The organism is Providencia sp. PROV032 (assembly GCF_028484875.1).
Lineage (GTDB): Bacteria > Pseudomonadota > Gammaproteobacteria > Enterobacterales > Enterobacteriaceae > Providencia > Providencia rettgeri_E.
Window position 1 is genome coordinate 115,344 of the sequence record NZ_JAMPSX010000004.1, and the last position, 115,343, is coordinate 230,686.

The window sequence follows — 115,343 nt, forward strand, 5'->3', positions numbered from 1 at the left end:
CTATATTATGAATATAAATAAAATTTTAAAATTATTTTTTTTTAATACTGTTATCTATTTTTTAGGTATTACAACAGCATATTCATTTACATGCATGGATAAACGTAATGTTTTAAGTTATAAAAATTCACCTGCCACAGCGAATGTGTATGTTGATCTGCAACCTAGACTCGAAGCGGGTCAAAACTTAGTTGTTGACCTTTCTCAATCGATTACGTGTTGGAACGATAACCCAAACTATAGGCGTGACATGGTGAGCGTAATGCAAGGTTCAGCATACGGGAATGTTCTCGCTAATTTTAGGGGGACTTTGAATTACTATGGTCTATCCTATCCATTTCCATTAAATTCAGCGACGCATTCTGTTGCATTCAGGCAACCAGCAGTTTGGAATGCTAAGCTCTATTTATCACCATTAAATTCAGCCGAAGGTATCGTTCTTAGTCAAGGCACGCATTTTGCGACTTTAGTTATGTACCAAGTTGGGTCTGATATTTCTGGTGGGGGGAATATACAAACTGCGACATTTATATGGAAACTTTATGCGAATAACACCGTGGTTGTTCCTGTCGGTGGATGTGATGTATCTTCGCGTAATCTTAATGTCTATTTGCCAGATTACCCAGGTTCATCAAATATACCGTTATCGGTTTATTGTGGTAAAAATCAAAATGTTTCTTTCTATCTCTCAGGTTCGACTACGTCAAGTAGTTCAATATTTGCTAATACCTATTCAGGTTCAAATGCTGCGAGGGGATTAGGTGTTCAGATTACCCGTTATGGAACAGCACTTTCGGCAAATCAGCGAGTTCGAATGGGGCAAGTTGGACCATCACCTGTTTCTCTTAATTTACAAGCAAAGTATGAAAGAACAACAGGACAAGTCACTGCAGGGCCTGTACAGTCAGTCGTTGGTGTTTCATTTGTTTATGACTAGCAATGCCATTTAAATTACCAAGAAAGTATTATTTATATCGATTTGCAATACTTTCTTGGGTAATTTTATATACGATCTATATACGATCGCTTAACCTTTTCATCAATATCAATTCTATTTTATCGTTAAAAATAACTTCATTGCTATATCCATATTTCTTGGTCCATATTTCTTGATTAAAACTTTTACTGATAATCCCTTTCCTCTCTACGCTTTTGTTAATAACGATACATTTTTGCTAGCGCAATACGATCAGGATAGTTAATCTGTACCACAATGACTTCTAAACTGTGGGTAAAAATAGCCTTTTTATCTTAACTAACAGTTCAAATTTATCTATTTGTATTAATTAAAAAAGGGTAAACCATGGCAAATTCAGTGGTACGTGTTGCAATCGTTGGGGCAGGTGGACGTATGGGACGCCAGCTAATTCAAGCCGCGCAACAACAGGATGGAATTCAATTAGGTGCTGCGATTGAGCGTGAAGGCTCATCGCTTATCGGGACAGATGCAGGTGAACTCGCTGGTATCGGTAAGTTAGGTATTTCCATTGTTGATTCGCTAAATCAGGTTGTTAATGATTTTGATGTTGTCATTGATTTCACTCGCCCAGAAGGGACTTTACACTACCTTGCATTTTGTAAAGCAAACCAAAAAGCGATGGTAATTGGAACGACAGGGTTTGATGAGCAAGGTAAGCAAGCTATTGCCGAAGCGGCAAAATCTATTCCTATTGTCTTTGCGGCAAATTTCAGTGTTGGTGTCAATGTGGTGCTGAAATTACTGGAAAAAGCAGCAAAAGTGATGGGGAATTACACTGATATTGAAATTGTTGAGGCTCATCACCGCCATAAAGTGGACGCACCATCAGGTACGGCCCTAGCTATGGGGGAGTCTATTGCTAGCGCTCTGGGGAAAGATTTAAAAGAGTGTGCGGTATATACCCGTGAAGGTTACACCGGGGAGAGAGAACCTGGAACCATTGGTTTTGCAACTATTCGTGCTGGGGATATTGTCGGTGAACATACCGCAATGTTTGCAGATATTGGAGAGCGAGTAGAAATCACCCATAAAGCCTCTAGCCGTATGACCTTTGCAAATGGCGCTATAAAGGCATCTGGTTGGGTTTGCGCTAGAAATAGTGGGTTATATGATATGAAAGATGTGCTTGGGTTGGATGATTTGTAGTTTTTTGTTTTTTTGTTTTATCTTTTAAATCATTTAGTTGTATTTTATATTTATTGTTATGATATCGGTTTGAACTATTTTCATTCAAATCGATATTAATTCATGTTTTAATGGTTTTTACCTTCAGTTTTGCTCGTTAATTATCCTTTCCTCCTTCTTTTAGCTAGGTTATTATCAATAAACTAGTTATCTTGCTTTGCAACCGTTTACTTATTCATTTTTACTATGGTTTATACTGCTCATCCAGTTAAAAGCGAGGTAGTTAAGTAAAAAAGTAAGATAAAAGTGAAAAAAATGCATTTTTTTCTAGACAAGACTCCATCTCATCATTAGAATGCGCGCAATTTGCCAAAAATTTGCTTAAAAACTCATTTTGGCATTGATTTAGATCGTGAAATCTGAATTAATATGCAAAAAACGTGATTTATTATTCTCCGGAGGATGTTTTGATTAAGTCAGCTATATTGGTTCTGGAAGACGGAACCCAATTCCACGGGCGTGCTATCGGTGCAGAAGGCGCTGCAGTTGGAGAAGTCGTTTTCAACACGTCGATGACCGGATATCAAGAAATAATTACAGACCCTTCCTATTCCCGCCAAATTGTTACTCTCACTTATCCCCATATTGGTAATGTCGGCACTAATGCTGATGACGAAGAATCCCCAAATGTTCATGCACAAGGCTTAATCATTCGTGACTTACCATTGATTTACAGTAACTTCCGCGGGCAAGAAGGATTATCCGAATATCTAAAACACCATAACGTCGTGGCGATTGCGGATATCGATACACGTAAATTAACACGTTTACTGAGAGAAAAAGGCGCTCAAAACGGTTGTATCATTGCGGGTGATAACCCTGATGCTGCACTCGCATTGGAAAAAGCGCGTAGTTTTTCAGGTTTGAATGGGTTGGACTTGGCAAAAGAAGTCTGCACTAAAGAGATTTATAATTGGTCCCAAGGTTCATGGACGCTGGAAAATGGCCAGCAGGGCGCGAAAACTGCCGAAGAACTCCCTTTACATGTTGTTGCTTATGACTTCGGTGCGAAGCGTAATATCTTACGTATGTTAGTTGACCGCGGTTGCCGTTTAACGGTGGTGCCAGCAACTACCCCAGCAGAAACCGTATTGGCGATGAACCCCGATGGTATTTTCTTATCGAATGGCCCTGGTGACCCAGCGCCTTGTGATTATGCAATCAAGGCAATTGAAACATTCTTAACCACAGAAATCCCAGTATTCGGGATTTGTTTAGGCCACCAATTACTTGCTCTGGCTAGCGGTGCCAATACCATGAAAATGAAGTTTGGCCATCATGGCGCTAACCATCCAGTTAAAGATTTAGACAAAGATGTGGTGATGATCACGGCGCAAAACCATGGTTTTGCGGTTGATGAATCGACACTTCCCGACACCCTGCGCGTGACGCATAAGTCACTCTTTGATGGAACATTGCAAGGTATTCACCGTACGGATAAACCCGCATTTAGTTTTCAAGGCCACCCAGAAGCAAGCTCAGGGCCACATGATGCGGCAAATTTATTCGACCATTTCATTGAATTAATTAATGAATACCGTCAAAACACCCCTCGTCAAAACGCACAATAATCGGGAGCAAGAAAAATGGCAAAACGTACTGATATAAAAAGCATTCTGATTTTAGGTGCCGGCCCGATTGTGATTGGTCAAGCATGTGAATTTGACTACTCAGGTGCTCAAGCGTGTAAAGCACTGCGTGAAGAAGGTTACCGCGTAATCTTAGTTAACTCGAACCCCGCGACCATTATGACTGACCCAGAAATGGCGGATGCAACTTACATCGAGCCGATTCACTGGGAAGTTGTGCGTAAAATTATTGAAAAAGAGCGCCCAGATGCAGTGCTACCGACCATGGGGGGCCAAACAGCATTAAACTGTGCGCTTGAATTAGAACGTAAAGGTGTTTTAGCTGAGTTTGGCGTGACCATGATTGGGGCGACTGCTGATGCAATCGATAAAGCAGAAGATCGCCAACGTTTTGATAAAGCAATGAAAAAAATCGGCTTGGGCACTGCACGCTCAGGTATCGCACATAATATGGAAGAAGCATTTGCTGTTGCCGATGCGGTAGGTTTTCCCTGTATTATTCGCCCATCATTTACGATGGGAGGTACGGGTGGCGGTATTGCCTATAACCGTGAAGAGTTTGAAGAAATCTGTACTCGCGGTTTAGATTTATCTCCCACTAATGAATTATTGATTGATGAGTCGCTGATTGGTTGGAAAGAATACGAAATGGAAGTTGTCCGCGATAAAAAAGACAACTGTATTATCGTTTGTTCCATTGAAAACTTCGATGCCATGGGGATCCATACGGGTGACTCTATCACCGTCGCGCCAGCTCAAACATTGACCGATAAAGAATACCAAATCATGCGTGATGCATCGATGGCCGTATTACGTGAAATCGGCGTTGAAACAGGTGGCTCTAACGTTCAATTCGCGGTAAACCCTAAAGATGGGCGCTTAATTGTTATTGAAATGAACCCGCGAGTTTCACGTTCATCGGCATTAGCATCGAAAGCCACGGGTTTCCCAATTGCTAAAATTGCAGCGAAACTGGCTGTTGGTTATACCCTTGATGAGCTGATGAATGACATCACTGGTGGCCGTACCCCTGCCTCATTCGAACCTTCCATTGACTACGTTGTGACAAAAATTCCGCGCTTTAACTTTGAAAAATTTGCGGGCACGAATGACCGACTCACAACGCAAATGAAATCGGTTGGCGAAGTGATGGCGATTGGCCGCACATTTCAAGAATCGATGCAAAAAGCATTACGCGGTTTAGAAGTTGGCGCGACAGGGTTCGACCCGAAAGTGGCTCAAGAGGATCCTGAAGCACTAACTCGTATTCGTCGTGAATTAAAAGACGCAGGCGCAGAGCGAATTTGGTTTATTGCAGATGCTTTCCGTGCAGGCTTATCTGTCGACGGTGTTTTCAATCTGACCAATATTGACCGCTGGTTCTTAGTGCAGATTGAGGAGCTAGTCCGCTTAGAAGAAAAAGTGGCTGAGCTCGGTATTAATGGGCTGACAAAAGATTTCCTACGTACTTTAAAACGTAAAGGTTTTGCCGACGCGCGTTTAGCAACTTTAGTCGGTGTTTCTGACGCTGAATTACGTAAACTACGCCAAGGTTATGGTCTGCACCCTGTCTATAAACGTGTTGATACCTGCGCGGCCGAGTTTGCTACTGACACCGCTTATATGTATTCCACATATGAAGAAGAGTGTGAATCAAACCCAAGTAATGCCAAACCAAAAGTGATGGTGTTAGGTGGTGGGCCAAACCGAATCGGGCAAGGGATTGAATTCGACTATTGCTGCGTGCACGCATCTTTAGCGTTACGTGAAGATGGCTATGAAACCATTATGGTGAACTGTAATCCAGAAACCGTTTCAACGGACTACGATACTTCAGACCGCCTCTATTTCGAACCTGTCACCCTTGAAGATGTGTTGGAAATTGTGCGTATCGAGCAGCCAAAAGGTGTGATTGTGCAATATGGTGGCCAAACACCATTAAAATTAGCGAGAGCATTGGAAGCCGCAGGGGTTCCAATCATTGGAACGAGCCCAGATGCCATCGACCGTGCAGAAGATCGTGAACGTTTCCAGCAAGCCGTCAACCGTTTGAACTTGAAACAGCCACAGAATGCAACCGTGACGGCGATTGAGCAAGCCGTTGAAAAAGCAGCTATTATTGGCTATCCACTGGTGGTTCGCCCATCTTATGTACTAGGTGGCCGAGCAATGGAAATTGTATATGACGAAATCGATTTACGTCGCTATTTCCAAACTGCGGTAAGTGTCTCTAACGATGCGCCAGTGCTCCTTGACCGCTTTTTAGACGATGCCATTGAAGTTGACGTAGATGCGATTTGTGACGGTGAGATGGTGCTGATTGGTGGTATCATGGAGCACATTGAGCAAGCTGGCGTACACTCCGGTGACTCCGCATGTTCACTCCCTGCTTATACGCTTAGCCAAGAAATTCAAGATGTAATGCGTGAACAAGTTCGTAACCTTGCCTTCGAGTTACGTGTACGTGGTTTAATGAACGTGCAGTTTGCCGTTAAAAATAATGAAGTTTATTTAATTGAAGTCAATCCACGTGCCGCAAGGACAGTGCCTTTCGTGTCTAAAGCAACCGGTGTGCCATTAGCGAAAGTTGCCGCGCGCGTGATGGTGGGGCAAACCTTGACACAGCAAGGGGTGACGGAAGAAGTTATTCCACCATACTACTCGGTGAAAGAGGTGGTATTGCCATTCAATAAATTCCCTGGCGTTGACCCAATTCTTGGGCCTGAAATGCGTTCAACAGGCGAAGTCATGGGTGTCGGCCGGACATTTGCAGAAGCATTCGCTAAAGCGATGTTAGGTAGCAGCTCGACCATGAAAAAGTCTGGTCGCGCGCTGTTGTCTGTTCGTGAAGGTGATAAAACAAAAGTTGTCGATTTAGCCGCTAAGCTGTTAAAACATGGCTTTGAGCTAGATGCCACTCACGGCACTGCGATTGTTCTAGGAGAGGCTGGTATTAATCCGCGCCTAGTCAATAAGGTTCATGAAGGTCGTCCACACATTCAAGATAGAATTAAGAATGGTGAATATGATTACATTGTGAATACCACCGCAGGGCGTCAAGCCATTGAAGACTCAAAATTAATTCGTCGCAGTGCATTGCGTTATAAAGTCCATTATGACACGACGTTGAATGGCGGGTTTGCCACTACGATGTCGCTTAGTGCAGACCCAACCGATACGGTAATCTCTGTACAAGAAATGCATGCATTGATTAAATAATTATTTAATAAGTAGCTATATAAGCCTCAGTATTCAATCTACTGGGGCTTTTTTATTGCTCTTCTATAAAGCCATCTCCTGAAGAGAGGGAAATTGTCTGCTGATATAATAGATAAGATGGAATTTTAATAAAAAGTGCAAAGTGGTGATTGACTCTCACGTAACGTGAGGCACTAACCTTAGTCGCAATTACAGGAGGAACATATGCTATTTCAAGTTGGTGAGATCGCGGAAAAAACAGGATTAACCATCCGTACACTTCATCATTATGAAGAAATTGGCTTATTGGTACCAACTGCAAGAACCGATGCAGGTTATCGGCTTTACAACATGCAATGCATAGAGCGTTTAACGCAAATTCAATTGTTACGGCAAGTTGGAGTCAAACTGAAAAACATCGGTGAATTACTGGATGGCCAGAGTGGAGATATGACGAGTTTGCTGCAAGAGCGAATTGCACTATTAACGGAACAAATGGAGCAAATGGCGACATTACGTAATCGATTAGAGCAATTACACAGGCAAATGCAAACGGGGAATACTTTAACTCAGGCTGATTGGTTTTCTGTATTGGAGATGATGTCGATGTTTGATAAATATTTTACCCCTCAAGAATTGGAACAATTGCCATTATATACGGCGCATACGCTGAAAAACCAAGAGTGGCAACAGCGAGTAGCAACGGTAAGCAAGCTGATGGAACAAGGTGCAACACCTCAATCTACAGAGGTGCAACAAATTGCACATGAATGGATGACAGCGTTAGAAAGAGATACCGGAGGAAACCCTGATTTCTTTGCACGACTGAATCAAATTCATTTATCGGATAACACGTTAGCTTATTCATCAGGCATTTCTGTCGCAATGATCCAATTTGTTGCAGAGGGTTTTAGTGAATACCAATTATCACTGTTTAAACCCCATTTAACCGCGGAGCAATTTGCTTTTGTTCAGCAACATTATTTTGCTTCAGGGCAGGTGTGGCCTGAGTTAATTGCGGGTTTATATAATGCATTAAAAGCCCAAAAATCCCCAGATTCACCTGAAGTACAACAATTAGCACAAACATGGTTAACGATGTTCAACCAGTTTACGGGGGGAGATCCTGAGCTACAAGAGAGAATTCGGGCTATTTATCGTGAAGATCCCAATATTTCTCAAGGGACATGGATGACTGCAGAAATTGGTCAGTACTTATTTTCTGCTATTAGCAGTTTGATGACGGAATAAACCAAATGGCCGCTAACTCGCGGCCATTACTCGGTTATATTATGATTTTCCTTTGCTACTCGAGAGTGCTTTGCGGTGTTTCCAGTACATTACAATTGAGCCGATTAGGCCACTAACCAGTAAGATAACTGGAATAATCATTAGTGCACTAATCACAATTTGCTCGTGTTCTTTCACAAAAGGAATTTGGTTTAGGGCATACCCTAAGGTGACGATCAAACCAACCCATAACAAACCACTTAACCAGTTAAAAAACTGGAAACGGCGGTGACTTAATTCAGATAACCCAGCAAGCAAAGGTAATATTGTTCTGACAAATGCAAGAAAGCGCCCTATAAGTAGCGCGTATAAACCTTGCTTATTAAACATATTGTTTGCTTTGGTGTGATATTCCTCAGGGATTTGCGCTAACCAGCGCTTCACAACCTGAGTTTCACTTAACCATCGGCCTTGTAGAAAACCTATCCAACACCCTAAGCTTGCAGCGACTGTGAGTAACAATATAGTCGGAATAAAGTGTAAGACCCCTTTAGCAATCAATGCACCTGAAAGGATCAGCAAGGTATCACCAGGTAGGAAAGCAGCGGGTAAAACGCCATTTTCTAAGACAATGACAACAAAAAGTACGGTATAAATAACCCAAAGCACTTCAGGGTTGGAGAGTTTAAGGAAATCGTGGTTCCAAAGTGCAAGTACGATTTCGCGTAGGACTTCCATAATTATTCCTGTATTTGCGTAAAAGCGAATTTCTTATTGCCTATATTACAGGAAAAAAAGAGCCCAAGTTTGATTTGTTTGAAGAATTAATCATTTAGTAGGGTAATTGCAGGAAGCATTTAACATTGCTCCTGCAATTAATAGACTGATTTTTAATTTAAATTCGCTCGAAAGCTAATTGTAAGTCATGGATTAAATCATCAGTGTGCTCTAAACCAATATGCACGCGGAAGAAGGTTCCTTCTTTTGGTGAAAAATCATACTGCCGCATATTGAGTAAATCTTCTTTTTGGTATCCCAAAATCAGCGACTCAAAACCACCCCATGAATACCCCATTTTAAAGTGATTAAAATTATCAAGAAAAGCGGTAAATTGCTCAGTGGTTAAGCGTGATTTTAGTTGGAAAGAGAACAGCCCATTAGAACCTGTAAAATCACGGATAAAGAATTCATGACCTGGAGAATTCTCAAGTGCAGGGTGAAATACTTGTTCAACTTCAGGGCGTTGTTGCAGCCAATTAGCAACTTGTAAACTATTAATTTGATGCTGTTTTAGTCGAGTTGCTAATGTGTGGAGCCCTCGATTAGCCATATAAACGGTATCTGGATCCGCGGTTTGGCCTAAGAGGTATGAATTTTCACGTAATGTTTCAATACAGCGTTGGTTTGCCACCGCAAGGCCAAGCATACCGTCGGAGTGGCCATTGATATATTTAGTTGCTGATTGGATCGACACATCCACATCAAATAATAATGGTTTAAGTAAGACGCCAGCTGCCCAAGTGTTATCAATCATAATCACAATTTCAGGGGATTTGGCGCGTATAGCTTTCACTATTGCTGGTAAATCATGAACTTCCATGGTGATAGAGCCGGGGGACTCTAAAAATACAATCCGCGTATTGGGCTGAATTAAATCAGCAATATCCGTTCCGATGAGTGGATCAAAATACGTGGTTTTGACATTTAGCTTAGTAAGGATGTTGTCGCAAAAATTTTGCGTTGGATCATAAGCTGATCCAGTCACCAGGATATGTTCGCCAGCAGAAATAAACGACAAAATGGTATTGGTAATTGCGGCAGCACCTGATGGGTAAAGGACGCATCCAGCACCTGCTTCTAATTCTGTCATCGCTTCTTGAAAAGCGAAATGTGTTTGTGTACCGCGACGCCCATAAAATAGTACGTTATTTGCACGATGGCGAGTTGCATGACGTTTTTCTTCAAGGGTATCAAAAATAATAGAAGAGGCTCGCTGAATAACAGGGTTTACCCCTTTTTGTGTGTATTTGGGGTTCCGCCCAATATGGACTAATTGTGTTTCAGGTTTTATGTCTGCCATGATTTTTCCCTACACAGAATATGAACTGGTTAAACTTAGAGGTAATTTATACTAAGACGTTAAATGATCCTGATAGAAATGTAACTTGAGTATTCTTCAACTTTCAAACTGTAGGTAAATTTTATTTGTAATATTGGGAATGAATATTTAATTGAACCGTGAATTATTAAGGAAAATAACCGCATAGTAGAGAAGGTCATGTTTGTCTAAACGCAAAAAAACATAAAAAAATCGCGAATACTAATGATAATTACTATCAATTCGCGCTGTGTTTGATATCATCAGCACCGTCTTTTTGAAAAGAGACGGACAGCGCGAGTCAAATTTCGCTTTTAAAGGTTAGTCGATGAATGGCACAATCATCGATATGAATTTTTTTATACAACACTAAAAAGAGAGTAAAGGCCAACTGATGCGTAAACTAACAGCTTCTATTCTATTGGCGTTCGGCTTAATGGGTACGGCAGTCGCTGAAACCACACCTGCAACAACACCAGCTGCGTCTCAAGATACACCATCAACACAACCGGCAGTAAATTCAGCTGCACCAACAACTACGACACCAAGTGCTGAAGTTTCATCAGTACCCGCGGAACCTGTACAAGGCGAAGCCGTGAACACAACTGTTGTTAATGAAAACATTGAAATTGCAACAGAAGCACCAACGGGCGGTTTTGACCAAGATTTATCTGTTTGGGGAATGTACCAAGGTGCAGATAATATTGTTAAAACAGTCATGATAGGGCTTGTTATTGCTTCTGTTATTACTTGGGCAATATTTTTCTCAAAAGGTTTGGAAATTTTAGTTGCTCGCCGTCGCTTAAAAGTAGAAGCGAAAGCGATTTCTGAGGCGAAGTCACTAGATGAAGCTGTCAGTATCGCAGAAGGTTTCAAAACAAATAGCATTACGCGTATGTTATTAAACGAAGCCGTTACTGAGCGAGCGTTATCAGCAAATAGCGCTGATTTATCAGGCACAAAAGAGCGCACATCATTCCGCCTAGAAAGGGCAGTCGCTGCGATTAGTCGTTATATGGGCCGTGGTAATGGCTATTTGGCGACTATTGGTGCAATTTCTCCATTCGTCGGTTTATTTGGAACGGTCTGGGGGATCATGAACAGCTTTATCGGGATTGCTCACTCGCAAACGACTAACCTTGCGGTTGTTGCGCCGGGTATTGCAGAAGCGTTATTAGCGACAGCAATCGGTCTTATTGCCGCTATCCCTGCGGTTGTGATTTATAATATTTTTGCTCGCATGATCAACAACTATCGTGGTCAAGTAGGGGATGTCGCTGCTCAGTCTGCGTTGTTGCTGGGGCGTGATCTTGATCTGGCAAATAGCAAAGCAAGGTAATTATTATGGCAATGCGTTTAGGTGACGAACAAGACGATAGCGGTGAAATGCATGAAATTAACGTAACACCTTTTATTGATGTTATGTTGGTTTTATTGATTATCTTTATGGTTGCAGCACCATTGGCAACAGTTGATATTAAAGTCGACTTACCCGCCTCGACAGCGAAGCCGCAGCCACGTCCAGAAAAACCTGTGTTTTTAACGGTAAAATCGGACAGCCAGCTTTTTATCGGTGACCAAGCTGTGACAAAAGAACAGCTTGCTTCCACTCTTGACCAAGCAACAAGTTCTAATAAGGAAACGACAATCTTTTTCCAAGCGGATAAGAGTGTTGACTATGAAACGATGATGGATGTAATGAATGCATTGCGTCAATCAGGGTACTTGAAGATTGGTTTAGTGGGAATGGAAGCAACATCCTCAAAATAAGCTGATTAAGTTCTATAAACGCGTTTTATCATTAAGGGTAAAACGCGTTTTTTATTATCTAACAGTCCCTCAAGTTAAGTTCGTCGCTTTTTACACTCTCTTCGACATTATTTTTAGATAGCTTATCGGGTTTATTTAACTAATTAAATTTCATTTAAAGAATTTTATTCTTATTTGACGCTTTTTATTTGTAGTTTGATAGTGTGAATTGGCTATTGTATTCATTTTTTCACACTATTTCGGATGTTTTTATTTGTATTTCTTCTAAATAATGATGAATTATATTAATTTTTATAATCAATAATTCTATATTTTTCATTTTTTATCGTAGTTGCTTCTATGTAACATGACCTTTTTATTTATCTATATATTAGTTATATTAATTCATCACATTGGTTTTTTTGTTCTAAAATACGAGTTAAATAGCATATAAATTCTAATGATTTTATCAATTACGATGTAATGCGATGGGATACTTAATGAAAAATAAACCATGTTTATAATAAGGACTTATGTAAAACATCATTTTTAATCTATTTGGTATAATACCTTATTAATTTAGTGGTTATTTTATATGGGAACATTAGTCAAAAAGTGATTGTTTATCATATATCTGGATTTTTTTACGTAGGGTTTATAGATGAATAAAACATGACTACGTAAATACTATTAATGATTATAATTAAATAATATGTAAGTTTTATTAATGCTCAATATTTTTATTATTTCAGGAAATATATTTTAGGAATTACTTAGTATATTTAATTAATGTTAAATTTATTTTCAAAAATTGAAATAAATTACTTTGTAGAAAGAGTGTGAATAGTTTGTAATATCTTAATGATAGGTTAAATATTTTGCTATCTTTTCCAAGGTTTTTCATTATCCAATTGATTTTATTGGTTTTTATTGTTTTTTCTGTCTCGGGATACGAAAATAAAAAAACACTTGCGCAACAAAAGTGTTGCGCTATAATGCAATCAATAACATTTAGAAACACTTTTAAATACTTTATTATACTGAGTTATCTATTTTTATAATTTACTTAGCTAGGGAATCAATAAGGCCAATGCTAATTTGGGAATAATACAAAGTTAGCGGATATTTAGGTCTTTACATTAAAAATAGATATAATTACTTAACAGGTAACTTAGTGAATGTATTTATACTGTGAGATAAGTGTTATTACTGGAGTCAAATGGGCTGACTACAGACTACGCATAGCAAGCGTCGCCGTAATACGGCAATTTCATATTATACTCTTCTATAGATAAAATAAGACTACACTTCCAGCGCTATCATTGAGATAGCGCTTTTTTTTATTGCTATCTATCTCTTTAAATCTGGTTGTGTTCAAGATCAATCTGCCTCTTGTTTTATGATGAAATAACTTCACGAAAAAAATTATCGGAGTATGATGTTGCCACTTCGCTGTGGGGATCGATATAAATACTTATAACGATAATTATACAACGGCGAGTTTCTCTGCCAAGGTCTGGCGTGAATGAATTGGAAGTAACAATGACTTGGTCTGATTTTAAATCTCGCTATCTCATCGGTTTTTGGAAACCATTACCTGCAGTTATTGCCGCAGGTATCTTATCAACCTATTACTTTGGCTTGACTGGCACGTTTTGGGCAGTTACGGGTGAGTTTACGCGTTGGGGCGGGCACATCATGCAATTATTTGGCGCTGAACCAGAGACATGGGGCTATTTTAAAGTTATTGGTTTCGAAGGTACACCACTGGATCGTATTGATGGTGTGATGATTATTGGCATGTTTGCCGGTTGTTTTGCCGCGGCATTATGGGCCAATAATATTAAATTACGAATGCCTCAGCATAGGATCAGAATTTTTCAAGCTATTTTGGGCGGTATTATCGCTGGATTTGGTGCTCGTTTAGCAATGGGGTGTAATTTAGCCGCATTCTTTACTGGGATCCCTCAATTCTCATTACACGCATGGTATTTTGCTGTTGCTACTGCGGCAGGGTCATATTTTGGTGCGAAATTCACACTAATGCCAATGTTTCGCATCCCCGTAAAATTGAAAAAAGTTAGCACTGCATCACCATTAACCCAAAATCATGATGCGGCAAAAAGGCGCTTTAAACTGGGAATGGTGATTTTCACATTAGCGCTGGCTTGGGGCTTTTATACTTTATTAGATTCCCCTGTGATGGGCTTCGCCATTTTATGTGGTATCGGCTTCGGGCTATTAATTGAAAGAGCACAAATTTGTTTTACCTCTGCATTTCGTGACTTGTGGATCACCGGACGCACACATATGGCGAAAGCGATTATTATTGGTATGGCAGTCAGTGCGATTGGTATTTTCAGTTATGTCCAGCTAGGTGCAACACCAAAAATTTTATGGGCTGGGCCGAATGCGGTCATTGGTGGGTTACTATTTGGCTTCGGTATTGTGCTCGCGGGCGGTTGTGAAACAGGCTGGATGTACCGTGCGGTAGAGGGCCAAGTCCATTATTGGTGGGTCGGTTTTGGTAATATTATTGGCGCTACGGTGCTAGCTTATTACTGGGATGATTTAGGCCCTTGGCTAGCGACTGATTTCGACAAAGTTAATCTACTTGAAACCTTTGGGCCAGAGGGTGGATTACTGGTCACTTATGGATTATTAGCGGTGGCATTCGTGTTGATGTTGGTTTGGGAAAAACATTTCTTCCGTAAACGTACTCAAAAAACATCTAATGTATCCGTGGAGGTAGCATGAGTAAGAAAGACATTATCCCTGTCTTTATAGCCCCTTTTAGGGGCTTTTTTTTCAATGACTTATAATTCGAACCATTTAAAAACAATAAGTTATAAATTATTAAATGGTCATAAAAGTTCATGAAAGACTTTAGGGGTGGACGGAATGTGGACGGTCATCCACCTCAAGACAATTAAATTTTTATGTCATTTAACGGGTTGAGTTTTATTGCTAACTCTAAGTAATCTGGCGCTAAGTGAGCATATACCATTGTCTGATTAATGCTTGCATGACCAAGAATCTCTTTAAGAGCAACAATATTCCCACCGTTCATAACAAAGTGACTAGCAAACGTATGCCGCAAAACGTGAGTAGCTTGACCCCTTGGGAGTTCAGGGAACAAATTTCGTAATGCAAGCCTGAAAGTTTCGTAATTTATGTCAAATAGCGGACCTGAATCTTTTGTCTTAATTTGTTCAGACAGTTCGTCAGATATCGGGATAATCCGCTTCTTGCCATTTTTTGTTTTCAAAAATGTTACTCTTCCATTCTGAACTTGTTCACTATGTAATGCAGCACCTTCACCCCATCTTGCTCCGGTACTTAAACAAAGGAGAGAGAAAAGTTTGTAATCACCAGTGAACTCATTTAGCAAAGAAATAATTTGTTCCTCACTAAGAAAAATAATTTCAGGAGTTTCCTCTTTTAACGGAGGTAATCCATTAAGTGGGTTTTTATAATCAAGTAATTCTAGGGTTTCAAGCGCAGAAAACATGCCTGATAAACGATACATATCCCGATTTATTGTTGTCGCTTTGATACCACTCATCAGTCTATTTCCCCTGTGTTCAAGTAGGGTTTGTTTGCCTAGTTGATTCAGCGTGGGGTTTCCCAATAGCTTGATTGTTTTGCGCAACTGCATTCTTTCAATTTCGCCATTCTCTAGTGTTTGACCGTGGTATAACCACCATTTATCTAGAATAGCGTCTAGTTTCAATCGTCCTGATAGTGTTGTGTTTTCAGCATAATCTTGGGCGTTGACTATTGCGTATCTTTCAAAAGTTAATGCCTCAGATTTGCGAGCAAAAATCCTTCTTAATCTAGCCCCTTTACTTCCGTTAGGGCGAATGTCCACTTCGTATCGACCATCATTGAGCTTCTTAATTGCCATAAGTAAGCCCTCCGATGTAGCTGACTGACTGTGACCAGCAGTAATCAGAATATAGATATAGAACGTCTAACCAGTTTTCTTTTCTGAGAGGCGTAAGGCTTCTTTCTCTTGCCCATTGTGTGCGAGAGCCGGTGCAATTTGACCAACTTCAGGGGCTGTCTTACCTGTCATTAGCCAAAGGCTATACTTTTCAAATCTGGGATGTTCAGTCATTTTCAGTAAATTCAATCCACTAGGTTCGTATACTCCGGTTTCATATTTACCAAGAGTGCTTATAGATAAATCAATCATTTCACATAATTGAGTTTGACTAAGTCCTTCGGCGATTCGAATCGCTTTAACTTTTTCGCTCAATTTCATTTGACACCTTCCTATATAGGATGTAGATTTATCCGAAACATTCCTATTTAGGATGGTTTCGGGCGTAAAAGAAACCACTTAAAACCAGACATAAACGGTTTTGAACGGTTTGATCTAGTGAGGGTAGCAAATGAATAAAGAGCAAATCAATGTGAAATATCCGGTTAGCGCGGTACCGCTTGCAAGATTTGCGGAGCTAGTCGGTAAAACTAAAGGTGCTGTTGAGTCGATGGTTAAAAGTGGAAAATTGCCAGTAATCGAATTTAGAGATCCGACAAAGCCACAAAGTAGAGCAGGGGAAATTTGGATAAGTATCAGTGCATTTAATAATGGAATGGACTTGGCTTATTCAAGTAAATCACCAGAACAGCGTGATGCATGGCTTTTATGGTTGGGTTTGTAATATGGAAGTCATACAGGTTTCGACGCATAGCTTTAAGTATCGTAACTTTCAAATAGTTATGTTGCCGGCGAAGGCGCTGAATCCAGTAACCCGCTTTCATGTTCAACGTGATGATAATTCTTTCGGGTTATTTGATTCGATGTCTCAAGCAACTAATTATATCGACAGCCTTTACGGGGTTTGATCATGGGCAGCGCAGCAATGAAAGAAAAACATAATCAAGGCGAAAAAGTAGATACAGCCAAAATTATTAGCTTTCAATCAAGCCTGTCTAGTGGTCATGGTAAAAAAAGAAAATCGTATGATAGATATTTCAATGATGGGGGGACGATAGAAGAACGCACCGCGGCACTAAATAGAGCTGCGGAAATGAAAACAGAATTATTGAAGTGTCGTAAAGAAGAGCCAAATAATCAGCAGCTATCAGGTTTCATTGATTATTTAAGAGAACAAGACGAAAGAATATTAAATATGATTTTTCATCTTGCGAAATTAAGTGAAAAAAGAGAAATGAAATTTGATGATTTAAATGTTGATGAACAAAAGCAGCTTATTACCGCACTTAATCAAATAAAGGCATTAAATGCATTAATTCCGAATCAAATAGCAATGCCAATCTAATTTAATTAACCAATAAAAATAATGACATTAATTTGTCAGGACTTTTTACAACCTGAATATAGGTAATGAATATGAATAAATTCCCTGATCCAGTGTTTACCCCAGTAGCAGAAAGCATCAAAGCTAACCGAGAAGATGAGCGAAAAACGCTTTTTGACGGCTTTGCAGCTAGCCAGCGTTCTTTAGCTTACAAAGTTCTAAAGGGGAAAATGACCCATGTGGAAATTTTTCACTTACTGATGGGCGAGGCTGACCATTTAGAAAATAAAGCGGCGGAGCTGAATCATGTCTAAAGAGATTGACCGCGCAAGTGAGCACGAAATGTTGATGCGAGAGCAGCAAATTAAAGCAGTTACAAACCGTGTTGTTAGTGCTTCTGCTTTTGAGTGTGAAGATTGCGATAAACCAATTCCAGAACAGCGCCGCATAGCTTCAATGGGTTGTACTCGTTGCGTTGATTGCCAAGCGATTTTTGAGCTTAAAAGCAAACATTATCGGAGTGTGTGAAATGGTTAATGTCCATCAGGTTAAATGTCTACAAGGGACTTTTCGGGCTATTTTAGCTAGAGGGTCGGGCGATGATATTAGGTTCAATGACAGAGATTTTAAAGTTGGGGACTCTGTAATTTTAACAGAAGTTAGAGAGCGCAAGCTTTCATATCGATCCGTCGTGACTAACTCATACTATGATGAATGTGAAAGAACTGGTTATGAAATGGAATGTGTAATTCTGCATATAACCAAGCGTAATGATCTTATTGATAAATATAAATGTTCACCTGATGTTGTGCCTGATGTTGTAAGCATTTTCTTTCGTGTTTTGAATGCGGAGGGAAATTATGGCAAATAAAACTATTCTAAAATGGGCTGGTTCTAAAGTTGGAATAATGGAGCAGCTACGCCCGCATTTGCCTAAAACTAAACGCCTAGTTGAGCCATTCGCCGGCTCTTGTGCTGTAATGATGAATACTGACTATGAGCAGTATTTAATTGCTGATGTTAATCAGGATTTAATTAATTTATATCTGATTGCTCAATCTTTGCCTTTAGATTTTATTGCGAATGCTGAATATTACTTTCAGACATTTAACCAAAAACACAGCTATTACAATATAAGAGATAAATTTAATACAACTAAAAAATATATGACACCACAGGGAGTGGCTGTCAATTTTTTATATTTAAATCGCCATTGCTATAACGGGCTTTGTCGGTATAGCGAAAAAACGGGTTTCAATGTTCCATTTGGCAATTATAAAAATCCGTACTTTCCTAAGAAAGAAATTATTTCTTTTGCTAATAAAGCTCAAGAATCAGAAATTATCTGTTTGGAATGGCAAGATACATTATCGCTCGTTGATTTTGGGGATGGTGTTTATTGCGATCCGCCGTACAAAGGCGATGGCTTCACTCGTTATCATGCTGCGGGTTTTTCTGATGCAGACCAAGAAGCATTAGCAGTTGCATTAAAAGATATTAATGACAGTCAGGGTAACCCAGTAACAGTTTCTAATTCTCTTGCAGCAAAAGAGCTGTATCTTGATCTTGGCTTTACTGTCCATGAAATAGAAGCGCCGCGCAAAATTGCAGCGAACGGGAGTCGTAAATCGGCAACTGAAATTATCGCAGTTTTGGCAGGGGTGAAGTAATGATACTTGACCCTAAAGACGGCGTGTATATCAGCGGAACACGCTTTGCAATTCAGCGTCATGTCGATGATTCTAAAAATGTTCAGTGGCGCTTACTGCAAATAAATAATAAAACTCGTTGTTATGAGTTAGTTTGTTGTAGCTCTGATCCGTGGTTTATTGCGATTGAGCTGACCTCGTATCACGTCATGAGAGTGAAGGGAAAAGGCATCAAGACTCTGGATATTTATCGCCAGACTGTTGATGTCATTTCTCGTCGTTGCGAAACTGCCATTAATTTATTAAGACCAGAAACATTGGGCGGGGCGCTTAATGTCTAAGGTATTGGATTTCACGCAACAGGGATTAACTTATTCCGCTGATATGGATTTTCCGTATTCGTGGAATAAGCCCAAAGAAAATAATTATTACAAAGCTGATATAGATGCTTTGGGAAAATCTCTATCGCATGAACAATTAATTCATGCGCAAGCGATTTTAGGTGAAGTAGAAACTTTACCGCGCATCTTGCGTTACCGTATTCAAAAGCACTATGAGAACCTTATTAAAGAGTCAGGGCAATATAAAGCGTATGAGTATTTGCGTTCTGACTTTTACAAAAAAATCTACCCTCGCATTACAGCTGTTAATTCACGCTATGAGTTAGATACAAAAGCGCTATTGACGCTATCCACTCGTTTTACACCTGAAATTAGCCAGTTTAACCGACTGTTTGATCTGTATGACAAGCCAATTAAAAAACTGGCAGAACATATTTCCAGTGGTTTTTTTAGTCTCTATGAAATCTATTGCGATAAGTTGACTGAGGAAAATGACGGTGATCGTGAGGTTATCTATGAAGATGCATCACAAACGCTGATTTATGGGCGCTTAGCTGAGCTTTCCAATGGTTTACATGTTAGTCCGCTTCACTATCAAAGCTATTTGAAAGTTTTGAAAAATCGGAAAAAACGTAAAGGTAATCAGAACCTAACAACTCGACAAGTCATTGCTGCGGTATCTCGTTTGGTAAGCGCGGATTATTGGCATAGAAAGTTAAAGGCACACCGCACGCAATGGATTGAAGCGATCATGATTGCGAATATGGACGTGTGTGTAAATCGCCAACCTTACGCAAGTAAACAAGCTATTCGGGAGGTGCAAGCTCAACGTTTATCTAATATGCAATATCTGCAAGGTATGGATATTCAAGACGTTGAAACGGGCGAGCGGTTTGATCTGTTTGAGAAAGTCATGGCGAGTATTTCTAACCCTGAAATACGTCGCATGGAATTAATGGCTCAGATGGCTGGTATTGAACGTGTAGCGAAAGAACGTGGCGATATCGGCATGTTTATTACATTAACTTGCCCGTCCAAATACCATCCGACAAAGCAGCGCAAAGAAAAAAACAAGGAAACCGGCAAAGATGATTTTTACGCTGTGCTTAATCATAAGTGGAAAGATGAGGCGTTTACGCCAAAAGATGGGCAGCGCTATTTAGTTAAAATTTGGTCGCGTATTCGCTCGGCTTTCAATGATAAAAATATCAATATTTACGGTGTCCGTGTTGTCGAGCCACATCATGACGGCACGCCACATTGGCACATGTTGCTATTTGTTGATAAAGCAAAACGCGCAGAAGCGATTGATATTATGCGTAAGCGGGCTTTGAAAGAAGATGGAAACGAAGCCGGCGCACAGAAATTCCGTTTCGAGTGCAAGCATATGAACCGTGGTGGTGCCGTCGGGTATATCGCTAAGTATATTGCTAAAAATATCGATGGCTACGCCCTAGACGGTGAGATTGACCATGAAACCGGCAAAGACTTAAAAAGCATGGCAGCGGCGGTAACCGCGTGGGCTTCAACGTGGCGTATCCCTCAATTCAAATTCTACAAACTCCCATCAAAAGGGGCATATCGCGAGTGTCGTCGATTGCGCGGCGTTTCCATTGCTGACAGCCTTGGTGATATCGCGGAGCGTGTTCGCGCGGCGGCTGATGAAGGTGACTTTTTTGAGTATGTCATGTCACAAGGTGGTCCGTGCATTCCACGTAAATTAGAAACCATTCGCGTAGCTCGTGAGACTAATGACGTGAACGCCTACGGGGAAGAGGTTCAGAAAGTAGTTGGTATCTACAACCAATTAAAATCCGGTGCGCCAGTCATTAAAACGCGCGAAAGAAAGTATCAAATCGTCAAGAAAAGCGCCGTTGACCTTGACCTTAATCTTTTAAAGAGCGACAGCGGAGCGACTTGGAGTCCTGTCAATAACTGTAGATCACGGATCACATCCAATTTATCAGATGTGCAATTTTACGAGCCTGAGCACGGCTCAGGTGAAGTATGCAACATAAAGGAATACGGTTTCGCGTTTATAGAAACAGACTCTAATAACGCCGCAGGCAGCGAAATATCACAGGGTAATCAGCAAAGACAGATATCAAAAATTGAATTAAGCGAGAGTGATAAAGAAATTCAGTCGGAAATAGTTACTTTTGCCAATGAGGTTGGCATTGATTTCGATATTCCACACGTTGAAACCATGTTTACGAAAGGCATGGGGGTCAGTGACGGTAACTATTATCTGAAATTAGACGGGGAACGGCTGAGGTTAGAGCTGACAGAGGATGGAAAAGAGCAAAGAAAACAAGAAATAGCAGCACAAAATGAGGCTAGAAGTCGGAAGTATAAACAACGGTGCGCTGATGTGTTGGCGCGGATTATGAGATTTTAATATTCATTTTTTGGAGTGATATTTGTGTGTAATTTTAAATTACACACTTATTTAAAAATACGTGATATTTATCTTGTTATAGGCTAGTAATTATTAATGTGATTTGAATTATATCATTATCCTATTGATTTATATCCATATTTAAATAAATATTTTTGTGTAAAATTTCGTCTAATGTATATGAAAAGTGTGTAACTTGATGCTATAATGTGTGCATTACTTATGAGGTGTTGAGAATGGATGATTACGGATTAGTATATATGCTAGTAAAAGTGGAGTTCGGTAGAATTCCAGACAGTGTTTTCTTAGAGAAGATAGGCCACTTTGCCCATAATTTAAGGAAAGACTATATTACTGCACCAATGATGCATATAAAGGCCTTTAAAATGAATATGAATGTTATTAATAATGGGCAACCAGAAGTAACTCATTTTGAAGTCCCTATGGTTACGTTACTGTCACCAAACAAAGATTATGGTGTGCGTGTGGCTCCTGATTTTTTCGTAGTGCACACGAGGAAATATCAGAATTATTCTGATATAAGCGAACGTGTCAAAAAAATATTATATTCCCTAATTGAGCAGTTTGATATTTCATTTTATTCATTTCTGGGAATGAGATACGTTAATAAAATAAAATATGACAATGAATATGAGTTTTCTAAAGAGATTACTCGTTCTGAATTTTTACAACCGAGAGTATGTGATTGGCCTAGAGCTGGCAGTAATATGTTATCTAATTATTTAGATATGAGTACAGGGGTTGCTGTGACTTTAAATACAGGAATAGTCATTGATAGTGATATTCTACCACCCGAATTAATGGAGGTAGCTTCTGATATCATAACTCAACCTAAGGTACTTCAAGGGCCTGTTGCTCACATTGATATTGATGTTAATCTTTCATCTGGAGAAGGTGAATCAAAAGAAATAAATGTTGATGAAATAATTAATAATATGAGTATATTGAGGAATACGGCTAATCGAGCATATAAAAATATAACTAAAAATGAAAATTAATGTTGTAAATTATTCTATATTTTGGAGGGCACATGACAAGTAATACAAACGATTTTGTTTATGTAAAAAGAAATAGAACCTCTCTGAATATTGAGACTAATAGCTCACGTAGAGGGTGGAATTTTATAATCGCTCCTGCGGCTCAAAGTAATTTTGTAGGGATAAGCCTGTTAGCTTTGATTCTTAGTGGGTTAATGGCGTTTACATCGCTATCTAATATACATTCATCTAGGGTAGAACCTAATACATTTTACAGTGACAAAAATTTAGTAGATAAAACTGTAACAACAGAAAGCTGGGTAAAAGAAATTTCATCGCTATCAGACTCTCCAGCAGAAAAGAGCGAAGAGTTGCGCCAACTGTTTGGTTTTAAAACAGCCCAATGGGCCGTTATACTAAATGTTGGTAGGAAAACGTTGTACAATTGGAGTAATAATCCTGAGGGTAAAATTAAATCAGAAGCAGAGGATAGACTTAATATTTTAGCTGAGTTCTCAAAAGAGTTTCGTTCAGAGCATAGTCGATATTTTTCAAAGTTATTATTTGGTCGATTTTCGAATAAAAGCTTACGTGAAACATTTACAGCTAAAAATTTAGATTTAAATTCTATGTTAAAGGCTTATGATGAAGTTTACGGAGAATTAGATGGTTTTGCAGTTAGAGCAGACTTGTTTAGTTAAGGAATAGTAGTAATGAGTGATATTGATGATGTTGGTATTGATCGTGATAGTTTAGTAAGCTCAGGATGGAAAAGAGGAACGTTTGTTGAACTAAAGAAATTTACCAACATCATTGATGAGTTGCCTCTGAAACTAAAACTGTTTTGCGAGGGAAATGAAACAGTATATTTAATTCCAGTATTATATGACTGTGCATTGATTGAGCCATCTTTGGAAAAAGAGCCTTGGGTGCAGATTATATTGGGTATACCTTGCGAAGCCGATAATAATTTTAAACATGCTAAAAACCCTAGAAAAATTCATTTACCTATCCAAGTTGATGGTCATGAATCCTATATAGAAATCACAGCATTGAGTTTTTTTCAGGTTTGTAGAAAAAAACTATTACAAGAATCAACCCCGTCACCAAATATAACGTGGCAAGGCAATGCTAAAAATATACTTCTTGATTGGATAGCAGAGCGTTATCGTAGAGCGACATTTCCAGATTCTTTTGGGCATAGGATAGATAAAAAATGTCAAAGAGCATTGGATTCCACGTGGAAAGATGAAAATTTTAGTAAATTTTGTTCTGGAGTTTATATTAATCTACATACGGACGATGAATTACCAGAAGAACAAGTATATACAACTGACATATTGATTGCTGTGCCAGAAGCAGTCAGTTTAAGACAAATTCGTAATGATAGAATATCAGATAAGATGATAGAAAAACTGAAAAACGCAATTTTGTTAGCAAAAGGTATCCAAGTTAATTCTATAGATTTAATATCAGAAGATCAGTTTACTAAGAAAATTGAACGTAAATTTAAGCGGTTTTCTCTCGAATATTTTAGTTATAGCTCCAAACATGACTCAGAGGATGAGCCTTCACCTTTACCATCAGAATTTATTGGGAGTAAAAGCTTAAAAATTTCAGTTTTTTAAGTCTTTATTATATGACGGAAATATCAGCACTAGTTTATAGCGTCAATGTAGGTTATCCATCATTATAGTATTCAATTTACTTAAACATTCATGAATTAAACATATTAGCCGTCGTCATGACGGTTTTTTTATTTTCTAAAATTACCTCATAATTTCGCATTTTTCCGCCCAAATTCGCAAGATCAAAAAAGGATCGTTACCCGTGTGAAGCACCACCACTGGCGCTGTTCAGGAGATCTCTTGCAGGTGCATGAAAACCGACCTATTTAGTGGGCAGGCGTGGCGGGGCTACGATTGCGCGGCGAGGTGTTTATTGTTAAATATCCGTCCGCAAAATCTCCGAGCCGTCACAGCGTTAAAATCAAATTTCTATAACTAGATAGCAATTAATTTTGCACGCTTTGTGGTAGCGTATAGTGCGTTTAAATCGCTATTTGATGGGGGGAATTTATTGCGGATTCGTCTTGGTGAGTTAGGTTTGGTATAATACAGTGGGGTCCTATTATTATTTAGGGCATCGAGATCACCTACCTACGGGCAAAAAAATACCGCCTCAGTGGGCGGTATCATTGAATTTACGCGTGATATTATTCGTCTTCTAAGTCCAGAGAATACTTTTCAAACTTTATAATTTCCCCACCAAACCAATCATTCAATTGCATCATCTTACTTTGTAACGGCATCAACTCATTGCGCACAAATACTTTTGCCGCTTTCTCAACATCACCAAAGCCGCCCACATTTTCAGGAATGATCCCCATGATTTGTGGTGGCACGCGGTGTGCCGCTAACATATCGTCACGACTTACATTTTTAATATTAAGGAATTCATCTTTTGCAGCAGCTTCGGAAAGCGGAATAGTTTGGATGCCGTCTTTCTTTCCCCCTGGTGCGTACAAAAATAAATTGCGAAAGTTCCCTGGTCCTTTACTGCTTTTGAGTGCTTCACGAATTTTATCAACATCATCGGTTTTTTGTGCTGCATCACTGATATACAGAATATAACCGGCATGCGAACCATTGAGATAATATTTACGGCGAAATAGCGTTGCCGATTCATTGAGCAGTACGGACGGGATTGCCGCGAGATATTCAGGCAAGCCGTATAACTCTTGGTTAATATCCGGCTCAATCAAGTGAAACACTTTACCCGTTTGAAATTCATACGGTTTAATATCGTAGCCATATTGCACAAACCAGTAAGTTTCTAGATCAACACCGCGGCGGGTAAACTTAGCCGGCGAATGTTTAAAATTCAGTGATTGTCCTAACCGGTTATTTCGTTCTTCAAGATACCCATTACCAAACAGTAAAAAATCTAATGCCCAGCTATCAAACGTCTGACGACTTAAATATTTATTGGGTATAAATGTGCTGGTGAGAATATTACGTTTTACATAAATTGCGCTGCTATGGTGTGGGGCTGCACGGAACGTGCGAGCAAGGCCGTTAAAACTAATTGGCGGCTCATAGTAATTATCAATTTGCACACATTCCAAATAATCAAAAATTTCACGCTTATCAAGCACAGGGATTGGGTCACCGAAAGTGAATGCTTCCATTGATGCGCTGTCGGTTTTTTGTGCCAGTATTTGTGATTGGCGTTTTTTATTTTTACGGCTCATTAAAAGACCTCGACGATATTATGTTGATTGTGATTTTCACCGGTGATCGGTTCGTTATAAAGGGCGTGCATGGTTGCCCACGCTAAGTCAGCATGGCTGGCCTCTTCGCTGCGGTCTGCTTCATATGTTGGGCGGTTGCCGCTGGCAGTGGTCGCACGGCGAATGGCCATAAAAGATTGGGTGATATCATTGCTTCCCGCGTCATATTCAAGGCGGTCATGGCTAATCACGTCATAGGCCTTAAGGACTAGGGCATTTTTTAATGCAGGGTTATAGACAAATTCTTTTGCAGCAGGGAAGAATTCCCGCACGTTTTGTAGGACTCCGTGACCAATACCCGTAGAGTCAATCCCGATGTATTGCACGTTGTAACGCTCGGTGAGTTCTTTTATCGCGTCCGATTGTGCGCGAAAATCCATACCACGCCATTGATGGTGTTCAAGGATGCGAAACTTACCGCCTTTATGTAACGGTGGCGCAATCACCACACAGCCGGCACTATCGCCATTTTGAGTGCCTTTCGCGGGGTCATAACCAATCCAAACGGGATGGAAAGCATAGGGGCGTATCATTAACGGTTGAACGTCGTCCCATATTTCCCAACTGTCTACCATGCATTTTTGCATTAACTGCAAGTTGAATATGGACGCGATATCATCGACAAACTCACACATCAGCAAGTTTTCAAATTCATCAGGGCTATATTCTAAATAGAGCTGGTCAATATCAAATAAATTACAGCCGCCCCGCATGGCATCTTCAATGGTGACAATTTGCCGCCACTGACCATCACCGCACATCATGCCATTCACTAACGCTTGGTGGCTGATATCCACCTCAACGTGATCCCCTTTGCGGCGACCACGATTAAATAATTTGCCTGACCAGAACGGATACGCGCTGTGGGTCAGTGCCGATGGGGTCGAAAAGTAGGTTTGACGCCATTTTTTGTGCATAGCCATACCGGAGGCGACTTTGCGTAATTCTTGGAATTTGGGTATCCAGAAATACTCATCAAGATACAAATTACCGTGGTAACTCTGCGCGGTACGGGCATTGGTACCAAGAAAATACATTGTCGCCCCATTAGGTAAAACTATTGGATCACCTTTTAAGTCAACATCCACTTCTCGCGCCATATCAATGATGTAGCCTTTGAATACGTGTGCCTGCGCTTTACTGGCCGATAAAAAAATCTGGTTTCGACCGGTAATGAGCGCATCCATAAAAGCTTCACGAGCGAAAAAGTAAGTCGCCCCGATTTGGCGTGATTTTAAAATGTTACGAATACGGTGCTTATGGCCGGCACCATACCAAACCTTTTGGTACGCAAACATATTTTCACGAAAGATTTCTTCCAGCTTTTCAATCTGCTCTTCGCTAAATAAATTCTTCTCAGGGGCGCGGCGTTCACCTTTATTGCGATTGGCCAGTTTCGGGTTCAAATCAACCTCATTGCCACCGTTTTGATACTTGTGAATTTTGGCGTGTCGTTCGACCTGCCGGTAAAGCAAGTCAATTTCTTTAAAGTCTTTACCCTCTTTATTTTCTTTGCTAATTAGCGTACAAAGTCGCATTTCCAGCGTCATTTCCACGCGCTCAACGGGGGTAATCTCATCCCATTTGTCGCGCCGTTTCCAGCTGTGGATAGTGGCAGCTTTTTCTTTGAGGATTTCAGCAATACGCGCAATTCGGTACCCGTTAAAATACAGGTGCATCGCGCGTTTTCTTGGGTCAAAATCGTGTAATGTTTTCATGTCGCCAGATTACTGGCTCACACGCCCAATCGCCCCGAGCTGCCGTTGTGCCATTTCCCACACAATGGCAAAGCATTGTTTCTTAGCCCCCATCCCTGAAAACATAGGCTCATTATTTTTTTATTTACGCATGAAATTTATCTACGTATGAAATTTAATTGCCGGAGCCTGAGCAATGACAAAAAAATCTAAACCTGTGCGCCTTTGTGTTGAGGGAGCCACAACCGATGGACGTAAAGTGCAGCGCCAATGGCTCACTGATATTGCCAAAAATTACGACCCATCCGTTTATGGTGCTCGGATCAACATGGAGCATCTAAATTATGAATGGATGCCGCGCTTTGGAGATGTGGAGTCTGTTTACACAGAAGAAATCAGTGAAGGTGCTCTGAAAGGTAAGCTTGCTCTATACGGGATTTTATCACCAACAGATTCATTAATTGAGATGAATCGTAAGCGTCAAAAGGTTTATACCTCCGTTGAAATTAACCCTAATTTTTCCGATATGAATTCAGCCTATTTGGTGGGCTTAGCTGTCACGGATAACCCTGCCAGCCTTGGCACGAGCATGTTGGAATTTAGCGCGGGTGCAGATAAAACCGCGACTTTCTCAGAACGCAAGCAAGATAAAGATAACGTCTTTACGGCGGCGGAAGAAACGGTGATTGAATTTACCGAAGAAGAAAACAAACCAGAAAAACCCAGCTTGAAAGATCGCATCATGGCGAAATTCAGTCGCGAACGTCAGCGCAATGATGTTGAACTCAATGACATTCACCAAGCGGTAGAGCTTTGCGCGGAAGAGCAAACTGAAACTGCACAAAAGCTGACTCAGCTTGAAACACAAGTTAAAGCGCTATCGGGTATCAAGCAAGAAAATGAAGCCCTGCGCAGCGAGTTGGACCAACTCAAAAAAGATTTAAGCCAACAAGATAATCAGCAACACCGCCCCACATCTTTTGGTGGAAATACAACCAACACCGAAAACCTGACTGATTGCTAAACGGGAATAATAATGAGAAAAGAAACAAAAGTTAAATTTAACGGTTACATGACCCGCCTTGGTGAGATTTACGGTGTTCAGCCACACGAATTCACAGATTCAAAAGTGGAAATTGAGCCTTCGGCAGCCCAAAAACTGGAAAGCAAAATTCAGTTAAGCGCCGTCTTTCTGACCAAAATTAATATTGTGCCTGTCAAAGACCAAGTGGGCGAAAAAATCGGTCTCGGCATTGGCTCAACGGTTGCCGGCACGACGGACACCACCAAACAAGACCGCGAACCGACTGACCCAACTCAATTAGCCAAACAAGGTTATCACTGCCGTCAAACAAACTTCGATACCGCTATTCGTTATGAAAAACTGGATATGTGGGCAATGTTTGAAGATTTCCAGCGCCGTATCCGCGATGCCATTATTCAGCGTCAAGCCCTTGACCGTATCATGATTGGCTTTAACGGGACACTTCGTGCTGCAACCTCAAACCGCGAAGTCAATAAACTCCTGCAAGACGTGAATGTCGGTTGGTTACATAAAATTCGCCTTGAAGCCCCTGAACATGTTTTAGGTTCTTCAACGGATAAAGACACCAACAAAATCACCCCTGAGCCAATCAAAGTAGGTAAAGGTGAAGATTATGAAAACCTTGATGCACTGGTTATGCAAGCCGTTGACCACGCGATTTCAGAAGTGTACGCCGACGATACCGATTTAGTCGTTATCTGTGGCCGCTCACTTTTAGCCGATAAATATTTCCCAATCGTCAATCGTGATCAAGCCAATACCGAGGCGTTAGCTGCGGATGTGATTATCAGCCAAAAACGCCTCGGTGGATTGCCGGCGGTACGTGTTCCTTATTTCCCGAAAAATGGAATGCTTATCACACGATTAGATAATTTATCTATCTACTGGCAAATCGAATCACGCCGCCGTCAAGTGGTGGACAATGCCAAACGTGACCGTATCGAAAACTACGAATCAGTGAATGAAGATTACATTGTTGAAGATTACGACTGTGTGGCGTTGATTGAAAACATTGAGCTGACGTCTGGAAAACCGGCGGAGCCTACTGAGCCGGACGAAGTAAAAGACGCGCCAACCGGAGAATAAGCTGTGAATCCGTGGGAACGAAAACGCATGCAGGTTGAAGCCAAGAACGTCAGCGCCTATGGCGTTCTTGCTGACCCCTCGGCAGCAACACAAGTCAAATTGATGTTACGCCAACATATGCGGGATTTAGGTAAAACTCAATCATTTGAACGCAAAGCCGCGTACAAACGTAAAGCCTTACCGCTATACGAAACGTGGATCACGGAAACATTAAAAGGCAATTCAGGCGTTCAAGATGATGTGCTGATGTATCTCATGTTGTGGAGTTTTGACGCGGGTTTGTACGCACAAGGGCTTGATATTGCGGAGTATGCATTAAAACACAAGCTCGCCATGCCGTCAGGCCAATCCCGCACAACCGGTTGTGCTATTGCCGAAGAAATGGGAGATAGAGCCAAAGAAGCCTATACCGCAAAAAATCCCATTCCATTGGATATCTTGCAGCGCACCATGGCATTAATTGAGCATGAAGATATGCCCGATAAAGTCCGCGCCGAGCTACATAAATGGCTCGGTTACAGCTTGCGCGATAATGATTTTCCGCAACCGGCTTTATGTGAATTAATGCGTGCCCTTGAGCTCAATGAGCGCAGTGGAGTTAAGCAGGATATTAAGAATATTGAAAAGTTTTTGTCAGCAAAAAACAGGGCTGATGAATAAAGAACGTGCCAACGCGCAAGGCGGCGCGAGATAAGAAATTTATTTTTCGAACTCTCGCCCACCGCCTACCTATTTTTAAGGTGACCTTATGGATTTTGTTTCACCCGAACCCGCTAACGAAAAAGACGAAACTATCACCAGTGGTGATTTTTGGCCTGCGATTAATACCCATGCATTTCGGGAATCAATGCGAGTTGACGGTACGGTCACCCAAAGTCGATTAATTGAAGCCTTAAAAAACGCCATCATCGAAACCAACCGTGAATTATCCCGCTTTCAACAGCAAGAAATCCACTTGGGCTATACAACGTTAGGCGCAGTTCCGGCCAGCAAAATTACGCATGGGGAGATTGACGTATCGGAATTAGTGATCCTTTATCGCCGTGCCGTATTCAGCGCGGCAAAAGCAAACTTAATCGAACGTTACCGCGATATTGATACAACCCCAAACGGCAGCAAAAAAGCCGATGCCTTAGAGACGAATATTGATGATTTACAGCGTGATGCTATCTGGGCAATTCAGCGCATCAAGGGCACGACACACAATATTGTTGAGTTGATATGAAAACCAGAACGATAAAAGGTGACACCGTAGACGGGATATGTTGGCGATTTTACGGCAGAACGACAGGCATGACCGAAGCTGTTTTGTTAGCGAATCCCAATCTTGCCGAACAAGGCGCGGTGCTACCTGCGGGGCTATTGATTGAGTTACCTGAAATTACCGAAGAGCCGGTACAGCCACTTATACAGCTATGGGATTGATACATGTTTGATAAAGATCCGAACAGTTTCGGTATCGCACAGTGGTTATTAATGCTCTTCATTTCAATGTGGGGAGGTGTTGTGAGATACATCATTGACGTTAAAACGAATAATGCCCCGTGGAGCTGGTTTGCGGCTTTTATGCAAATGGTCGTTTCCGGCTTTGTCGGGTTGTTAGGCGGATTGCTCTGTATTGAGGGCAATCAGAGCATTTATATCACCCTATTCACCACCGGTGTATTTGGTGCGATGGGAAGTATCGGACTTTCCTATTTATGGTCACGCTTTACTGGAGGAAAACATGTCTAACGTACCACGCGGCATACGCAACAATAATCCGGGCAATATTCGCCTTGGCGATAAATGGCAAGGGCTGCATCAAGAGCAAACAGATAAATCATTTTGCCGTTTTATTGCCCCAAAATGGGGATATCGTGCGCTATTCATTATCATGCGTACCTATGAGAAAAAGCACCGCTTATGCTCAGTTAGAGAAATCATCAATCGTTACGCACCGCCAGTGGAAAATAACACTGAGGGATATATTCAACGAGTGGCTAAAGAGTTGAATGTAAGCCCTGATGATTGCGTTTCAGTTATGCAGCCTGATGTTTTATTCTCCTTGGCTGATGCGATTACCCGCGTCGAAAACGCAGGCCAACAGCCTTGGGGCATCAAAGAAATGCAAGAGGCATACTCGTTGATATGAAAAAATGGGTAATCACTTTCGCATTATTCCTTGTCGCCGGTGTCATATTCGCCAGCTGGCAAGGTCTCAAAAAAATAGACCGGCTCAATGAACGAGTCGGCATTCTCACGGCAGAAAACCAACAACTTTCGTTAGACGTTGATAAAAAAACCGCGCTGATTTCTGACCAATCATTAAGTTTTCACCGTGCAAATCAAATCGCGGGTGATGCCTATCGTCGCGGTATTATTCAACGCGCCGCCGCCGAGGAAAGAAAAATTGAATATAAAACCATTCTTAAAAACGAGCCAACGTGTGATTTACCTGTGCCTAAGTATCTTGCTGATCGGGTGCTCGACAACGCCTACCGTATCCGTGCAAACGCAATGCGTTCCCATTCCGAAAACACTCACCCAGCAAGTACCACCGCCTCTACCGGACGGGTTCTAACTTATTGCGATTTGGCTTTGATGGTTGACCCTTTACTTGCAGCCTTAGAAACTGCCAATATTCAACTGAGTGCGATTGAGTTATTTGATGAGGAACGGAACCGTGAAAAAGCTCACTAACTTACGGGAATATTTAGATAGCAAAATTCCATTTCTCAAAGATAACCCCGAAAATTTATACTTGTTTGTTGAAAACGGGCGGATTATTTCCACGTTAGAAGAAACGCCCAGTTTTGAATATGAATACACCGCTAATATTATTATTGAGCGCTATAGTGGTGACCAAAATGTCTTAATTGCAGTAGTCAATGATTGGCTAAGAAAAAATCAATCCGATATTTCAGCGAACCCCGCAAAGCGGCAACAAGATTTTAGATTTGAGGCGGTGATTTTAGATAACAAAACCGCCCACATCAGTATTGATTTAAATCTCACCGAGCGTGTATTAGCGATTGATAACGACGGCAAATATGTGATTGAGGCTACCCCTGAGCCGGCCAACCCGTTTAATGAATGGCCAACGACACGATGAATGATGATACTTTGCGTCAACTTGACAGTGAATTAACGCATTTATTACATCGCATGTCGCAAGGCCAGCGCCGGCAGCTCGCTAAAGAAATCACTCGCGATTTACGCCGTTCTCAAATTAAGCGCATTTCACAACAAAAAAATCCGGATGGCAGCCCATATACCAAACGCAAAGCGAATTTCATCACGGTACAACGTGAAATCCAATTTATGTGGCATGGCCAAAAACGTACCTTACGGAACTGGCGAGGTAATAGCAAAACAATCACTGGCCAAGATGCGAATAAAAAAGCGCAGCGCTCATTTCGTAAGTCAGATATTCAGCGCTATATCAGTATCAAGAAAGATAAAATCAGTACAGAGCGCAAAACCAAGCAAACCCGCATGTTTAAAAAACTGGCCACCGCCCGTTTTTTACGCGCCTATAATAGCGATAAAGAAGCTGTCATTTATTTTTTACCTTCCGCAGCAAATATTGCCGGTGTACACCAGTTTGGTTTAACAGAGCGTATTGGCAATACAAAAATCACCTACCCCTCTCGCCAGTTATTAGGGCTCACACCGCAAGAAATCAGGCATATTGAAAGTCAGATTATTGATTTCCTCTCACGATAATGTGTATCACCGACTGCACAAAAGGCAGTAGCTGCAATCAATACACTATCAATGGCACGCTTAAGAAAATCATTTTTTTGAGGTTGCCATGCGCAAATACATTCCGCTAATTCCTACTCTATTTATCATTATTTACTCACTGGTTATCTTTTTTGATACGGGCGTAGGTAACTATATTTCTGTGGTGATCATCAATACGTACATTTCACTTCACGGCTTTAAATTATTTTTTACTCTCACGCCTTTTTTATCCAATAAAGATTATGAATATACCTTTGAGGGCTTCGAAAAGCTTCTCATACCGCTTGATGAATGGATTTATCGAACGGTGATTTTATTGACAGCGATCGGCGTGATTATCCTATTCATAACAAGTCAGTGGGTTGTCGTGCCACTCTTTGTATTTTGGTGTTTTTGGCAAGGGTTGGCTCGCGGTGTGCTTTTGTCGGCAGTCAAGGCAGCGAGTAAATAAACTATGTCTGCCGAGATTCGTCGCCTAATCAAAAACCTGATCCGCACTGGCACTGTGACTAATGTTGATGCACAAAAAGGGTGTCGTGTTAAAACTGGTGAGCTAGAAACCGACTGGCTAAATTGGATCACCTTACGAGCTGGTAGCACTCGCACGATGAATGCACCTAGCGTGGGTGAGCAAGTTCTTATCCTTGCTTTAGGCGGCGAACTTACCACGGCATTTGTGCTAACCGGTATCTTTTCCAATGAACATGCCGAGCCGACCAGTTCACTCACAGCAGACCACCGAACCTATTCAGACGGGGCAATTATTGAATATGAACCCGCCACTGGTGCATTAATCGCAACAGGGATTAAAACGGCCACAATTGACGCCAGCGAACAAATTAATGCCACAACAAATGTGGTTATCGTCAATGCAAGTAAACAAATTAATCTCACCACACCAACGGTAGTTTGTTCGGAAAATCTGACTTGCGCCACGCTCAATGTGACTGAGGGCGGTGAAATGACGGGTAATTTTACACACACCGGCGGCGCGATTAAATCCAATGGTATTACGTTGCATGATCATACTCATGGCGGTGTACGTAGCGGCGGAGAATCCACAGGAAAACCCCAATGAGATATTGCGGTATGAGTCGAGAAAATGGAAAGTGCCTTTCCGATATTGAGCATATACGCCAATCCGTGCGCGATATCTTGATCACGCCTATTGGCTCACGCATCGCACGGCGAAATTATGGTTCGCTATTATCAGAACTTATCGACCAGCCACAAAATCCCGCGCTGAAATTGCAGTTAATGTCAGCGTGCTACACCGCATTGTTGAAATGGGAGCCCCGCATTTTATTAACTCGCATTAGCCTAAATAGCACCGAGGCTGCGCAGATGATTGTGGATATTGAAGCCACAAACCAAGACACCAATCAGTCACTTAATTTTTCGGTCAATGTGAGGTAACGATGGCAGCCAGTATTGATTTAAGTTTATTACCCGCACCGGATGTGGTTGAAACGTTAGATTATGAGGTGCTCTTTGCCGAGCGTAAAGCCGCACTAATTGGTGCGATGCCAGCAGAACAACGGGAAGCCATCGCCCGTACATTGGAATTAGAATCTGAGCCGCTCACTAAATTATTACAAGAAAATTGCTACCGTGAATTAATTTTACGTCAGCGCGTCAATGAAGCGGCTCGCGCAAGCATGGTGGCCTTTGCCACTGGTGCCGACCTTGACCAACTCGCGGCCAACAACAACGTGAAACGCTTGATACTTTCGGAGGGTGATGAAAGCGCCATCCCACCGATTGCACCGGTGTATGAGTCAGATTCCAATTTACGCATGCGTATACCGGCCGCTTTCGAAGCGTTAAGCGTAGCTGGCCCGATTGGCAGTTATGAATATCATGCTCGTAGCGCTGATGGTCGGGTTTCTGACGCTTCTGTGATTAGCCCATTACCAGCTCACGTCACGGTTACGGTTTTATCCCGCGAGGGGAACGGCAGCGCACCGGCTGATTTAATTGAGAAAGTCGATATTGCGTTAAACGATGAGGATGTTAGGCCGGTTGCAGATCGCGTGACCGTGCAATCAGCAACTATCGTTAACTATGAAATCAACGCGGTGATTTACTGTTATCCCTCACCTGAATACGAACCGATTATGGCGGCGGCAGAAGAACAAGTGAAACGCTATGCGACACAACAGCACCGGCTAGGCCGTGACATTGTCCTTAGTGCCATTTATGCCGCTTTGCATGTTCAAGGCGTACAACGCGTGGAACTGAAAAAGCCGGTTGCAGATATCAAATTGGATAAAACACAGGCTAGCTTCTGCACACAAATTAATGTGGCATTAGGGGGCTCAGATGAATAATCGTTTATTACCTGTCGGCTCATCACCGTTAGAGCTTGCGGCGGCTGAATCGCTGGCACAGATTGAGCGCGTGCCTATTCCGATTCGCATTCTATGGAACCCTGATAAATGCCCCGTGCATTTACTGCCGTATCTGGCGTGGGCGTTCAGCGTTGACCGGTGGGATAAAAACTGGACAGAAAAAGCCAAGCGTGATGCGGTTAAGGCTGCGATGTTTATTCATAAACACAAGGGCACCATTGGTGCATTGCGCCGTGTGGTTGAGCCGTTGGGTTATTTAATCCGTGTGATTGAGTGGTGGAAAACCAACGAAACCGCCGGTACGTTTCGCCTTGATATTGGGGTACTGGAAACCGGTATTACTGAGGAAATGTATCAAGAGTTAGAAGCCTTGATTTTTGATGCCAAGCCGGCGAGCCGTCATTTAGTCGGGCTCACTATTCAGCTAGAAACCCGCGGTGAATTTTATTGCGCGGCATCCAGTTACACCGGTGACTCGTTGACTGTTTATGCGTATACACCGCCTTTAATTTCTGTTTCTGGCCTTGATGTTCAAGGTGCGGCTATTCACTTAATTGATGAAATGAGGATTAATCCACAATGAAATACTTTGCCTTACTCACAAAATTAGGTGAGAACTTATTAGCCCAAGCGACAGCGCTAGGCACAAAACTTGAATTAACACACATGGCGGTGGGCGATGGTGGCGGGAGTTTGCCAACGCCAGATACCAATCAAACTAAGCTGATCAAAGAACAGCGCCGAGCCGCCATTAATACGCTGTTTATTGATGAACAAAATAAAAATCAAATCATTGCAGAGCAAATTATCCCTGAAAAAGACGGCGGTTGGTGGATACGCGAGATTGGATTATTTGATAAAGCCGGTAATTTAATTGCGGTAGCAAACTGCCCCGAGACGTATAAACCTCAATTAGAGGAAGGTTCAGGTCGTACGCAATCTATCCGAATGGTATTAATTGTCAGTCACACTGAATCGGTCACATTAAAAATTGACCCGTCAGTTGTACTGGCAACTCGCGAGTATGTGAATACTGAAATCACAGTGCTGGACAAAAAAATTGATGCACTATCAGCGCAAACCAAACTGGATTTAAATAAAAAATTCGATAAAGCGAATATTTCAGGCCAGAAAGGCAACGATAACGATAAAGTGCCTAGTCTGCATTTGTTCACTACTGAAATTGGTAAACTTGCCGTAATTGGGTACAGCTATTCAAAAATTGAATCAGACGGCAGATATCAACCTAAAGGAAATTATGCCCCTGCGGGCGACTATGCAACCAACGCAGCGCTTAAAGAGGGTTTAGATGGGAAATTTGATAAAATTGGTGGGGAGATAGAAGGCCCACTTAAAATTAAAAACGCGAGGGTCACCGTTGGTGGAGTTAATGATTTCGCAGGAATCGCGTTAACTAGATCTGACGAAAGTTATCTTCTGTTGGAGTCAAGGCCCTCTGGGAACAATGCACTTCTTGGTATTATTGACAGATCTGCGTCAGGTAGTAATAAAGCTGTAGTCAATATTCCAAACAGATCTGGAACTGTAGTATTAGAGGGGGATTTTGGCTTAGGGGCAGCGAATGACCAACGTCATGGGGCAAGCGGAGAAAGTAGGTTTATTGCTTACTCAGATGATGTTGCTGCAAGGGCAGATGGCTACCCTCGATTAGGTACAGGAGTGCAAATTGCGTACCGAAAAGATCGTCGCGGTGTGATCTACATAGATACATCAGGAAATGTCACTAGTCGCTTTAGTTTGTTGGCGGGCGCTGATAACACAACACCATTTAATACACACTACACAACAAAAAACACCAAAAAAGATAGAAACGGTAATTTAAGAGATATCAGTTCTTCTGACATGTTAAGTGATTACCCTGTGGGTTCACCAATACCTTGGCCACTACCTGCTGCGCCAACTGGCTTTTTAGTTTGTAATGGGCAAGCGTTCAATAAAACAACCTACCCATTGTTAGCCTCGGCATATCCCTCTGGTTCATTGCCAGACTTGCGCGCTGAATTTATTCGCGGACTCGATTACGGCCGTGGTGTTGATGCAAATCGTACAGTTCTATCAACTCAAGGTGATGCGATTAGAAATATTACAGGTGAAGCTGGTCACTCATCAAACCAAGGTTTCTTAACTAATGATGCGAGCATTAACGGGGTATTTACAAAGGGAGCAGGTGGAAAAGGTGGCTTACGAGGGGATGGAGGAGGATATTATAATCTCAAATTTGATGCATCTCTTGAAGTACCAACGGCAAATGAAAACCGTCCCCGCAACATCGCATTTTTATATATCGTGAGAGCAGCATAATGAAAAATTATAATTTAGATATTGAACAAGCCGAAATTGGCGAAAATGGCTTAGCAACAAAAGCGGGTTGGATTAAAGTCTATATTGCAGACCCACAAACGCGCGAATATTTAAACGCAAGCATGGAGAATATTTATTTTGATGTGAGTGTATCCGCTGGTGCTTATATTGATGCACCAGAATTACCCACAAAAGCAGGTCTCGCGGTGGTGCGTAGTAAAGATGGCTCCAAATGGGAAATTGTCACCGATAACAGAGGGAAAACGGCTTACAGCACAGAAACCCGCCAACCGATTGAAATTGATTTTATTGGCGATTTGCCCGATACGCTAACTCTCTTAGAGCCGAAAACAGAATTTGATAAGTGGAACGGCAAAAAATGGGTAACAGATACCGAGGCACAAAAAGCGTCATTAGTTGCACAAGCCGAGCAGGAAAAGGCGCAGCGATTAGAGGAAGCGAATACCACTATCACATATTTACAAGATGCCATTGAAGTCGGTCTTGATGATGACGATTACCAAGCAAAATTAACAGCGTGGAAAACATACCGTGTCTTGTTAAACCGTGTTGATACTTCACTCGCACCAAATATTGATTGGCCTGAGAAACCTGAATAACATTAATCTATTCTGAGCCCCAGCCAATGGGGCTTTGTTTCATCCCTCACACAATCCCCATTTCGTGCATTTGCGTTAACCCGAACCCAAAATTGAGCTATTGCAAAATAGAGGACGCTAGTAATGGCTCAAGATTATCACCACGGCGTGCGAGTGATTGAACTCAACGAAGGCACGCGACCTATTCGCACCATCAACACCGCCATTGTCGGAATGGTGTGTACTGCCGATGATGCAGACGCAAAAGCCTTTCCACTCAATACCCCCGTTTTAATCACTGACGTTAAAAATGCAGCTGGTAAAGCCGGTGAGACTGGTACGCTTGCACGCTCACTGGATGCTATCGGTAACCAATCAAAACCGGTTACCGTGGTTGTACGTGTTGAACAAGGCGAAAGCGAAGCAGAAACCACATCCAATATTATTGGTGGCACCACGCCCGATGGCCGCAAAACTGGCTTACAAGCATTAACCGTGGCGCAAGGCCGTTTAGGCGTTAAGCCTCGCATTCTAGCCGTACCGGCTCATGATACACAGGCGGTTTCATCAACGCTCGCCGGTATCGCGCAAAAAATGCGAGCCATGGCTTATATTAGCGCCTATGGCAGTAAAACTATTTCAGATGCCATTGATTACCGTAAAAACTTTAATCAACGTGAATTAATGTTGATTTGGCCTGAATTCCAAAGTTGGGATACCGTCGCGAATGCAGAGAGTAATATCTACGCCACCGCGTGTGCCTTGGGCTTACGTGCCAAAATTGATAATGAAATTGGCTGGCATAAAACCTTGTCTAACGTTGGCGTTAATGGTGTAACGGGCATTTCTGCCGATGTGTCATGGGATTTACAAGACCCTGCCACCGATGCCGGCTTACTTAACGAAAACGATATCACCACGCTAATTCGCAATAACGGCTTCAAGTTTTGGGGCTCCCGTACTTGCTCTGATGATCCGTTGTTTGCCTTTGAGTCCTACACCCGCACCGCGCAGGTGTTATCCGACACCATCGCTGAGGGGTTGGACTGGTCAATTGACGGTACGCTTAACCCTTCACTGGCTCGTGACATTATCGAAAGTATCAATGCAAAACTGCGCAGCATGACAACGCAAGGCTATTTGTTAGGCGGTGAATGTTGGTTCGATCCAGACGTTAACACCAAAGAAGAGCTGAAAAGCGGCAAGTTATACATTGATTATGACTATACAGCCGTACCCCCACTGGAAAACTTACTGTTACGTCAGCGTATTACCGACCGCTATTTATTGGATTTTGGCTCAAAAATTAAGGGGTAATCATGGCCTTACCACGCAAACTTAAAGATTTAAATTTATTCAATGAGGGTGAAAGCTATATGGGGCGTATTGAAGAAATCACGCTACCGAAAATCACCCGTAAATTTGAAACCTATCGCGGCGGCGGCATGAATGGCGGCGTCAAAATTGATATGGGCTTAGAAGATGATGCTCTCTCAGCCGAATTAACCTTCGGGGGCTTAGAAGCCCAGCTTTATAAGCAATGGGGTATCACTCAAATTGATGGTGTGATGTTGCGCCTCAATTGCGCTTATCAACGCCAAGATACCAAAGAATACACCGCCGTTGAGGTCGTGTTACGTGGTCGATTCAGTGAAATTGACTCTGGTAATGGCAAGGCCGGTGAAAACACCCAAGTCAAAGCGCCTTTTAATGCCACGTATTACAAACTGATTTGGGATGGTGAAACGCTCATTGAGATTGATTTACTTAATATGATTGAAAAAGTTGATGGTGTTGATCGTTTAGAAGAACAACGCGCCGCATTAGGTTTATAGGAAAAGTAAATGACTGAACCAGTAGAAAAAAATCAAATCACCGTCACGCTAGATGAATCCATCACGCGTGGAACAACCACAGTGACAGAGATTGTGGTACGTAAACCCAATTCTGGCGCATTGCGTGGTGTTCGCTTAGCGGCGCTGATGGAAATGGATGTAGATTCCGCCATGTTGGTATTACCCCGCGTCACCGCACCAGCATTGACGAAACCTGAATTAATCATGATGAACCCAGCGGATATGCTGAATTTAACCAAAGAGCTTGTGCTTTTTTTGTTACCGAAGTCGGTGACTATGGATTTCCAGAACGATTAACCGTGAATGATTTAGTGGCAGATATTGCCACTATTTTTCACTGGTCACCGGCTGTCACCGATGAATTTTCCCTAACCGAATTATTAGAATGGCGTTATCACGCCCTTAAACGTAGCGGTGTAGAAGATGAGTAAAGATTTACGTTTACAGGTGATTTTAAGCGCCGTCGATAAATTTACGAAACCGTTTAAGAGCGCCCAAGCGTCAAATAAAAAATTGGCGGAAACCCTCCGCCAATCTAAACAACAACTCAAAGAGCTCAACAACCAAGCCAAGCAAATTGACGGGTTTAAGAAAACCAAGCAATCCCTTGATAGTGCCAGTCAAGCGTATCAACAGGCTACCGCCAAAGTTAGCCGGCTCGCACGTGAATTATCCACCGTTCAAAATCCCACGAGGGCCCAATCACGGGAGCTTGACCGCGCAAAAGCGGCGGCCGCAAAACTCAAAGCTGAAACCGGTACACTGAGTGCCTCACTGCAGCGCCAACGGGAAGCGTTAAAAAGTAGTGGGATTTCAACGCGCCAATTGAGCCAAGCGCAAGTCAGATTAAATAGCGATATTGCCAGCACAAGCCGGCGATTACAGCAACAAGAGCAGCAACTAAAGCGGGTAGCCAACCAAGAAAAGCGAATGTCTGCGGCAAAAAATAGCTATCAAAATGCCATGGGCGTGCGTAATAAAATGGCCGGTAGCGGCGCGGGTATGGCTATGTCTGGAGTTGGTGTTCTATATGGCGCCAAGCGAACCCTTTCGGCTGGTTTTGACTTTGAAAAAGGGATGTCCGGTGTACAAGCGTTGACCAGGCTTGATGATAAATCACCAGAACTAAAAGCGTTAAAGGAACAGGCAAGGAAGCTAGGGGCAACTACCAGTTTCACAGCAAATGATGTTGCCGGTGGTATGGGGTTCCTTGCAATGGCTGGGTATGACCCTGACAAAATTCAAAAAGCGATCCCATCAATGCTAGATTTAGCAAAGGCAGCAGGCATGGATGATTCGCTAGCAGAAGTTGCCGATATCGCATCGAATATTCAAAGTGCTTATAAAATCCCTGCTGATGAAATGAAACGAGTCGCTGATGTCCTTACCTTTGGTTTCACAACATCAAATACGGATTTACGCATGCTAGGGGAGACCATGAAGTATCTTGGTCCCAACGCGCAAGCGGCAGGGCAAGATTTTGAATCCATGGTCGCGACCGTAGGCTTATTAGGCAACGTGGGCATACAAGCGTCAACAGCTGGAACGGCGCTACGAATGTCATTAATGAGATTAGCAAGGCAGCCGAAAGCAGCCAGAGAGGCATTGGAGGAACTTGGTGTATCAATCTCTGATAGCTCGGGCAGAATGAAGGCTATGCCTATCATGCTCTCAGAATTACAAGCCGCATTTAAGAAAAAAGGCATCAGCGGTATTGGTAACGTAAAAAAAATGGCTTATGTAGGAGATATTTTTGGTTTAGAAGCTTCGGCAGCTATGCTTGAGTTGCTGGATAAACAAAGTGAAATAGACCCTGAAAAGCGGATTGACGCTTACATTTCCCAATTAAAAAACCAAAAAGATACCGCAAGCCAAGTTGCCAACACAAAAGCTAATAATTTAGATGGCGATCTTAAAAATATGATTTCAGCATTTGAAGATGTTGCAATCACAATCTATGACGATATTAGGCAGCCACTAAGAGATATTACCAATGAAATTACCACAATCATCAGGAAGGTGGGTGATTGGGCTAAAAAAAATCCTGAGATAATCAAATGGACGTCTGCAGTTGTACTCGGGTTCGGCGCTGTGATGTCAGTTCTCGGAGGGATCTCATTAGCAATTGCAGCTATGATAGGACCACTCGCCATGGCGAAATTAAGTCTGTCCGTATTAGGCATCAAAGGCAGTGGTTTTCTATCATTACTGATTAAGCCTATTAAGTTAATTGGAACGGCATTTATGATGCTAGGCCGTGCGCTATTAGCTAACCCGATTATCTTATTTATCGCAGGGATCGCTGGCGCGGCTTACCTGATTTATAAATATTGGGATAAAATCGTACCTTTCGTGAAAAATTTATGGGAGGGAGTTAAGAATATATTTTCCGCTACATGGGTATGGATCAAATCTTTTCTTATGAAGTGGACAATTGTCGGCATCATTGCACCTCATTGGGATAAAATCACCAACTATGCCAATGTCGTTTGGGATGCAGTCAAACAAACGTTTTCTCAATTTTGGGAATGGGCCAAATATTTTATTTTGAATTGGACAACACCAGGGCTGATATACCAACATTGGGATAGTATTGTTGCTATTACGTTAAGCATGTGGACTACTATCAAGAAAACCATTTCTGATAAGTGGGAGCAGATTGTCGCGGATGTTAAAGGTTTACCGGAACGCTTTAAACAAATTGGCGGTGAGATCATTGATAGCCTGAAAAATGGCATTCTGGAAAAGTGGGAATCACTGAAAGCCCAATTTGCCGAACTCAAGCAAATGGCCACAAACATATTACCCGATTGGATGCTTTCAGATGAAACCAAAACTGTCCGCGCCATGTCACAAGTGACCGTTATTCAAGCCGGTATGAAAAGTGCGGGCATGTTCGACAATGGCGGATTTATCCCTCGTGGACAATTTGGCATTGTCGGCGAAAAAGCCCCTGAAATAGTAACTGGCCCTGCTCATATAACCAGCCGGAGAAAAACCGCTGCGCTGGCTGCGGCGGCATTAACCATGGGCTCTATGACCGCGACAGCAAAACCCATCCATCCTTATGCTTTACCCGCAAATAGCTATCAATCCGCACCAACAAACATAAACCAAAGCAATCATGCGGCAAATACTGCACCGGTCACTATCAATGTTTACCCATTACCGAATCAGTCAGCAAGCGATATTGCAAGAGAAGTTGCTAGACAATTAGAGCAAAACCAACGGCGTGAACAGGCAAGACGACTGAGTCGGTATCAAGACAGCGAGGACGATTAATTATGGCAATGGCAGCACTGGGCTTGTTTGTCTTTCAATTAAATACAACGCCTTACCAGATGATGCAAATTAACCAAAAATACCGTTATGGGGTGAATAATCGTGTCGGCAAGCGCCCCTCAGTTCAATTTATCGGCCTTGATAATGACGATATCACATTAAGTGGCTCATTATTCCCGTCACTGACTGGCGGCAGACTGTCATTGCTGGTATTGGAGCAAATGGCAGAAACGGGAAAAGCATGGTCGTTGATTGATGGCTCAGGCACCATTTACGGTATGTTTGTGATTGAAGAAATCACCCAATCGAAAAGTATTTTTTTTGATGATGGCTCAGCCAGAAAAATTGATTTTACGCTGAAATTAAAACGCACGGATGAATCGCTGTCTCAAATGTTTGGCGATCTAGGTCAGCAGCTCAATGATATTCGCGGAGCCTTACCGCTATGAGTTTTTTAACCAAAGATGAACTAACCCCTGCATTTGCGCTTGCAGCCGGTGGTGAAAATATTAATAGTCTAATTCAGGGGCGTTTAATGTCATTAACCATGACGGACAATCGCGGCTTTGAAGCTGACCAATTAGATATTGAGCTAGATGATAGCGACGGACAACTCGCCTTACCAAAGCGAGGTGAAACCCTGTCATTGCATCTTGGTTGGAAAAACGAACCGCTGATCTACAAGGGGACGTTTACGGTTGATGAGGTTGAACATAGCGGCGTGCCAGATAAGCTCACGATCCGCGGGCGTAGTGCGGACTTTCGCGATACCTTAAACGTCAAGCGCGAACAGTCCTACCACCAAAAAACACTTGGCGATATCGTGCGAACTTTGGCCGAGCGAAACAAGCTGAAGCCTGTCATTGATGAAAAATTAGATAAAATTAAACTCGCTCATATCGACCAAACCAACGAATCGGACGGCTCATTTCTCACACGAGTGGCGAAATCCGAGGGGGCAATCGTCGCGGTTAAAAACGGGAATTTACTGTTTATGAAACAAGGCCAAGGGCTCACCGCTACTGGACAATCGATTCAAACGATGCATATCACCCGCTCAGTGGGTGACGGACACCATTTTTCACTGGCCGATCGTGGTGCATACACCGGTGTTATTGCTAACTGGCTTGACACACGTGAGCCGAAAAAGAAAAAAACAGTGACGGTAAAACGTAAGCGAAAAAGCAAACAACCTGCAAAACCCGCCAAACCGAAAGAAAAACAAGGGGAATATTTAGCCGGCGAACAAGGGAACGTCCTGACGCTTTCTCATACTTACGCGACTAAAGAAAACGCCGCTCGAGCCGCAAAAGCCAACTGGGAAAAAATCCAACGTGGTGTAGCGTCATTTTCGATTCAATTGGCAGTAGGCCGCGCAGATCTCTACCCTGAAATGCCTGTCACCGTCAGCGGATTTAAACCCGAAATTGATAACGCGGACTGGACATTAACGCGAGTCGTTCATTCACTGAATGACAGCGGTTTTACAACCGCATTAGAGTTAGAGGTGAAAATCTCGGATTTAGATATAGCTGACGAATAATTTTTTAGACTGTATAAAAACACATGATATAATTCACATAACATCAACATCATGACAAAAGGTAATCTATCATGATGAATTGTCCCGAATGCGGCCATGCTGCACATACACGTAGTTCTTATCAAGTCTCATCCGAAACCAAAGAACGCTATAACCAGTGCCAAAATATTAATTGTGGTTGCACATTTGTCAGTCACGAATCAGTGACCAAAATTGTTGTTAAACCCGCACATATTAATGTTGTTGAGCCGCATCCCAACAAATACCAACAACCGTCTTTAGCATTATAAAAAAAGCCCTCAATATGAGGGCAAAGAATTATTTACTAACGTTTATTAACTCATCAAAGAAATTATAAAAGCCTTTTTTGTTGTGGTCATCAAAGCGTAATTCGTTAAACTGCATAGTAAATGAGCAGTTATTATCCGTTAATTCGCTTAATGAGTTTATTGGGATATATTTTTTAACAATATCTAGCGCTTGTTGTTTGGTAATAGTCGTTGTGTATTCAGGGCTATTTTTGAGTTTCTTACCATCAAAATAGACAAGATATGAAGTTACTGTAACTTTATCATTTGGAGTATTAATAAAGGCGCGATAAATACCATAGATAATAGCTCTTTTAGCAATAAAATCCTTCACATCGGGAAAATCATCATCAGCAGCTTGCGGAGATATTATAACATTTAATGGATTTTCACTGATAATGTTAAGGGTGTGCTCTTCTTCTGTGTAGTCATTAAAGTCAGTCATTGCTGCTGCGAAATCTGGGTAAACTTCGTTTTCTTTTGTACAAAGTTCATTGTTTTCTTGTGTCACGGGAAGTACCCCTGATTGGTTTTGTTTGGCTTGCATATTTTGCGGCTGAGCATGTTCTTGTTCGTCTATAGATATCTGGTTTTCAATTTGTTTTTGTGTATCAGAAGAGGGGATGAAAGCGATAAATATGGACAGTAAAATAAGAAAGGTTACTGAGTACACAAGTGAGGATTTCATCCTATTGGGCATAAGCACAAGCTTAGGCTTTATTAACCCCAGAATAAAAGCAATTAAAGCTATAAGAGTCAATATAAAAAATAAGTTATCCATGAATTCTCCTTTTAGTGAGTGACGTGCTTAAATTAGATTCTGGTTTGAATGATAAGTAAAGCCCCTCATTTTGAGGGGCTGATGGGTCAATAATGGTCGATGTGGACGTAACGTGGACAGTGTGAATTGTAAAGTATTAAATAACAATAAGTTACAGTTAAATAATGAACACCATCCCTGATTATCGTTTAGATATGGTTGGAGAGCCGTGCCCATATCCCGCAGTCGCGACACTCGAAGCGATGCCATCGTTGAAAAAAGGCGAAATTTTAGAGGTAGTCAGCGATTGCCCGCAATCAATTAATAACATTCCTCTAGATGCGAAAAATTATGGTTATACGGTATTGGATATTCAGCAAGATGGGCCGACTATTCGCTATCTAATCCAAAAATAACGGATACGCGAGATACCCGTTATACTTTGCGCCGCAGCGTTGTTGACTGCACTCACCGCCCCTAGTCACATACTCTTGTATGCTCCTAGGGCTCGGTTCGCTTGTCGCCTAGCTGCAACCCAAATTATTTAGGGTATCTTGGTGATACAATAATCCATATTATGGCTCATTGATTGGCGAGATGAGTTGATATTGCAGCGTTGTTGACTGCACTCACGGCTCCTAGTCACACTGTATGCCGTTAGGGCTGAGTTCGCTTATCGCCTAGCTACAACCCAAATTATGTAGGGTATCTTGGTGATACCCTACATATATTAAAGTGACCTATAAGTTGGGGAACGGAATGCGGAAAGTAGAGGCAATGGGAAGTAGAGGCAATAGTGTGCTTACTCTTCTTGTTCTTGCCAATGAGTAATATCTAGAACCAGTTCGCATTCATCATCCATATAAGCGCCTGTTGGGACAAACCCCAGCTTTTTGTAAAACTCAAATGGACTTTCTTCCCCTTCACCACAGCTGTTATAAAGGCGTGGATAACCTTTTCTTTTTAAATACTGAATGACTTGGACCAATGCTTCTCGGCCAAACCCCAATTTTTGGTAGGGTTCAGCAATCATAAAACGCCAAAGCATAATGCCATCATATTCTAATTCGTCATCATCTAGCCCTGAATGCAGCATGATGAAACCAACAGGAACATCATCCGCGTAAATGCCTCGATACCATGCGCAATCCGAAAATTGGGCCTCTACCATGGAATAGGCGTTATCAGCTACCATATTACGTTGCGCTTCACTCAGTGTATGGCTTAATAGGCAAATCTCAGAAAAATTATCGGCAGTGATTTTTTGCAAGGTAACTTGTGAATTTTCATCCAATTCAGGTTCGATGAGCTCTTTCATAACATTTCCTTCGACAGAATATTGACCATAACCATCAGCGATGGGCTATTTTTATTATTGTTGTTGAACATCATTAAATATTAGAAATTTACGATATGGATATAAATCAACCAGAGATTTCACGACCAGTCAACGACTTAATTGTGGCTATGTAAGCGGGGTCTAAAAAGTGATGGCAACTTACTTAAGTGTCAGTTGCCATTGTGAGAATTATAGAGAATATGAAAAGAAATTTAGTGTTCGGCTTCGCCACCTAATACATCAATCAAGCGAGCGATTAATGCACTGAGCTCACCTGTCATTAAGACGTAATCAGCATCAAATTTTTGAGCGTAGTCTTCTTTAGCGATGTCGTCATTTTGCTCTTTTAATGTATCGCTAAATTTGAGGCGCTTCAGGGAACCATCATCAGATAACATGAACTGGATTCGTTCTTCCCAATCTAAGGCCAATTTGGTAACGAGTTTACCTGCTTCAATATGGGTGGCTATTTCATCAGAAATGAGGTCTTGTTTCTTACAGCGGATAATACCACCTTCTTCTAAGATAGCTTTTAGCTCCGCTTCATCCATGACGGCAAAACCTTGTGGTAATGAGCCTGAACGGATCCATTCAGTAAGTGTTAACTCTATAGGATCTTTAAACGTTAGAGGGACAACAGGTAGGGAACCTAAGCTTTTGCGGAGTAAGGCTAAATTATCTTCAGCGCGTTTTGCACTTGCGGCATCAACAATAATTAATTGATTTACTGTATCAATCCAAATGTAGGTTTTACTGAATTTACTGAATGCACGAGGAAGGAGTGAGTGAACGACTTCATCTTTTAGTGAATCTTTTTCCGTTTTCTTCAGCTTACGGCCTTGGTCAGCTTCCAACTTTTCGATTTTATCCTGCAATTCTTGCTTAATTACAGGAGATGGCAGCATTTTTTCTTCTTTTTTAGCACAAATAAGGATTTGATTACCCGCTGCATGCGTCAATGCATCACCACCATTCATGGGAGAAACCCAGCCAGTTTGCATCATATCTTGGCTACCACAAGGGTGATAGGCGAGGGCGGCAAGCTGTTTCTCTAAATCATCTGCGGAGAGTGCCAAATCCCGATTTAGGCGATAGACCAATATATTCTTGAACCACATGAAAAACCTACCTTTGTTGATAAATAGCCAGTTAGAGCAGGGGGCTATGATAGCGAATTGTCTGTTATTAAGCGAAAAAAAATGCGCACTCGTTGAAGGCTGCTATCATTTCATTAGTTAACTATTGATAATGTCCCTCAAAGCAAGCCATGATAGTGATAGAAGCCCTGACATAAAAACTTTAAATAGTAGAGAGCATCATAATGAGAATAGGTATTGACCTTGGTGGAACCAAAATTGAAGCTATTGCATTGGATGACAATGGTAATGTCTTGTTTCGTAAGCGTATTCCAACTCCTCGTGGTGATTATGATGCGACACTTAACGCGATAGCAAGTTTAGTGGCAGATGCAGAAACGGCGACTGGATTATCAGGTAGCGTTGGTGTTGGGATCCCTGGAACTTTGTCTCCAGTGACAGGAAAAGTTAAAAACGCCAATTCCACATGGCTTAATGGTAAACCGTTCGATGTCGATTTAAGTCATTTATTAAACCGTAAAATAAAAATGGCGAATGACGCGAACTGTCTCGCAGTCTCTGAAGCGGTTGATGGTGCGGGAGCGGGAGAGAAAGTCGTTTTTGCCGTGATTATTGGAACCGGATGTGGTGCAGGGATTGCGATAAATGGGCAAGTGCATTCGGGGGGAAATGGTGTTGCAGGGGAATGGGGACATAACCCTTTACCATGGCAAGATGAGCAAGATAGACAATTTCTAGCAGCAGAAAGTTGTTATTGCGGGCTGACGGGGTGTACTGAATTATTTGTCTCAGGCACCGGCTTTATGGCGGATTACGCGAAACTGTCAGGGTGCAAAAAAACGGGAATGGAAATCGTTGAATTAGCGCAAATAGGGGATGAACATGCCGTCATTGCACTCGAAAACTACCTTAATCGCCTCGCAAAAGCTCTCGGACAAGCCATTAATATGCTAGATCCAGATGTCATCGTGTTAGGGGGCGGAATGAGTAACGTTGATTATTTATATGAGGCGTTGCCTGAAAGGATCCGTCAATGGGTGTTTGGTGGGGAGTGTGATACACCAATTCGTAAAGCGGTGCATGGCGATTCGAGTGGGGTTCGCGGAGCGGCTTGGTTATTTTCGTCCTAATTTACGCTGTCGCGGTGTTGGCTTCATTCGGTTACTCGGGTCACATACTTGTGTATGCTCCCCGAGATACCCTCTTTTGCCGCCTAGCGACAGCGTAAATTAGTTAGAAAATAGAGCCAATGGGATGGTAGCGGTGTTGGCTTCATTCGGTTACTCGGGTCACATATTTATGTATGCTCCTAGAGATGACCTCATTTTGCCGCCTTGCCACAACTCGAATTATTTAGAAAAAATACTTGGTTTCTAATCAAATGAAAAATCTTTAGAAAATTAATGATTAAATAATCATCTTTTATTTCTTAAATTAAATTTAGATTAATTGAAAATAATTTGATGGATAGATTTATAGAATAAAAAGGATAAATAAAAATAAATGTGCTTTCTTGGCTAAATAAAGCACATTTATTTAAGTTAAATAAGTTTCTTTAATACTCAGTGATATAAATCACAGTTCTTTTTTTCCTACGAAAAATATTCACAACTCCTCAATGGAATAAGTTGAGTTAATTAAGGTGAATTTGTCATCATTAATTCATTTTTGTGAGCTATATAAAAATCAAGCCCAATAAAAAGATGAAAACCGTGATTTAGTCACAAAAAATGGTTACTGTTTGCAGTGTATTATCATTAAAAATTGACGTCATGCACATAGTGTAAAATTTTAATGCTATTTTTGTTGTTTATTTGTTCAATTTTACAGGGTAGACACTCGAATTTGAGAGGGCTATTTTCTCTCAATAATGGCAACTAAGGGGATTACATGAATAAAGTATTAAAACTTTCAACACTTGCTATGTTAGTCGCATTTAATGCGAACGCAGCAACGGTTGATTTACGCGTAATGGAAACATCAGATGTTCACAGCAACCTCGTTGACTTTGACTATTATAGAGATAAGCCGACAGAACAATTTGGTTACGTACGTACTGCAACATTAATTAAAGCCGCTAAACAAGAAGCAACAAACTCAGTATTAGTGGACAACGGAGATTTAATCCAAGGTAGCCCATTAGCAGACTACATAGTCGGTGAAGGTTTAAAAGACGGTGAATCTCACCCGGCACATAAACTTTTAAATACTATGGGTTACACCGTAGGTAACTTCGGTAACCATGAGTTTAACTTTGGATTAGAATTCTTACATAAAGCTATTGATGGCGCAAAATTCCCATATATTAATGCCAATATTATCGATGCGAAAACAGGTAAAAACTACTTTAACCCATATATTATTGTCGATACACCAGTTAAAGATAGAGATGGCAAAACACATACCATCAAAATTGGCTACATCGGTTTTGTCCCACCACAAATCTTAATTTGGGATAAACCAAATCTAGAAGGCAAAGTCTTAGTTAACGATATTACGGAAACCGCGAAAAAATTTGTACCGCAAATGAAAAAAGAAGGTGCGGATTTAGTTGTTGCGATCCCTCACTCTGGTTTTTCCCAAGAGCCATATAAAGCAATGGCTGAAAACTCAGTTTATTACCTCAGTGAAGTCCCTGGTATAGACGCTATCATGTTTGGTCACTCACACGGTGTGTTCCCTAGTAAAGATTTCAGCGATATCAAAGGCGTTGATGTTGCAAAAGGGACCGTTAATGGTGTTCCAGCTGTCATGCCTGGCCAGTGGGGTGACCATTTAGGTGTTGTAGATTTAGTCGTCAATAATGATGATGGTGCATGGAAAGTGGTTGATGCAACCGCTCACGCACGCCCTGTCTACGATAAGCCAAATAAGAAAGCCTTGGTTGAGCGTGATGGTGAACTGGCGAAAATCATTGAACAAGAACACCAAGATACCCGCAAATTTGTTGGAAAACATATCGGTAAAGCGTCCGAAAACATGTACAGCTTCTTAGCATTGGTTCAAAGTGACCCAACTGTACAGATCGTGAATGATGCTCAAATCGACTACACCAAAAACTTCATTCAAGGTGACCCAGATCTGGCAGATTTACCTGTTCTTGCAGCCGCTGCACCATTTAAAGCTGGCGGACGTAAAAACTCACCAACTGAATTTATTGAAGTTGAAAAAGGGGATTTAACTTTCCGTAATGCTGCTGACTTATATTTATATCCAAATACGTTAGTTGTAGTGAAAGCGACAGGAGCCGATGTTGTTGAGTGGTTAGAATGTTCAGCGGGAATGTTTAATCAAATCAATCCACAATCAACAGCACCACAAAGCTTATTGAATTGGAATGGTTTCAGAACTTATAACTTCGATACAATTAGTGGTGTAAATTACCAAATCGACCTGACTCAACCTGCGAAATACGATGTTGATTGCCAAACAATCAACAAAGATGCTAACCGAATCAAAAACGTAACCTACCAAGGTAAGCCGATTGATCCAAAAGCAACCTTCTTAGTGGCAACGAATAACTACCGTGGCTACGGCGGTAAATTTGCTGGGACAGGTGATAATAATGTCGCATTTGCATCTCCAGATGAAAACCGTTCTATTTTAGCGGCTTATATTGCTAAAGAGTCTAAAGAGAAAGGACAAATAGCGACCAAAGCAGCTAATAATTGGTCATTCACTCCAATTAAAACAGACAAAAAACTGGATGTTCGCTTTGAAACTGCACCAAGTGAAAAAGCAGCAAAATTCATCAAAGAGAATGCACAGTACCCGATGAAACAAGTCGGTACCGATGAAATTGGTTTCGCTATTTATCAAATAGATTTAACCGAGAAGTAATCTAAACATATTGATATCATTCAAGCCTACCTACGGGTGGGCTTTTTAGTGGCTAAATAATGTGTTTAATAGGTACTTTTTAGAGGGGGGAAATAGTGCTCGGAATATTAAGACAATTTTTACATTAAATATTCCGAGCAGTTATGATTAAGGTAAACATTATGGATCTACTCATAAAAGACATTTAACATAGGTAACTTCGTATATTTATCATATTCAACTTTTACATACTCAGATTCTACCTTTTGACCATTTTTTAAAGAACCTGTTGTTGAAATATCTTTACCTTTTCGGTAACACGTAATATTAACCCGATCTTTATGTTCAACTTCGATAGAACATTGTGGTTCATAGATATAGCCTGAAAATGAAATTGTACCTCCTGATGAGTTATTACTTGCATAGGTGAAAGAACCGCTTGAAATGATTATAGCAACAACGGATGTTAGTAAAGATAAACCTTTCATAGTCCACCCCCTTAATAACACTTCACACGATGAAGCGTATTTTTGTGCTCTCACTTTTAGTGTAGTTCAAATATCTATAATGCAAAAACTAAAAATGAAAATATACTTAGAGTTTAGTTGGGTGGTTGGTTAATATATTGATAAATATCAACTTATGTTTTTACTGGGCTTTGTCTGATCAATTAATGGTCAGGTGGTAATAGGAATGTAATAATAATAGAAGAATTGTAAATATTTCTTTTGTTTAGATAAGGTATTTTTAGTAAATATGTTTCATTGAATATATATATTAATTTAGAATAAGTTGTTATTTTACATTTTGGGTTATCATCTACGATGTTCTTGAGCTGTTTTTTAATAATGTTAAATAAATAAAGTCCTCCCGTAATATATTACGGAAGGACTATTGGGATTTTTAGTATTTCAATTTATTTGAAAACTTTAAAACGATCATCATCGTCCATAAAGTCTTTATCACCTGCTGGCTCATTAATTGAACCAAATACCATTTGCGCGCGTAATATCCAGTTAGCCGGAACATTCCATGTTGTTTGTACATCATTATCAATCAGTGGATTGTAGTGTTGTAAGGATGCACCGATATTTTCTTGTGATAATGCAGTCCAGACTGCGAATTGTGCAATACCACTGGCTTGTTCAGACCAAATTGGGAAATTATCTGCATATAAAGGGAATTGCTCTTGCAAACCTTTAACAATGTCTTGGTCTTCAAAAAACAGAATAGAACCGGCTCCAGCAGCAAAACTATCAATTTTTTGTTCTGTTGAAGCGAAGGCTTGCTCAGGAACGATTTTACGCAGTGCTTCTTTGGTTATATTCCATAATTTTTGGTGTTCAGCACCAAATAAAATCACTACACGAGATGTTTGTGAGTTAAATGATGATGGTGAATGTTTAACTGCTTCTTTAATTAATTTCGTGACGTGTTCTTCTGATACAGGCAAAGCATCGCCGAGGTTATAGATAGTACGACGATTTTTAATCATTTCGATAAATGCGTTAGACATTTTAGTCTCCTAGCTTTTCATTAGCGCACGGCATGTTATTGAATAAACCTTAGAAGCCGTAGTGTGTTTCAATGGTTATTACTATAACGTGGGGAATAAAAAATCATAGAAAAAAAATTTAACGATAAGGTTCAAATTTTTGCTCTAAGTTGGCAGGTTGGTTTTATTTGTTTTAAAACAATATATTAAGTTAATCTTAGGCAGGAAATTATGGCAGGAAACGGCATTGATAAGCACAAAATAATAATATGTATAGAAAATAATTGAGGATAAAATAGAGGGGAATGAAAGCACCTAGGTAGCGTATCAATTTTATCAAAAAGAGTGTGCTGGAACGGGCTCAGTATTCTCTACCTATGTAGGAAATAATGAAGCAGATGCATTTCGTTTTCTAAACAACTTAGCGACTTTTAAATTGCTGGTTAGTATAGGGGGAGAACCATTCCCCCCCGAACAGTCACAAAATTGGGTTAAATAATGCGAAATTGTGCGGGAAGTTCGCTAAAGCCAAGCCCATTGCCTTTTTTCACAGCAATTTGTACAGGAATACGTTCTTTCATTGCTTCCACATGGCTAATGACACCTATAGTTTTGCCAGAAGCATTTAAACTTTCTAATGCATCAAGGGCAATATCTAATGTCTCTGCATCTAAAGTACCAAACCCTTCATCTAAAAAGAGTGACTCCAATTGTGTACGGTGACTTACCATATCGGATAAGGCTAAGGCTAACGCTAAACTAACTAAAAAGCTTTCCCCGCCTGAAAGCGTTTTAATATCTCGAATACTATCTGCCTGCCAGCCATCAATAACTTGTAATTCAAGGTTTGCTTGGTGGTTACGCTGCAATAAATATCGGCCATGAAGTTTTTCAAGTTGTTGATTAGCTAGAGAAACTAAGCAATCTAAAGTTAAGCCTTGTGCATAGCGGCGGAATTTATCTCCTTCAGCGGAACCGATAAGTAAGCTGAGATAGCTCCAATCATCGTAACTTAACTGACTTTTCTCTATTTCTTGCAGTAAATCCTGCTGCTGGTGACGAAGTTGCTTATCTGTATTGAGCTGGTTAATTATCTGGCCTTGTTTCTGATTTATTTGCTTAATTTCTTCATCGAGTTGGGCAACAATTGTTTGTAATTGCGCTTCAGTCAGTGTCGCAAAATCAGTATTACGTTGTTGATTCAGTACTTCAATGGCCTGTACCCCCTCTTTATAACGCGTTTCACACTGTATGCGTGCTTGGTTAATACGTTGCTTTAGTGCTTCTAATTGTTGTTTTTCTTCATGGTTTATCAATGCCTCAAGGAAAGCGTGCTGGTCACGAAATGGGCTATCGGTAAGCGCTTGAGTAAACAGGGTATTCGCTTGTGTTTGTGCCTGTTTTATTTTTTCGCTGGCATCAATGAGCGCTTGATAACTTCCATTCATTGATGCGATGGTTTTATCAGTCTCATTGAGTTGTTTGCTTAATTGTTCTTGAGCTTGGAAAAGCATAGCTTGTTTGTCATTCAATTGCTGAATGAATTGGTTGATAGTTAAGCCAGAAACCAGTGTTTTTCGTCGCGCTATTCTTTGCTCTAAATCTAACTCAATTTGCTTAAGGCGATTTCTTTCTTGCTCAATTTGTTGAGTGAGAATGTTGAGTTGTTCTGACTCAGCTTTTAATGTGGCTTTATTGACTTCAATTTGTTGGCTAAGTGTCTGCGCCATCACTTTTTGGTTGTTGAAGTGCTCACTGCGTTGGGTGAGCTCGCTAATCCATTCATCGAACTTGTCTTTATCTGGTACATTTAAGTTAAATGGCGTGAGAGTGGATTGCCATTTATCTAACTGTATCTGTTTACGCTGTTGGAATTGGTTATATTCTTTTTGGAGCTCATCAAGTTGTTGTGTTTGGTTTTTTAAACGTTCTTCAATTAATGACAAGTCAGATTGCCACTGGGTAAAGCCTGCTTGTTGCTCGTGTAGTTGATATTTAGCTTGCTGATATTCGCGCTCTAGCACTGTCATATCAGCAACTATTTTCTGTTGTGTAGCTAACTGTTCCGTTAATTGATTAACGAAAAGTGTGACGGCAGGTTCATTTTGGGCTAATTCAGGTGTGAGTGCTTGCTCACATGTTTTTTGCCACTGTTGGTTAAAGGTATCAAGTTGTTCATTGATTTGCTGCTGTTGCTGTAAATTTTCGTTTTTGCGTTGTTTTTGTGTGTGAAGTTGTGATTCTAACTGAGTTTGTTGTTGCTTTAATTGGTCGAGTTTATTTGTAAGCTCAATAAGTTGTTGCTGTGTTTCACTGAGGTGGATTGATTGATAATCGTTAACGGCAGGGTGCTCTGTTGCTCCGCATAATGGGCAGGGGTTACCCGCTATGAGTTGCTGACGTTCATGCTCTAGGCTAACAATTTTTTGTTCTAATTGTAATTTGTCATTGGTTAGTTTGATGAGTGGCGTCAATTCATTCATGCGCGTTAGGGTAATGCCCAACGTTTTTTGCGTGGTGGTGATATCTTGTGCTAATTCAACATCTTTCTGGGTCTGTTTTTGTTTCTGCGTTTGTGCGTTAAGGCATTGAGATAATATTAATGGCAATAATTTAGCATGTTGTAAGCGTGCTTGTAGCTGTTCAATGTGTTGATTGATGGCGTTAATATCATGTTTTTCTTGGCTTTGTTTGTAGCTTTCTTCTAGTTTTTTGAATGTGACAGTGCTGTGTTCTAACTCGAGACGTTTTTGGGTTAAAGTTTCCGCTTTTTGCTGCTGTTGCCGCTGCAATTGTGCAACTTCATTTGAGGTACTTTGTTGTTTTTTATGTAAACTCGTCAGTTTATCAGCTAATTCGAATATAAAATGGCCTTGTTGTTGCCAGCTGCCGATATGCGAATTGAGCTCATCGTCTTTTGGGTGTTCTTCAAGGAATAAATGGTGTTTCTTTAACTCAAGGTGCGCAGTGTGGATCTGATTTTGTGCCTCATCAACTAAGCGCTGCTTTTGCTGAAGTGAGGTTTGTTGTTGCTCGATTTGCTGCGTAACTTCAGCTTGTTGCTGCTTTAATTGTGTAATTTGGTTATCCAGAGGCCTGACAGTTTCATCAATCAATTGATGTTGTTGCTTGGCAAAATCAAGGTGTTGTTGATACTCAGATTGTGATTTTAACAACTTTTCTTGCAGTGGGGCACGTTCAGCTTTCTGGGTCTGTAGGCTAAGTTTCAACTGTTGCTGTTTATTCGTGTACTCAGTGAGCTGTTGCTGTTGGCGCTCAACTTCTTGCCATAACGGGCGAAGCGACTCGGCAGGGGCGCTATCAGCCAATCTTTTCAACTGAGGCTGTGCGGCTTGGAACTCAAGCTCATTTTTTTTGAGTTCATCATCAAGTGACTGCATGCGTTGGGTGAGCTGGTGGTATTGTTGCCACCAATTGACGCCTTGTTGGTGGCGAGCCCACTGTTGCTTGGTTTGAGTCTCTTGTTCAAGTAAATGATTTTGCTGTACTAATAACTCTTGGTGCTCTGCTTCAGTGAGTAAATTAATGCTTTGTGCCTTTGCCTTTAGCAAATCTAAGTCAATTTTGGCTTGCTTGTGTTGATTAAAAACATAAATTGAAATCTGGCTATAAATTTCTGTGCCTGTAATTTCTTCAAGTAAATCCGCACGTTCTTTTTCAGTGGCATTTAAAAAAGCCGCGAAGTCCCCTTGAGAGAGTAAAATTGATTTAGTGAAGCGCTCATAATCCAGCCCAGTTATTTGTGCTATTAATTCTTTTATCTCTGTAATTTTTACGGCCAATATTTTTCCATCAGTAACCGTTGCAAGCTCCGCCTTAGGCTGTTGTAAATTGCCATCAGGTTTCCCTCCTGCTCGACGTTGGCTCCAAAAAGCACGATAAGCTTTGCCTTTGACTTCAAACTCTACCTCAGCAAGGCATTCCCCTGTGTGGCGAGTCATTAGTTCATTCTGTGCATTAGAAATAGTTTTTAAACGCGGTGTTCGGTGATAAAGCGCAAGGCAAATCGCATCTAGTAAGGTGGTTTTTCCTGCACCTGTGGCACCCGTAATGGCAAACAGGCCATTGCTCGCAAATGGCTCTTCAGTGAAATCAATTTTCCACTCACCCCGAAGAGAGTTAATATTTTTTAAACGTAAACTTAAAATCTTCATATTAACTTTCCTTGCTCATTTGTAATGCGTCATAAGATTGTTGAAATAGCTGCACTAGGCGCTGTTCACGCTCAGGATCCTCTAAAGACTCTTGGGCAAGGCGACGTAAAAAAACATCTTCTACAGTGAGTTCACTTAATGTTTCATTGGCTAAGGTTTGACTTTGTCCCTGTATTTGCTTGCGTGCACGGCGCAGTATCACAACTTCAACAGGGAGATCTTGTGTCAACGCTTCAATACGCTGTTGGATATCAGCGAGGTAATCTTGTGAAGCAACTTCAATATCTAACCAAGCAGGTTTATCACCTCGGTAATCCTTCCATTCCTCTAATTGCTGTTCTATTTGGCTTAACGAGCCTTTAATGCTTTGCAATGGTTGAATAGTCGGGATGTCCAATGGAGTGATTTGAGTCAATTCACTTCCAGTAAATTCGACAAGGCAGACACTTTTTTGTTGCGCTGTTTCGTCAAAACTCAATGCAATCGGTGAGCCACAGTAGCGAATGTTTTCTTGTCCTCCAATTACTTGGGGACGGTGAATATGGCCAAGGGCAATATAATCAGCAGGCGGAAAAGCCCCAGAAGGAAACGCATCTAACGTACCAATATAAATATCTCTCACAGAGTCAGTTAAGGCTGCGCCGACAACGGTTAAATGGCCAGTGGCAATAATTGGAATATCCAACCCTAAAGCGGCTCGTTGTTCTAGTGCAAGTTGGTAGCTGGCTTGGTAATGGGCATGAATAGCGGTTTGCAGCGAGAGTTGTTTATCTTCACTATTTTGCCCAGCGATACTGAGCTGGATATCTCGAGGACGTAAAAAAGGGATGGCACAGACTAAACCGATGGGTTGTGCCTGCTTATTTATTAAGGTAACGACATGCGGCTCACTTCCAGACGTAATGACTTGTGTATTCAAGTAACGAAGTAGAGCGCTTGATTCATTGAGCACAGAAACAGAATCGTGATTACCACTTAAAATCACCAGCTGGCAGCCTGTTTTTTGTAAATCAACAATAAATTTATTGTACAGTTCACGTGCATAGCTCGGTGGCGAACCAGTATCGAAGATGTCTCCTGCAACGATGACCGCATCAACTTGATGTAATTCCACTTGTTCAACAAGCCAGTTTAAGAAATGTTGGTGCTCAGGCGCACGGCTTTTGGTAAAAAAATACTGACCAAGATGCCAGTCTGAAGTATGAATAATGCGCATGAGTTATCAATTCCTATCATCAATAATGTGCATGAACGTTCGATAATTAAGTATACCTGATCCATACCTTTCGTTGAGGGATGTTTGCGACTTTATTACTCATTACTACGTTGTAGATTACTATGTTGCGGAAATATTTCACTTAAATGACATTTAACCGCTAAAATAAAGATTAATATGAGTTTCACCCATTGATATTCATAATTCTGTCATAAAAGTGACGCATAATGCTTTCACATTTTAGATGTCTTCTTAATTTTACAGGAACAATCATGGCAAGACGCATTCTAGTTGTTGAAGATGAAGCGCCCATCCGAGAAATGGTTTGTTTTGTATTAGAACAGAATGGTTTTCAGCCTATTGAAGCTGATGATTATGACAGTGCGATTGCACAACTCGTAGACCCGTTACCTGACCTCGTCCTACTGGATTGGATGATCCCCGGTGGCTCAGGGATCCAAGTCATTAAACATATGAAGCGTGATAGTGCAACACGTGACGTTCCTGTCATGATGTTAACTGCACGAGGAGAAGAAGAAGACCGCGTAAAAGGTTTGGAAGTTGGCGCGGATGACTATCTTATTAAGCCATTTTCACCGAAAGAATTAATTGCTCGGGTAAAAGCAATCTTACGTCGTATCTCCCCAATGGCGACGGAAGACATTATTGAAATGAATGGGTTAACATTAGACCCTACCTCTCATCGTGTCACTAGCAATGAAATCCCTATTGATATGGGGCCAACTGAATATAAATTACTCCATTTCTTTATGACGCACCCTGAACGCGTATATAGTAGAGAACAGCTATTGAACTATGTATGGGGAGCCAATGTGTATGTGGAGGATCGAACTGTTGATGTCCATATTCGGCGGCTAAGAAAGGCACTAGAGACGGAAGGTCATGATAAAATGGTACAAACTGTACGTGGTACAGGCTATCGTTTTTCTGTCCGTTACTAAAAACCACAAAGGGAGAGCCATGCGTGCTTGAACGTTTATCGATTAAGCAGCTGATTTGGGGGCTGTTTTTATTTATCTTACCCGCTCTTATTTTATCGGTTTTTATTGGCCACCTCGCGTGGCTATTAGTGATATCGCTACTTGCCGCTCTGATATGGCATGGGTATAACCTGCTCAAGCTTTCTTACTGGTTATGGTTAGATAGAAGTATGCTTCCCCCTGAGGGCCGAGGTGGGTGGGAACCGATATTTTATGGTATCTACCAGATGCAACAGCGTAATCGAAAACGCCGTCGTGAATTAGGCCAGTTAATTAAACGGTTTCGTAGTGGTGCAGAGTCACTCCCTGATGCAGTGGTTATGATGACAACCGAAGGCAATATCTTTTGGTGTAATCGACATGCTCAGGCTTTACTCGGCTTTCGTTGGCCTGAAGATAATGGCCAACATATTTTTAATTTATTACGTTACCCAGATTTTAGCCGCTACTTCACCATTAAGCGTTATGACCAAGCGCTGACTATCGAGCTCAATAGTGGTGAAATCGTTGAGTTTCGTATTTTACCGTATACCGAAGGCCAGTTATTGATGGTTGCGCGGGATGTGACAGAAAAACGTCGTTTGGAAAAGGCGCGTAGGGACTTCTTTGCAAATGTGAGTCACGAATTACGCACGCCTCTTACGGTAATTCAAGGTTACCTTGAAGTGATGGACGACCAAGAAAACGTGACTGCGGTCAATAAAAAAGCATTGCATGTCATGCAAGAGCAAACGCATCGTATGGATAACTTAGTCAAACAGCTTTTGCAATTATCGCGTATCGAAGTTGCTCCTCAAATTAACCTTGATGAGCAAGTGAATATCCCTGTCATTCTCAAAATGATTGAGCAAGAAGCGCTTAGTTTAAGCCAAGGGCGTCATCAATTTGAGTTTCATATTGATGAAAAATTGCGTGTTCATGGTAATGAAGAGCAATTACGTAGTGCAGTGGCAAACTTAGTCTATAACGCGGTCAGCCATACGCCTGAAGGCACAAAAATTTGGGTTGATTGGCAGAGAAGCGGACAAGGGGCGCGTTTTAGTGTGAGAGATAACGGGCAAGGGATACCCGCAGAGCATATCTCTCGTTTAACGGAACGTTTTTATCGGGTAGATAAAGCACGTTCTCGCCAAGGCGGTGGAGGTACTGGACTTGGGTTAGCTATTGTTAAACATGCATTACAACATCATAGTAGCCAATTGGTGGTGACGAGCCAGTTAGGGAAAGGGAGTGAGTTTTCATTTACGTTACCAACAGTACTAATTGTTGACGATAAAAAACTTAAAAATGGGTAAATAACTCCACTTTATTAATGTAATCAAAATATTAATAAAGTGGATTATTTCTATTTATTAATCAATATGTGTATTCAGTTCAATATTCATATATTTAATGCTAATAATCTTTATTTCATTAATTATATATTCTGTTAAATAGTCAATTACAATCACTAGAAAAAGAAGAGTTGTTCATTTTTCGAACAAAGCATATAACGATTATTGGGATTTTACTGAAAGTAATCACTGGTTCTGAAAATTAGTTTAGTTATTTGTTCTTGTTTTTCGGTTTGCTATTGCCTTTTTTCCCTATAAAAGTTCTACTTGTTGTCAGTTATTGGCGAATTTTTCTGTTTTTTGACTTTTCATTTCGTGTGATACAAGCAAATATACTTTTTTATATTGTTAACAGTATGTTTATCAGAATTCTATCTCGCTATATATATTTCAAAGGGTTGCTAAGTGCAAACCCATAATTTTCTATTTTGTCACTTAAAAATAACATAATATGGCTCATCGTTTATCATCAAGAGATATCATCGCATTAGGCTTTATGACTTTTGCGTTATTCGTCGGGGCAGGGAACATTATCTTTCCCCCTATGGTTGGTTTGCAGGCAGGGGAACAAGTTTGGACTGCCGCACTAGGGTTTTTGGTTACTGGTGTGGGTCTACCTGTTTTAACGGTTATTGCGCTGGCTAAAGTGGGTGGGGGCATTGAAGCTCTTAGCACGCCTGTCGGCAAAACAGCAGGGTTACTATTGGCGGTTGTTGCTTATTTGTCTGTAGGGCCGCTATTCGCCACCCCAAGAACGGCGACAGTATCTTATAAAGTCGGTATCGCACCCTTATTCGGTGGTGAGTCCGATATGCTATTACTGATCTACAGCGTAGTTTACTTCGTTCTCGTTATTGGTATTTCATTATACCCAGGAAAACTGCTCGATAGCGTTGGGCACATTTTAGCGCCTGTAAAAATGTTAGCCTTGGCTATTTTGGGGGTTGCGGCTGTTATGTGGCCTGCCGGTGATCCGATCCCTTCGACAATAGAATACCGTGAGATGGCTTTCTCGAATGGCTTTATCAATGGTTATCTGACAATGGATACCCTTGGTGCGATGGTATTTGGTATCGTTATTGTTAATGCGGCGCGTTCAAGGGGTATCGAAAACTCTTCATTATTAACCCGTTATACTATGTGGGCGGGGTTAATTGCAGGGGTATTATTGACGCTGGTCTATTTGTCATTGTTTAAGCTCGGCGAGAATAGTGGTTCGTTAATTCCAAACCCAGCCGATGGCGCTGATATCTTACATACCTATGTCCAATACACTTTTGGTAATTATGGTAGCTTCTTCCTTGCGGTATTAATCTTTGTTGCCTGTATGGTAACTGCCGTGGGCTTAACCTGCGCCTGTGCCGAGTTCTTTAGCCGCTATGTACCGATTTCTTACCGTAAACTGGTGCTGATCCTTGGGGTTTTCTCCATGGTGATCTCAAACTTAGGTTTAAGTAAGCTAATCGCCTTCTCATTACCGGTGCTAGTTTCAATTTATCCACCTTGTATTGTATTAATTTTATTAAGCTTTACTTTAAAGTGGTGGAAGAACCCAACGATAGTTATTGCACCAACCATGTTAGTCAGTTTTGTGGTTGGTTTAATTGGTGCGGTAAAAGCGTCAGATCATCTGAAAGGTTATATCCCTGAATGGATGACCACAATGCCGTTGTATAAACAAGATTTAGTTTGGGTATTACCGACTGTTGTTGTGATGGTCGTGGCGATTTTATGCGATAAGTTGGTATCGCCATCAGTACAACATAAACAAGCTTAATTGTTTGATATTATTAAAAAAGGAGCTGAATAGCTCCTTTTTTTCTATTTCTATTTTATTTGCCCGTTAATCGACACCAACAGCGCTACCTGCTGGACGGCGTACATCGTTAGAGCCATAAATAAAGCCTTCGCGTACTTTTCCAGATACAGCTGAATCATTACCGGATGATTTTGCACTGACGCCCGCACCTTCAGGGATCGCGACCATAATCAACTCAGCGGCACCCCATGGTGTTTGTTCAACCATCTTGTATCCCATTTTGTCCAGCAGCGCTAAGGTGTCTTTAGAAACGCCTCTTTGCTCATAATAAACCTCATCAGGGAGCCACTGGTGGTGAATGCGTGGTGCATTAACCGCTTCTTGTGGTGGCATACCATGGTCGATAATATTTAAAGCGGTTTGCAGCGTAATTGAAATAATCCGTGAGCCTCCCGGTGAACCTAGCACTAAGAACACTTTGCCATCTTTCGTCACAATAGTTGGGCTCATGGATGAGAGTGGTCGTTTACCCGGTGCAATAGAATTGCGTTCACCCTGTACTAAACCATATAGGTTTTTTTCGCCCACTTTGGTGGTGAAATCATCCATTTCATCGTTTAAGAAAAAGCCAGTTCCGGGCGGGATCACCACAGAGCCAAAACGGCCATTAATGGTATAAGTGGTTGATACTGCATTTCCTTTCTCATCGACGACAGAATAGTGCGTGGTTTCAGGTTTTTCGTGTGGCCCCATTCCCGGTTGAACTTGGGTTGATGGTGTTGCTTGGTTGGGTTTGATTTCTTTACGTAACTCTTCTGCGTAAGCTTTACTCAGTAATTTTTCCGTTGGGTTATCGACAAATTTAGGGTCCCCTAAGAACGTATTTCTATCCATATAAGCATGACGCATCGCTTCCGTTAGAGTATGAATATAGTCCGCAGAGTTAAAGCCCATTTCCTTTAGGTCATAACCTTCTAAGATATTAAGTGTTTGGCAGATAGTCACTCCACCTGAACTTGGTGGTGGCGCTGAAATAAATTGATAGCCTCTATAGGAGCAGCTCACTGGCGCTGTATCCGTGATGGTAAAATCCGCAAAATCTTTTGCTGTTAAAATTCCGCCATTTTTCTTGGATGCTTCTTCAACAATTTTGGGGATTTCTCCTTCATAAAAGGCAGATGGGCCATTTTGGGCAATTTTTTCTAGCGTGTTAGCTAAATCGGTTTGGACCAATAAGTCGCCTGGTTGGAAGGCACTGCCATCGGGTTTTAAGAAGATACGCGCGACTTCTGGGTCTTGTTTAAAACGCTCTGTTGTGGTGTCGAGGACATCAGTATCTGCGCGGGTTAGAGTAAAGCCTTCCCTTGCTAATTTTATGGCGGGTGCCATCACCTGCTGGCGGCTCATTGTCCCATATTTCTCTAGGGCATAGTCTAGGCCTTTAACGGTACCTGGTACGCCAGATGCGAGGTAACCATACAAACTGGCATCTTTTATAAGCTGACCATCTTTATCTAAATACATATCTGCGCTAGCGGCACCGGGGGCAGTTTCTCTAAAGTTGATGAATAAGTCTTTGCCATCAGCTAGGTGAATAGTCATAAAGCCACCACCGCCGATATTGCCACAACAAGGGTTAACAACCGCTTGTGCATAACCTACCGCAACGGCTGCATCAATGGCATTACCGCCTGACTTGAGAATGTCCGCTCCAATTTGCGATGCTAGGTGTTGGGAAGAAACAACCATGCCTTTTTTCGCTTCGACCGCAGGTTCGGAGGCGGCATAGAGTTGACTGGTTAGGAGTAAGGAAAGAAGTAGAACCGCAGGGCGTAATGATGTTTTTATCATTCGTATCTCCCAGTTAAGGTTAATTGAAGTGTTCTATTGCACAAATACTCAATATGAATAATTTGTTAATTATTTGTGTTTTTAATGTATAGCACACAATAATACAAAACATTGAGTATTTGAGTTAAGAATTGTTAACTGAGTGGAATAATTGCTAATAGGAAGAGAAAAAATAGACTTGGTTCACAAAAAGTAAAAAGCGGGCCTAATGCCCGCTTTTCAAAAACTTGCGTAACGAATTACAGTTTTGCAGAGTTTTTAGTCAGGTAGTCAGCAACGCCTTTTGGAGATGCGTTCATACCTTCTTGGCCTTTTTCCCACTGAGCTGGGCAAACATCACCGTGCTCTTCGTGGAATTGCAGTGCGTCAACCATACGCAGCATTTCGTCAATGTTACGGCCTAGTGGCAGGTCATTAACGACTTGGTGACGGACAACGCCGTTTTTGTCAACGAGGAAAGAACCACGCAGTGCAACGCCTGCATCTGGGTGTTCGATACCGTAAGCTTTGATGATTTCGCGTTTGATATCAGCAACCATTGGGTATTTAACTTCGCCAATACCGCCGTTATCGACTGGTGTTTTACGCCATGCGTTATGAACAAACTCAGAGTCAAAAGAAACACCAACAACTTCTACGCCACGTTTTTTGAATTCTTCGTAGCGGTGGTCGAATGCGATCAGCTCTGAAGGACAAACGAAAGTAAAGTCCATTGGCCAGAAGAAGATCACAGCTGGACGGCCGTTCAGGTGGGTTTTCAGGTTGAAGTTATCAACAATTTCACCGTTACCTAAAACAGCTGCAGCAGTAAAGTCGGGGGCTTGACGTGTTACCAGAACCATAATTTACTCCTATGAGTTTGAATTAAAGTTTTTTATCCTATTTATTCAATCACTGAAAAAATTTAATCACTGACAAATAATATGGACATAGTCCGCTAAAAGAATAAAAAAATATCTTTTGATAATAAAGACATTTAAACCGATTATTGTGATAGGTTTTGGCTATCAATAATACTGGTTTATTAAATTAATATCAATAAGATAGTTTTATTCCGCTAAAGTGCAAGCTTTAATTTATTCCTTTGTGTTAATTGTGACATTCTGTACAAAAAAATGTTGCAGTGCATTAGCCATCATTTCTGGGTAAAATTGAAAGAAAATATTTTCTAACGCATCATACTGTAATAAAAAGTCGTTAAATGAACCGCTTAGCGCGCTGAGCTTGGGGCGCCTTTTTGCCATTCCATTCAATGATTTTCCAATATAATTTTTATCTGCATAACGTATCAGCCACTGTTGGGGCCAAAGGTATTCATTTAACTCCTGAAATTTTTCAGGGGTATGACAAAGTTGAGGCTCAATTATTGTTCGGCAGTCACGTACAAAGTCCATTAGTGATATTGAAGGCTCAATAGTTGACCAATGCAAAGATAAAAAATGATCCCAGACTAAATCCAAGGTTATAGGCGCAATACGGCGATATTCATCACGAAACAACCGTTTAGCTTCTTTGACTAGAGGGTGGGTATCTGTAATGCGGTCGACGGCTCGATGCATAAAGATACCAGAGACAATGTCGGATGAATAAAGGCCCGTAGGGTTACCGCGGACGTAGTCAGCCATGATGTTGCCGAGTAGGGAGCTGTCAGCGAGGTGGGCCAGGTGGAGGTGAGCTAAATAATTCACTTTAAAATGTCCGTCGTCTTTCAAACCACAGGGGTGTTAGCTTCGTAAAGCTACCCGAATCACATACCTATGTATGCTCATCGGGATATCTTTACTTGCTGCCTACCTGTGATTCGAAATCCATAGGACATGCAGCGCAGCTTAGCTAACTTTTTGATTGCTCAAACTATAGCAGTAATTATGTTGAATTCGAAACTCACAGGACATGTATTTGTTGGATAATAAAAATCTCCATGTAACACGAAATTTATGAGGTATCAGTATTGAGAGATAAAAGAAAAACAGAAATAATTCATTCTTTGAATGGACAAATAGCGTACAGAATTTTTTGCTAACAAAATATTTGTTAAATAATGGTGTTTTTTTGTGCGATTTTGCGCTTATTTCTTGCGCCAAAGTCGGTGCGGCACTAGACTAGTTGCCTGTTTTTTTTAGATTGATGTCAATACAATGCGTGTTTCTGATTTTACTTTTGAATTACCTGAAGAACTGATTGCCCATTATCCACAGGCTGAGCGCAGTGCTTGCCGCTTATTAAGCCTCGATGGTGGCTCAGGGCAGCTCACGCATGGTGTTTTTACCGATATTCTAGAAAAACTGGAGCACGGTGACTTGCTAGTGTTCAATAACACTCGCGTGATCCCAGCACGGTTATTTGGGCGCAAGGTTAGCGGCGGTAAAATTGAAGTTCTGATTGAACGTATGTTGGACGAACACCACGTACTTGCTCATGTTAGGGCATCAAAAGCACCAAAAGAAGGGGCTGAATTACTGCTAGGTGAAGATGAAAGCGTGAAGGCGACGATGGTCGCGCGTCATGGTGCATTGTTTGAACTACGTTTTGACGATGAACGTGATGTACTGAGCATCCTAAACCAAATTGGTCATATGCCTTTGCCACCTTATATTGACCGCCCTGATGAAGAGTCAGATAAAGAACTTTATCAAACTGTGTATAGTGAAAAACCGGGGGCTGTCGCAGCACCAACGGCAGGTTTACACTTTGATGAGCCGTTACTTGAAGCATTGCGCCAAAAAGGTGTAGAAATGGCGTTTGTGACATTGCATGTGGGAGCCGGCACCTTTCAACCAGTACGTGTTGATACTATCGAAGATCACATTATGCATTCTGAATATGCAGAAGTGCCACAAGAGGTCGTGGATGCCGTTTTAGCCTGTAAAGCTCGAGGTAATCGCGTTATCGCCGTTGGAACGACATCTGTTCGGTCACTAGAAAGTGCCGCAAAAGCAAGCCAAGACGCTTTAATTGCTCCATTTTTTGATGATACCCAAATCTTTATTTACCCAGGGTATGAATATCAGGTGATAGATGCACTAATCACCAATTTCCACTTACCTGAATCTACATTAATTATGTTGGTTTCTGCGTTTGCTGGATATAAAAATACTATGAACGCATATAAAGAGGCGGTAGAACAAAAATACCGTTTCTTTAGTTATGGCGATGCCATGTTCATTACCCCCAATTCAAATGCTCGATTTGAGAAAATTGGTGAGTAATCAGTTTTAAGCGGTGGCATCGGCTGCTTGCTTAGCAAATTAATATTATCGATAGCAACAGACTGTTTTTCTGCTGCTAGGAGGCAAATGTGAAATATGAATTACAAACGACTGACGGCAATGCACGCCGTGGTCGCTTAGTATTTGAGCGTGGTGTGGTGGAAACCCCTGCATTTATGCCAGTAGGAACCTACGGTACAGTTAAGGGGATGACCCCTGAAGAAGTCAAAGAAACTGGTGCTCAAATCTTATTAGGGAATACTTTCCACCTGTGGTTACGTCCAGGTCAAGAAATCATGAAGTTACATGGCGATCTCCATGACTTTATGCAATGGCAAGGGCCAATTTTAACCGATTCAGGTGGCTTTCAAGTCTTTAGTCTTGGTGCGATGCGCAAAATTAAAGAAGAAGGGGTGCATTTTCGCAACCCTATCAACGGTGAAAAAGTTTTCCTAAGCCCTGAAAAATCGATGGAAATTCAGTATGACCTCGGCTCAGACATTGTCATGATTTTTGACGAATGTACGCCATACCCTGCGGATTGGGACTATGCAAAGACATCCATGGAAATGTCGCTGCGTTGGGCTGCACGTAGCCGTCAACGTTTTGACGAACTGAACAATAAAAATGCCCTGTTTGGTATCATTCAAGGCAGTGTTTACGAAGATTTACGTGATATTTCAGTTAAGGGGCTGGTGGAAATCGGCTTTGATGGGTACGCTGTAGGCGGCTTAGCCGTAGGCGAACCGAAAGAAGATATGCACCGTATTTTAGAGCACGTCTGCCCACAAATTCCGGCAGAAAAACCACGCTATTTAATGGGTGTAGGGAAACCGGAAGACTTAGTGGAAGGGGTTCGCCGTGGTATCGATATGTTCGATTGTGTGATGCCAACACGAAATGCACGAAATGGGCATTTATTTGTGACAAATGGCGTGGTAAAAATTCGTAATGCTAAGTATAAATCAGACACATCAACACTGGATGCTGATTGCGACTGCTATACTTGCCGTCATTATAGTCGTGCTTATCTGCATCACCTTGATAGATGTAATGAAATCCTTGGTGCAAGGCTCAATACCATCCATAATTTACGTTATTACCAGCGTTTGATGGCAGGTATTCGCCAAGCCATTGAAAATGGGAATTTTGAAGAGTTTGCTAAAGATTTTTACCAAAAGATTGGTAAACCCGAACCTTCATTAAATATCGAGTGAATTTAAGTGCGAAATGCCACTAATCTGTGTAGCATATCAAACTTAGCTTTTTTGTATGTAAAATTGCTTTCAATAAAACAATGAGGAAAGTTGAATGAGTTTTTTTATTTCTGAAGCGGCGGCGTCAGCAGGTGCACCAGCGCAGGGTAGTCCATACACCATGGTTATCATGCTTGTTGTTTTCGCGCTGATCTTCTATTTCATGATTTTGCGTCCACAGCAAAAACGTGCGAAAGAACACCGTAAATTGATGGAATCTATCACTAAAGGTGATGAAGTTTTAACAACTGGTGGTTTAATCGGACGTGTAACTAAAGTGTCTGAAACCGGTTATGTGGTTCTTGAGCTGAGTGAGAACACAGAAGTAACCATCAAACGTGATTTCGTTGCTGCTGTTTTACCTAAAGGCACAATGAAAGCAATTTAATTCTGATTCTCCCGAAGGGAACTGCCGTGCTAAACCGTTATCCTTTGTGGAAGTATCTGATGTTGATCTGTGCGATCCTCATCGGTTTGCTTTATGCGCTTCCAAACCTATATGGTGAGGATCCGGCTGTTCAGATCACTGGCGTGCGGGGAACCGCCGCCAATGAACAAACGCTGATCCAAGTCCAAAAATCGTTAAAAGACGATAAAATTGAGAGTAAATCTATCTCTCTAGAAAATGGGGCGATTTTAGCCCGATTCAACAACTCTGATGTTCAGTTACGTGCGCGTGAAGTGATCATGAATGCACTGGGTGACCAGTATGTTGTTGCATTAAACCTTGCACCTGCAACGCCTAAGTGGCTCGAAGCTATCGGTGGTGAACCGATGAAGCTTGGTCTTGATCTGCGTGGTGGGGTTCACTTCCTGATGGAAGTTGATATGGACACTGCATTAGGTAAATTGCAGGAACAAAACATGGATGGTTTGCGTAATGACCTACGTCAAGAAGGCATTGCGTACTCTTCTATTCGTAAAGGCAATGATTACAGCGTGGAAGTTCGCTTTCGTAACGCGGATGATCGTAGCCAAGCTGAAAAAGCATTGTCTCGTAAATACCCTGATTTAGTCTTTAGTGATGGCAGCGATAACACGATGATTGCTGTTATGACCGACGAGCGCTTACGTGAAGCTCGTAACTATGCGGTTTCTCAGAACATCACTATTATTCGCAACCGTGTAAACCAATTAGGTGTTGCGGAGCCACTTGTTCAACGCCAAGGTGCTGACCGAATTGTCGTTGAATTACCGGGTATTCAAGATACCGCTCGTGCAAAAGAGATTTTAGGTGCGACTGCGACATTAGAATTCCGTTTGGTGAATACTTCAGTCGATTCTTCAGCAGCAGAAAGTGGCCGTGTACCAGGTGACTCAGAAGTTAAATATGACCGTGAAGGCATGCCTTACGTGTTATATAAGCGTGTGATCTTAACGGGTGACCATATTACGGATTCAACCTCTGAAGCGGATGAAAATGGTCAACCACAAGTAAGTATCAGCCTTGATAGTGCTGGTGGTTCTATCATGTCTGATTTTACACGTGATAACCAAGACAAGCTGATGGCAACGCTGTTTGTTGAATACAAAGACAGTGGCAAAAAAGACGCAACGGGCCGTTCAATTTTGGTGAAAGATGAAAAAGTCATCAATGCGGCACGTATTTCTGCGCGTTTTGGTAGTAAATTCCGTATTACGGGTATTACTAATGGTACTGAAGCTCGCCAGCTTTCATTACTGTTACGTGCAGGTGCGTTGATTGCACCAATCCAAATTGTTGAAGAACGTACCATAGGTCCAACACTGGGTATGCAAAATATCGAGCAAGGGCTAAAAGCTTGTATTGCAGGTCTGTTAGCTTCAATCCTGTTTATGATTATTTACTATCGTAAATTTGGTTTGATTGCGAGTAGCGCGCTGTTGGCTAACTTGGTGCTAATTGTTGGTGTAATGTCCTTATTACCGGGCGCGACACTTACCATGCCAGGTATTGCCGGTATCGTGTTAACCCTTGCGGTTGCCGTCGATGCGAACGTTCTCATTAATGAGCGGATAAAAGAAGAGTTGCGAAATGGGCGGTCTGTCCAGCAAGCGATTCATGAAGGCTATAAAGGCGCCTTCTCAAGTATTACAGACGCAAACTTAACGACACTGATCACAGCCATTATTCTTTATGCGGTGGGTACAGGGTCGATTAAAGGCTTTGCGATTACGACAGCGATTGGTGTCGCAACCTCTATGTTTACAGCTATTGTCGGTACACGTGCTATTGTGAACCTGCTTTACGGCGGTAAACGTATTAACAAGCTGTCAATTTAAGGAGCACGTTGTGGCACAGGATTATTCTGTTGAACAATTGAACTATGGTCGTAAAGTTTATGACTTTATGCGCTGGGACAACGTTGCCTTTAGTATTTCTATCGTATTACTGATTGCTTCTTTTGTGATTATTGGCGTCAAAGGTTTTAACTGGGGCTTAGATTTCACTGGTGGTACGGTCATTGAAATCAACTTAAGTCAGCCAGCTGATTTGGATAAAATTCGTGATAGCTTGTCTAACTCGAACCATAAAGATCCACTAATCCAAAACTTTGGTAGTAGCCGCGACATCATGATCCGCATTCCGCCAATTGAAGGCACTGCGGGTCAAGAAGTTGGGAAAGAAATTATCACAATCATCAACCAGAGCGTGGATGACAAAGCAACTGTTAAGCGTATTGAATTCGTTGGGCCGAGTGTCGGTGCTGAGTTGGCGCAAACAGGGGCTTTAGCTCTGTTAACTGCGTTGATTTGTATCTTGATTTATGTCGGCTTCCGTTTTGAATGGCGCTTAGCTGCGGGTGCGGTATTATCACTCGCGCATGACGTGGTAATTACTTTAGGCATTCTGTCTCTGTTCCATATTGAGATAGATATGACCATCGTGGCATCATTGATGTCGGTTATCGGTTATTCACTGAACGACAGTATCGTTGTATCAGACCGTATCCGTGAGAACTTCCGTAAAATTCGCCGTGGTACACCATACGAAATCATGAACGTCTCTTTGACGCAAACATTGAGCCGTACCATCATGACATCAGCCACCACGTTATTAGTGGTTCTGATGCTGTACCTATTTGGCGGTGCAATGTTGGAAGGCTTCTCATTGGTGATGTTAATCGGTGTAACTATCGGTACTATCTCATCTATTTACGTGGCTTCTGCATTAGCACTGAAGATGGGTATGAAGCGTGAACACTTGATGCAAGCGAAAGTCGAAAAAGAAGGCGCAGACCAAGAGTCATTACTGCCTTAGTTCTTAAAATAGTTCGTGTTGTGAGTAGGCAGCAAGTGAACGATATCCCTAGGGACATACATAAGTATGTGACTAGGGGTAATAAACGATACTAGCACCCTTACAACGCGAAATATGAAGAGCAACGAGAACACCCTAGGAGGCATCTTCTAGGGTGTTTTTTCTTACATAGTAGGGTAAACTAACACCCCCTAAATAGATTCAGGAAACGCTATGCACTGCCCATTCTGCTCAGCTGTAGATACGAAAGTTATTGACTCGCGTCTGGTCGGTGAAGGGTCCCAAGTCCGTAGACGCCGCCAATGCTTACTTTGTCATGAACGCTTCACAACCTTTGAAGTTGCTGAACTTGTTATGCCTAGGGTCATTAAAAGCGATGATATTCGCGAACCTTTTGATGAAGAAAAGCTTAACCGAGGCATGCAAAAGGCATTAGAAAAACGCCCTGTAAGTTCTGATGCTATTGAACAAGCCATTATTTCGATTAAATCCCAGCTTAGGGCCACCGGGGAACGTGAGGTTCCGTCGAAATTAATTGGCGGTTTGGTTATGGATGAGCTGAAAAAGCTCGATAAAGTTGCCTATATCCGTTTTGCTTCTGTTTATCGCAGTTTTGAAGATGTGCGTGAATTTGGCGAAGAAATCGCTAAATTACAGGATTAACGCCAATGATTGAACAAGACAACATTTATATGGCTCGTGCCTTTGAATTAGCACGAAAAGGGCGTTTCACCACATCACCTAACCCAAATGTCGGGTGTGTGATTGTACGTGATGGTGTCATTGTTGGTGAGGGGTATCACCAAAAAGCAGGTGAACCCCATGCTGAGGTTCACGCATTAAGAATGGCCGGTGATAAAGCGCAAGGGGCAACAGCGTATGTCACCCTTGAACCATGTAGCCATCACGGCCGTACCCCGCCTTGCGCAGAAGCGCTGATCAATGCAGGTGTAAGCCGAGTCGTCGCTGCCATGCAAGACCCAAACCCTCAAGTTGCGGGCCGTGGCCTGTATATGCTGTCACAAGCCGGAATTGAAACGCGCAGCAATGTTTTATTAGATGATGCAGAAGCGGCTAACCGCGGCTTTTTAAAACGTATGCGTACTGGCTTTCCCTATATTCAATTAAAACTCGCCGCTTCACTCGATGGCAAAACTGCCCTTGGATCTGGGGAAAGTAAGTGGATCACCAGCCCCGCGGCTCGTAAAGATGTACAAGCTCTTCGCGCCGAGGCTAGTGCTATCTTAAGCACAAGTAGCACCGTGGTTGCGGATGACCCTTCGTTAACGGTGCGCTGGAAAGAATTACCTAGCGATATTCAGCAAATTTACCCTGAAGAACAAGTCCGTCAACCTATCCGCATTGTGTTAGATAACCACAATCGCGTGACTCCTGAGCATAGCGTCACTCAATTAGATGGCGAATGTTGGTTGGTGCGTTCAAACCCAGATGAAAATGCAGTATGGCAAGGGCAAGTTGAGCAAATTGCTATTCCTGCAGATGAAAGCGGCACTGATCTGGTTATTTTAATGATGCAACTGGCTAAACGTAATGTGAATAGTATTTGGGTTGAGGCAGGGGCAAAACTTGCAGGCTCATTGCTTAAGTTAGGTTTAGTGGATGAGCTGATTGTCTATATTGCGCCTAAATTATTAGGAAGTAGCGCTCGAGGCCTAGTGGACTTCCCTCCGCTTAATGCCCTTATTGATGCGCCAAAATTTGAATTTACAGAAGTGAAGCAAGTTGGGCCAGACCTACGTGTCAGGCTTCGTCCCGTATGGTAAGTGTTTTTTTTGAAAATCATACGTACGGTACACGAAAGAATGTGATAAAATCCGCGCCCCGCGGGTTATAATTAATATTAGAGGAAGGCTATGAACGTAATTAAAGGTGTTGTTGCTGCTCCACAAGCGCGTGTTGCTATCGCTATCGCTCGTTTTAACAACTTTATTAATGATAGTCTGCTGGAAGGTGCTGTTGATGCGTTAGAACGCATTGGTCAGGTTTCAAATGACAACATTACCATTGTGTGGGTTCCAGGCGCTTATGAGCTGCCGTTGACCACAAAAGCATTAGTTGAAACGAATAAATACGATGCCGTCATTGCATTAGGTACAGTTATTCGTGGCGGTACCGCTCACTTTGAATATGTTGCAGGTGAATGTAGCTCCGGCCTATCTCATGTCGCGATGAACAGTGAAGTACCAGTGACTTTTGGTGTGTTAACCACTGAAAATATCGAACAAGCCATTGAACGTGCGGGTACTAAAGCAGGTAATAAAGGTGCTGAAGCTGCACTGACAGCACTGGAAATGATTAATGTAATTAAGGCCATCAAAGGCAAATAATACACAGCTAGCTCTATGTTGCCGTTTTTTCGCCACAATGGTGTAGATAACGCATTGCAACAAGTGTTTTTTGTGTACAGTTTTTAAATTTAAGGGGAATCTTGTGAAACCTGCTGCTCGTCGCCGCGCTCGTGAGTGTGCTGTACAGGCCATTTATTCATGGCAATTATCTGGCAATCCAATTGCTGAAGTCGAATATGAGTTTATTGCTGAACAGGACATGTCAGACGTCGACGTAAACTATTTTCGTGAACTGTTATCAGGTGTTGCAACCAACGCGACAAAACTTGATCAACTGATGGCGCCTTATTTATCTCGTCAGCTCGAAGAGTTAGGGCAGGTAGAAAAAGCGATTTTACGTGTCTCCATGTTTGAATTAAGTTTCCGTGAAGATGTACCTTATAAAGTCGCAATCAATGAAGGTATTGAATTAGCGAAAGTTTTTGGCGCAGAAGATAGCCATAAATTCGTTAATGGCGTGTTAGACAAAGCTGCACCTGCGGTTCGCCGTAAAAAATAATAATATCAGGGTTCCCTCCTGTAGCACTACGGTAATAAATAGGTAGGCTGGGTTCCAGTCTACCTTTGTGTTTATATGCTCGCGATATTTCAATGATAGGTGAGCGAAAAATAATTGTGGCTAATTAGATACATTATTTAGGTTAGCAATTATGCATTATTTACCTATTATTGAATTATTAGGGTGTAAATTATTTGCTTCGTCTCAAACGAAAATAGATATAGCGAAAACGGAAAATCTACCATGTCATATGGCGAATTTGACCTCATCGCGCGTTATTTTAACCGTCAAACCACTAACCGACGTGATGTTAATATCGGTATTGGGGATGACTGTGCGTTGATGACCATTCCAGAAAAACAGCAACTTGCTGTAAGCACTGACACTCTTGTTTCTGGTATTCACTTCCTACCAACTATTTCACCAGCTGATCTCGCTTATAAATCATTAGCCTCTAATTTAAGTGACCTTGCGGCGATGGGGGCGGATCCTGCATGGGTTTCTTTAGCAATTACATTGCCTTGCGTTGATTGTGATTGGTTGCAATCCTTTAGTGATAGTTTATTTGAACAGCTTAACTATTATGGAATGCAATTGATTGGTGGTGATACAACACGCGGGCCAATGAGTTTAACCTACACGGTTCATGGCTTAGTACCAAATGGTAAGGCGATGTCTCGCGCAGGGGCGCGTAATGGTGATTGGATTTATGTTACTGGCACTCTCGGTGATAGCGCGGCAGGCTTAGCTATTTTGCAAGATAAACTGAATGTTGAAAATGTAGAATATCAAGAATGGCTAATTGCGCGTCATTTACGTCCGCAGCCACGTATTTTACAAGGCCAAGCGTTGAGAAACCTGGCTTCTTCAGCAATTGATATTTCGGATGGGTTAGTTTCTGATCTTAACCATATTTTGAAAGCGAGTGGTTGTGGCGCACGCATTAATTTAGATGCATTGCCTCAATCAGAAGCATTGAGACAAAGTTGTAGTCTTGAACAAGGGCGTTTATGGTCTTTGAGTGGTGGTGAAGATTATGAACTCTGCTTTACCGTTCCTGAAATTAATCGTGGGGCGTTAGAGATGGCATTAGCGCATACGGGATCAGGCTTCACGTGTATTGGGCAAATTAAGCCGCAGTCTGAAGGAATTAGCTACTTTTGCAATAACCAAGAAGTTGATGTAAACCTAAAAGGTTTCGATCATTTTGTTTCGGAAGGTGCATAGAATGGCAAGTCGCCAAGAAAAAGCAGAAGCAAAAAAACGGCTAAATATGCGTAATCCTTGGCACTTATTGGCTACGGGCTTTGGTAGTGGCCTTTCGCCTATTGTGCCTGGCACAATGGGCTCTCTTGCTGCGATACCTTTTTGGTTATTAATGGCAAATATGCCTATTTGGAGTGTGTGGGTACTCATTGTCGTGGGTTTTTGGATTGGTTGCCTAATTTGCCAGCGCGCTTCCGACGATATGAAAATTCATGATCATGGTAGCATTGTTTGGGATGAATTTATCGGGATGTGGATTACGCTAATGGCGATCCCTGTTGTTGATTATGAGTGGGTCATCACCGCATTCTTTATTTTCCGTATTTATGACATGTGGAAACCATGGCCAATACGGTTTTTTGACCGAAAAGTCAGCGGCGGTTTTGGTATTATGATTGATGATATCATTGCGGCCATTTTTGCGTATTTCACTATTTGGTTGTTGGTTTGGTATGAGGTTATGCCGTTCTCAACCAACTAAATACGCGTCATATTTTTTTGCGCTGTGGCGTTATTGGCCGCGTTCATTCGCCCTAGTCACATACTTTTGTATGCTCCTAGGGGCTTATTCACTTGCCGCCTAGCCATAACGCAAACTATTTAGCGTATTGGATATTATTGCTCATCGTAGTAACTTCTCTTGCTTCTCTTACTTCTTTCCACGCCGAATACCCATCACGGAGGTTTGTGCTAAGGTTAATCCTTTGGTTTCGGGGGCAAATAGAACTGAGACAATCAACCCTATAAGTGAAACACCCGCCCCCATCAGCACTACCGAACTGACCCCATATTTAGTGATAAACAGCGGTAATGCCCACGTTGAAAAAATGGTTCCAATCCGGCTGATGGACATTATTACCCCAACGGCAGAGGCACGAATATCCGTTGGAAACAGTTCATTAGGGTAAAGCCATTGTAAAATTCCTGGGCCCCCAGAGAAAAATGCGTAAATACCAAACATGATAATCACGAGGCAAATACCGAGGTTTGAGAATAACCCAAGTATGGCAAGAGCAAGGGTCATAAGCGCAAAGCTACCAATCAATAGTGGCCGCCGGCCCATTTTATTTAACCAATACATCGCGGGTAAGCAGCCTAACATGAAGAACAGGCTGATAACCACGTTACCCAGTGCGGCATTTTTCCCCTGATCCCAACCGAGTTGCCCAACAATTTGTGGGCCAAAGGTATAAATTGCAAACATCGGGATCACTTGACAGGTCCAAATAATGGCAGTGAATAGAACGAAAGAAAAATGGCGCTTAGTGAATAATTGGATGAAATGCGTTTTTTGTTGTTCTTCGGCTTCAAATACCACGGGCTGACCAAACAGCTTTTCCATCATTTTTTCACATTCTTTAATGCGCCCTTTGCGGATCAGCCAAAGAGGTGATTCAGGTAAATCAAAACGACCAATCAAAATGATAATACAAGGGATCACTGAGCTACCGAGCATCCAGCGCCAGCCATCTTCCACGTCATACAACATATAACCGACGAGATTGGCACAGGTTGCACCCACATACCACATTGCGGCAATAAAGCCGACAGCAAATGCACGCTGCTTGGTATTAGAGAATTCGGTGATCATTGATGTTGCAATTGGGTAATCTGCACCAATTACTATCCCGATTAAGAACCGCATGATAAGTAGCTCCATCGGTGTTGAGACAAACATGGTCGCAACAGAAATAGCACCAATGGCAACAATATCAATTAAAAACATTTTACGACGACCGACTTGGTCGCAAATATAGCCGAATAGAGAAGTACCAATGAATAGGCCCGCTAATGTTGCTGCACCGAGTAAGCCAATCCATTCGCTACTTAAGCTTAATACAGGGGTAAGTTGTTCTAAAGCAACACCAATTAGGACTAATACATAACCATCCAGAAAAGGCCCACCGCTACCCCACAGCATGATCCGCCGGTGAACGGAAGAAAACTGAATGTCATCAAAACTTTTTGGTTTCATTATGCATCCCTGTATCAGCGCAAATAACTGCTCAAAAGCTCTCGAAGTATGTCACTTCGAGAGTAATACGAAATAATCAGCCGTAACGAAATTCAATGCCAAATGTGCCGCGTGGGTATTCCCATTTTTCTAATGCACTATCTAGGCCTAGAATACGGCAAGTGCCACATTCAAGGCAGCCGGCATAGTCGAAACGAACGGAACCATCTTCTTGTTTTTTATACAAACCTGCTGGACAGGCTTTGGTTAATGTTTCGAGCACCTGCATGTCTGGATGCTCTTTCACAACAATATGTGGGCTTTCTTCATCGACATTAAATTTATTAATACCGAGTTTGACATCAACATTGACTGGATTACTCATATTGCTCTGACTCCTTTAATTCCATCCTTGAGCAAATTCATAAAGCCCACTGTTTTCGCGTGTTGTAACATGGTTTTACGTAGCGGGACAGGCGCTTCATCTGAAATAGTGAATAGCTTTTTCGCAATACCGACAGCCATTTCTGGGTAGGCAGAGAACATGCGTGGATTATCCAAAAATTCAGGCATTTTTTGGTACATATTCATGTCACGAAGAGGGCCTTCATTGAGTAATTTGAGGTACTCACTGAGCCCTTGTTTACTAAAGTCCTCTTTTTTCATGGCATTAAGTACTGCATTTGCTGCGGCTTCACCCGAAGCGACCGCTAAGTCCATTCCGCGAATGGTAAAGCCTAAGTTCATGCACATACCCGCGGCATCACCAGCAATTAAAACGCCATCGCGTACCAATTCGGATTGCATTTTTAGACCTGCTTCAGGGACGACGTGTGCGGCATATTCAAGCATTTTCCCACCTTCAATCAGGGGGGCGACGGCAGGGTGATTTTTAAAGTCTTCCAACATTTGAGGGACAGACTTTTTGGCGTCTTTTATGTGGTGTAAACCGCAAACTAAACCTAAAGAAATCGTATCTTCGTTGGTATATAGGAAGCCGCCTCCCATTAAGCCATCGGTAGGTGTACCAGCAAATAACCAAGCAACACCTTCTTTTTCTTTAAGGTTAAAGCGATTAGCTAGGACATCTTTCGGTAGTTCAATGAGCTCTTTTACACCAACAGCGACATGTTCTGCACTAACGCGTTTTGTCATACCAAGCTGTTCAGCGAGCAGAGAATTTACTCCGTCAGCGAGGATCACGACTTTAGCTTCAAGTACATCACCATCAGCTTCGACACCAACGACTTTACCATCCCGCTCTACGAGCTTATCAACACGAATACCGGTGATGCATTGTGCGCCAGCATTTTCAGCTTGTTCGACTAGCCATGGGTCGAGTTTGCCACGTAGCACTGACCAAGAGGTTTCTTCTGGTTTTTGTTCAGCTGCATTTTGGAAATCGACGGTGACAGCCCCTGTTTCTGTCATAAATGACAGTTTTTCTCGGGTGATCATGCGTTCGATGGGCGCTTCTTGGGTAAATCCAGGAATAATGCGTTCTAAACTATGGGCATACATTCGCCCGCCTGTTACGTTTTTACCGCCCGCGTAGTTTCCTCGTTCAATTAGGAGAACTTGAGCACCTTCACGGGCAAGAACCAGTGCAGCAACCGAACCAGCTAGGCCTGCGCCTACAATGATTGCATCAAAAATATCATCGGACATAGTTTCTCCAAAGGTCACTAAACAGTGAGGACGAAGCCCCACTGTTATTGAGTTTATTTAGCCAGTTGTTGAGTAAGTGCAGGAAGGATTTTGAATAAATCCCCAACGATCCCATAGTCTGCGAATTGGAAAATAGGGGCATTTTTGTCTTTGTTAATGGCCACGATAGTTTGGGCACCATTTGCGCCAACCATGTGTTGGATCTGGCCTGAGATCCCTACCGCGAGATAGAGCTCTGGTTTTAACATTAAGTTGGATATCCCAACGTAGCGCTCATGCTCCATCCATTTTTCGTTCTCTGCAACAGGGCGTGAACAAGCAACTTCGGCGCCAATTGCATCAGCCAACGCTTTGGCAATCGCAATGTTTTCTTGGCTACCGATCCCGCGCCCTACACTAACAACCAGACGGGCTTTGTCTAGTTCAACGGAGTTACCTGTTTTTTTCTGAACCGAGGTACGTACAATAGATTGTTTTGGTTCGACCCATTGCACAGCTTGAGCCGTACCGCTACGTGATGCATCATTTTGTGCAGCTTCAAATGTACCTGTCGCGAGGGTGGCAATCGAAAATGAGCTCTCTAAGGTTTCTTGACCAAAGGCTAGACCGCCATAAACCATATGTTTAATAACGGGTTTTCCTGATTCGATTGTAATTGCTGCTGCATCGTTAGAAACGGCTGCTTGCAGTCTAGCGCCTAAACGTGCAGCCAATAATTTACCCCTACGGGTGTTAGGTAATAGCAGTAAACCGTTATCGCCATGCTGTTTGATGGTTGAAACGATAGTGTCTGCATAATCTTCAATAATGCGATCGTTAGGTTTACCTGCGAGTTGAAAAACTTGGGTTGCACCCAGTTGAAAAGCTTGTGAGCTTTGCACGTCATCGAGTGTTAATACGTTGACTTGCTCTCCAAGGGATAGGGCGCCACCGATAAGTTCAGGTAAGCGAGATGTCATGTCACTAAATACCCAAACGGTTGATAATTTGCTCATAACGCCTCCGATTAAATGATTTTTCTTAAATGTTCAGCAAACTGTGCAATTTGCTCTTCGCCATCACCTTCAATGATGATACGTTGGCGGGCTTTTTGCTTAGGTGCTGCGATAGATTGCGCAGAAAGTGCGGCAACGTTATCTAGCCCAATATCAGCCATAGTCCAAGCTTGAACGGGTTTTTTAGCTGCACCTAAAATTGCTTTCATTGAGGGAATAACAGGAACGTTAATATCGGAGGTAACTGCGATGATGGCTGGTAATGGCATAGATAGCGTTTCGATTTCATCTTCTAGCTCACGTTCTACAATCACGGTGTCAGCGGTCATTGAAACAATTTTTTTCACACCATTAATTGCAGAGATTTGCAGTGCTTCACCCATTAAGAGACTAACTTGTTGCGAATTTAAATCAGCGGAACCATCGCCACAAATGATTAAATCAAAACCGACTTTTTGAACCGCAGAGCTTAAGGTCAGAGCGGTTTGATGCGGTAGGGCGTGTTCTAGCTGGTCATCAATAACAACCACAAGTTCATCTGGACCACGAGATAAAACATCTTTACGCGCTTTCATGTTGGTCAGTGCTTTACCACCGACACTTAACGCAATCACTTTGCTGTCTGCTTGTTGCGCTTTAATTTGGTTAGCCGCTTCAATTGCATTTAAATCATATTGACTAATTTTGGTATCGGCACGCGAAAAGTCTAAAGAGCCATCTGAGCTATTTACAATAATATCTTGTTCATCGGGAACAGATTTGTAGCATGTAATAATATTCATTACATCTCCTAAAATATAATTAATAAATATGATCCGTTTCGGTTTCGGATTATATAATTATCATGAACTGGGTATTTAAAAATAAAGCCTGAGTCACCAATATTGAAAACATTAAATTAAAGCCAGTTTAAATATTCATACTGATACACTACTCACCAATATTGTAAAAATCATTAACTTATCAACGAAATGTTCAATATTGCTACTCTAGTCACCAATACTGAAGGTGTTTAATAACATTAATGTTACATGATATTTTATCTGTATGTATTTGTTGGTTATTTTTTGTTTTTAACTCCGAAAAATAATAACAAATATTTATCACGAATAATATTGTGACCTTAATAACAGAATTGTTAATGACGAGTCGACATGATTTGAATAGTGAATGAATTAATGTGTATTTAAATTTTTAAAGTTTTATGGGGCTTAATAATAAATAAGTGATGGGGTGTTAAATAATATCTGTTCTTAAAGCTTATATATTAAATAATAAATTGGGAACGAACTATGAGCAAAGAAAATAAAAAGGGTGGAATAGAACCAAAAGTTTTTTTTCCACCACTGATCATTGTGGGACTATTGTGTTGGCTAACTGTCCGTGATCTTGATGCTTCGAATGAGGTGATCAACCAAGTCTTTAGCTATGTCACTAATGTATGGGGCTGGGCATTTGAGTGGTACATGGTTGTGATGTTTGGTGGATGGTTTTGGTTAATTTTAGGACCTTATGCCAAAAAACGTTTAGGGGAAGAGAAACCTGAATTTAGCCGTGCGAGCTGGATTTTTATGATGTTCGCATCTTGTACCTCCGCTGCGGTACTGTTTTGGGGGTCGATTGAAATCTATTATTACGTTTCTGCGCCGCCTTTTGGCTTTGAATCTTATTCAAACGAGGCCAAAAATATCGGACTTGCATACAGTTTGTTCCATTGGGGGCCATTACCTTGGGCTACCTATAGCTTTTTATCTGTCGCATTCGGTTATTTCTTCTTTGTCCGCAAAATGGATGTTATTCGTCCAAGTAGCACGTTAGTTCCGCTGGTGGGGGAAAAGCGTGCGAATGGTTGGTTCGGTACCATTGTTGATAACTTTTACCTTGTTGCATTGATACTAGCAATGGGAACCAGTTTAGGGTTAGCAACACCGCTGGTTACCGAGTGTATTCAATACCTGTTTGGAATTCCTCATACCCTTGAACTCGATGCCATCATTATCTTCTGTTGGATCATCCTAAATGCAATTTGTGTGGCTTTTGGCCTACAAAAAGGGGTGAAAATTGCCAGTGACGTCCGTAGCTATCTGAGTTTCTTGATGTTGGGATGGGTATTTATTGTTGGTGGCGCTAGCTTCATTGTGAACTATTTCACCGATTCTATTGGTGTCCTAATGATGTATATGCCTCGCATGCTGTTCTATACAGATGCAGTAGGTAAAAGTGGCTTCCCACAAGGCTGGACCGTATTTTACTGGGCATGGTGGGTTATCTATGCCATCCAAATGTGTATTTTCCTAGCACGTATTTCCAAAGGCCGTACTGTTCGTGAATTGTGTATTGGTATGGTGGCGGGGTTAACTGCGGGAACAACATTAATTTGGACTATTTTAGGCAGTAATACGTTACAGCTTATTGATAAAGACATTATCAATATTCCAAAACTGATTGAAGAATTCGGCGTTGCACGCGCCATTATTGAGACATGGGCTGCCTTACCTTTGAGCACTGTAACAATTTGGGGCTTCTTCATCCTCTGCTTTATCGCAACGGTGACACTCATCAATGCCTGTTCCTACACTCTCGCTATGTCGACTTGTCGCGCAGTGAAAGATGGTGATGAGCCTCCGTTATTAGTACGCATTGGTTGGTCTGTCTTAGTCGGTATTATCGGCATTGTATTACTGGCTTTAGGCGGATTAAAACCGATTCAAACAGCAATAATTGCCGGAGGATGCCCACTTTTTTTCGTCAATATCATGGTAACGCTTTCATTTATTAAAGATGCCAAAGTGCATTGGAAAAATGACTAATTTATTCAAAAACAACATGTAAGAGGTTATTGATATGGATTTTAGATTGAATGATGAGCAGGAGCTGTTTGTCGCAGGGATCCGTGAACTGATGGCCAGTGAGAACTGGGAAAGCTATTTCGCACAGTGTGACCGTGACAGCCAATATCCTGAACGTTTCGTAAAAGCGTTAGCAGATATGGAAATCGATAACCTGCTGATCCCAGAAGAACACGGTGGTTTAAACGCAGGGTTTATTACAGTCGCTGCGGTATGGATGGAATTAGGCCGTTTAGGCGCACCAACGTATGTGTTGTACCAATTACCCGGAGGGTTTAACACCGTACTTAGAGAAGGAACTCAAGAGCAAATTGATAAAATCATGGCGTTTCGCGGTACAGGTAAACAAATGTGGAACTCGGCAATTACTGAGCCGAGTGCGGGTTCTGATGTCGGTAGTTTGCAAACTACTTATCAGCGTCGTAATGGCAAAGTGTACCTCAATGGTAGCAAATGCTTTATCACCAGTAGTGCCTACACGCCGTATATCGTGGTGATGAGCCGTGATGCAGATTCGCCAGATAAACCTGTCTTTACAGAGTGGTTTTTGGATATGAGCAAACCGGGTATCAAGGTGAATAAACTTGAGAAACTGGGTTTACGCATGGATAGCTGCTGTGAAATCACGTTCGATAACGTTGAACTTGATGAAAAAGATATGTTCGGCCGTGAAGGTAATGGTTTTAACCGTGTAAAAGAAGAGTTCGATCATGAACGTTTCTTAGTGGCCTTAACTAACTATGGTACTGCGATGTGTGCGTTCGAGGACGCGGCTCGCTATGCAAATCAGCGTGTTCAATTTGGTGAAGCAATTGGTCGTTACCAATTAATTCAAGAAAAATTTGCACATATGGCGATCAAGCTCAATTCAATGCGCAACATGTTATATGAAACTGCATGGAAGAGTGACAACGGATTGATCACCTCAGGTGATGCAGCGATGTGTAAATACTTTTGTGCAAATGCAGCATTTGAAGTTGTGGATTCTGCGATGCAAGTCCTCGGCGGTGTTGGAATTGCAGGTGAGCATCGAATTGCACGTTTCTGGCGTGACTTACGTGTGGATCGTGTCTCTGGTGGCTCAGATGAAATGCAAATACTGACATTAGGCCGCAGCGTACTGAAACAGTACCGTTAATAACAGAATGCTGATTGGTTGGCCTTTTTAGAGTGCCAACCAAGTTTCACAGGAGACGAGAACATGGCAGAGCATCTACCTATGCCAGAGTTTGGCCCATTAGCTGGGGTCAGAGTGGTATTTTCAGGGATTGAAATAGCCGGCCCATTTGCAGGACAAATGTTTGCAGAGTGGGGCGCAGAAGTGATTTGGATAGAGAACGTAGCGTGGGCGGATACCATTCGTGTTCAGCCTAATTATCCTCAGTTATCAAGGCGTAACCTGCGTGCATTATCACTGAATATCTTTAAAGATGAAGGGCGAGAAGCATTCCTGAAGCTAATGGAAACAACGGATATATTCATTGAGGCTAGTAAAGGACCCGCATTTGCCCGTAGAGGGATCACCGATGAGGTACTTTGGGAACACAACCCAAAATTGGTTATCGCTCATTTATCAGGCTTCGGACAATATGGCGACCCTCAATACACTAACCTAGCGGCCTACAATACCATTGCACAGGCTTTCAGTGGTTATCTTATCCAAAATGGTGATAAAGACCAGCCAATGCCTGCCTTCCCTTATACCGCAGATTATTTTTCTGGCATGACCGCCACAACAGCGGCTCTCGCAGCACTGTATAAAGCGCGTGAAACGGGTAAAGGGGAAAGCATTGATATCGCCATGTACGAAGTGATGTTGCGTATGGGGCAATATTTCATGATGGATTACTTCAATGGTGGCGAAATTTGCCCACGTATGACTAAAGGGAAAGACCCGTACTATGCGGGTTGTGGGCTCTATAGCTGTAATGATGGCTATATTGTGATGGAAGTCGTTGGTATCACTCAAGTACAAGAAATATTTAAAGATATTGGTCTTGGTCATTTACTAGGAACGCCAGAAATACCTGAAGGGACTCAGCTCATTCATCGAATTGAATGTCCTTATGGACCTTTAATGGAAGAAAAACTCGATGAATGGCTAGGCGCACGCTCGATTGATGAGGTGTTAGCAAGGTTGGCTGAGCTGAACATTGCAAGTGCGAAAGTATTAACTATTCCTGAGCTAGATACTAACCCTCAATACATAGCTCGGGAGTCGATTACCAGCTGGCAGACCATGGATGGGCGCACATGTCGTGGTCCAAACGTTATGCCAAAATTCAAAAATAATCCGGGCCAAATATGGCGCGGTATGCCATCACATGGCATGGATACCACTGATATATTGAAAAATATTGGATATAGCGAAAAAGATATTCGGGGGTTAGTCGGCAAAGGACTGGCCAAAATAGTGGATTAATTGAATGGGTATTCAGGTCAATTAATTCATTGGTCTGAATACTCATCAGGGAAATGATGGGAAACAATTAATGGATGTAATCGGTAAACAAAATTTGCGTCAAATGTGGGATGATCTAGCGTTAACCCACGGTAATAATAAGGCGCTTATCTTTGAATCCTGTGATGGAAATGTTCGTGAATTCAGCTATATCGAGATGAATGAACAAATTAATCGCACAGCAAATCTCTTTTTAGCTTATGGCATTCAAAAAGGGGATAAGGTTGCTTTACATTTAGATAATTGCCCAGAGTTTTTCTTTTGCTGGTTTGGATTGGCAAAAATTGGGGCGATTATGGTCCCTGTTAATGCGCGTTATAAATACAATGAAGCCGCTTGGATCATGCAAAACTGCCAGCCACGGATGGTCGTGACTTGTGCGACTTTTTTAGATATTTATCAACCTGTACTAGATGATGAAAGTACCAGCCTTGAACATATTTTTTTAATTTCGGATACCCCCGTTAAACAACACAACGGGGTTTCAGACTTTTTGTTTGAACAAGCACAAAAACCCATTGAATTATCGCAACTCATTGCGCTAAGTGTTAATGATACCGCGGAAATTTTATTTACCTCAGGCACGACCTCAAAGCCCAAAGGGGTGATCATTACCCACTATAACTTACGTTTTGCGGGTTACTACTCTTCTTGGCAGAACACACTGCGCTCAGATGATATTTATCTGACTGTTATGCCTGTTTTTCATATCGATTGCCAGTGTACGGTATCCATGGCCGCCTTTTCGGTGGGAGCCACTTTTGTATTACTTGAAAAGTACAGTGCACGACGCTTCTGGCAACAAGTCGTGAAACATCGAGCGACGGTGGTTGAGTTGATCCCAATGATGATCCGCACGTTATTAAGCCAACCTCTGGCAGATAACGAAAAAGACCATTGTTTACGTGAAGCGATGTTCTATCTCAATTTGAGTGATGAGGAAAAAGACCAATTTATGGCGCGTTTTGCGGTGAAGCGTTTTTTGACCTCATATGGCATGACGGAAACCATCGTCGGTTTGATTGGTGATAGGCCTGGTGACATTCGTCGCTGGCCATCTATCGGTCGCCCAGGCTTTTGCTATAAAGCGCAAATTAGGGATGAAAACAATCAGCCTGTTGCTGCAGGTGTGATAGGCGAGCTTTGTGTTAAAGGGGAACGCGGTAAAACCTTGTTTAAAGAATACTACAACAACCCTGAAGCGACGGAGAAAGCTTTCGATAAACAAGGTTGGATGCATACCGGAGACTTTGCTTATCAAGATGATGATGGCTTTTTCTATTTTGTGGATAGAAGCATGAACATGATCAAACGGTGCGGAGAGAACGTTTCGTGCAGTGAGATTGAAAATATCATTGCTTCACATCCCGCTATCGTTGACGTAGCCGTGATAGGTGTTGCTGATGAAATTCGTGATGAAGCCATTAAAGCCTTTATTGTGCTAGAAGAGGGTGAAACCTTAACGCAAGAAGAGTTTTTCGCTTTCTGTGAAAAGCAAATGGCAAAATTTAAAGTGCCGTCATGGGTTGAGGTACGTAAAGATTTACCGCGCAACTGTTCTGGGAAAGTACTGAAAAAACATCTGAAATAATCGAATAATTCTATTAATTACGCGAACGTTTTGGTTGTAACCATTTGCAACCAAAATGTCAGCACATGATCATTAAAGGATTACACTATGAGCGAATCATTAAAAGTTACCCGTAATGGCTCTATTTTAGAAATCGTACTTGATAGACCTAAAGCAAATGCTATTGATGCGAAAACCAGTTTCAATATGGGGGAAGTTTTCCTCAACTTCCGTGATGACCCATCATTACGCGTTGCGATTATTACCGGCGCAGGTGAACGGTTCTTCTCTGCGGGTTGGGATTTAAAATCTGCAGCAGAAGGTGAAGCCCCAGATGCTGATTTTGGCCCAGGTGGTTTTGCAGGGCTTACTGAAATTTTCAATCTAAACAAGCCTGTAATTGCCGCTGTAAATGGTTATGCGTTTGGTGGAGGTTTCGAATTAGCTTTAGCGGCAGATATGATTATCTGTTCTGAAAATGCGAGCTTTGCATTACCAGAAGCACAACTTGGCATTGTCCCTGATAGCGGTGGTGTCTTACGCTTACCTAAAATTCTTCCAGCCCCCATTGTGAATGAAATGGTGATGACGGGTAGAAGAATGGATGCGCAGGAAGCATTACGTTGGGGAATAGCTAACGATGTTGTACCCATTGAAAACTTAATGGACAAAGCGCGTGAGCTGGCGGAACAAATTACGCAAAGTGCGCCACTCGCTGTCGCTGCACTGAAAGAAATTTTCCGTACAACAGGAGAGCTCACTGTTGAAGAGGGATATAAACTCATGCGCAGTGGTGTGCTGACAAACTACCCTGCGGTTTTACACTCTGAAGATGCAACAGAAGGCCCATTGGCATTTGCCGAAAAACGTTCACCAAGTTGGACAGGGCGCTAGTTACGCTAGCAGCGAGGTGAATTTTGACTTTTTACGCTTTTGAAGGGGTGACCCCCGTTGTTCACCCTACCGCATATGTACACCCATCAGCGGTAGTGATTGGTGATGTTATTATTGGTGAAGGCGTTTTCATTGGGCCGAATGCTTCTTTACGTGGGGATTATGGCCGTTTGATCATAGAAAAAGGCGCGAATATTCAGGACTGCTGCATTATGCATGGTTATAGTGATGTAGAAACCATTGTCCATGAATGCGGACATATAGGCCACGGAGCTATTTTACATGGATGCATTATTGGCCGTGATGCTTTGATTGGAATGAACAGTGTTGTTATGGATGATGCTGTGATTGGTGAGGAAAGTATTGTTGCCGCGATGAGCTTTGTTAAGGCCGGTTTTCAAGGCGAAAATCGTCAGATGTTGGTCGGAAGTCCTGCACGGTTTTTACGTTCAGTGACTGATGATGAACTGTATTGGAAACGGTTAAACACGAAAGAATACCAAGACTTAGCGGTCCGATATCAGCGATCCTTACAGGAAGCCAAACCGTTGACAGAGTTTGACGTTGATCGGCCTAAATTAGTTGGTACAACGGATGTTAAACCGAAGGGGCAGTGATTCAATAAAAGGGTGTAAAATAAAAAACGCAGATAGTGAAGTCTGCGTTTTTTATTGGTGTGAAGCTAAGAAATAGGTTTAACGACGCTGTGCTTTTGATAGCATCCATTGCCATTTTTGCTCTCGATTTAATTCACTTGGTGGCATAGAGGCCGCTTTTATAGGAGAATCGATAGTGACTTTTTCAGCTTGATGACTTCTTAAACGTGCATAAAGCTGGTTATCAATTTTTGTCACTTTGATTAATCTTTGACATTGGCAACCGCGACCCGATAATTTATTCGGGATCATCTTAACTTCGCATTGAATTTCGGCTACGTCAGATAAAATATAAGAAACAATATTGACTGCATTAGGATGCGGAATATCAAAGTGATTAGATATTTCTCTAGCTGTAGTCCAGCAGCCTTTTTTCATTACCCAGTTTGCGATAGATAAATACAAAGGTTCATTAATATATTGTCCACACATAAGCGCTCCCAAATCCATTTATTAAAATTGACTAAATAAAAAGAAACTATATAAAAATTGTAGTTGGAATAGCGTTTATTTGTTTCCTGGTTTTTTAATTAAGAAAACAAAATAATTAATTATTAACTTTTGGTTAAAATTGTTAAATATAATGTAACTTTCATTAAAGCTCATCATATATTTTATATAAAAATTTATAGCTTATAATTATATACACTGAATCTAATTCAAAGCTTAAATGTTCCATCATGCAGTGAAGAATATTATATTAATAGATTTTAAAATAATTTGCATGTCTTTATTTTAGGAATTTACATTCAAGACGAAAGTTTTGTTTATATTCTGATTTTAGGTAAATAGCTGAATATCATTGTAGATAAGCTGATTATATTTAGTTTTATATTTTACTGTAATGATCTACAAATATAATATAAATGTGACAAGGGGGATTTTTAAAATTAATATTAGCGATTAAAAAATAACAAAGAGTTAAAAATTTTTCTAATATATTAAGAAAGAGAATAAGAGTGATTGGCTTTGTGATTGAATGAGGGCATTGCGTGTTGATGCAATGCCCTAGAGATAAAATTATTTGGCTAAGTAGTTATTAATAGAATTAACAATACCAGTGGAATCTAAGCCTAATTCAGCAATAAGTTCCTCTTGAGTACCTTGAGAAATAAAATAGTCAGGTAAACCAAGGTTTAAGGTTGGAATGATTTTTTTCTCATGCATTAAGAATTCATTCACGCCGCTACCTGCACCACCCATGATGGCATTTTCTTCGAGAGTGACAAGAACATCATGAGTCTCGGCTATTTCAAGGATCAGGGCTTCGTCTAAAGGTTTAACAAAGCGCATATCAATGACAGTTGCATTGAGTTGCTCGGCAGCGACTAATGCGTGGCTTAATAATGTACCAAAGCATAAGATAGCGACTTTTTCACCTTGGCGACGAATAATACCTTTACCAATAGGTAGTGGTGATAACGGCTGTAATTCAGCGCCTGTTCCTGTGCCCCGAGGGTAACGTACCGCACATGGACCATCTTGATAATGGTAGCCTGTATGTAGCATTTGGCGGCACTCATTTTCATCACTTGGAACCATGATAACCATGGTTGGTATACAGCGCAGGAATGAAATATCAAAAGAACCTTGGTGAGTTTGCCCATCAGCCCCCACGATGCCTGCTCGGTCAATCGCAAACATGACCGGAACCTTCTGGATAGCCACATCATGAATGACTTGGTCATAACCGCGTTGCAAGAAAGTGGAGTAGATGGCAACAATAGGTTTATAACCACCAATGGCAAGGCCGGCTGCAAAGGTGACCGCATGTTGTTCAGCGATCGCGACATCGAAATATTGGTCTGGGAATTCTTTAGAAAAGCGGACCATACCAGACCCTTCACGCATAGCAGGGGTGATGGCCATCAATTTGCTATCATCTTTAGCCTCTTCACACAGCCAATCACCAAAAATTTTAGAGAAAGTCGGCCCTGTCTCTTTGCTTTTAGGTAAAGTGAATGTGCTTGGGTCAAATTTAGGAACTGCGTGCCAGCTAATCGGGTCTTTTTCTGCCGGCTCATATCCCCGGCCTTTCTTAGTCATAATATGTAAAAACTGCGGACCTTTTAAATCACGCATATTTTTTAACGTTTGGACTAAGGCAACAACATCATGGCCGTCAACAGGACCAATATAGTTAAAACCTAATTCTTCAAACATGGTTCCCGGTACAACCATGCCTTTAATATGTTCTTCTGTCTTTTTCAGTAATTCTTTGATTGGAGGCATGTTAGAAAAAACTTTTTTGCCACCTTCACGCAATGTTGTGTAGAGCTTCCCAGAAAGCAAGTGAGCTAAGTGGTTGTTGAGTGCGCCAACATTTTCGGAAATAGACATTTCGTTATCATTTAAAATAACCAACATGTCAGGTGCGGCATCCCCTGCATGGTTCATCGCTTCAAATGCCATTCCGGCAGTGATCGCACCATCACCAATAACACAAACCGTTTTACGGCTTTGTTGCTCTTTTTCTGCAGCAATGGCCATACCTAAACCGGCACTAATAGATGTGGAGGAATGGCCAACGCTTAAAATGTCATACTCGCTTTCTTCACGCCATGGGAAAGGGTGTAAGCCATTTTTCTGACGGATGGTATCAATACGGTCGCGGCGACCCGTCAATATTTTGTGTGGGTAGGCTTGGTGGCCGACATCCCAAACAAGGTTATCAAACGGGGTTTTATAGACATAATGTAATGCGACGGTGAGTTCAACAGCACCGAGACCAGAAGCAAAGTGACCGCTAGAGCGACCCACGCTACTCAGTAAAAATTGTCTGAGTTCATCACAAAGCTTAGGCAAACTCTCTTTAGGCAACAGACGAAGCTCATCTGGTGTCTCTGCCAAGGCTAGCGTTGGATATTTAGCGATATCAATACTCATTAGTTGCTCACTTATAATTAATAAAAAACCCAACTTACTTAGCCATAATAAAATGCCTTCTTGCAATTTTTAGCCGCATAAAGTGTCTATGTGCTGTTGGGTTGCCTTCGTTTATCGTCTACCTATAACTCGAATAATTAAGAAGTTATCCATCTATTTTTTAGGGCTATAGACATGATTCGAAGATACATTAAGGTAATAATTACCGTAATTATCGATCTTCTTGTCGCCAAAAGGCAAAGCATATTGTCAGCTTTTACGCTCAATAATGAAATTAGCTAAAGCACTTAGCATGTCTATATTATATCCGTGGGACTGGAGAGTCTCTAAAGCATCTATCGCATCATGATATAGCTCACGTGCTTTTTTTTGTGCTGCTTCAAGGCCTAATAGCGATGGGTAGGTACTTTTTTCATGTTCGGCATCCGTTCCTTGGCGTTTACCCGTAACTTCACTATCACCAATAACATCTAGGATATCGTCCTGTACTTGAAAGGCAAGACCAATGGATTGTGCATATTTGTCTAAAACAGGCAGTAATTCTTGACCTTTTTCACCAGCCGCAAAAGCACCTAGACGGATTGCTGCACGAATCAACGCACCTGTTTTATGTTGATGAATGCGCTCAAGAGATTCAAGGCCGACTTGTTTCCCTTCTGCATCTAAATCAAGAGCTTGCCCACCACACATCCCCGCTAAACCACTTGCATATGATAACTCTGCAATCATGGCTATGCGGTCTTTGTCTGTTACATCTGGCATTGGTGCAGATGACAGTAATTGGAACGCCAATGTTTGCAATGCATCTCCAGCAAGTACCGCATTGCCTTCACCATACTTAATATGACAAGTCGGTTGGCCACGACGCAAATCATCATCATCCATTGCAGGTAAATCATCATGAATTAATGAATAAGCATGAATACATTCGACTGCGGCAGCTGGGGCATCAAGGTTTTCTTGGCTAACACCAAACATAGAACCGACGACATAAGTTAAAAATGGGCGTAAGCGTTTTCCACCTAATAATGTGCCATGACGCATTGCTTGTGCAAGTGGAAGGTCTGCAAACGGCAGTGCGTTTAAGGCATCTAATAGGTATTGATTGACTCTGTCGTAGGCTTGCTTTTGTTGCTGCGTAAAGCTATCTAAATGTTGTTCAGACATAATTTATTCTGTATCAGGTGAAAAATCGGCTAGAGGTTTATTTTCGTCATCACTTAGCAAAATTTGTACACGTTGCTCAGCTTGCTGTAGTACTTTTTGACCTTGCTTAGCAATTTGAACACCACGTTCAAACTCATTAAGGGCGTCTTCTAAGGGAAGATCACCGGATTCTAGGCGAGCGACGATCTGCTCTAGCTCTTGAAGCGAGTTTTCAAAACTAACAGTTGGAACTTGCTGAGTTTTTTCTTTAGCCATAATATTTAACCACTAATGTGGAATCAGTTAATTCGATGGGTTTTAAATATTCAGCAGACTAACGCAGTCTTGCTACGGTTACAATTTATTATTGGGGTTTTTAGATTCAACCCGCAAGATAGTGTTATAATACGCCTCATTATTGACAATTGGTAACGTGTCATGTGTCTCTGTTAAGGCACATTCGTTTGCCCCCAACCACCACGAACATGCAGCTATTATGAAGTTTATCATTAAGTTATTCCCAGAAATTACCATTAAAAGCCAAACTGTTAGGCTACGTTTCATTAAAATTTTGACCAGTAATATCCGTAACGTGCTTAAACCACTTGGCGAAGAAATTTCGGTTGTCCGTAATTGGGATAACATTGAAGTGCGTGTGAAGGGGGAAACAAAACACGACGAAATTTGTGACATGCTAGGGCGTATCCCAGGTATTCACCATATTCTCGAAGTGGAAGAAAAACCATTTACCAGTCTACATCATATTTATGAAATGACACATGAAGCCTATGGTGAGTCATTAGAAAATAAAACATTCTGTGTGCGGGTAAAACGTCGCGGTAAACATGAGTTTTCATCTATCGATGCTGAACGCTATATTGGTGGTGGCCTGAACCAGCACATTTCGTCTGCAAAAGTTAAACTTAAAGACCCTGATACCACGATCCACTTAGAAATCGAAGATGATAAACTCATCTTAGTTAAAGCACGAATTGAAGGCATCGGTGGTTTCCCTATCGGGACCCAAGAGGATGTGTTATCACTCATTTCCGGTGGCTTTGATTCGGGTGTATCAAGCTATATGTTGATGCGCCGTGGCTGTCGTGTTCACTATTGCTTCTTTAATTTAGGCGGCGCTGCACATGAAATTGGTGTGAAGCAAATCGCACATTATCTGTGGAACCGTTTTGGTAGCTCCCATAAAGTCCGTTTTATTGCTGTAAACTTTGAGCCAGTTGTGGCTGAAATTTTAGAAAAAGTGGATGATGGGCAAATGGGTGTCGTGCTCAAACGTATGATGGTAAGAGCCGCATCTAAAGTTGCAGAACGTTATGGCGTGCAGGCTATTGTTACGGGTGAAGCACTGGGGCAGGTGTCAAGCCAGACTCTAACAAACCTGCGCTTAATTGATAATGCGTCTGATACCCTTGTATTAAGGCCGCTAATTTCCCATGATAAAGAACATATTATCAAGCTAGCTCGTCAAATTGGTACTGAAGATTTTGCTAAAACCATGCCTGAATATTGTGGTGTGATATCAAAAAGCCCAACAGTGAAAGCGGTGAAAGCACGAATTGAAGCGGAAGAGGGTAATTTTGATTTCAGTATTTTAGAGTCTGTTGTTGAACAAGCGCAAAATATTGATATTCGCCAAATTGCACAAGAAAGCCTTGAAAAAGTCCCCGAAATTGAAATGGTGAGTGAGCTTTCAATTGAAAATGAAGTGATTTTAGATATTCGTTCAATTGATGAATTTGAAGATAAACCATTAAACGTGGATGGAATGGAAATTAAGCATATTCCATTCTATAAGCTGAGCACGCAATTTGGTGATTTGCCGAAAGATAAAACCTACTTATTATATTGTGACCGTGGGGTAATGAGCCGTTTGCAAGCGCTATACCTAAAAGAACAAGGTCATGAAAATATAAAGGTTTATCGCCCATAACTTAAAACAGGGTGCTTGCATCACCAACTCATCATCAGAGAGAAATGTGGGGGGAAATCCCCCCACAAGACTAGTTATCGCAGGATAACGTAGCTTGAACCAGTGTGCTTCCACTGCTGATACTGAAAGAGCAGAGCCTTTCTTGCATCAATAATCGAAAAGGAGACAGAATCCAATTGTTGAGAGTTGGAGACTGCCTCGGATTAAGATTAACATCTAAATTCGGGGCTTTCGTCTTTTTGGCTCTCATAAATGCTTGAACCAAAATGATCCAAGCACCCGCGGCGATCATAGCAAAAACTCACTCTAAACAAATCTTTTTGTTGTTCATTTTTAAAATAAAAGCATTTAAATTCAGTTTGTTATAATGATTTTAATATCATTGATATTAATATGATTATTGATGCAACCGAAATGGAAATGGCAAACTGTACTGAATAAAAATAAGTAGAGAATAAAAGCAGGGTGCTTGTATCACCAACTCATCATCAGAGAGAAATGTGGGGGGAAATCCCCCCACAAGACTAGTTATCGCAGGATAACGTAGCTTGAACCAGTGTGCTTCCACTGCTGATACTGAAAGAGCAGAGCCTTTCTTGCATCAATAACGAAAAACACAATACCGTAAGGCACACGGTAACTAGCCCCAGAAGGGCAATTTTGGCCATTCCTCTTGACTCCTTTTCGAAAAGGAGACAGAATCCAATTGTGTGAGTTGGAGACTGCCTCGGATTAAGATTAACATCTAAATTCGGGGCTTTCGTCTTTTTGGCTCTCACAAATGCTTGAACCAAAATGATCCAAGCACCCGCGGCAATCATAGCAAAAAAGTGCTGTAAACACAGGCATTTTTGGTATTTAAATCTTATTATTCATGAGGTTAAGTTGTTTCTCTAATCCATGATTTGGAATTTTTTTGTGACTAATCTTCCAAATAATCATTAATACCATTAGGTAAAACGAGCTGTGCGGCAACTTGAGCGGCTGTTTCTCTGCCTACTAATAATTCAATTAATTTTAATGCAAAGTCAAAAGAGGTGGCAGGGCCTTGGCTAGTCAGCAGATTGACGCGCTCATCAAAATAAACTCGGCGATCGACCCATTTATGGGCTGGGATTTTATCTTTCATTGATGGAAAACAGGTCATATTACCTAGCGGAAACAATTGGTGGTATTCAAGCACAAGCGCTGGTGCAGCACAAATAGCCGCCACAATTTTACCATCTAGATGCATACGGCGAACTTTTTCAACAACCAGAGGGCTATCACGGAATGTTTCCGCTCCAGTCATCCCACCAGGGAGTACAATGGCATCAAAAGGCTCATCCGCGACCTTTATCAACGGAATATCGGCAATAATTTTTAATCCACGTGAAGCGCTAATGGTTAAAGAGCCATCTTCAGTCACACTCGCTAAGGTCACATTAATGCCTGCTCTAACTAATAAATCAGCAGTAATGGTAAATTCGATTTCTTCACTACCATGAGCGATGCAAATTAGAACGGAAGTCGTCATATTGTTGTTCTCTATTTTTGACTAAATGGTAAAGGCGATCGTTTTCAGGTGTGCTAATCCCATGAGCTCGTGCTTGTTTAATTAAAAAACCGGTTATGTAGTCAATTTCAGTGCGGCGATTATTACGGGCATCTTGTAACATGGATGAATAGTTATCTGCAGTATTATTCATAATGCCATAGATATATTCTGTTAGCTCTGTTTTATCTGTATGTAACCCTTCAGCTGCCATGACATGGCATATTTCATCAATAATCCGAGATATTTGTGCGGAATATTTGATTAATTCACCATTCTTACAATCGTGCTCGACGGTGAGGGGGTTAATGACACAGTTGGCGATTAATTTACGCCAACAGGTTGTTAGAATTTGATTATGCCAAGCCACATCAGGGAGGGCTTCGTGCAAAATATCCGCAATCGGGTAGTAAGCCTGTGCTTGGGAATTAATCGCGCCAATATGGGTGATACCATGGGCAACATGAAAGACTTGGTTATTTTCTTGCCACGCCGCATGTGTTGTCACACCAGCTAAAATAGGGTGACGCAACGGAGTCAGCTCCTCAACCGTGCCCATGCCATTATGCAGTAATAAAATGGGGGTATTTTCTGGGATAGTTTTAATCAGAGGCAATAAAGCATCAGAAACTTGCCATGCTTTTAAACAGACAATGATTAACTCGCTACTTTGCAAGTGATTAATATTATTACAAGGAATGAGCTCTCGGAAAGTACGTCCATCGGGTTCATTAACATCGACGAATAAATCAGACTGTGCAACACGTAGCCAACCTTGTACGTCATGTCCTTGCATTGCAAGAGAAGCAAGCCACAGTTTACCTATCGCACCACAACCAATCAGAGTTATTTTCATTGTTTCCCCTTTAAAAATGGGAGTTTAACGTCTTATAAGGTAAGGCGGAAGTGATCTCTTGCCAGTATAACCTTTTACTATACTAAGTTGTAGGTAATGAAACATCATAGGCCCTGATAACTTGAAGTGATATGAGTAAAAACGTTATCATGCGCACAATCTAAAAATTATCAGTGAGGTTCTGGCTATGCCATCATTTGACATTGTATCTGAAGTGGAAATGAATGAAGTACGTAATGCGGTGGAAAATGCACAGCGTGAGTTAACCAGCCGTTGGGATTTTAAAAATGTCGAAGCCAGTTTTGAGCTAAATGACAAAAATGAATCCGTTAAAATTACTAGCGAATCTGATTTCCAAGTACTTCAGTTAGTTGATATTTTAAGAGAAAAAATGGCAAAGCGCGGTATTGATGGTGCGGTATTGAATGTGCCTGAAGATATCGTTCATAGTGGAAAAACCTATAGTGTTGAAGTTACGTTCAAGCAAGGTATTGATGCTGCGATTGCTAAAAAAATCGTTAAATTAATTAAAGACAGTAAACTGAAAGTTCAAGCACAAGTTCAAGGCGACCAAGTGCGTGTGACGGGTAAAGCCCGCGATGACTTACAATCGGTTATGGCGCTAGTGCGCGGTGGGAATTTAGGCCAACCTTTCCAATTTAACAACTTCCGCGATTAGTTGTTTATTAAGTAAGCCCGCAATGGCGGGCTAATTTTTACTGATTTATTAATATTTCAAGTTGCTCTCGATTAATGATTTTTCTATCAACTTTAACATAAGCACTAAATTCCTCGTCAACGACAAGCGCTTCCATCACCCCTTCTTGAGCTTGTAATTTTTTCTCAAGGCCTCTTGTATCTCCAATATGGTTGGGTAATTCAATACGAATACTGCTGACATAAGGAGGCTGCTGCATGGTCAGACTAATGATAAACCAGATGACGGTTAAAATTAAACCACCAATAAAAACGGTACCAGCCCCTTCAAAACTGTACAACCACCCACCGACAATACCACCAATGGCAACACCTAAAAACTGGCTGGTGGAGTAAACTCCCATGGCTGTTCCTTTATAGCCTGCAGGTGCCTCTTTACTGATTAGTGACGGTAAAATGGCTTCCATGATATTGAAAGCAATAAAAAAGAGTTGAATACCGAGGAAAATCACCCATAAGTGACTACCAGAAAGCCATAAGGTAATTTCAGCTAATGCTAAAACGATAATGCAAAATAAGAAAACCTGTTTCATTTTGCGGTGTTTTTCCGCATAAATAATAAAAGGAAGTACTGTTACAAAGGCGATTAACATCGTAATCAAATAAGCTTTCCAATGGTCTTTCGCTAAAAAGCCAGAGTCAGTCATGATAAGAGGTAAAGCAACAAAACTGGACATCAATAGGGTATGTAAGCAGAGGATCCCTATATTTAATTTGAGTAACTGTGGGTGCATTAAAACGGTTTTTAAATTACTTTGCACAAATGCAGATTCACGATTTAAGATATGAGTATTAGTATTAGGAACAACAAAAACAGTCACTGCAATAGCACCAACTGCAAGTAGTGCTATTCCCCAAAATAGACCACTTAAACCAATCAGGTTGGTGAGAATTGGACCCAGTACTAGCGCTATAGCAAAAGTTAAACCGAAACTAATACCTAGAAATGCCATGGCTTTAGTTCGATTTTGCTCTCGAGTTAGGTCGGAAAGTAGTGCCATGACGGCAGCTGAAATGGCACCGGCACCTTGTAAAGCACGCCCAATAATAATTCCCCAAATTGAATCGCTTAATGCTGCAACGATACTTCCGATAATAAAAATAACTAATCCAATAATAATTAAAGGCTTTCTGCCAATTTTGTCTGACATCAAGCCAAAAGGGATTTGGAAAATAGCTTGGCTAAGGCCATAGATACCAATAGCGACACCCACTAAGAACTCGCTAGCTCCTTGTAAATGCATTCCATAGCTCGTCAAAATAGGTAATACCATAAACATTCCCAGCATTCGCAAGGAAAAAACTGAGCCTAACCCCCAAGTGGATCTAAGCTCTGCGGACGTCATTTTGTTATCATTCATTTTTATTCTTCATATTTCGTGCGGTAGCGGTGTTGGCTCTCTTGGCTACTTAGGTCGCATACTGGTAGCACAATAAATTTGTGTTACGTTGTGGTGATATGTTTGTACTATCAATCCATTAGCATTTCTAATAGTGCATTTTATATCTAGCTTATAAATAGCAAGGGGCTATTTAACCATAAAATAGATTCATAAGGATAGGCAGAATAAGTAAAAGTGAGTTGTAAAAGCAGTTAGAGACAAATAAAAAACGGCGGGGAAGGCCCGCCGTTTAGATATTGTTATCATCAGTAAACAGATAAGTTATCTGACGAGAGCTATAACAGTATCGCTTGAAACGATAGGATCAACTGACATCATTACACTCAATGAAGTAATTGCTACGATTGAGAAAATGAACAGTTTTCTAGCCCAGACTCGGTCGTCATTTTCGGTTTTGAAGCCCGAAATTGCCATACCTAGCCACCATAAGCTGACTGCTGCACCTACGACGAGGTACTTATAGCCCGCGTATCCACTGATAGCTAACATCAATGTTGCGACCATAAACGCTAGGATATACAGGAAAATATGTGTCTTCGCGACTGAAATTCCTTTAATAACCGGTAACACTGGAATGTTTGCGGCTTTATAATCCTTAAAGCGGAAGATAGCAATGGCATAAGAATGAGGCATCTGCCACAAACTGAATATCAACAATAGGATAAGTGCACCCATATCGAATTCATTTGTAACCGCGCAGTAACCGATAACCGGTGGTGCCGCGCCTGAAAGGCTGCCAATCAGCGTGCCATAAACGGATTTACGCTTCATATATAGGCTATAAATACCTACATAAACAATGAAGCCGATAACTGCAAGCAGCATTGCCAGCGCATTGGCTGCTACAAGTAGCAGCACCATACCAGCAATACCTAATGCAGCAGCGTAAATCAGGCTAACTTTCGGGTCAATCAGCCCTTTAACTAAAGGGCGATTCTTCGTTCTTTCCATGATACGGTCGATATCACGGTCGATGTAGTTGTTAAATACACAACCAGAAGCCACGACCAGCGATACACCCAGTAAAGTCGCAACGAACAGTGGGTAATCAATTGACCCTTTTGAAGCCAATAAAAAACCACCGATCACAGAAATCAAGTTTCCGAATATAATTCCTGGTTTGGTCACTTGCAGGTATTGCTTAAACATATCGGCAACTCTTTAGTCGAGCATCATATTGATGTTCAGGTTGTACATAATCCACAGCGAGCCAATGACCACGATACCAATAATTAGCATCGTGAACAGGAAGGCAACTAAATTCCAGCGCTCATCTGATGATGTATTCATATGTAAGAAACAAACCAAATGAACTAGAATTTGCACAACGGCCATGCCCACTACAACCCAAAGAATTGCTGAGGTTGACGCCGTACCTTCCATCACCATCCAGAAAGGGATCACTGTCAGGATAACTGATAGAATAAAGCCAATCAGGTATGTTTTTACGCTACCGTGGCTTGCTCCAGTGTGAGCATCTTTTGCATGACTCATTTAAATAGCCCCCAGAAGATAAACAACGGTAAATACACAAATCCACACAACGTCTAAGAAGTGCCAGAACAGGCTTAGGCAGTTTAAACGTGTTTTGTTGACATCAGTTAGACCACGGCGAGTAACTTGGATCATCATGATAATAATCCAGATCAGGCCCGCAGTTACGTGTAGACCGTGAGTCGCAACGAGTGCGAAGAAACCAGATAAGAAACCGCTACGGTCAGGACCAAAGCCTTCTGCAATCAATTCATGGAACTCATAGATTTCCATGATGACGAAGCCTAGACCTAACAGAAACGTTGCGAACAGCCATAAGTTAACAGCAGCTATCTTACCTTTATGCATCGCTATCATTGCGAAGCCATAAGTAATACTACTTACTAACAGTAAGAAGGTTTCGCCTAATACGAACTTCAGACTGAAGATATCTTTACCAGCAGGTCCGCCAGCAGTTCCATCGGCCAAAACAACATAGGTGGCGAACAAACAAGCAAACAGAATCAAGTCGCTCATGATGTAGAGCCAGAAACCGAATACTTTTGTTCCACCTGCATCGTGGTGCCCATGCTCAGCATGGGCGATATTTTGGTTAGTCATTGTATTAGTTGACATCGTTCACACCTGCCTTACGCAATTCTTCAAAGTGCTTATTCTCGATTTCTTCGATTTCAGCCACAGGTACGTAGTAATCAACATCTTCGTCGAAGCTTTTTGCAATCCAAGTTACGATCATTCCACCGAAACCAATGATTGCGAGCCACCAGATGTGCCAGATCATTGCGAAACCTAAAACCAAGCTAAATGCAGCGATAATAACGCCTGCGCCTGTGTTTTTCGGCATATGAATTTCTTCATATGAAGTTGGTTTCTTATGAGCAAGGCCTTTCTCTTTCAGATCCCACCATGCATCGCGGGTTTGAACGTGTGGTTCAATCGCAAAGTTATAGAAAGGTGGTGGAGAAGATGTTGCCCACTCAAGTGTACGTCCACCCCATGGGTCACCGGTTAAATCACGGTTTTCATGACGGTCGCGGATACTCACAATGATTTGGATAACTTGGCATGCAATACCGATGGCGATTAACGCAGCACCGCCTGCAGCAACCACTAACATTGTGTGGTAAGTCGGGTCAATATTTTGACTTAAACGACGGGTCATACCCATAAAGCCAAGAATATACAGTGGCATAAAGGCTAAGAAGAAACCGATGATCCAGAACCAGAAGGCACGAACACCCCATTTCTCATTTAGTGTGAAGCCATATGCTTTCGGGAACCAGTAAGTCATACCCGCGAAGCACCCGAATACAACACCACCAATGATAACGTTATGGAAGTGAGCAATCAGGAATAGACTGTTATGCAGAACGAAGTTTGCACCTGGAACAGCAAGCAGAACACCAGTCATACCACCAACAGAGAAGGTGATGATGAAACCGATAGTCCACAGCATAGGTGATTTAAACTCGATACGGCCTTGGTACATGGTAAACAACCAGTTGAAGATCTTAACCCCTGTAGGGATTGCGATAATCATTGTGGCGATACCAAAGAAGGCGTTAACGTTCGCGCCTGAACCCATCGTAAAGAAGTGGTGCAACCAAACGATGAACGACATAACGGTAATAACGATTGTAGCCCAAACTAATGAGGTATAACCGAATAAACGTTTTTTCGAGAAGGTCGCTGCAACTTCAGAGAATACACCGAATACTGGGAGAACAAGGATATACACCTCAGGGTGACCCCAAGCCCAAATCAGGTTGATGTACATCATCATGTTGCCGCCCATATCATTAGTAAAGAAATGGGTGCCTAAATAACGGTCTAACGTCAGAAGCGTTAATGTGACGGTTAAGATAGGGAAAGCAGCAACAATCAATACGTTAGTACATAACGCAGCCCAGCTGAATACAGGCATTTTCATCATCGACATTCCCGGTGTACGCATACGGATAATAGTCGCGATGAAGTTAACCCCTGTTAATAGTGTACCAATACCGGATATCTGGAGACTCCAAAGCCAGTAATCGACCCCGACCCCAGGGTTGTACTCCAAGCCGGATAATGGCGGATAAGCCAACCAACCAGTCTGTGCGAATTCACCAACCCCTAGGGAGATGTTGATTAACACAACACCCACAACAAAGAACCAGAAACTCAATGAGTTCAGGAATGGGAACGCAACATCACGTGCACCAATTTGCAGAGGCACAACTAAGTTCATCAGACCAACAACGAATGGGGTTGCCATGAAGAAAATCATGATAACGCCGTGCGCAGTAAAGATTTGGTCATAGTGATGAGGATTTAAGAAGCCCTCTTGGCCAGCAGATGCAAGAACTTGCTGCCCACGCATCATGATAGCATCAGCGAAGCCACGGAATAACATGACCATCGCTACAATGATGTACATGACACCAATTTTCTTATGGTCAACAGAGGTTAACCATTCTTTCCACAACCACTTCCATTTACCAAAGTAAGAAATCACACCAACTAGGCCAAGCCCACCAAGGACAATAGCAATCAATGTGACAACGATAATCGGCTCATGGAGCGGAATTGCATCTAGTGTTAATTTTCCGAACATGCCCTTATTCCTCAGCGCCAGCTGCATGAGCGCTATGGCTCATTTGCATTGAATTACCTGTAGCATTGTTATGGTCAGTCATTGAATGACTTTGATTTTCTACAGGAGCGTGACCTTTATGGTGCTCATGACCAAACTTCAGAACGATATCTTCATAAAGTTTAGGCTTCACGCTAGAGAAGTAGGTAACAGGAACGTTCATGCTTGGCTTAGCGACTTCGTCAAATGCCTGCATGGTGTCCATTGTTTTAGGAGAAGCTTTCACCTTTTGTACCCACTCATCAAAACCTTGACGGTCAGGAGTTGCAATTGCATTGAACTTCATATCAGAGAAGCCGTGGCCACTATAGCTTGCAGAGAAGCCTTTATAAGTGCCTGGTTCGTTAGCGATTAAGTGAAGTTTTGTTTGCATACCCGCCATCGCGTAGATTTGCCCACCTAAAGATGGAATGAAGAATGAATTCATCACCGAATCTGACGTGATTTTGAAGTTAACTGGCACACCGGTAGGGAATGCGATTTCATTAACTGTTGCAATGCCTTGCTCTGGATAAATAAATATCCATTTCCAGTCAGCAGAAATAACTTCAATCGTGACGGGTTCCTGATCACTTACTAATGGCTGATACGGGTCCAGCTCATGTGTCGTTTTCCAAGTAATAGTACCTAGAATAATGATAATGATGATAGGAACAGTCCAGCAGACTAACTCAATTTTATTTGAGTGAGCCCAATTAGGACGGTAGGTTGCTGACGTGTTGGATTCACGGTATTTTCTTGCGAAGATAATCGTCATGAAAATAACAGGAATAACAACAAGTAGCATTAAGCCAATTGCAATAAGAATTAGCTCTTTTTGTTTAACGCCAACGGCGCCTTTTGGATCCATCAACACCATATCGCAACCACCTAATAGTAAGGTAGCTACAACAAGTGAGATTGCTCCGATGCTTTTTTTGTAGTTCATAAGTCTCATCCACGACCCCAAATGACAAAGATTCTAATTGTCGTTTCATCAGTGCGGGCATTTTACGGTAAGGTTATGCGAGTGTAAATGATTGTAAGGCAAAGAAACTGAATTGTTAGCTCTTTATGTTAATATGATCACATGTAATGAACTTATAAACAAAAAGTTAAAATTGATACGAATTATAAGTATGTGTTGATAAAACTCTATTAATACTAAATTATCTTGGTAATTTTTCAAAGAAAAATATATACAAAAGAAATAAAAAAAGAGGGAAACTGATATAAATGATTAGCAATATGCTAAGGGAAATTACAGTTTTTAGTGCCGATAAAGCTATTTTAGTTGCTTTATCGGCCAAATGATAAAAAAAAATTTTATTTTACTGATAGAAAAAAGAAATTTGTTAAATTTTGTTCCAGTTTTCTATATCGAATTAAAATGTGTACTTTAATGTATAAATGATTGCATCCTGATAGAAGGTATCCCCTAATTTATTATCTGCATAGCGGTATTGTACCCCTGCAGAAACATGATTTGTGGCATTCCACCAAAAAGCAAGAGCGCCATTTATGCCATTACTCTTACCGCCGTTATAGCGTTTGTTCCTAGCAAACTCCATTTCATGCCAGTTTGTTATCATGAAATTTTCTTCGAATGCGCTGAAATTATAACCGGCTACCCAACCTGCGACATATCCATTATTACCAGAATAGAATGTCTGATCGGTGTAATTAAGAGCAATAAAAGGCTTAAACCATAAGTCACCGAATGCAGTGTTATAACCAATACCATATAAGGTGTTCACATCGTGGAAATTACCACCATACTTGGCTCCCGGTAATGACCAAGTACCATAAACGTGTCCATATAAGTTAAAACCAGTGTCACCTAAGTAAAAGCGGCCTGTTGTTTTAATTGTATAACGTTTATTCCGCCCTGAATCGGTATGTTGGCTGTGGAATGGATTTTCGAGATCAAAAAAACCATATAACTCACCCCAATTAAAATTGGCCCCACCTTCAAGTTCAATATAGGCAAAATCTTTTTTACGTGTCGTTTTTTCTGTTTTGGTTTCAGTGCGATGTGACCAATCTAAATAGTTTATATTGACATCAGCAAAGCCATTTTTATAGCCAATAATATCGTCAGAGTATGCTGTACCTGCTAGAGAGATTAAGGCGGTAATGTAAATGATTTTTTTCATAGATAGATTATCTTCGCTTAATAATTGATGAGGTTTAGCAGTTTGCTAGTTGTTAACACTTTAATTAACCTATTTGTAACTTGTGATATATTAGGCTTGAAAATTGCAATTAAGAAATATTTTACACGAACAAAGTGATCTTAATCACGATTTTTTGATGATTTTAGTTTGTTTTGTTATTTGGAACTGATTTGTAGTAAAGATCAAATTCCCTAAATAAATAAACTTTACTTAGGGAATTTCGAGGTGAATAAGTTAATGTGTTAATGTATAGAAAGGGTTATTGTTGTACTGTTTTACGGACGGCGAGGAAATCCAAACTACCACCAATAACTAAACTGATAGCACCAATGCTAATACCTGTATTAAAGATGAGGTTTTGGTAATGAGGCAAGCTCAGCCAAAATTCAATTTGTGTCGTAAATAAATAAATTCTCATATCACTAAATGAAAATACAAGTAATGAGAGTAGCCAAATAGCAAGGCAGCTTACGGCAGTAATAAGTGCATATACGGCAATACGATAGCCTCTAGTGTACAATTGACGTCGTTGAAATAGCCCTGTTGTTTGTGTGTAAATTAAGGATGTTCGGCAAGCTAATAAAAGCAAAACGCCAGGAACAGCAACCGCGATCGAAATAAGGTAGAAAAGTGGCCAGCCATAGTTACTGACAAAAATACTCGCGACTGGGCCAATGTAAACACGGCCAACAGCAGAAAGAGCAGAAAGAAGTGCAAACTGTGTTGCAGATAACGACTTGTTACATAATGTCATTAAGAGGGCGACAAACGCAGCAGTTCCCATTCCAGAGAAGATATTTTCTAGAAATATAATCGACCCCATGGTTAAGATATTAGGTGGGGTTATCGCTAAGAACCAATATCCGATATTAGAGCCGCCTTGTAGAAGCCCAAAAATAAATAGAGCTTTAAATAAGCTCATATTTTTCATTAGGTAACCACCAAGTAATGCCCCAACTATAGTTGCTGCCATACCCACAGTTTTATTGACGGTGCCTACTTCACTTAAACTAAAGCCAAGCGCATTTAATAGAAAGTTGGTGTTGAGCGCCATGACAAAGGCGTCACCGAGTTTGTAAAAAACTAACAGAAGTAAGATTAGCCATGCATTGTTCCGGCTAAAAAATTCAGCAAGTGGCTCGTAAATCGCTTTTTTTAGCGAGGTTGGCGCAGCACCGCTCTCTTCAGGTTCTTTTGCGAGCAATGTTGCGATAACACCGATAATCATCAACCCTGCCATAACTAAATAAAGTTGTTTCCACGTTAAAAACTTATCCGCTAGCCAAAGTGCAAGCCCACCAGAAACGAGCATGCTGATCCGGTACCCCATAACGGAGGTTGCCGCACCAATTCCGCGTTCTTCAGCACTGAGTAAATCAGTTTTATAAGCATCAAAAACAATATCTTGTGAGGCTGAACAAAATGCAACAGTAACGGCTAGCGCAGCCAGATACCACAAATGTTCTGAGGGGTTCATAAAGCCCATTGCGGCAATACTGATAATCAACAGAATTTGTGTAGTTAATAGCCATCCTCTTCGGCGGCCAAGAAAGGGTGGAGTGTAGCGATCCATCATTGGGGACCAAAGAAATTTCAATACATAAGCCTGCCCAACCAATGAAAAGAAACCAATGGTTTTAATATCGACATTTTCAACGGTTAGCCAAGCTTGTAATGTACCTGCAGTTAAAGCTAAAGGTAGACCGGAAACAAAGCCTAAAAGGATTAAAGTGATGTTATTTGGTAGAGTAAAACGAGGCATTATTCCCTCTAAGCCAGTGTTATATTGCGCAATACATTGCGCTGCAGAAGTATTAGCTGCGCTATGCTACCCAAGCCCTCTTAATGAGAGCTTAAGTAGCTTAATACTTAATGATAATGATTGCTCAGTTAATAGCGTGAATTTTGTCTGATAAAATCGGTGATTTCTTGGTCTGCTGCCATATCTGCAATTAAATCAGTTAATGCGCTGTTGATCGCTGTTTCTATCTTGGCATTATTAGCAGCCAATAATTCTTGTGTATTGAAATTACGGGTAAATGAACGTGTTTTTGTCGAACCATTTGGCGCCGTTGCAATAATACTCACACTGGAGTTTACAGTGATATTATGGCGTAGGCTGCCTTCATTTACTTTGGTATCGAGTTTATTCAATTGAACGACGAGATTTACATTTGCCGGTGATGTCACCATAAACCCACGAGCCGCCATTTGTTTTTCGACAGCTTCTTGCATGAGATAGCGAGGATCACGAGAAGGATTTAGTACCACTAAACTACCATTACGATTGACCTCTGCTAAGGATTTATTTGTACGATTATCTACACTGCTCACACTAATTGACGTCGCATTCAACGTCGGGTTTTTTGCCGGTAAAGTTATCTTAGGCTCTAGTGATAATGTATTGCTGCTGGTTGCACAACCAGCAAGAAGAAATAACCCTAAAAGTGGAAAACACAGTTTTCTTAACATAATTTTTTCCAGTTCATCTTTCCTAATTGAAAATGTTTCGTTATGGTGCGGGTAGCCGTCGTTCAATATAAAGCTTAGCGGCTTATTTATCCTAAACTGTTAGACAACAATTTTTGAAAAAATTCGCATCAACGTGCCGCTATCATAACATTGGCAAGTTATTATCGGATATAGAAGATAGCAATAATCAATGCGTACAATATTGCCTCTGAGCATAATTTTTAATTAAGGAGCATTTTATGGGCGCTAATGCAGCTCAAAGTATGCAATCTCTTGTGATTCAAAAATTACAAGCTGCTTTTGAACCGACACATTTGGAGGTGATTAATGAAAGTCATCAACACAATGTGTTACCCGGGTCTGAAAGCCATTTCAAAGTTATTTTAGTGAGCGATAAATTTGAAAATAAACGAATGCTTGCCCGTCATCGTGAAATTTATGCTATTTTAGCGGACGAATTATCAGGGGGGATCCATGCCCTTGCTTTGCATACATATACACAACAAGAATGGAATGAGCTTGCTGATACAGCATTAAAATCGCCGGCTTGTCGTGGTGTAGGTGGTATTAATCGATAATTCGTTGTTTCAGGTAATGCACTGAGACGATTCTTTACATAATCAGCCATGCTTAATAATGGGTTTGGTGAATGTTTTTTCTTCAATTTAGGCGAAAAAACAAAAAATTTAGTCAGAAAAGTCACAAATAAAGAGGAAAAAACGCTTCTTTTCTCAGCTTTTCTCGACTCAGGGCGCATGCATCGGTATAATGCTGCGTCTAATTTTCAGTAAGGTTTCGGGACGCTTCTGATATCAGGGATTGACCGTTACGAAAGTAACGCCCCCGGTTCTGGAAGGGAGACAGCCGTTATGATTTAATGGCATAACTCTGGAGTAGACCGATCACTAAGATTTATTTTGAGGTAAGAAGATGCAAGTTTCTGTTGAAACGACTCAAGGCCTTGGGCGTCGTGTAACAATCACCGTTCCTGCCACTGATATTGAAAAAGCAGTTAATAGCGAATTAGTTAGTGTTGCTAAAAAAGTACGTGTTGATGGTTTCCGTAAAGGAAAAGTACCAATGAACATCGTTAAACAGCGTTACGGTGCGTCTGTTATGCAAGACGTTCTGGGCGATGTAATGCAACGTAACTTCATCAACGCAATTATTGAGCAAAAAATCAATCCAGCGGGTGCACCTAGCTACAAGCCAGAGCAACTCGAAGATGGTAAAGATTTTGTGTATTCAGTTGAATTCGAAGTTTACCCAGAAATCGAATTAGCAGGTTTAGAAACTATCGAAGTTGAAAAACCAGCCGTTTCTGTAAAAGACGAAGATCTGGAAAACATGTTAGAAACTCTGCGTAAGCAACAAGCGCAGTGGAAAGAAGTTGAAGCGCCAGCAGAGTCTGACTCTCGCATCACTATCAACTTTACCGGTTCTATCGATGGTGAAGAATTCGAAGGCGGCAAAGCAGAAGATTTCGCACTCGTTATGGGCGAAGGTCGTATGATCCCAGGTTTCGAAGAAGGTGTTGTGGGTCATAAAGCGGGTGAAGAATTCGATATCGAAGTTAACTTCCCAGAAGACTACCATGCTGAAAACCTGAAAGGTAAAGCGGCGAAATTTGCTATCGTTCTGAAGAAAGTAGAACAGCGTGAACTGCCTGAGTTCACTGAAGAATTCATCAAGCGTTTTGGTATCGCTGATGGCTCTTTAGATGGCCTGCGTGCTGAAGTACGTAAAAACATGGAGCGTGAGCTGAAAAATGCTGTGCGTAACCGTGTTAAAGCCCAAGTTCTGGATGGCTTAATCAAAGCTAACGACATCGAAGTACCAGCAGCAGTTGTTGATGGCGAGATTGATGTTCTGCGTCGTCAAGCGGCACAACGCTTTGGCGGTGACGAAAAACAAGCGATGGAATTACCTCGTGAACTGTTTGAAGAACAAGCAAAACGTCGCGTAGTGATCGGTCTACTGTTAGGTGAAGTGATCAACAAAAACGAACTGAAAGCTGACGAAGATCGTGTTAAAGCGCTGATCGAAGAAATGGCTTCTGCGTATGAAGATCCATCTGAAGTTATCGAATACTACAGCAAAAACGAAGAGCTGATGAACAGTGTTCGTAACTTAGCTTTAGAAGAACAAGCGGTTGAAACAGTATTAGCTGTTGCTAAAGTGACAGAAAAAGAAACTAACTTCACTGAACTGATGAACCAAGTTCAAGCAGGTTAATTTTTTCTTGCTGTGCAAAATAATAAAACCCGTGGTGTGCTACTACGGGTTTTTTGTCAATTAAAGCCTTTAAATTATCATTTTAGCGAATTTAATTCGGGTACCCTTGAAAAGCACATTTAAACCCTAATTATATTATCTATACTTCGAGTAGTCTAAGTGGGGCTTTAATAGCGATTTAAACTATTTTGCATAGCTTAATATTGTCGAAAACGATGATATTGAGCAATTGAGTTATTTCATCATCTTTGAAAATCAAGTATGGTTTTCTAATGGTATAATTCCGTGTAACCCAATAGACTTGTGTTAAACTCTTTTAAAGAGCGTCTTGTTTACTGCAGCATACATAGCTGCATTTTCTTCTTATTTCGTCAGTAATTTGGTTAAATATTAGCTAAACTAGAAGAGTAAGAGGGTTGAAAGAGCCTGCAGACATAGGAATTTTTTAAAACCGTTGTTTGTGGCATGATCTCTGCTGAAAATAGCAGGTAGACAGCAAATTAGGCGCAAGCACCAGAACGTTTTTAATAGGAGATTTCGATGTCACATTTTGGCAGTCAGGAACAATTAGCATCTCAAATGGCCCTTGTGCCTATGGTCATAGAGCAGACTTCTCGTGGTGAGCGCTCGTATGATATTTACTCACGTCTATTAAAAGAACGTATTATCTTCCTGACAGGTCAAGTGGAAGACCATATGGCGAATTTAATCGTCGCTCAGATGCTATTTCTTGAAGCAGAAAACCCTGAAAAAGATATTCATTTGTATATTAATTCACCGGGTGGTGTAATTACCGCAGGTATGTCAATTTACGATACGATGCAGTTTATCAAGCCTGATGTAAGTACTATTTGTATGGGGCAAGCTTGTTCCATGGGGGCTTTTTTATTGACGGCGGGTACCAAAGGTAAACGTTTCTGCTTACCAAATTCACGCGTGATGATCCACCAACCGTTAGGGGGTTATCAAGGCCAAGCGTCAGATATCGAAATCCACGCCCAAGAAATTCTTAAAGTGAAATCTCGAATGAACGAGTTAATGGCTCTGCATACAGGTAAATCCATTGAAGAAATTACTCGAGACACAGAGCGTGACCGTTTCTTATCTGCAAATGAAGCAAAAGAATATGGTTTAGTCGACCAAATTTATAGTAGCCGTTAATGGGTTAACTTTTGGTATAATTAGTTCATACCATAAACTATTTTAAAGAAAATCGTTGTTTTGTTTTTAAATTAACGAAAACAAAACAATATGGATAAAAGTGAGGTCAACTGATGACAGATAAACGCAAAGAGGGGACAGGAAAACTGCTTTACTGCTCTTTCTGCGGAAAAAGTCAGCATGAAGTGCGCAAGCTGATTGCCGGTCCGTCAGTCTATATTTGTGATGAATGTGTAGATTTATGTCTCGATATCATCCGTGAAGAAATAAAAGAACTTACGCCGCATCGTGAGCGTAGTGAACTGCCGACACCACATGAAATTCGACAGCATCTTGACGACTATGTTATCGGTCAGGAAAAAGCGAAGAAAGTTTTAGCTGTTGCGGTATATAACCACTATAAACGCTTACGCAATGGTGATAAAACCAGTGATGGCGTTGAATTAGGTAAAAGTAATATTTTGCTAATTGGCCCAACAGGTAGTGGTAAAACGCTTTTAGCTGAAACGTTAGCGCGTTATTTGGATGTACCATTTACAATGGCTGATGCAACGACATTAACTGAAGCAGGTTATGTCGGTGAAGACGTTGAAAATATCATTCAAAAATTACTACAAAAATGCGATTACGATGTTGAAAAAGCTCAACGTGGTATCGTGTACATCGATGAAATTGATAAAATTTCACGTAAATCAGATAACCCATCAATTACCCGTGACGTTTCTGGGGAAGGTGTGCAACAAGCACTTCTGAAACTAATCGAGGGAACGGTTGCAGCAGTGCCGCCACAAGGGGGACGTAAACACCCTCAGCAAGAGTTCTTGCAGGTTGATACCTCAAAGATCCTCTTTATCTGTGGTGGGGCATTTGCAGGGCTCGACAAAGTGATCGGTCAGCGTTTAAATACTCGCTCGGGTATTGGTTTTGCTGCAGAAGTGAAAGGTGAGTCAGATAAAGCAACAGAAGGCGAATTGTTAACTCAGGCCGAGCCAGAAGATTTAATTAAGTTCGGTTTGATTCCTGAATTTATTGGTCGTTTACCTGTTGTAGCTACATTAACTGAATTAAGTGAAGAAGCTCTGATTCAGATTCTGCAAGAACCTAAAAATGCATTAACGAAACAATATCAAGCCTTATTTAGTCTTGAAAACACTGAGCTTGAATTCCGTGAGGAAGCGTTAAAAGCCATCGCGAAGAAAGCAATGGCACGTAAAACTGGAGCTCGTGGTTTACGTTCTATCGTTGAAGCTGCATTGTTGAATACGATGTATGATCTTCCTTCAATGAGTGATGTTGAAAAAGTCGTCGTTGATGAAAACGTCATTAATGAACAATCAGAGCCGCTTTTGATCTATAGTAAACCTGATGCTCAAGCTTCTGGCGATAACTAATCCCATATAAAACGTTCAATAGTTAATCAAACGAAATGAGGGGTTTCCCTCATTTTGTTTTTTATGTTCAACTAACCATTGAATGCTAAAATCTTGTCCCCATATAGTTTATATTCTGAGGTGTGGTTTCCTTGTTTTAGACAGCAATTTTAGAACAAGAGAGAGAAACCCTTAAACTAGCGTGAGCTAAACGAAGAGAGAGCTTTATGAATCCTGAGCGTTCCGAACGCATTGAAATACCAGTATTGCCTCTGCGTGATGTAGTGGTATACCCACATATGGTGATCCCACTGTTTGTTGGACGTGAAAAATCCATTCACAGTCTGGAAGCAGCGATGGATCATGACAAGCAGGTAATGCTGGTTGCGCAAAAAGAAGCCTCGACTGATGAGCCGGGGGTGAATGATTTATTTGCTGTCGGTACAGTCGCATCTGTTATTCAGATGTTAAAACTGCCTGATGGCACCGTTAAAGTCCTTGTTGAAGGTCTACGACGCGCACGTATTACAAGTTTGACTGATAATGGCGAATATTTTTTAGCGCAAGCGGAATATTTGGCAACAGAACAAAATAATGAGTCTGAACACGCTGCGTATGATGAAACGACAGCGGGTTCTCAATCATCAGATGCACTTGATGAAAAAGAAAACGAAGTATTGTATCGCACTATTGTTAGCCAGTTTGAAAGCTATATAAAACTGAATAAAAAGATCCCACCTGAAGTATTAACCGCATTACATGCAATAGAGCAAGATCAGCTAGATAAACTGGCGGATACCATT

At 41.4% G+C, this 115,343-nt stretch carries 111 protein-coding genes (1 of these 111 only partly in view); 74 read left to right on the forward strand and 37 right to left on the reverse strand.

Going from position 1 to position 115,343, the window contains the following annotated elements:
• Positions 1 to 7: 7 nt before the first annotated feature.
• The 5 genes from PSF42_RS03565 to PSF42_RS03585 all read left to right on the forward strand — a co-directional run bounded on the left by PSF42_RS03565 (position 8) and on the right by PSF42_RS03585 (position 8,202).
• Positions 8 to 937 (forward strand): fimbrial protein, encoded by a 930-nt coding sequence (locus PSF42_RS03565; RefSeq protein WP_125891928.1) that lies wholly within the window; start codon positions 8 to 10, stop codon positions 935 to 937.
• Between the two features lie 366 nt (positions 938 to 1,303).
• Positions 1,304 to 2,125 (forward strand): 4-hydroxy-tetrahydrodipicolinate reductase, encoded by an 822-nt coding sequence (gene dapB / locus PSF42_RS03570; protein ID WP_272679456.1) that lies wholly within the window; start codon positions 1,304 to 1,306, stop codon positions 2,123 to 2,125.
• 446 nt (positions 2,126 to 2,571) lie between these two features.
• Positions 2,572 to 3,735: a glutamine-hydrolyzing carbamoyl-phosphate synthase small subunit gene (gene carA / locus PSF42_RS03575; protein ID WP_272679457.1), complete on the forward strand. Its 1,164-nt coding sequence runs from the start codon at positions 2,572 to 2,574 to the stop codon at positions 3,733 to 3,735.
• A 15-nt stretch (positions 3,736 to 3,750) separates the two neighbouring features.
• Positions 3,751 to 6,972: a carbamoyl-phosphate synthase large subunit gene (gene carB, locus PSF42_RS03580; RefSeq protein WP_272679458.1), complete on the forward strand. Its 3,222-nt coding sequence runs from the start codon at positions 3,751 to 3,753 to the stop codon at positions 6,970 to 6,972.
• A 204-nt stretch (positions 6,973 to 7,176) separates the two neighbouring features.
• Positions 7,177 to 8,202 (forward strand): MerR family transcriptional regulator, encoded by a 1,026-nt coding sequence (locus PSF42_RS03585; protein ID WP_125891932.1) that lies wholly within the window; start codon positions 7,177 to 7,179, stop codon positions 8,200 to 8,202.
• Positions 8,203 to 8,241: 39 nt separating this feature from the next.
• Here PSF42_RS03585 and PSF42_RS03590 read toward each other — a convergent pair whose 3' ends face one another.
• Complete coding sequence (locus PSF42_RS03590; RefSeq protein ID WP_125891933.1) at positions 8,242 to 8,919, reverse strand: DedA family protein; 678 nt, start codon at positions 8,917 to 8,919, stop codon at positions 8,242 to 8,244.
• Positions 8,920 to 9,076: 157 nt separating this feature from the next.
• Positions 9,077 to 10,261, reverse strand: coding sequence for a cystathionine beta-lyase (metC, locus tag PSF42_RS03595; RefSeq protein WP_272679459.1), 1,185 nt, complete (start codon positions 10,259 to 10,261; stop codon positions 9,077 to 9,079).
• 412 nt (positions 10,262 to 10,673) lie between these two features.
• Here metC and exbB point away from each other — a divergent pair, with 412 nt between their 5' ends.
• The 3 genes from exbB (at position 10,674) to yedE (ending at position 14,785) form a co-directional block, all read left to right on the forward strand.
• Positions 10,674 to 11,618: a tonB-system energizer ExbB gene (gene exbB / locus PSF42_RS03600; protein ID WP_125891935.1), complete on the forward strand. Its 945-nt coding sequence runs from the start codon at positions 10,674 to 10,676 to the stop codon at positions 11,616 to 11,618.
• A 5-nt stretch (positions 11,619 to 11,623) separates the two neighbouring features.
• Complete coding sequence (gene exbD, locus PSF42_RS03605) at positions 11,624 to 12,049, forward strand: TonB system transport protein ExbD (RefSeq protein WP_102138994.1); 426 nt, start codon at positions 11,624 to 11,626, stop codon at positions 12,047 to 12,049.
• A gap of 1,521 nt (positions 12,050 to 13,570) precedes the next feature.
• A complete protein-coding gene (yedE, locus tag PSF42_RS03610; protein ID WP_125891936.1) occupies positions 13,571 to 14,785 on the forward strand; it encodes a selenium metabolism membrane protein YedE/FdhT in 1,215 nt (404 codons plus the stop codon).
• Between the two features lie 172 nt (positions 14,786 to 14,957).
• Here yedE and PSF42_RS03615 read toward each other — a convergent pair whose 3' ends face one another.
• On the reverse strand, positions 14,958 to 15,935 hold the full coding sequence (locus tag PSF42_RS03615) for a phage integrase (protein ID WP_272679460.1): 978 nt from the start codon (positions 15,933 to 15,935) through the stop codon (positions 14,958 to 14,960).
• A 66-nt stretch (positions 15,936 to 16,001) separates the two neighbouring features.
• Positions 16,002 to 16,295, reverse strand: coding sequence for a helix-turn-helix transcriptional regulator (locus PSF42_RS03620; RefSeq protein ID WP_154634193.1), 294 nt, complete (start codon positions 16,293 to 16,295; stop codon positions 16,002 to 16,004).
• Positions 16,296 to 16,425: 130 nt separating this feature from the next.
• On the opposite strand from PSF42_RS03620, the gene PSF42_RS03625 reads away from it, so the two are divergent.
• The 11 genes from PSF42_RS03625 (at position 16,426) to PSF42_RS03675 (ending at position 24,312) form a co-directional block, all read left to right on the forward strand.
• Complete coding sequence (locus PSF42_RS03625; RefSeq protein ID WP_272679461.1) at positions 16,426 to 16,698, forward strand: Cox family DNA-binding protein; 273 nt, start codon at positions 16,426 to 16,428, stop codon at positions 16,696 to 16,698.
• A 186-nt stretch (positions 16,699 to 16,884) separates the two neighbouring features.
• Positions 16,885 to 17,319: a DUF5347 family protein gene (locus PSF42_RS03630; protein ID WP_272679462.1), complete on the forward strand. Its 435-nt coding sequence runs from the start codon at positions 16,885 to 16,887 to the stop codon at positions 17,317 to 17,319.
• A gap of 71 nt (positions 17,320 to 17,390) precedes the next feature.
• Entirely contained in the window at positions 17,391 to 17,612 is a 222-nt protein-coding gene (locus PSF42_RS03635) for a DUF2732 family protein (RefSeq protein WP_272679463.1), read from the forward strand.
• Positions 17,605 to 17,826, forward strand: coding sequence for a TraR/DksA family transcriptional regulator (locus PSF42_RS03640; protein ID WP_272679464.1), 222 nt, complete (start codon positions 17,605 to 17,607; stop codon positions 17,824 to 17,826). Before PSF42_RS03635 ends, PSF42_RS03640 begins: the two co-directional genes overlap by 8 nt.
• Position 17,827: 1 nt before the next feature.
• The gene (locus tag PSF42_RS03645; protein WP_272679465.1) at positions 17,828 to 18,169 is read left to right on the forward strand and encodes a DUF3850 domain-containing protein; all 342 of its coding nucleotides are present in this window, start codon (positions 17,828 to 17,830) and stop codon (positions 18,167 to 18,169) included.
• Positions 18,159 to 18,968 (forward strand): DNA adenine methylase, encoded by an 810-nt coding sequence (locus tag PSF42_RS03650; protein ID WP_272679466.1) that lies wholly within the window; start codon positions 18,159 to 18,161, stop codon positions 18,966 to 18,968. Before PSF42_RS03645 ends, PSF42_RS03650 begins: the two co-directional genes overlap by 11 nt.
• A complete protein-coding gene (locus PSF42_RS03655; RefSeq protein ID WP_272679467.1) occupies positions 18,968 to 19,288 on the forward strand; it encodes a DUF5405 family protein in 321 nt (106 codons plus the stop codon). The genes PSF42_RS03650 and PSF42_RS03655 overlap by 1 nt, the downstream gene beginning before the upstream one ends.
• Positions 19,281 to 21,686: a replication endonuclease gene (locus tag PSF42_RS03660; protein WP_272679468.1), complete on the forward strand. Its 2,406-nt coding sequence runs from the start codon at positions 19,281 to 19,283 to the stop codon at positions 21,684 to 21,686. The genes PSF42_RS03655 and PSF42_RS03660 overlap by 8 nt, the downstream gene beginning before the upstream one ends.
• A 236-nt stretch (positions 21,687 to 21,922) precedes the next feature.
• A complete protein-coding gene (locus PSF42_RS03665) occupies positions 21,923 to 22,705 on the forward strand; it encodes a TIGR04255 family protein (RefSeq protein ID WP_272679469.1) in 783 nt (260 codons plus the stop codon).
• 32 nt (positions 22,706 to 22,737) lie between these two features.
• Positions 22,738 to 23,385 (forward strand): hypothetical protein, encoded by a 648-nt coding sequence (locus tag PSF42_RS03670; protein WP_272679470.1) that lies wholly within the window; start codon positions 22,738 to 22,740, stop codon positions 23,383 to 23,385.
• Positions 23,386 to 23,397: 12 nt separating this feature from the next.
• Complete coding sequence (locus PSF42_RS03675; protein WP_272679471.1) at positions 23,398 to 24,312, forward strand: hypothetical protein; 915 nt, start codon at positions 23,398 to 23,400, stop codon at positions 24,310 to 24,312.
• A gap of 587 nt (positions 24,313 to 24,899) precedes the next feature.
• On the opposite strand, the gene PSF42_RS03680 is transcribed toward PSF42_RS03675, so the two are convergent.
• On the reverse strand, positions 24,900 to 25,937 hold the full coding sequence (locus tag PSF42_RS03680) for a phage portal protein (protein ID WP_272679472.1): 1,038 nt from the start codon (positions 25,935 to 25,937) through the stop codon (positions 24,900 to 24,902).
• Complete coding sequence (locus PSF42_RS03685) at positions 25,937 to 27,694, reverse strand: terminase ATPase subunit family protein (RefSeq protein ID WP_272679473.1); 1,758 nt, start codon at positions 27,692 to 27,694, stop codon at positions 25,937 to 25,939. Before PSF42_RS03685 ends, PSF42_RS03680 begins: the two co-directional genes overlap by 1 nt.
• A gap of 175 nt (positions 27,695 to 27,869) precedes the next feature.
• Between PSF42_RS03685 and PSF42_RS03690 the strand changes: the two genes are divergently transcribed.
• From PSF42_RS03690 to PSF42_RS03810, 25 genes are all read left to right on the forward strand, one after another.
• Complete coding sequence (locus PSF42_RS03690; RefSeq protein WP_272679474.1) at positions 27,870 to 28,697, forward strand: GPO family capsid scaffolding protein; 828 nt, start codon at positions 27,870 to 27,872, stop codon at positions 28,695 to 28,697.
• Between the two features lie 12 nt (positions 28,698 to 28,709).
• Positions 28,710 to 29,804, forward strand: a complete 1,095-nt coding sequence (locus PSF42_RS03695) for a phage major capsid protein, P2 family (protein WP_272679475.1) — start codon at positions 28,710 to 28,712, stop codon at positions 29,802 to 29,804.
• A gap of 3 nt (positions 29,805 to 29,807) precedes the next feature.
• Positions 29,808 to 30,464, forward strand: coding sequence for a phage terminase small subunit (gene gpM, locus PSF42_RS03700; protein ID WP_244061646.1), 657 nt, complete (start codon positions 29,808 to 29,810; stop codon positions 30,462 to 30,464).
• An 88-nt stretch (positions 30,465 to 30,552) separates the two neighbouring features.
• Positions 30,553 to 31,029 carry a head completion/stabilization protein gene (locus PSF42_RS03705; RefSeq protein ID WP_166685278.1) on the forward strand — a complete coding sequence of 159 codons (477 nt, stop codon included), beginning with the start codon at positions 30,553 to 30,555 and terminating at the stop codon, positions 31,027 to 31,029.
• The gene (locus PSF42_RS03710) at positions 31,026 to 31,229 is read left to right on the forward strand and encodes a tail protein X (RefSeq protein WP_036962069.1); all 204 of its coding nucleotides are present in this window, start codon (positions 31,026 to 31,028) and stop codon (positions 31,227 to 31,229) included. The genes PSF42_RS03705 and PSF42_RS03710 overlap by 4 nt, the downstream gene beginning before the upstream one ends.
• Positions 31,230 to 31,232: 3 nt before the next feature.
• Positions 31,233 to 31,538 (forward strand): phage holin family protein, encoded by a 306-nt coding sequence (locus PSF42_RS03715; protein ID WP_036962068.1) that lies wholly within the window; start codon positions 31,233 to 31,235, stop codon positions 31,536 to 31,538.
• Positions 31,531 to 31,938, forward strand: coding sequence for a structural protein (locus tag PSF42_RS03720; RefSeq protein WP_272679476.1), 408 nt, complete (start codon positions 31,531 to 31,533; stop codon positions 31,936 to 31,938). The genes PSF42_RS03715 and PSF42_RS03720 overlap by 8 nt, the downstream gene beginning before the upstream one ends.
• Entirely contained in the window at positions 31,935 to 32,486 is a 552-nt protein-coding gene (locus PSF42_RS03725; RefSeq protein WP_272679477.1) for a DUF2570 domain-containing protein, read from the forward strand. The genes PSF42_RS03720 and PSF42_RS03725 overlap by 4 nt, the downstream gene beginning before the upstream one ends.
• Entirely contained in the window at positions 32,470 to 32,898 is a 429-nt protein-coding gene (locus tag PSF42_RS03730) for a phage tail protein (RefSeq protein WP_117161999.1), read from the forward strand. Before PSF42_RS03725 ends, PSF42_RS03730 begins: the two co-directional genes overlap by 17 nt.
• A complete protein-coding gene (locus PSF42_RS03735) occupies positions 32,895 to 33,512 on the forward strand; it encodes a phage virion morphogenesis protein (RefSeq protein ID WP_272679478.1) in 618 nt (205 codons plus the stop codon). The genes PSF42_RS03730 and PSF42_RS03735 overlap by 4 nt, the downstream gene beginning before the upstream one ends.
• A gap of 88 nt (positions 33,513 to 33,600) precedes the next feature.
• Positions 33,601 to 33,984, forward strand: coding sequence for a hypothetical protein (locus PSF42_RS03740; RefSeq protein WP_272679479.1), 384 nt, complete (start codon positions 33,601 to 33,603; stop codon positions 33,982 to 33,984).
• Positions 33,985 to 33,987: 3 nt separating this feature from the next.
• The gene (locus PSF42_RS03745) at positions 33,988 to 34,611 is read left to right on the forward strand and encodes a phage baseplate assembly protein V (RefSeq protein ID WP_272679480.1); all 624 of its coding nucleotides are present in this window, start codon (positions 33,988 to 33,990) and stop codon (positions 34,609 to 34,611) included.
• The gene (locus tag PSF42_RS03750) at positions 34,608 to 34,949 is read left to right on the forward strand and encodes a GPW/gp25 family protein (RefSeq protein ID WP_036962053.1); all 342 of its coding nucleotides are present in this window, start codon (positions 34,608 to 34,610) and stop codon (positions 34,947 to 34,949) included. The genes PSF42_RS03745 and PSF42_RS03750 overlap by 4 nt, the downstream gene beginning before the upstream one ends.
• A 2-nt stretch (positions 34,950 to 34,951) precedes the next feature.
• Positions 34,952 to 35,863: a baseplate assembly protein gene (locus tag PSF42_RS03755; RefSeq protein ID WP_272679481.1), complete on the forward strand. Its 912-nt coding sequence runs from the start codon at positions 34,952 to 34,954 to the stop codon at positions 35,861 to 35,863.
• Entirely contained in the window at positions 35,856 to 36,467 is a 612-nt protein-coding gene (locus tag PSF42_RS03760; RefSeq protein ID WP_198634951.1) for a phage tail protein I, read from the forward strand. Before PSF42_RS03755 ends, PSF42_RS03760 begins: the two co-directional genes overlap by 8 nt.
• Positions 36,464 to 38,206 carry a phage tail-collar fiber domain-containing protein gene (locus PSF42_RS03765; protein ID WP_272679482.1) on the forward strand — a complete coding sequence of 581 codons (1,743 nt, stop codon included), beginning with the start codon at positions 36,464 to 36,466 and terminating at the stop codon, positions 38,204 to 38,206. Before PSF42_RS03760 ends, PSF42_RS03765 begins: the two co-directional genes overlap by 4 nt.
• The gene (locus PSF42_RS03770; protein ID WP_272679483.1) at positions 38,206 to 38,826 is read left to right on the forward strand and encodes a tail fiber assembly protein; all 621 of its coding nucleotides are present in this window, start codon (positions 38,206 to 38,208) and stop codon (positions 38,824 to 38,826) included. Before PSF42_RS03765 ends, PSF42_RS03770 begins: the two co-directional genes overlap by 1 nt.
• 123 nt (positions 38,827 to 38,949) lie before the next feature.
• Positions 38,950 to 40,122, forward strand: coding sequence for a phage tail sheath protein (locus PSF42_RS03775; RefSeq protein ID WP_166687183.1), 1,173 nt, complete (start codon positions 38,950 to 38,952; stop codon positions 40,120 to 40,122).
• 2 nt (positions 40,123 to 40,124) lie between these two features.
• A complete protein-coding gene (locus PSF42_RS03780) occupies positions 40,125 to 40,640 on the forward strand; it encodes a phage major tail tube protein (protein WP_036962042.1) in 516 nt (171 codons plus the stop codon).
• A gap of 9 nt (positions 40,641 to 40,649) precedes the next feature.
• Positions 40,650 to 40,958: a phage tail assembly protein gene (locus PSF42_RS03785; protein WP_272679484.1), complete on the forward strand. Its 309-nt coding sequence runs from the start codon at positions 40,650 to 40,652 to the stop codon at positions 40,956 to 40,958.
• Positions 40,959 to 40,972: 14 nt separating this feature from the next.
• Positions 40,973 to 41,092 (forward strand): GpE family phage tail protein, encoded by a 120-nt coding sequence (locus PSF42_RS03790; RefSeq protein WP_036962273.1) that lies wholly within the window; start codon positions 40,973 to 40,975, stop codon positions 41,090 to 41,092.
• A complete protein-coding gene (locus PSF42_RS03795; RefSeq protein ID WP_272679485.1) occupies positions 41,085 to 43,943 on the forward strand; it encodes a phage tail tape measure protein in 2,859 nt (952 codons plus the stop codon). Before PSF42_RS03790 ends, PSF42_RS03795 begins: the two co-directional genes overlap by 8 nt.
• 2 nt (positions 43,944 to 43,945) lie before the next feature.
• Entirely contained in the window at positions 43,946 to 44,392 is a 447-nt protein-coding gene (locus tag PSF42_RS03800; protein ID WP_048606826.1) for a phage tail protein, read from the forward strand.
• Positions 44,389 to 45,486: a phage late control D family protein gene (locus PSF42_RS03805; protein ID WP_272679486.1), complete on the forward strand. Its 1,098-nt coding sequence runs from the start codon at positions 44,389 to 44,391 to the stop codon at positions 45,484 to 45,486. Before PSF42_RS03800 ends, PSF42_RS03805 begins: the two co-directional genes overlap by 4 nt.
• Positions 45,487 to 45,557: 71 nt before the next feature.
• The gene (locus PSF42_RS03810; RefSeq protein ID WP_102140616.1) at positions 45,558 to 45,776 is read left to right on the forward strand and encodes an ogr/Delta-like zinc finger family protein; all 219 of its coding nucleotides are present in this window, start codon (positions 45,558 to 45,560) and stop codon (positions 45,774 to 45,776) included.
• Positions 45,777 to 45,804: 28 nt separating this feature from the next.
• On the opposite strand, the gene PSF42_RS03815 is transcribed toward PSF42_RS03810, so the two are convergent.
• Complete coding sequence (locus tag PSF42_RS03815) at positions 45,805 to 46,575, reverse strand: hypothetical protein (protein WP_272679487.1); 771 nt, start codon at positions 46,573 to 46,575, stop codon at positions 45,805 to 45,807.
• Positions 46,576 to 46,736: 161 nt separating this feature from the next.
• On the opposite strand from PSF42_RS03815, the gene yedF reads away from it, so the two are divergent.
• Positions 46,737 to 46,970, forward strand: a complete 234-nt coding sequence (gene yedF / locus PSF42_RS03820; RefSeq protein ID WP_272679560.1) for a sulfurtransferase-like selenium metabolism protein YedF — start codon at positions 46,737 to 46,739, stop codon at positions 46,968 to 46,970.
• Between the two features lie 386 nt (positions 46,971 to 47,356).
• Here the strand turns inward: yedF and PSF42_RS03825 are convergent, their stop codons facing one another.
• Together PSF42_RS03825 and rdgC are read right to left on the reverse strand one after the other, a co-directional pair.
• Positions 47,357 to 47,872, reverse strand: coding sequence for a GNAT family N-acetyltransferase (locus PSF42_RS03825; protein WP_125891937.1), 516 nt, complete (start codon positions 47,870 to 47,872; stop codon positions 47,357 to 47,359).
• A 233-nt stretch (positions 47,873 to 48,105) separates the two neighbouring features.
• Positions 48,106 to 49,011, reverse strand: a complete 906-nt coding sequence (rdgC, locus tag PSF42_RS03830; RefSeq protein ID WP_125891938.1) for a recombination-associated protein RdgC — start codon at positions 49,009 to 49,011, stop codon at positions 48,106 to 48,108.
• Positions 49,012 to 49,214: 203 nt separating this feature from the next.
• Between rdgC and mak the strand changes: the two genes are divergently transcribed.
• Together mak and PSF42_RS03840 are read left to right on the forward strand one after the other, a co-directional pair.
• Complete coding sequence (mak, locus tag PSF42_RS03835) at positions 49,215 to 50,120, forward strand: fructokinase (RefSeq protein ID WP_272679488.1); 906 nt, start codon at positions 49,215 to 49,217, stop codon at positions 50,118 to 50,120.
• A 760-nt stretch (positions 50,121 to 50,880) separates the two neighbouring features.
• Positions 50,881 to 52,830, forward strand: coding sequence for a bifunctional 2',3'-cyclic-nucleotide 2'-phosphodiesterase/3'-nucleotidase (locus PSF42_RS03840; protein WP_125891940.1), 1,950 nt, complete (start codon positions 50,881 to 50,883; stop codon positions 52,828 to 52,830).
• Between the two features lie 167 nt (positions 52,831 to 52,997).
• Here PSF42_RS03840 and PSF42_RS03845 read toward each other — a convergent pair whose 3' ends face one another.
• The 4 genes from PSF42_RS03845 to sbcD all read right to left on the reverse strand — a co-directional run bounded on the left by PSF42_RS03845 (position 52,998) and on the right by sbcD (position 59,695).
• Positions 52,998 to 53,297: a type 1 fimbrial protein gene (locus tag PSF42_RS03845; RefSeq protein WP_125891941.1), complete on the reverse strand. Its 300-nt coding sequence runs from the start codon at positions 53,295 to 53,297 to the stop codon at positions 52,998 to 53,000.
• Between the two features lie 428 nt (positions 53,298 to 53,725).
• Positions 53,726 to 54,325, reverse strand: coding sequence for a nitroreductase family protein (locus PSF42_RS03850; protein ID WP_125891942.1), 600 nt, complete (start codon positions 54,323 to 54,325; stop codon positions 53,726 to 53,728).
• 470 nt (positions 54,326 to 54,795) lie between these two features.
• Positions 54,796 to 58,479 (reverse strand): AAA family ATPase, encoded by a 3,684-nt coding sequence (locus PSF42_RS03855; protein ID WP_272679489.1) that lies wholly within the window; start codon positions 58,477 to 58,479, stop codon positions 54,796 to 54,798.
• 1 nt (position 58,480) lies between these two features.
• A complete protein-coding gene (gene sbcD / locus PSF42_RS03860; protein WP_272679490.1) occupies positions 58,481 to 59,695 on the reverse strand; it encodes an exonuclease subunit SbcD in 1,215 nt (404 codons plus the stop codon).
• A gap of 272 nt (positions 59,696 to 59,967) precedes the next feature.
• On the opposite strand from sbcD, the gene phoB reads away from it, so the two are divergent.
• The 3 genes from phoB to brnQ all read left to right on the forward strand — a co-directional run bounded on the left by phoB (position 59,968) and on the right by brnQ (position 63,807).
• Complete coding sequence (phoB, locus tag PSF42_RS03865; protein WP_125891945.1) at positions 59,968 to 60,657, forward strand: phosphate regulon transcriptional regulator PhoB; 690 nt, start codon at positions 59,968 to 59,970, stop codon at positions 60,655 to 60,657.
• Between the two features lie 23 nt (positions 60,658 to 60,680).
• On the forward strand, positions 60,681 to 61,991 hold the full coding sequence (gene phoR / locus PSF42_RS03870) for a phosphate regulon sensor histidine kinase PhoR (RefSeq protein ID WP_125891946.1): 1,311 nt from the start codon (positions 60,681 to 60,683) through the stop codon (positions 61,989 to 61,991).
• A gap of 490 nt (positions 61,992 to 62,481) precedes the next feature.
• Positions 62,482 to 63,807, forward strand: coding sequence for a branched-chain amino acid transport system II carrier protein (gene brnQ, locus PSF42_RS03875; RefSeq protein ID WP_248467668.1), 1,326 nt, complete (start codon positions 62,482 to 62,484; stop codon positions 63,805 to 63,807).
• Between the two features lie 66 nt (positions 63,808 to 63,873).
• On the opposite strand, the gene ggt is transcribed toward brnQ, so the two are convergent.
• The 3 genes from ggt to PSF42_RS03890 all read right to left on the reverse strand — a co-directional run bounded on the left by ggt (position 63,874) and on the right by PSF42_RS03890 (position 67,328).
• Positions 63,874 to 65,640, reverse strand: coding sequence for a gamma-glutamyltransferase (gene ggt / locus PSF42_RS03880; RefSeq protein WP_213912947.1), 1,767 nt, complete (start codon positions 65,638 to 65,640; stop codon positions 63,874 to 63,876).
• Positions 65,641 to 65,879: 239 nt separating this feature from the next.
• Positions 65,880 to 66,482 carry a peroxiredoxin C gene (locus tag PSF42_RS03885; protein ID WP_004905550.1) on the reverse strand — a complete coding sequence of 201 codons (603 nt, stop codon included), beginning with the start codon at positions 66,480 to 66,482 and terminating at the stop codon, positions 65,880 to 65,882.
• 234 nt (positions 66,483 to 66,716) lie between these two features.
• Positions 66,717 to 67,328 (reverse strand): acyl carrier protein phosphodiesterase, encoded by a 612-nt coding sequence (locus tag PSF42_RS03890; protein ID WP_272679491.1) that lies wholly within the window; start codon positions 67,326 to 67,328, stop codon positions 66,717 to 66,719.
• Positions 67,329 to 67,778: 450 nt separating this feature from the next.
• Here PSF42_RS03890 and queA point away from each other — a divergent pair, with 450 nt between their 5' ends.
• The 11 genes from queA to pgpA all read left to right on the forward strand — a co-directional run bounded on the left by queA (position 67,779) and on the right by pgpA (position 77,961).
• Positions 67,779 to 68,849: a tRNA preQ1(34) S-adenosylmethionine ribosyltransferase-isomerase QueA gene (queA, locus tag PSF42_RS03895; protein ID WP_213912945.1), complete on the forward strand. Its 1,071-nt coding sequence runs from the start codon at positions 67,779 to 67,781 to the stop codon at positions 68,847 to 68,849.
• Between the two features lie 89 nt (positions 68,850 to 68,938).
• Entirely contained in the window at positions 68,939 to 70,066 is a 1,128-nt protein-coding gene (tgt, locus tag PSF42_RS03900) for a tRNA guanosine(34) transglycosylase Tgt (protein WP_102139012.1), read from the forward strand.
• Between the two features lie 94 nt (positions 70,067 to 70,160).
• Positions 70,161 to 70,493, forward strand: a complete 333-nt coding sequence (gene yajC / locus PSF42_RS03905) for a preprotein translocase subunit YajC (RefSeq protein ID WP_004905542.1) — start codon at positions 70,161 to 70,163, stop codon at positions 70,491 to 70,493.
• A gap of 26 nt (positions 70,494 to 70,519) precedes the next feature.
• Positions 70,520 to 72,367, forward strand: coding sequence for a protein translocase subunit SecD (gene secD, locus PSF42_RS03910; protein WP_125891951.1), 1,848 nt, complete (start codon positions 70,520 to 70,522; stop codon positions 72,365 to 72,367).
• 10 nt (positions 72,368 to 72,377) lie between these two features.
• Complete coding sequence (gene secF, locus PSF42_RS03915) at positions 72,378 to 73,346, forward strand: protein translocase subunit SecF (protein WP_125891952.1); 969 nt, start codon at positions 72,378 to 72,380, stop codon at positions 73,344 to 73,346.
• 213 nt (positions 73,347 to 73,559) lie between these two features.
• Complete coding sequence (nrdR, locus tag PSF42_RS03920; protein WP_125891953.1) at positions 73,560 to 74,009, forward strand: transcriptional regulator NrdR; 450 nt, start codon at positions 73,560 to 73,562, stop codon at positions 74,007 to 74,009.
• Between the two features lie 5 nt (positions 74,010 to 74,014).
• A complete protein-coding gene (ribD, locus tag PSF42_RS03925) occupies positions 74,015 to 75,130 on the forward strand; it encodes a bifunctional diaminohydroxyphosphoribosylaminopyrimidine deaminase/5-amino-6-(5-phosphoribosylamino)uracil reductase RibD (RefSeq protein WP_125891954.1) in 1,116 nt (371 codons plus the stop codon).
• A gap of 90 nt (positions 75,131 to 75,220) precedes the next feature.
• Positions 75,221 to 75,694: a 6,7-dimethyl-8-ribityllumazine synthase gene (gene ribH / locus PSF42_RS03930; protein WP_004905531.1), complete on the forward strand. Its 474-nt coding sequence runs from the start codon at positions 75,221 to 75,223 to the stop codon at positions 75,692 to 75,694.
• Positions 75,695 to 75,797: 103 nt separating this feature from the next.
• Positions 75,798 to 76,214: a transcription antitermination factor NusB gene (nusB, locus tag PSF42_RS03935; RefSeq protein ID WP_036958557.1), complete on the forward strand. Its 417-nt coding sequence runs from the start codon at positions 75,798 to 75,800 to the stop codon at positions 76,212 to 76,214.
• Positions 76,215 to 76,457: 243 nt separating this feature from the next.
• Positions 76,458 to 77,441: a thiamine-phosphate kinase gene (thiL, locus tag PSF42_RS03940; RefSeq protein ID WP_272679492.1), complete on the forward strand. Its 984-nt coding sequence runs from the start codon at positions 76,458 to 76,460 to the stop codon at positions 77,439 to 77,441.
• 1 nt (position 77,442) lies between these two features.
• Positions 77,443 to 77,961, forward strand: coding sequence for a phosphatidylglycerophosphatase A (pgpA, locus tag PSF42_RS03945; protein ID WP_125891956.1), 519 nt, complete (start codon positions 77,443 to 77,445; stop codon positions 77,959 to 77,961).
• A 168-nt stretch (positions 77,962 to 78,129) separates the two neighbouring features.
• Here the strand turns inward: pgpA and PSF42_RS03950 are convergent, their stop codons facing one another.
• From PSF42_RS03950 to fixA, 5 genes are all read right to left on the reverse strand, one after another.
• Positions 78,130 to 79,455, reverse strand: coding sequence for an MFS transporter (locus PSF42_RS03950; RefSeq protein ID WP_442959218.1), 1,326 nt, complete (start codon positions 79,453 to 79,455; stop codon positions 78,130 to 78,132).
• Between the two features lie 76 nt (positions 79,456 to 79,531).
• The gene (gene fixX, locus PSF42_RS03955; RefSeq protein WP_272679493.1) at positions 79,532 to 79,819 is read right to left on the reverse strand and encodes a ferredoxin-like protein FixX; all 288 of its coding nucleotides are present in this window, start codon (positions 79,817 to 79,819) and stop codon (positions 79,532 to 79,534) included.
• Positions 79,816 to 81,102: an FAD-dependent oxidoreductase FixC gene (fixC, locus tag PSF42_RS03960; RefSeq protein ID WP_125891959.1), complete on the reverse strand. Its 1,287-nt coding sequence runs from the start codon at positions 81,100 to 81,102 to the stop codon at positions 79,816 to 79,818. The genes fixX and fixC overlap by 4 nt, the downstream gene beginning before the upstream one ends.
• Before the next feature lie 53 nt (positions 81,103 to 81,155).
• Positions 81,156 to 82,097: an FAD-binding protein gene (locus PSF42_RS03965; protein WP_125891960.1), complete on the reverse strand. Its 942-nt coding sequence runs from the start codon at positions 82,095 to 82,097 to the stop codon at positions 81,156 to 81,158.
• A gap of 11 nt (positions 82,098 to 82,108) precedes the next feature.
• Positions 82,109 to 82,879 carry a putative electron transfer flavoprotein FixA gene (gene fixA, locus PSF42_RS03970; protein WP_272679494.1) on the reverse strand — a complete coding sequence of 257 codons (771 nt, stop codon included), beginning with the start codon at positions 82,877 to 82,879 and terminating at the stop codon, positions 82,109 to 82,111.
• A 510-nt stretch (positions 82,880 to 83,389) separates the two neighbouring features.
• Here fixA and caiT point away from each other — a divergent pair.
• The 6 genes from caiT (at position 83,390) to caiE (ending at position 90,488) form a co-directional block, all read left to right on the forward strand.
• On the forward strand, positions 83,390 to 84,907 hold the full coding sequence (gene caiT, locus PSF42_RS03975; protein ID WP_272679495.1) for an L-carnitine/gamma-butyrobetaine antiporter: 1,518 nt from the start codon (positions 83,390 to 83,392) through the stop codon (positions 84,905 to 84,907).
• Between the two features lie 34 nt (positions 84,908 to 84,941).
• Positions 84,942 to 86,084 (forward strand): crotonobetainyl-CoA dehydrogenase, encoded by a 1,143-nt coding sequence (gene caiA, locus PSF42_RS03980; RefSeq protein WP_272679496.1) that lies wholly within the window; start codon positions 84,942 to 84,944, stop codon positions 86,082 to 86,084.
• A 63-nt stretch (positions 86,085 to 86,147) separates the two neighbouring features.
• Positions 86,148 to 87,368, forward strand: coding sequence for an L-carnitine CoA-transferase (gene caiB, locus PSF42_RS03985; protein ID WP_125891964.1), 1,221 nt, complete (start codon positions 86,148 to 86,150; stop codon positions 87,366 to 87,368).
• A gap of 70 nt (positions 87,369 to 87,438) precedes the next feature.
• A complete protein-coding gene (gene caiC, locus PSF42_RS03990; protein WP_125891965.1) occupies positions 87,439 to 88,998 on the forward strand; it encodes a crotonobetaine/carnitine-CoA ligase in 1,560 nt (519 codons plus the stop codon).
• A gap of 87 nt (positions 88,999 to 89,085) precedes the next feature.
• A complete protein-coding gene (gene caiD, locus PSF42_RS03995) occupies positions 89,086 to 89,871 on the forward strand; it encodes a crotonobetainyl-CoA hydratase (RefSeq protein ID WP_272679497.1) in 786 nt (261 codons plus the stop codon).
• Positions 89,872 to 89,894: 23 nt separating this feature from the next.
• Positions 89,895 to 90,488, forward strand: coding sequence for a carnitine operon protein CaiE (caiE, locus tag PSF42_RS04000; protein WP_272679498.1), 594 nt, complete (start codon positions 89,895 to 89,897; stop codon positions 90,486 to 90,488).
• Between the two features lie 78 nt (positions 90,489 to 90,566).
• Here caiE and caiF read toward each other — a convergent pair whose 3' ends face one another.
• From caiF to xseB, 4 genes are all read right to left on the reverse strand, one after another.
• Positions 90,567 to 90,959, reverse strand: a complete 393-nt coding sequence (gene caiF, locus PSF42_RS04005; RefSeq protein WP_125891968.1) for a carnitine metabolism transcriptional regulator CaiF — start codon at positions 90,957 to 90,959, stop codon at positions 90,567 to 90,569.
• A gap of 588 nt (positions 90,960 to 91,547) precedes the next feature.
• Complete coding sequence (gene dxs / locus PSF42_RS04010; protein WP_248467674.1) at positions 91,548 to 93,413, reverse strand: 1-deoxy-D-xylulose-5-phosphate synthase; 1,866 nt, start codon at positions 93,411 to 93,413, stop codon at positions 91,548 to 91,550.
• A gap of 249 nt (positions 93,414 to 93,662) precedes the next feature.
• A complete protein-coding gene (gene ispA, locus PSF42_RS04015) occupies positions 93,663 to 94,580 on the reverse strand; it encodes a (2E,6E)-farnesyl diphosphate synthase (protein WP_248467675.1) in 918 nt (305 codons plus the stop codon).
• Between the two features lie 3 nt (positions 94,581 to 94,583).
• Entirely contained in the window at positions 94,584 to 94,835 is a 252-nt protein-coding gene (gene xseB, locus PSF42_RS04020; protein WP_125891971.1) for an exodeoxyribonuclease VII small subunit, read from the reverse strand.
• A 220-nt stretch (positions 94,836 to 95,055) separates the two neighbouring features.
• Here xseB and thiI point away from each other — a divergent pair, with 220 nt between their 5' ends.
• Positions 95,056 to 96,507 (forward strand): tRNA uracil 4-sulfurtransferase ThiI, encoded by a 1,452-nt coding sequence (gene thiI / locus PSF42_RS04025; RefSeq protein ID WP_125891972.1) that lies wholly within the window; start codon positions 95,056 to 95,058, stop codon positions 96,505 to 96,507.
• A 524-nt stretch (positions 96,508 to 97,031) separates the two neighbouring features.
• Here the strand turns inward: thiI and PSF42_RS04030 are convergent.
• The 3 genes from PSF42_RS04030 to panE form a co-directional block, all read right to left on the reverse strand.
• The gene (locus tag PSF42_RS04030; protein ID WP_004914564.1) at positions 97,032 to 97,175 is read right to left on the reverse strand and encodes a Hok/Gef family protein; all 144 of its coding nucleotides are present in this window, start codon (positions 97,173 to 97,175) and stop codon (positions 97,032 to 97,034) included.
• Between the two features lie 254 nt (positions 97,176 to 97,429).
• Positions 97,430 to 98,023: a protein deglycase YajL gene (yajL, locus tag PSF42_RS04035; RefSeq protein ID WP_272679499.1), complete on the reverse strand. Its 594-nt coding sequence runs from the start codon at positions 98,021 to 98,023 to the stop codon at positions 97,430 to 97,432.
• On the reverse strand, positions 97,986 to 98,897 hold the full coding sequence (panE, locus tag PSF42_RS04040) for a 2-dehydropantoate 2-reductase (protein WP_125891974.1): 912 nt from the start codon (positions 98,895 to 98,897) through the stop codon (positions 97,986 to 97,988). Before panE ends, yajL begins: the two co-directional genes overlap by 38 nt.
• A gap of 187 nt (positions 98,898 to 99,084) precedes the next feature.
• Here panE and PSF42_RS04045 point away from each other — a divergent pair, with 187 nt between their 5' ends.
• Entirely contained in the window at positions 99,085 to 99,576 is a 492-nt protein-coding gene (locus PSF42_RS04045; protein ID WP_004914551.1) for a YajQ family cyclic di-GMP-binding protein, read from the forward strand.
• A 37-nt stretch (positions 99,577 to 99,613) separates the two neighbouring features.
• Here PSF42_RS04045 and PSF42_RS04050 read toward each other — a convergent pair whose 3' ends face one another.
• The 9 genes from PSF42_RS04050 to PSF42_RS04090 all read right to left on the reverse strand — a co-directional run bounded on the left by PSF42_RS04050 (position 99,614) and on the right by PSF42_RS04090 (position 109,774).
• Positions 99,614 to 100,975 (reverse strand): MFS transporter, encoded by a 1,362-nt coding sequence (locus PSF42_RS04050; RefSeq protein ID WP_125891975.1) that lies wholly within the window; start codon positions 100,973 to 100,975, stop codon positions 99,614 to 99,616.
• Between the two features lie 303 nt (positions 100,976 to 101,278).
• The gene (gene cyoE / locus PSF42_RS04055) at positions 101,279 to 102,166 is read right to left on the reverse strand and encodes a heme o synthase (protein WP_125891976.1); all 888 of its coding nucleotides are present in this window, start codon (positions 102,164 to 102,166) and stop codon (positions 101,279 to 101,281) included.
• 12 nt (positions 102,167 to 102,178) lie between these two features.
• On the reverse strand, positions 102,179 to 102,511 hold the full coding sequence (locus PSF42_RS04060; RefSeq protein ID WP_125891977.1) for a cytochrome o ubiquinol oxidase subunit IV: 333 nt from the start codon (positions 102,509 to 102,511) through the stop codon (positions 102,179 to 102,181).
• Positions 102,512 to 103,126 carry a cytochrome o ubiquinol oxidase subunit III gene (locus PSF42_RS04065; protein WP_004905456.1) on the reverse strand — a complete coding sequence of 205 codons (615 nt, stop codon included), beginning with the start codon at positions 103,124 to 103,126 and terminating at the stop codon, positions 102,512 to 102,514. It abuts the gene before it with no gap.
• Positions 103,116 to 105,107 (reverse strand): cytochrome o ubiquinol oxidase subunit I, encoded by a 1,992-nt coding sequence (gene cyoB, locus PSF42_RS04070; protein WP_036958554.1) that lies wholly within the window; start codon positions 105,105 to 105,107, stop codon positions 103,116 to 103,118. The genes PSF42_RS04065 and cyoB overlap by 11 nt, the downstream gene beginning before the upstream one ends.
• Before the next feature lie 4 nt (positions 105,108 to 105,111).
• Positions 105,112 to 106,083: a cytochrome o ubiquinol oxidase subunit II gene (gene cyoA, locus PSF42_RS04075; RefSeq protein ID WP_125891978.1), complete on the reverse strand. Its 972-nt coding sequence runs from the start codon at positions 106,081 to 106,083 to the stop codon at positions 105,112 to 105,114.
• Positions 106,084 to 106,510: 427 nt separating this feature from the next.
• Entirely contained in the window at positions 106,511 to 107,281 is a 771-nt protein-coding gene (locus tag PSF42_RS04080; RefSeq protein ID WP_125891979.1) for a nucleoside-specific channel-forming Tsx family protein, read from the reverse strand.
• Positions 107,282 to 107,561: 280 nt separating this feature from the next.
• Positions 107,562 to 109,064, reverse strand: coding sequence for a muropeptide MFS transporter AmpG (gene ampG / locus PSF42_RS04085; protein WP_125891980.1), 1,503 nt, complete (start codon positions 109,062 to 109,064; stop codon positions 107,562 to 107,564).
• A 128-nt stretch (positions 109,065 to 109,192) separates the two neighbouring features.
• Positions 109,193 to 109,774 (reverse strand): YajG family lipoprotein, encoded by a 582-nt coding sequence (locus PSF42_RS04090; protein ID WP_125891981.1) that lies wholly within the window; start codon positions 109,772 to 109,774, stop codon positions 109,193 to 109,195.
• Between the two features lie 239 nt (positions 109,775 to 110,013).
• On the opposite strand from PSF42_RS04090, the gene bolA reads away from it, so the two are divergent.
• From bolA to lon, 5 genes are all read left to right on the forward strand, one after another.
• A complete protein-coding gene (bolA, locus tag PSF42_RS04095; RefSeq protein ID WP_125891982.1) occupies positions 110,014 to 110,352 on the forward strand; it encodes a transcriptional regulator BolA in 339 nt (112 codons plus the stop codon).
• Between the two features lie 352 nt (positions 110,353 to 110,704).
• Positions 110,705 to 112,009 (forward strand): trigger factor, encoded by a 1,305-nt coding sequence (gene tig, locus PSF42_RS04100; protein WP_213912935.1) that lies wholly within the window; start codon positions 110,705 to 110,707, stop codon positions 112,007 to 112,009.
• Between the two features lie 540 nt (positions 112,010 to 112,549).
• Positions 112,550 to 113,170, forward strand: coding sequence for an ATP-dependent Clp endopeptidase proteolytic subunit ClpP (gene clpP / locus PSF42_RS04105; protein ID WP_004905443.1), 621 nt, complete (start codon positions 112,550 to 112,552; stop codon positions 113,168 to 113,170).
• 113 nt (positions 113,171 to 113,283) lie between these two features.
• On the forward strand, positions 113,284 to 114,561 hold the full coding sequence (gene clpX / locus PSF42_RS04110; protein WP_094962144.1) for an ATP-dependent protease ATP-binding subunit ClpX: 1,278 nt from the start codon (positions 113,284 to 113,286) through the stop codon (positions 114,559 to 114,561).
• 206 nt (positions 114,562 to 114,767) lie between these two features.
• Positions 114,768 to 115,343, forward strand: the 5' portion of a protein-coding gene (gene lon, locus PSF42_RS04115) for an endopeptidase La (RefSeq protein ID WP_125891984.1). The gene runs 1,863 nt beyond the window's last position; only the first 576 of its 2,439 coding nucleotides appear in the window; the start codon lies at positions 114,768 to 114,770; its stop codon lies beyond the right edge, outside the window.

What these genes read in the sequence shown, in the direction of transcription:
- PSF42_RS03565 (WP_125891928.1), top strand. Translation starts at nt 8, where the DNA reads ATGAATATAAATAAAATTTTAAAATTATTTTTTTTTAATACTGTTATC.
- dapB (WP_272679456.1), top strand. Translation starts at nt 1,304, where the DNA reads ATGGCAAATTCAGTGGTACGTGTTGCAATCGTTGGGGCAGGTGGACGT.
- carB (WP_272679458.1), top strand. Translation starts at nt 3,751, where the DNA reads ATGGCAAAACGTACTGATATAAAAAGCATTCTGATTTTAGGTGCCGGC.
- PSF42_RS03585 (WP_125891932.1), top strand. Translation starts at nt 7,177, where the DNA reads ATGCTATTTCAAGTTGGTGAGATCGCGGAAAAAACAGGATTAACCATC.
- PSF42_RS03590 (WP_125891933.1), bottom strand. Translation starts at nt 8,919, where the DNA reads ATGGAAGTCCTACGCGAAATCGTACTTGCACTTTGGAACCACGATTTC.
- metC (WP_272679459.1), bottom strand. Translation starts at nt 10,261, where the DNA reads ATGGCAGACATAAAACCTGAAACACAATTAGTCCATATTGGGCGGAAC.
- exbB (WP_125891935.1), top strand. Translation starts at nt 10,674, where the DNA reads ATGCGTAAACTAACAGCTTCTATTCTATTGGCGTTCGGCTTAATGGGT.
- exbD (WP_102138994.1), top strand. Translation starts at nt 11,624, where the DNA reads ATGGCAATGCGTTTAGGTGACGAACAAGACGATAGCGGTGAAATGCAT.
- yedE (WP_125891936.1), top strand. Translation starts at nt 13,571, where the DNA reads ATGACTTGGTCTGATTTTAAATCTCGCTATCTCATCGGTTTTTGGAAA.
- PSF42_RS03615 (WP_272679460.1), bottom strand. Translation starts at nt 15,935, where the DNA reads ATGGCAATTAAGAAGCTCAATGATGGTCGATACGAAGTGGACATTCGC.
- PSF42_RS03620 (WP_154634193.1), bottom strand. Translation starts at nt 16,295, where the DNA reads ATGAAATTGAGCGAAAAAGTTAAAGCGATTCGAATCGCCGAAGGACTT.
- PSF42_RS03625 (WP_272679461.1), top strand. Translation starts at nt 16,426, where the DNA reads ATGAATAAAGAGCAAATCAATGTGAAATATCCGGTTAGCGCGGTACCG.
- PSF42_RS03630 (WP_272679462.1), top strand. Translation starts at nt 16,885, where the DNA reads ATGGGCAGCGCAGCAATGAAAGAAAAACATAATCAAGGCGAAAAAGTA.
- PSF42_RS03635 (WP_272679463.1), top strand. Translation starts at nt 17,391, where the DNA reads ATGAATAAATTCCCTGATCCAGTGTTTACCCCAGTAGCAGAAAGCATC.
- PSF42_RS03640 (WP_272679464.1), top strand. Translation starts at nt 17,605, where the DNA reads ATGTCTAAAGAGATTGACCGCGCAAGTGAGCACGAAATGTTGATGCGA.
- PSF42_RS03645 (WP_272679465.1), top strand. Translation starts at nt 17,828, where the DNA reads ATGGTTAATGTCCATCAGGTTAAATGTCTACAAGGGACTTTTCGGGCT.
- PSF42_RS03650 (WP_272679466.1), top strand. Translation starts at nt 18,159, where the DNA reads ATGGCAAATAAAACTATTCTAAAATGGGCTGGTTCTAAAGTTGGAATA.
- PSF42_RS03655 (WP_272679467.1), top strand. Translation starts at nt 18,968, where the DNA reads ATGATACTTGACCCTAAAGACGGCGTGTATATCAGCGGAACACGCTTT.
- PSF42_RS03660 (WP_272679468.1), top strand. Translation starts at nt 19,281, where the DNA reads ATGTCTAAGGTATTGGATTTCACGCAACAGGGATTAACTTATTCCGCT.
- PSF42_RS03665 (WP_272679469.1), top strand. Translation starts at nt 21,923, where the DNA reads ATGGATGATTACGGATTAGTATATATGCTAGTAAAAGTGGAGTTCGGT.
- PSF42_RS03670 (WP_272679470.1), top strand. Translation starts at nt 22,738, where the DNA reads ATGACAAGTAATACAAACGATTTTGTTTATGTAAAAAGAAATAGAACC.
- PSF42_RS03675 (WP_272679471.1), top strand. Translation starts at nt 23,398, where the DNA reads ATGAGTGATATTGATGATGTTGGTATTGATCGTGATAGTTTAGTAAGC.
- PSF42_RS03680 (WP_272679472.1), bottom strand. Translation starts at nt 25,937, where the DNA reads ATGAGCCGTAAAAATAAAAAACGCCAATCACAAATACTGGCACAAAAA.
- PSF42_RS03685 (WP_272679473.1), bottom strand. Translation starts at nt 27,694, where the DNA reads ATGAAAACATTACACGATTTTGACCCAAGAAAACGCGCGATGCACCTG.
- PSF42_RS03690 (WP_272679474.1), top strand. Translation starts at nt 27,870, where the DNA reads ATGACAAAAAAATCTAAACCTGTGCGCCTTTGTGTTGAGGGAGCCACA.
- PSF42_RS03695 (WP_272679475.1), top strand. Translation starts at nt 28,710, where the DNA reads ATGAGAAAAGAAACAAAAGTTAAATTTAACGGTTACATGACCCGCCTT.
- PSF42_RS03705 (WP_166685278.1), top strand. Translation starts at nt 30,553, where the DNA reads ATGGATTTTGTTTCACCCGAACCCGCTAACGAAAAAGACGAAACTATC.
- PSF42_RS03710 (WP_036962069.1), top strand. Translation starts at nt 31,026, where the DNA reads ATGAAAACCAGAACGATAAAAGGTGACACCGTAGACGGGATATGTTGG.
- PSF42_RS03715 (WP_036962068.1), top strand. Translation starts at nt 31,233, where the DNA reads ATGTTTGATAAAGATCCGAACAGTTTCGGTATCGCACAGTGGTTATTA.
- PSF42_RS03720 (WP_272679476.1), top strand. Translation starts at nt 31,531, where the DNA reads ATGTCTAACGTACCACGCGGCATACGCAACAATAATCCGGGCAATATT.
- PSF42_RS03725 (WP_272679477.1), top strand. Translation starts at nt 31,935, where the DNA reads ATGAAAAAATGGGTAATCACTTTCGCATTATTCCTTGTCGCCGGTGTC.
- PSF42_RS03735 (WP_272679478.1), top strand. Translation starts at nt 32,895, where the DNA reads ATGAATGATGATACTTTGCGTCAACTTGACAGTGAATTAACGCATTTA.
- PSF42_RS03740 (WP_272679479.1), top strand. Translation starts at nt 33,601, where the DNA reads ATGCGCAAATACATTCCGCTAATTCCTACTCTATTTATCATTATTTAC.
- PSF42_RS03745 (WP_272679480.1), top strand. Translation starts at nt 33,988, where the DNA reads ATGTCTGCCGAGATTCGTCGCCTAATCAAAAACCTGATCCGCACTGGC.
- PSF42_RS03750 (WP_036962053.1), top strand. Translation starts at nt 34,608, where the DNA reads ATGAGATATTGCGGTATGAGTCGAGAAAATGGAAAGTGCCTTTCCGAT.
- PSF42_RS03755 (WP_272679481.1), top strand. Translation starts at nt 34,952, where the DNA reads ATGGCAGCCAGTATTGATTTAAGTTTATTACCCGCACCGGATGTGGTT.
- PSF42_RS03760 (WP_198634951.1), top strand. Translation starts at nt 35,856, where the DNA reads ATGAATAATCGTTTATTACCTGTCGGCTCATCACCGTTAGAGCTTGCG.
- PSF42_RS03765 (WP_272679482.1), top strand. Translation starts at nt 36,464, where the DNA reads ATGAAATACTTTGCCTTACTCACAAAATTAGGTGAGAACTTATTAGCC.
- PSF42_RS03770 (WP_272679483.1), top strand. Translation starts at nt 38,206, where the DNA reads ATGAAAAATTATAATTTAGATATTGAACAAGCCGAAATTGGCGAAAAT.
- PSF42_RS03775 (WP_166687183.1), top strand. Translation starts at nt 38,950, where the DNA reads ATGGCTCAAGATTATCACCACGGCGTGCGAGTGATTGAACTCAACGAA.
- PSF42_RS03780 (WP_036962042.1), top strand. Translation starts at nt 40,125, where the DNA reads ATGGCCTTACCACGCAAACTTAAAGATTTAAATTTATTCAATGAGGGT.
- PSF42_RS03785 (WP_272679484.1), top strand. Translation starts at nt 40,650, where the DNA reads ATGACTGAACCAGTAGAAAAAAATCAAATCACCGTCACGCTAGATGAA.
- PSF42_RS03795 (WP_272679485.1), top strand. Translation starts at nt 41,085, where the DNA reads ATGAGTAAAGATTTACGTTTACAGGTGATTTTAAGCGCCGTCGATAAA.
- PSF42_RS03800 (WP_048606826.1), top strand. Translation starts at nt 43,946, where the DNA reads ATGGCAATGGCAGCACTGGGCTTGTTTGTCTTTCAATTAAATACAACG.
- PSF42_RS03805 (WP_272679486.1), top strand. Translation starts at nt 44,389, where the DNA reads ATGAGTTTTTTAACCAAAGATGAACTAACCCCTGCATTTGCGCTTGCA.
- PSF42_RS03810 (WP_102140616.1), top strand. Translation starts at nt 45,558, where the DNA reads ATGATGAATTGTCCCGAATGCGGCCATGCTGCACATACACGTAGTTCT.
- PSF42_RS03815 (WP_272679487.1), bottom strand. Translation starts at nt 46,575, where the DNA reads ATGGATAACTTATTTTTTATATTGACTCTTATAGCTTTAATTGCTTTT.
- PSF42_RS03825 (WP_125891937.1), bottom strand. Translation starts at nt 47,872, where the DNA reads ATGAAAGAGCTCATCGAACCTGAATTGGATGAAAATTCACAAGTTACC.
- rdgC (WP_125891938.1), bottom strand. Translation starts at nt 49,011, where the DNA reads ATGTGGTTCAAGAATATATTGGTCTATCGCCTAAATCGGGATTTGGCA.
- mak (WP_272679488.1), top strand. Translation starts at nt 49,215, where the DNA reads ATGAGAATAGGTATTGACCTTGGTGGAACCAAAATTGAAGCTATTGCA.
- PSF42_RS03840 (WP_125891940.1), top strand. Translation starts at nt 50,881, where the DNA reads ATGAATAAAGTATTAAAACTTTCAACACTTGCTATGTTAGTCGCATTT.
- PSF42_RS03845 (WP_125891941.1), bottom strand. Translation starts at nt 53,297, where the DNA reads ATGAAAGGTTTATCTTTACTAACATCCGTTGTTGCTATAATCATTTCA.
- PSF42_RS03850 (WP_125891942.1), bottom strand. Translation starts at nt 54,325, where the DNA reads ATGTCTAACGCATTTATCGAAATGATTAAAAATCGTCGTACTATCTAT.
- PSF42_RS03855 (WP_272679489.1), bottom strand. Translation starts at nt 58,479, where the DNA reads ATGAAGATTTTAAGTTTACGTTTAAAAAATATTAACTCTCTTCGGGGT.
- sbcD (WP_272679490.1), bottom strand. Translation starts at nt 59,695, where the DNA reads ATGCGCATTATTCATACTTCAGACTGGCATCTTGGTCAGTATTTTTTT.
- phoB (WP_125891945.1), top strand. Translation starts at nt 59,968, where the DNA reads ATGGCAAGACGCATTCTAGTTGTTGAAGATGAAGCGCCCATCCGAGAA.
- brnQ (WP_248467668.1), top strand. Translation starts at nt 62,482, where the DNA reads ATGGCTCATCGTTTATCATCAAGAGATATCATCGCATTAGGCTTTATG.
- ggt (WP_213912947.1), bottom strand. Translation starts at nt 65,640, where the DNA reads ATGATAAAAACATCATTACGCCCTGCGGTTCTACTTCTTTCCTTACTC.
- PSF42_RS03885 (WP_004905550.1), bottom strand. Translation starts at nt 66,482, where the DNA reads ATGGTTCTGGTAACACGTCAAGCCCCCGACTTTACTGCTGCAGCTGTT.
- queA (WP_213912945.1), top strand. Translation starts at nt 67,779, where the DNA reads ATGCGTGTTTCTGATTTTACTTTTGAATTACCTGAAGAACTGATTGCC.
- yajC (WP_004905542.1), top strand. Translation starts at nt 70,161, where the DNA reads ATGAGTTTTTTTATTTCTGAAGCGGCGGCGTCAGCAGGTGCACCAGCG.
- nrdR (WP_125891953.1), top strand. Translation starts at nt 73,560, where the DNA reads ATGCACTGCCCATTCTGCTCAGCTGTAGATACGAAAGTTATTGACTCG.
- ribD (WP_125891954.1), top strand. Translation starts at nt 74,015, where the DNA reads ATGATTGAACAAGACAACATTTATATGGCTCGTGCCTTTGAATTAGCA.
- ribH (WP_004905531.1), top strand. Translation starts at nt 75,221, where the DNA reads ATGAACGTAATTAAAGGTGTTGTTGCTGCTCCACAAGCGCGTGTTGCT.
- thiL (WP_272679492.1), top strand. Translation starts at nt 76,458, where the DNA reads ATGTCATATGGCGAATTTGACCTCATCGCGCGTTATTTTAACCGTCAA.
- pgpA (WP_125891956.1), top strand. Translation starts at nt 77,443, where the DNA reads ATGGCAAGTCGCCAAGAAAAAGCAGAAGCAAAAAAACGGCTAAATATG.
- PSF42_RS03950 (WP_442959218.1), bottom strand. Translation starts at nt 79,455, where the DNA reads ATGAAACCAAAAAGTTTTGATGACATTCAGTTTTCTTCCGTTCACCGG.
- fixX (WP_272679493.1), bottom strand. Translation starts at nt 79,819, where the DNA reads ATGAGTAATCCAGTCAATGTTGATGTCAAACTCGGTATTAATAAATTT.
- fixC (WP_125891959.1), bottom strand. Translation starts at nt 81,102, where the DNA reads ATGTCCGATGATATTTTTGATGCAATCATTGTAGGCGCAGGCCTAGCT.
- PSF42_RS03965 (WP_125891960.1), bottom strand. Translation starts at nt 82,097, where the DNA reads ATGAGCAAATTATCAACCGTTTGGGTATTTAGTGACATGACATCTCGC.
- fixA (WP_272679494.1), bottom strand. Translation starts at nt 82,879, where the DNA reads ATGAATATTATTACATGCTACAAATCTGTTCCCGATGAACAAGATATT.
- caiT (WP_272679495.1), top strand. Translation starts at nt 83,390, where the DNA reads ATGAGCAAAGAAAATAAAAAGGGTGGAATAGAACCAAAAGTTTTTTTT.
- caiA (WP_272679496.1), top strand. Translation starts at nt 84,942, where the DNA reads ATGGATTTTAGATTGAATGATGAGCAGGAGCTGTTTGTCGCAGGGATC.
- caiB (WP_125891964.1), top strand. Translation starts at nt 86,148, where the DNA reads ATGGCAGAGCATCTACCTATGCCAGAGTTTGGCCCATTAGCTGGGGTC.
- caiC (WP_125891965.1), top strand. Translation starts at nt 87,439, where the DNA reads ATGGATGTAATCGGTAAACAAAATTTGCGTCAAATGTGGGATGATCTA.
- caiD (WP_272679497.1), top strand. Translation starts at nt 89,086, where the DNA reads ATGAGCGAATCATTAAAAGTTACCCGTAATGGCTCTATTTTAGAAATC.
- caiF (WP_125891968.1), bottom strand. Translation starts at nt 90,959, where the DNA reads ATGTGTGGACAATATATTAATGAACCTTTGTATTTATCTATCGCAAAC.
- dxs (WP_248467674.1), bottom strand. Translation starts at nt 93,413, where the DNA reads ATGAGTATTGATATCGCTAAATATCCAACGCTAGCCTTGGCAGAGACA.
- ispA (WP_248467675.1), bottom strand. Translation starts at nt 94,580, where the DNA reads ATGTCTGAACAACATTTAGATAGCTTTACGCAGCAACAAAAGCAAGCC.
- xseB (WP_125891971.1), bottom strand. Translation starts at nt 94,835, where the DNA reads ATGGCTAAAGAAAAAACTCAGCAAGTTCCAACTGTTAGTTTTGAAAAC.
- thiI (WP_125891972.1), top strand. Translation starts at nt 95,056, where the DNA reads ATGAAGTTTATCATTAAGTTATTCCCAGAAATTACCATTAAAAGCCAA.
- PSF42_RS04030 (WP_004914564.1), bottom strand. Translation starts at nt 97,175, where the DNA reads ATGGCCAAAATTGCCCTTCTGGGGCTAGTTACCGTGTGCCTTACGGTA.
- yajL (WP_272679499.1), bottom strand. Translation starts at nt 98,023, where the DNA reads ATGACGACTTCCGTTCTAATTTGCATCGCTCATGGTAGTGAAGAAATC.
- panE (WP_125891974.1), bottom strand. Translation starts at nt 98,897, where the DNA reads ATGAAAATAACTCTGATTGGTTGTGGTGCGATAGGTAAACTGTGGCTT.
- PSF42_RS04045 (WP_004914551.1), top strand. Translation starts at nt 99,085, where the DNA reads ATGCCATCATTTGACATTGTATCTGAAGTGGAAATGAATGAAGTACGT.
- PSF42_RS04050 (WP_125891975.1), bottom strand. Translation starts at nt 100,975, where the DNA reads ATGAATGATAACAAAATGACGTCCGCAGAGCTTAGATCCACTTGGGGG.
- cyoE (WP_125891976.1), bottom strand. Translation starts at nt 102,166, where the DNA reads ATGTTTAAGCAATACCTGCAAGTGACCAAACCAGGAATTATATTCGGA.
- PSF42_RS04060 (WP_125891977.1), bottom strand. Translation starts at nt 102,511, where the DNA reads ATGAGTCATGCAAAAGATGCTCACACTGGAGCAAGCCACGGTAGCGTA.
- PSF42_RS04065 (WP_004905456.1), bottom strand. Translation starts at nt 103,126, where the DNA reads ATGTCAACTAATACAATGACTAACCAAAATATCGCCCATGCTGAGCAT.
- cyoB (WP_036958554.1), bottom strand. Translation starts at nt 105,107, where the DNA reads ATGTTCGGAAAATTAACACTAGATGCAATTCCGCTCCATGAGCCGATT.
- cyoA (WP_125891978.1), bottom strand. Translation starts at nt 106,083, where the DNA reads ATGAGACTTATGAACTACAAAAAAAGCATCGGAGCAATCTCACTTGTT.
- PSF42_RS04080 (WP_125891979.1), bottom strand. Translation starts at nt 107,281, where the DNA reads ATGAAAAAAATCATTTACATTACCGCCTTAATCTCTCTAGCAGGTACA.
- ampG (WP_125891980.1), bottom strand. Translation starts at nt 109,064, where the DNA reads ATGCCTCGTTTTACTCTACCAAATAACATCACTTTAATCCTTTTAGGC.
- PSF42_RS04090 (WP_125891981.1), bottom strand. Translation starts at nt 109,774, where the DNA reads ATGTTAAGAAAACTGTGTTTTCCACTTTTAGGGTTATTTCTTCTTGCT.
- bolA (WP_125891982.1), top strand. Translation starts at nt 110,014, where the DNA reads ATGGGCGCTAATGCAGCTCAAAGTATGCAATCTCTTGTGATTCAAAAA.
- tig (WP_213912935.1), top strand. Translation starts at nt 110,705, where the DNA reads ATGCAAGTTTCTGTTGAAACGACTCAAGGCCTTGGGCGTCGTGTAACA.
- clpP (WP_004905443.1), top strand. Translation starts at nt 112,550, where the DNA reads ATGTCACATTTTGGCAGTCAGGAACAATTAGCATCTCAAATGGCCCTT.
- clpX (WP_094962144.1), top strand. Translation starts at nt 113,284, where the DNA reads ATGACAGATAAACGCAAAGAGGGGACAGGAAAACTGCTTTACTGCTCT.